General features: G+C 61.5%; 103 protein-coding genes, 1 tRNA gene and 2 pseudogenes (2 of these 106 running past the window's edge). 66 read left to right on the forward strand and 40 right to left on the reverse strand.

The genetic code is table 11. The features are described from left to right. The 10 genes from GO499_RS05175 to GO499_RS05220 all read left to right on the forward strand — a co-directional run. Positions 1-219 carry the end of an NADH-quinone oxidoreductase subunit J gene (locus GO499_RS05175; RefSeq protein ID WP_161861194.1) on the forward strand. It extends 396 nt beyond the left edge of the window, so the window shows 219 of its 615 coding nt (coding positions 397-615); the start codon falls outside the window, past its left edge; its stop codon occupies positions 217-219. Positions 220-227: 8 nt separating this feature from the next. Continuing rightward, the gene (locus GO499_RS05180) at positions 228-614 is read left to right on the forward strand and encodes a hypothetical protein (protein WP_161861195.1); all 387 of its coding nucleotides are present in this window, start codon (positions 228-230) and stop codon (positions 612-614) included. 10 nt (positions 615-624) lie between these two features. Continuing rightward, positions 625-933 carry an NADH-quinone oxidoreductase subunit NuoK gene (gene nuoK, locus GO499_RS05185; protein ID WP_161861196.1) on the forward strand — a complete coding sequence of 103 codons (309 nt, stop codon included), beginning with the start codon at positions 625-627 and terminating at the stop codon, positions 931-933. A gap of 2 nt (positions 934-935) precedes the next feature. Continuing rightward, positions 936-1,361: a hypothetical protein gene (locus tag GO499_RS05190; RefSeq protein WP_161861197.1), complete on the forward strand. Its 426-nt coding sequence runs from the start codon at positions 936-938 to the stop codon at positions 1,359-1,361. An 89-nt stretch (positions 1,362-1,450) separates the two neighbouring features. Next, positions 1,451-3,631, forward strand: a complete 2,181-nt coding sequence (nuoL, locus tag GO499_RS05195; RefSeq protein ID WP_161861198.1) for an NADH-quinone oxidoreductase subunit L — start codon at positions 1,451-1,453, stop codon at positions 3,629-3,631. Continuing rightward, entirely contained in the window at positions 3,631-5,175 is a 1,545-nt protein-coding gene (locus tag GO499_RS05200) for an NADH-quinone oxidoreductase subunit M (protein ID WP_161861199.1), read from the forward strand. Before nuoL ends, GO499_RS05200 begins: the two co-directional genes overlap by 1 nt. 1 nt (position 5,176) lies before the next feature. After that, positions 5,177-6,619, forward strand: coding sequence for an NADH-quinone oxidoreductase subunit NuoN (nuoN, locus tag GO499_RS05205; RefSeq protein WP_161861200.1), 1,443 nt, complete (start codon positions 5,177-5,179; stop codon positions 6,617-6,619). Then, positions 6,616-7,350 carry a biotin--[acetyl-CoA-carboxylase] ligase gene (locus GO499_RS05210; RefSeq protein ID WP_284154900.1) on the forward strand — a complete coding sequence of 245 codons (735 nt, stop codon included), beginning with the start codon at positions 6,616-6,618 and terminating at the stop codon, positions 7,348-7,350. The genes nuoN and GO499_RS05210 overlap by 4 nt, the downstream gene beginning before the upstream one ends. Positions 7,351-7,362: 12 nt before the next feature. Beyond that, complete coding sequence (locus GO499_RS05215; RefSeq protein WP_161861201.1) at positions 7,363-8,139, forward strand: type III pantothenate kinase; 777 nt, start codon at positions 7,363-7,365, stop codon at positions 8,137-8,139. Continuing rightward, the gene (locus tag GO499_RS05220; protein WP_161861202.1) at positions 8,136-9,806 is read left to right on the forward strand and encodes a ribonuclease J; all 1,671 of its coding nucleotides are present in this window, start codon (positions 8,136-8,138) and stop codon (positions 9,804-9,806) included. The genes GO499_RS05215 and GO499_RS05220 overlap by 4 nt, the downstream gene beginning before the upstream one ends. 687 nt (positions 9,807-10,493) lie before the next feature. Here the strand turns inward: GO499_RS05220 and GO499_RS05225 are convergent. Beyond that, positions 10,494-11,882 (reverse strand): annotated as a pseudogene (locus GO499_RS05225) (DEAD/DEAH box helicase); the annotation flags it as partial. A gap of 196 nt (positions 11,883-12,078) precedes the next feature. Here GO499_RS05225 and GO499_RS05230 point away from each other — a divergent pair. Beyond that, positions 12,079-12,867: a ferredoxin--NADP reductase gene (locus GO499_RS05230; protein ID WP_161861204.1), complete on the forward strand. Its 789-nt coding sequence runs from the start codon at positions 12,079-12,081 to the stop codon at positions 12,865-12,867. A 10-nt stretch (positions 12,868-12,877) separates the two neighbouring features. Here GO499_RS05230 and GO499_RS05235 read toward each other — a convergent pair whose 3' ends face one another. Together GO499_RS05235 and GO499_RS05240 are read right to left on the reverse strand one after the other, a co-directional pair. Beyond that, positions 12,878-13,831: a calcium-binding protein gene (locus GO499_RS05235; RefSeq protein ID WP_161861205.1), complete on the reverse strand. Its 954-nt coding sequence runs from the start codon at positions 13,829-13,831 to the stop codon at positions 12,878-12,880. A 142-nt stretch (positions 13,832-13,973) separates the two neighbouring features. Then, the gene (locus tag GO499_RS05240) at positions 13,974-15,581 is read right to left on the reverse strand and encodes a peptide chain release factor 3 (RefSeq protein ID WP_161861206.1); all 1,608 of its coding nucleotides are present in this window, start codon (positions 15,579-15,581) and stop codon (positions 13,974-13,976) included. A gap of 55 nt (positions 15,582-15,636) precedes the next feature. On the opposite strand from GO499_RS05240, the gene GO499_RS05245 reads away from it, so the two are divergent. Next, entirely contained in the window at positions 15,637-16,572 is a 936-nt protein-coding gene (locus tag GO499_RS05245; protein WP_161861207.1) for an alpha/beta fold hydrolase, read from the forward strand. A 6-nt stretch (positions 16,573-16,578) separates the two neighbouring features. On the opposite strand, the gene GO499_RS05250 is transcribed toward GO499_RS05245, so the two are convergent. Continuing rightward, positions 16,579-16,884 carry a hypothetical protein gene (locus GO499_RS05250; protein WP_284154901.1) on the reverse strand — a complete coding sequence of 102 codons (306 nt, stop codon included), beginning with the start codon at positions 16,882-16,884 and terminating at the stop codon, positions 16,579-16,581. A 122-nt stretch (positions 16,885-17,006) separates the two neighbouring features. On the opposite strand from GO499_RS05250, the gene GO499_RS05255 reads away from it, so the two are divergent. From GO499_RS05255 to GO499_RS05300, 10 genes are all read left to right on the forward strand, one after another. Next, the gene (locus tag GO499_RS05255) at positions 17,007-17,786 is read left to right on the forward strand and encodes an SDR family oxidoreductase (RefSeq protein ID WP_161861208.1); all 780 of its coding nucleotides are present in this window, start codon (positions 17,007-17,009) and stop codon (positions 17,784-17,786) included. A 162-nt stretch (positions 17,787-17,948) separates the two neighbouring features. Further along, positions 17,949-19,349, forward strand: coding sequence for an SLC5/6 family protein (locus GO499_RS05260; RefSeq protein WP_161861209.1), 1,401 nt, complete (start codon positions 17,949-17,951; stop codon positions 19,347-19,349). Continuing rightward, entirely contained in the window at positions 19,346-19,813 is a 468-nt protein-coding gene (locus GO499_RS05265) for a hypothetical protein (protein ID WP_161861210.1), read from the forward strand. The genes GO499_RS05260 and GO499_RS05265 overlap by 4 nt, the downstream gene beginning before the upstream one ends. 87 nt (positions 19,814-19,900) lie before the next feature. Next, on the forward strand, positions 19,901-21,019 hold the full coding sequence (locus tag GO499_RS05270) for an ABC transporter ATP-binding protein (RefSeq protein WP_161861211.1): 1,119 nt from the start codon (positions 19,901-19,903) through the stop codon (positions 21,017-21,019). Then, on the forward strand, positions 21,016-21,705 hold the full coding sequence (locus tag GO499_RS05275) for an NAD-dependent deacylase (RefSeq protein ID WP_161863844.1): 690 nt from the start codon (positions 21,016-21,018) through the stop codon (positions 21,703-21,705). The genes GO499_RS05270 and GO499_RS05275 overlap by 4 nt, the downstream gene beginning before the upstream one ends. A gap of 155 nt (positions 21,706-21,860) precedes the next feature. Further along, entirely contained in the window at positions 21,861-22,076 is a 216-nt protein-coding gene (locus tag GO499_RS05280) for a twin-arginine translocase TatA/TatE family subunit (protein ID WP_161861212.1), read from the forward strand. A gap of 22 nt (positions 22,077-22,098) precedes the next feature. Then, entirely contained in the window at positions 22,099-22,494 is a 396-nt protein-coding gene (tatB, locus tag GO499_RS05285) for a Sec-independent protein translocase protein TatB (protein WP_161861213.1), read from the forward strand. A gap of 4 nt (positions 22,495-22,498) precedes the next feature. Further along, positions 22,499-23,044 carry a twin-arginine translocase subunit TatC gene (locus tag GO499_RS05290; protein ID WP_161861214.1) on the forward strand — a complete coding sequence of 182 codons (546 nt, stop codon included), beginning with the start codon at positions 22,499-22,501 and terminating at the stop codon, positions 23,042-23,044. Positions 23,045-23,060: 16 nt separating this feature from the next. Then, positions 23,061-23,945: a twin-arginine translocase subunit TatC gene (gene tatC, locus GO499_RS05295; RefSeq protein ID WP_161861215.1), complete on the forward strand. Its 885-nt coding sequence runs from the start codon at positions 23,061-23,063 to the stop codon at positions 23,943-23,945. Next, positions 23,942-24,796 (forward strand): ATP-binding protein, encoded by an 855-nt coding sequence (locus GO499_RS05300; protein ID WP_161861216.1) that lies wholly within the window; start codon positions 23,942-23,944, stop codon positions 24,794-24,796. Before tatC ends, GO499_RS05300 begins: the two co-directional genes overlap by 4 nt. A gap of 13 nt (positions 24,797-24,809) precedes the next feature. On the opposite strand, the gene GO499_RS05305 is transcribed toward GO499_RS05300, so the two are convergent. Both GO499_RS05305 and GO499_RS05310 read right to left on the reverse strand, forming a co-directional pair. Further along, positions 24,810-25,178, reverse strand: a complete 369-nt coding sequence (locus GO499_RS05305; RefSeq protein ID WP_161861217.1) for an SH3 domain-containing protein — start codon at positions 25,176-25,178, stop codon at positions 24,810-24,812. Between the two features lie 137 nt (positions 25,179-25,315). Beyond that, positions 25,316-27,895 (reverse strand): Rne/Rng family ribonuclease, encoded by a 2,580-nt coding sequence (locus tag GO499_RS05310; protein ID WP_161861218.1) that lies wholly within the window; start codon positions 27,893-27,895, stop codon positions 25,316-25,318. 457 nt (positions 27,896-28,352) lie between these two features. Here GO499_RS05310 and GO499_RS05315 point away from each other — a divergent pair, with 457 nt between their 5' ends. The 3 genes from GO499_RS05315 (at position 28,353) to prfB (ending at position 33,365) form a co-directional block, all read left to right on the forward strand. Then, the gene (locus tag GO499_RS05315) at positions 28,353-29,525 is read left to right on the forward strand and encodes an N-acetylmuramoyl-L-alanine amidase family protein (protein WP_161861219.1); all 1,173 of its coding nucleotides are present in this window, start codon (positions 28,353-28,355) and stop codon (positions 29,523-29,525) included. Between the two features lie 27 nt (positions 29,526-29,552). Beyond that, a complete protein-coding gene (locus tag GO499_RS05320) occupies positions 29,553-32,108 on the forward strand; it encodes a penicillin-binding protein 1A (protein ID WP_161861220.1) in 2,556 nt (851 codons plus the stop codon). Positions 32,109-32,240: 132 nt separating this feature from the next. After that, on the forward strand, positions 32,241-33,365 hold the full coding sequence (gene prfB / locus GO499_RS05325) for a peptide chain release factor 2 (RefSeq protein WP_161861221.1): 1,125 nt from the start codon (positions 32,241-32,243) through the stop codon (positions 33,363-33,365). A 39-nt stretch (positions 33,366-33,404) separates the two neighbouring features. On the opposite strand, the pseudogene GO499_RS05330 reads toward prfB, so the two are convergent. The 5 genes and pseudogenes from GO499_RS05330 to GO499_RS05350 all read right to left on the reverse strand — a co-directional run bounded on the left by GO499_RS05330 (position 33,405) and on the right by GO499_RS05350 (position 37,212). Next, positions 33,405-33,851: pseudogene (locus GO499_RS05330) on the reverse strand (PaaI family thioesterase). Positions 33,852-33,936: 85 nt separating this feature from the next. After that, complete coding sequence (locus GO499_RS05335; protein ID WP_161861222.1) at positions 33,937-34,461, reverse strand: bactofilin family protein; 525 nt, start codon at positions 34,459-34,461, stop codon at positions 33,937-33,939. Beyond that, on the reverse strand, positions 34,451-35,776 hold the full coding sequence (locus tag GO499_RS05340) for a DUF5930 domain-containing protein (protein WP_161861223.1): 1,326 nt from the start codon (positions 35,774-35,776) through the stop codon (positions 34,451-34,453). Before GO499_RS05340 ends, GO499_RS05335 begins: the two co-directional genes overlap by 11 nt. Positions 35,777-35,929: 153 nt before the next feature. Continuing rightward, entirely contained in the window at positions 35,930-36,739 is an 810-nt protein-coding gene (locus GO499_RS05345; protein ID WP_161861224.1) for a ferritin-like domain-containing protein, read from the reverse strand. Beyond that, positions 36,739-37,212 (reverse strand): peroxiredoxin, encoded by a 474-nt coding sequence (locus GO499_RS05350; RefSeq protein ID WP_161861225.1) that lies wholly within the window; start codon positions 37,210-37,212, stop codon positions 36,739-36,741. Before GO499_RS05350 ends, GO499_RS05345 begins: the two co-directional genes overlap by 1 nt. Before the next feature lie 126 nt (positions 37,213-37,338). Here GO499_RS05350 and GO499_RS05355 point away from each other — a divergent pair, with 126 nt between their 5' ends. From GO499_RS05355 to lpdA, 5 genes are all read left to right on the forward strand, one after another. Beyond that, a complete protein-coding gene (locus GO499_RS05355) occupies positions 37,339-40,746 on the forward strand; it encodes a YhdP family protein (protein ID WP_161861226.1) in 3,408 nt (1,135 codons plus the stop codon). Further along, positions 40,743-41,807 (forward strand): tRNA preQ1(34) S-adenosylmethionine ribosyltransferase-isomerase QueA, encoded by a 1,065-nt coding sequence (gene queA / locus GO499_RS05360; protein ID WP_161861227.1) that lies wholly within the window; start codon positions 40,743-40,745, stop codon positions 41,805-41,807. Before GO499_RS05355 ends, queA begins: the two co-directional genes overlap by 4 nt. 76 nt (positions 41,808-41,883) lie before the next feature. Beyond that, positions 41,884-43,179: an MFS transporter gene (locus tag GO499_RS05365; RefSeq protein WP_161861228.1), complete on the forward strand. Its 1,296-nt coding sequence runs from the start codon at positions 41,884-41,886 to the stop codon at positions 43,177-43,179. A gap of 47 nt (positions 43,180-43,226) precedes the next feature. Next, on the forward strand, positions 43,227-43,796 hold the full coding sequence (locus tag GO499_RS05370) for a DUF924 family protein (protein WP_161861229.1): 570 nt from the start codon (positions 43,227-43,229) through the stop codon (positions 43,794-43,796). A 76-nt stretch (positions 43,797-43,872) separates the two neighbouring features. After that, positions 43,873-45,270 (forward strand): dihydrolipoyl dehydrogenase, encoded by a 1,398-nt coding sequence (gene lpdA, locus GO499_RS05375; RefSeq protein ID WP_161861230.1) that lies wholly within the window; start codon positions 43,873-43,875, stop codon positions 45,268-45,270. Positions 45,271-45,376: 106 nt separating this feature from the next. Here the strand turns inward: lpdA and GO499_RS05380 are convergent, their stop codons facing one another. Beyond that, the gene (locus tag GO499_RS05380; RefSeq protein ID WP_161861231.1) at positions 45,377-47,071 is read right to left on the reverse strand and encodes a methyl-accepting chemotaxis protein; all 1,695 of its coding nucleotides are present in this window, start codon (positions 47,069-47,071) and stop codon (positions 45,377-45,379) included. 197 nt (positions 47,072-47,268) lie between these two features. Here GO499_RS05380 and GO499_RS05385 point away from each other — a divergent pair, with 197 nt between their 5' ends. The 4 genes from GO499_RS05385 (at position 47,269) to GO499_RS05400 (ending at position 50,567) form a co-directional block, all read left to right on the forward strand. Then, positions 47,269-48,195 (forward strand): hydrogen peroxide-inducible genes activator, encoded by a 927-nt coding sequence (locus tag GO499_RS05385; protein WP_161861232.1) that lies wholly within the window; start codon positions 47,269-47,271, stop codon positions 48,193-48,195. A 113-nt stretch (positions 48,196-48,308) separates the two neighbouring features. Beyond that, positions 48,309-49,271: a lipoyl synthase gene (lipA, locus tag GO499_RS05390; protein ID WP_161861233.1), complete on the forward strand. Its 963-nt coding sequence runs from the start codon at positions 48,309-48,311 to the stop codon at positions 49,269-49,271. Then, positions 49,271-50,083: a hypothetical protein gene (locus GO499_RS05395; protein WP_161861234.1), complete on the forward strand. Its 813-nt coding sequence runs from the start codon at positions 49,271-49,273 to the stop codon at positions 50,081-50,083. The genes lipA and GO499_RS05395 overlap by 1 nt, the downstream gene beginning before the upstream one ends. A gap of 283 nt (positions 50,084-50,366) precedes the next feature. After that, positions 50,367-50,567 carry a hypothetical protein gene (locus GO499_RS05400; RefSeq protein ID WP_161861235.1) on the forward strand — a complete coding sequence of 67 codons (201 nt, stop codon included), beginning with the start codon at positions 50,367-50,369 and terminating at the stop codon, positions 50,565-50,567. A gap of 80 nt (positions 50,568-50,647) precedes the next feature. Here GO499_RS05400 and hpt read toward each other — a convergent pair whose 3' ends face one another. After that, the gene (gene hpt, locus GO499_RS05405) at positions 50,648-51,166 is read right to left on the reverse strand and encodes a hypoxanthine phosphoribosyltransferase (protein ID WP_431309894.1); all 519 of its coding nucleotides are present in this window, start codon (positions 51,164-51,166) and stop codon (positions 50,648-50,650) included. Between the two features lie 100 nt (positions 51,167-51,266). Here hpt and GO499_RS05410 point away from each other — a divergent pair, with 100 nt between their 5' ends. Beyond that, positions 51,267-51,728, forward strand: a complete 462-nt coding sequence (locus GO499_RS05410; protein WP_161861237.1) for a type II toxin-antitoxin system RatA family toxin — start codon at positions 51,267-51,269, stop codon at positions 51,726-51,728. A 6-nt stretch (positions 51,729-51,734) separates the two neighbouring features. Here GO499_RS05410 and GO499_RS05415 read toward each other — a convergent pair whose 3' ends face one another. Beyond that, complete coding sequence (locus GO499_RS05415; protein ID WP_161861238.1) at positions 51,735-54,200, reverse strand: penicillin acylase family protein; 2,466 nt, start codon at positions 54,198-54,200, stop codon at positions 51,735-51,737. 65 nt (positions 54,201-54,265) lie between these two features. On the opposite strand from GO499_RS05415, the gene GO499_RS05420 reads away from it, so the two are divergent. Beyond that, positions 54,266-55,165 carry an NAD(P)-dependent oxidoreductase gene (locus tag GO499_RS05420; protein WP_348520807.1) on the forward strand — a complete coding sequence of 300 codons (900 nt, stop codon included), beginning with the start codon at positions 54,266-54,268 and terminating at the stop codon, positions 55,163-55,165. A gap of 63 nt (positions 55,166-55,228) precedes the next feature. After that, complete coding sequence (gene rpe / locus GO499_RS05425; RefSeq protein ID WP_161861240.1) at positions 55,229-55,918, forward strand: ribulose-phosphate 3-epimerase; 690 nt, start codon at positions 55,229-55,231, stop codon at positions 55,916-55,918. Here the strand turns inward: rpe and GO499_RS05430 are convergent, their stop codons facing one another. Next, a complete protein-coding gene (locus GO499_RS05430) occupies positions 55,919-56,509 on the reverse strand; it encodes an FMN-dependent NADH-azoreductase (protein ID WP_431309885.1) in 591 nt (196 codons plus the stop codon). 110 nt (positions 56,510-56,619) lie between these two features. Next, positions 56,620-57,171, reverse strand: a complete 552-nt coding sequence (locus GO499_RS05435) for a lipid-binding SYLF domain-containing protein (protein WP_161861241.1) — start codon at positions 57,169-57,171, stop codon at positions 56,620-56,622. Positions 57,172-57,323: 152 nt separating this feature from the next. Between GO499_RS05435 and GO499_RS05440 the strand changes: the two genes are divergently transcribed. Beyond that, positions 57,324-58,793, forward strand: a complete 1,470-nt coding sequence (locus GO499_RS05440) for a capsular polysaccharide export protein, LipB/KpsS family (protein WP_161861242.1) — start codon at positions 57,324-57,326, stop codon at positions 58,791-58,793. On the opposite strand, the gene hemB is transcribed toward GO499_RS05440, so the two are convergent. Then, positions 58,782-59,780 (reverse strand): porphobilinogen synthase, encoded by a 999-nt coding sequence (hemB, locus tag GO499_RS05445; protein ID WP_161861243.1) that lies wholly within the window; start codon positions 59,778-59,780, stop codon positions 58,782-58,784. The two genes, GO499_RS05440 and hemB, sit on opposite strands and share 12 nt — an antisense overlap. Positions 59,781-59,908: 128 nt before the next feature. Between hemB and GO499_RS05450 the strand changes: the two genes are divergently transcribed. After that, on the forward strand, positions 59,909-60,436 hold the full coding sequence (locus GO499_RS05450; RefSeq protein ID WP_161861244.1) for a hypothetical protein: 528 nt from the start codon (positions 59,909-59,911) through the stop codon (positions 60,434-60,436). Positions 60,437-60,446: 10 nt separating this feature from the next. Further along, entirely contained in the window at positions 60,447-63,893 is a 3,447-nt protein-coding gene (gene mfd, locus GO499_RS05455) for a transcription-repair coupling factor (RefSeq protein WP_161861245.1), read from the forward strand. A 74-nt stretch (positions 63,894-63,967) separates the two neighbouring features. Here the strand turns inward: mfd and GO499_RS05460 are convergent, their stop codons facing one another. Then, a complete protein-coding gene (locus tag GO499_RS05460) occupies positions 63,968-65,011 on the reverse strand; it encodes a Hint domain-containing protein (protein ID WP_161861246.1) in 1,044 nt (347 codons plus the stop codon). Between the two features lie 205 nt (positions 65,012-65,216). Between GO499_RS05460 and GO499_RS05465 the strand changes: the two genes are divergently transcribed. Together GO499_RS05465 and tig are read left to right on the forward strand one after the other, a co-directional pair. Beyond that, positions 65,217-65,301: transfer RNA gene (locus tag GO499_RS05465), tRNA-Leu, on the forward strand. A 21-nt stretch (positions 65,302-65,322) separates the two neighbouring features. Next, positions 65,323-66,654: a trigger factor gene (tig, locus tag GO499_RS05470; protein WP_161861247.1), complete on the forward strand. Its 1,332-nt coding sequence runs from the start codon at positions 65,323-65,325 to the stop codon at positions 66,652-66,654. Between the two features lie 516 nt (positions 66,655-67,170). On the opposite strand, the gene GO499_RS05475 is transcribed toward tig, so the two are convergent. The 3 genes from GO499_RS05475 to GO499_RS05485 form a co-directional block, all read right to left on the reverse strand. Then, positions 67,171-67,638, reverse strand: coding sequence for a VOC family protein (locus tag GO499_RS05475; RefSeq protein WP_161861248.1), 468 nt, complete (start codon positions 67,636-67,638; stop codon positions 67,171-67,173). Beyond that, entirely contained in the window at positions 67,638-68,123 is a 486-nt protein-coding gene (locus GO499_RS05480; protein WP_284154902.1) for a VOC family protein, read from the reverse strand. The genes GO499_RS05475 and GO499_RS05480 overlap by 1 nt, the downstream gene beginning before the upstream one ends. Positions 68,124-68,204: 81 nt before the next feature. Then, positions 68,205-69,053 (reverse strand): CE1 family esterase, encoded by an 849-nt coding sequence (locus GO499_RS05485; protein ID WP_161861249.1) that lies wholly within the window; start codon positions 69,051-69,053, stop codon positions 68,205-68,207. A gap of 202 nt (positions 69,054-69,255) precedes the next feature. On the opposite strand from GO499_RS05485, the gene GO499_RS05490 reads away from it, so the two are divergent. The 6 genes from GO499_RS05490 to GO499_RS05515 all read left to right on the forward strand — a co-directional run bounded on the left by GO499_RS05490 (position 69,256) and on the right by GO499_RS05515 (position 74,419). Then, entirely contained in the window at positions 69,256-69,885 is a 630-nt protein-coding gene (locus tag GO499_RS05490; RefSeq protein ID WP_161861250.1) for an ATP-dependent Clp protease proteolytic subunit, read from the forward strand. A 95-nt stretch (positions 69,886-69,980) separates the two neighbouring features. Then, positions 69,981-71,516, forward strand: a complete 1,536-nt coding sequence (locus tag GO499_RS05495; RefSeq protein WP_161861251.1) for a methyl-accepting chemotaxis protein — start codon at positions 69,981-69,983, stop codon at positions 71,514-71,516. A 220-nt stretch (positions 71,517-71,736) separates the two neighbouring features. Then, positions 71,737-73,002 (forward strand): ATP-dependent Clp protease ATP-binding subunit ClpX, encoded by a 1,266-nt coding sequence (clpX, locus tag GO499_RS05500; protein WP_161861252.1) that lies wholly within the window; start codon positions 71,737-71,739, stop codon positions 73,000-73,002. A 116-nt stretch (positions 73,003-73,118) separates the two neighbouring features. Beyond that, complete coding sequence (locus GO499_RS05505; protein WP_161861253.1) at positions 73,119-73,493, forward strand: NADH:ubiquinone oxidoreductase subunit NDUFA12; 375 nt, start codon at positions 73,119-73,121, stop codon at positions 73,491-73,493. A 4-nt stretch (positions 73,494-73,497) separates the two neighbouring features. Then, complete coding sequence (gene mlaD / locus GO499_RS05510) at positions 73,498-73,950, forward strand: outer membrane lipid asymmetry maintenance protein MlaD (RefSeq protein ID WP_161861254.1); 453 nt, start codon at positions 73,498-73,500, stop codon at positions 73,948-73,950. A 4-nt stretch (positions 73,951-73,954) separates the two neighbouring features. Further along, positions 73,955-74,419: a DUF2155 domain-containing protein gene (locus GO499_RS05515; protein ID WP_161861255.1), complete on the forward strand. Its 465-nt coding sequence runs from the start codon at positions 73,955-73,957 to the stop codon at positions 74,417-74,419. On the opposite strand, the gene aat is transcribed toward GO499_RS05515, so the two are convergent. The 5 genes from aat to GO499_RS05540 all read right to left on the reverse strand — a co-directional run bounded on the left by aat (position 74,383) and on the right by GO499_RS05540 (position 79,090). Further along, positions 74,383-75,036, reverse strand: a complete 654-nt coding sequence (aat, locus tag GO499_RS05520; RefSeq protein WP_161861256.1) for a leucyl/phenylalanyl-tRNA--protein transferase — start codon at positions 75,034-75,036, stop codon at positions 74,383-74,385. The genes GO499_RS05515 and aat overlap by 37 nt on opposite strands. Before the next feature lie 24 nt (positions 75,037-75,060). Beyond that, positions 75,061-76,398 carry an acetyl-CoA carboxylase biotin carboxylase subunit gene (gene accC, locus GO499_RS05525; RefSeq protein WP_161861257.1) on the reverse strand — a complete coding sequence of 446 codons (1,338 nt, stop codon included), beginning with the start codon at positions 76,396-76,398 and terminating at the stop codon, positions 75,061-75,063. A 14-nt stretch (positions 76,399-76,412) separates the two neighbouring features. Continuing rightward, positions 76,413-76,910, reverse strand: coding sequence for an acetyl-CoA carboxylase biotin carboxyl carrier protein (gene accB, locus GO499_RS05530; protein WP_161861258.1), 498 nt, complete (start codon positions 76,908-76,910; stop codon positions 76,413-76,415). Positions 76,911-77,026: 116 nt separating this feature from the next. Further along, the gene (locus tag GO499_RS05535) at positions 77,027-77,770 is read right to left on the reverse strand and encodes a DsbA family protein (RefSeq protein ID WP_161861259.1); all 744 of its coding nucleotides are present in this window, start codon (positions 77,768-77,770) and stop codon (positions 77,027-77,029) included. A gap of 12 nt (positions 77,771-77,782) precedes the next feature. Continuing rightward, complete coding sequence (locus GO499_RS05540; protein ID WP_161861260.1) at positions 77,783-79,090, reverse strand: M48 family metalloprotease; 1,308 nt, start codon at positions 79,088-79,090, stop codon at positions 77,783-77,785. 86 nt (positions 79,091-79,176) lie between these two features. Between GO499_RS05540 and GO499_RS05545 the strand changes: the two genes are divergently transcribed. Further along, complete coding sequence (locus GO499_RS05545) at positions 79,177-80,322, forward strand: pyridoxal phosphate-dependent aminotransferase (RefSeq protein WP_161861261.1); 1,146 nt, start codon at positions 79,177-79,179, stop codon at positions 80,320-80,322. Here GO499_RS05545 and GO499_RS05550 read toward each other — a convergent pair. From GO499_RS05550 to GO499_RS05570, 5 genes are all read right to left on the reverse strand, one after another. After that, positions 80,313-81,545, reverse strand: coding sequence for a M23 family metallopeptidase (locus GO499_RS05550; protein WP_161861262.1), 1,233 nt, complete (start codon positions 81,543-81,545; stop codon positions 80,313-80,315). The two genes, GO499_RS05545 and GO499_RS05550, sit on opposite strands and share 10 nt — an antisense overlap. Before the next feature lie 45 nt (positions 81,546-81,590). Beyond that, positions 81,591-82,217, reverse strand: coding sequence for a protein-L-isoaspartate(D-aspartate) O-methyltransferase (locus tag GO499_RS05555; RefSeq protein ID WP_284154976.1), 627 nt, complete (start codon positions 82,215-82,217; stop codon positions 81,591-81,593). Between the two features lie 10 nt (positions 82,218-82,227). Next, the gene (surE, locus tag GO499_RS05560) at positions 82,228-83,019 is read right to left on the reverse strand and encodes a 5'/3'-nucleotidase SurE (protein WP_161861264.1); all 792 of its coding nucleotides are present in this window, start codon (positions 83,017-83,019) and stop codon (positions 82,228-82,230) included. Positions 83,020-83,127: 108 nt separating this feature from the next. Further along, a complete protein-coding gene (locus GO499_RS05565; protein WP_161861265.1) occupies positions 83,128-83,796 on the reverse strand; it encodes a DsbA family oxidoreductase in 669 nt (222 codons plus the stop codon). Further along, positions 83,793-85,328, reverse strand: coding sequence for a class I adenylate-forming enzyme family protein (locus GO499_RS05570; RefSeq protein WP_161861266.1), 1,536 nt, complete (start codon positions 85,326-85,328; stop codon positions 83,793-83,795). Before GO499_RS05570 ends, GO499_RS05565 begins: the two co-directional genes overlap by 4 nt. A 258-nt stretch (positions 85,329-85,586) precedes the next feature. On the opposite strand from GO499_RS05570, the gene GO499_RS05575 reads away from it, so the two are divergent. Beyond that, positions 85,587-86,609, forward strand: a complete 1,023-nt coding sequence (locus tag GO499_RS05575) for a Hint domain-containing protein (protein WP_161861267.1) — start codon at positions 85,587-85,589, stop codon at positions 86,607-86,609. A gap of 7 nt (positions 86,610-86,616) precedes the next feature. On the opposite strand, the gene GO499_RS05580 is transcribed toward GO499_RS05575, so the two are convergent. Beyond that, positions 86,617-87,654: a patatin-like phospholipase family protein gene (locus GO499_RS05580; RefSeq protein ID WP_161861268.1), complete on the reverse strand. Its 1,038-nt coding sequence runs from the start codon at positions 87,652-87,654 to the stop codon at positions 86,617-86,619. Further along, entirely contained in the window at positions 87,651-88,436 is a 786-nt protein-coding gene (locus tag GO499_RS05585; RefSeq protein WP_161861269.1) for a 3-hydroxybutyrate dehydrogenase, read from the reverse strand. Before GO499_RS05585 ends, GO499_RS05580 begins: the two co-directional genes overlap by 4 nt. A gap of 293 nt (positions 88,437-88,729) precedes the next feature. Between GO499_RS05585 and GO499_RS05590 the strand changes: the two genes are divergently transcribed. Next, positions 88,730-90,532, forward strand: coding sequence for an extracellular solute-binding protein (locus tag GO499_RS05590; RefSeq protein ID WP_284154903.1), 1,803 nt, complete (start codon positions 88,730-88,732; stop codon positions 90,530-90,532). On the opposite strand, the gene GO499_RS05595 is transcribed toward GO499_RS05590, so the two are convergent. Genes GO499_RS05595 through GO499_RS05610 form a run of 4 tightly spaced genes read right to left on the reverse strand, consistent with a single transcriptional unit; the run spans position 90,533 to position 93,710 of the window. Then, on the reverse strand, positions 90,533-91,135 hold the full coding sequence (locus GO499_RS05595; protein WP_161861270.1) for a LysE/ArgO family amino acid transporter: 603 nt from the start codon (positions 91,133-91,135) through the stop codon (positions 90,533-90,535). 4 nt (positions 91,136-91,139) lie between these two features. After that, positions 91,140-91,853, reverse strand: coding sequence for a DUF502 domain-containing protein (locus GO499_RS05600; RefSeq protein WP_161861271.1), 714 nt, complete (start codon positions 91,851-91,853; stop codon positions 91,140-91,142). A 29-nt stretch (positions 91,854-91,882) separates the two neighbouring features. After that, a complete protein-coding gene (locus GO499_RS05605; RefSeq protein ID WP_161861272.1) occupies positions 91,883-92,812 on the reverse strand; it encodes a pseudouridine-5'-phosphate glycosidase in 930 nt (309 codons plus the stop codon). Between the two features lie 4 nt (positions 92,813-92,816). Next, on the reverse strand, positions 92,817-93,710 hold the full coding sequence (locus GO499_RS05610; protein WP_161861273.1) for a PfkB family carbohydrate kinase: 894 nt from the start codon (positions 93,708-93,710) through the stop codon (positions 92,817-92,819). A gap of 312 nt (positions 93,711-94,022) precedes the next feature. Here GO499_RS05610 and GO499_RS05615 point away from each other — a divergent pair, with 312 nt between their 5' ends. Further along, positions 94,023-95,042, forward strand: coding sequence for a nucleotidyltransferase family protein (locus GO499_RS05615; RefSeq protein ID WP_161861274.1), 1,020 nt, complete (start codon positions 94,023-94,025; stop codon positions 95,040-95,042). Between the two features lie 12 nt (positions 95,043-95,054). On the opposite strand, the gene GO499_RS05620 is transcribed toward GO499_RS05615, so the two are convergent. After that, the gene (locus GO499_RS05620; RefSeq protein ID WP_161861275.1) at positions 95,055-95,504 is read right to left on the reverse strand and encodes a nucleoside deaminase; all 450 of its coding nucleotides are present in this window, start codon (positions 95,502-95,504) and stop codon (positions 95,055-95,057) included. Between the two features lie 191 nt (positions 95,505-95,695). Continuing rightward, positions 95,696-98,854 carry a G8 domain-containing protein gene (locus tag GO499_RS05625; protein WP_161861276.1) on the reverse strand — a complete coding sequence of 1,053 codons (3,159 nt, stop codon included), beginning with the start codon at positions 98,852-98,854 and terminating at the stop codon, positions 95,696-95,698. Between the two features lie 457 nt (positions 98,855-99,311). Between GO499_RS05625 and rpsB the strand changes: the two genes are divergently transcribed. Further along, a complete protein-coding gene (rpsB, locus tag GO499_RS05630; protein WP_161861277.1) occupies positions 99,312-100,082 on the forward strand; it encodes a 30S ribosomal protein S2 in 771 nt (256 codons plus the stop codon). A 99-nt stretch (positions 100,083-100,181) separates the two neighbouring features. Then, complete coding sequence (gene tsf, locus GO499_RS05635) at positions 100,182-101,057, forward strand: translation elongation factor Ts (RefSeq protein ID WP_161861278.1); 876 nt, start codon at positions 100,182-100,184, stop codon at positions 101,055-101,057. 97 nt (positions 101,058-101,154) lie between these two features. Here the strand turns inward: tsf and GO499_RS05640 are convergent, their stop codons facing one another. Beyond that, the gene (locus GO499_RS05640) at positions 101,155-101,619 is read right to left on the reverse strand and encodes a hypothetical protein (RefSeq protein ID WP_161861279.1); all 465 of its coding nucleotides are present in this window, start codon (positions 101,617-101,619) and stop codon (positions 101,155-101,157) included. 196 nt (positions 101,620-101,815) lie between these two features. On the opposite strand from GO499_RS05640, the gene pyrH reads away from it, so the two are divergent. The 12 genes in view from pyrH to lpxB are tightly spaced (at most 47 nt apart) and all read left to right on the forward strand, a layout consistent with a single transcriptional unit that may run on beyond the window. After that, positions 101,816-102,580 (forward strand): UMP kinase, encoded by a 765-nt coding sequence (pyrH, locus tag GO499_RS05645; RefSeq protein WP_161861280.1) that lies wholly within the window; start codon positions 101,816-101,818, stop codon positions 102,578-102,580. A gap of 27 nt (positions 102,581-102,607) precedes the next feature. After that, entirely contained in the window at positions 102,608-103,171 is a 564-nt protein-coding gene (frr, locus tag GO499_RS05650) for a ribosome recycling factor (RefSeq protein WP_161861281.1), read from the forward strand. A gap of 38 nt (positions 103,172-103,209) precedes the next feature. Then, positions 103,210-103,941 carry a polyprenyl diphosphate synthase gene (uppS, locus tag GO499_RS05655; RefSeq protein WP_161861282.1) on the forward strand — a complete coding sequence of 244 codons (732 nt, stop codon included), beginning with the start codon at positions 103,210-103,212 and terminating at the stop codon, positions 103,939-103,941. A gap of 2 nt (positions 103,942-103,943) precedes the next feature. Continuing rightward, a complete protein-coding gene (locus tag GO499_RS05660; protein WP_161861283.1) occupies positions 103,944-104,762 on the forward strand; it encodes a phosphatidate cytidylyltransferase in 819 nt (272 codons plus the stop codon). Between the two features lie 3 nt (positions 104,763-104,765). Then, positions 104,766-105,956, forward strand: coding sequence for a 1-deoxy-D-xylulose-5-phosphate reductoisomerase (gene dxr / locus GO499_RS05665; protein WP_161861284.1), 1,191 nt, complete (start codon positions 104,766-104,768; stop codon positions 105,954-105,956). A 41-nt stretch (positions 105,957-105,997) separates the two neighbouring features. Next, complete coding sequence (gene rseP / locus GO499_RS05670) at positions 105,998-107,347, forward strand: RIP metalloprotease RseP (RefSeq protein WP_161861285.1); 1,350 nt, start codon at positions 105,998-106,000, stop codon at positions 107,345-107,347. A 47-nt stretch (positions 107,348-107,394) separates the two neighbouring features. Next, positions 107,395-109,734: an outer membrane protein assembly factor BamA gene (gene bamA, locus GO499_RS05675; protein WP_161861286.1), complete on the forward strand. Its 2,340-nt coding sequence runs from the start codon at positions 107,395-107,397 to the stop codon at positions 109,732-109,734. Then, a complete protein-coding gene (locus GO499_RS05680; RefSeq protein WP_161861287.1) occupies positions 109,718-110,290 on the forward strand; it encodes an OmpH/Skp family outer membrane protein in 573 nt (190 codons plus the stop codon). The genes bamA and GO499_RS05680 overlap by 17 nt, the downstream gene beginning before the upstream one ends. Positions 110,291-110,312: 22 nt before the next feature. Then, a complete protein-coding gene (fabZ, locus tag GO499_RS05685) occupies positions 110,313-110,771 on the forward strand; it encodes a 3-hydroxyacyl-ACP dehydratase FabZ (protein ID WP_161863848.1) in 459 nt (152 codons plus the stop codon). Continuing rightward, a complete protein-coding gene (gene lpxA, locus GO499_RS05690; protein WP_161861288.1) occupies positions 110,768-111,571 on the forward strand; it encodes an acyl-ACP--UDP-N-acetylglucosamine O-acyltransferase in 804 nt (267 codons plus the stop codon). Before fabZ ends, lpxA begins: the two co-directional genes overlap by 4 nt. After that, on the forward strand, positions 111,571-112,419 hold the full coding sequence (locus tag GO499_RS05695) for an LpxI family protein (protein ID WP_161861289.1): 849 nt from the start codon (positions 111,571-111,573) through the stop codon (positions 112,417-112,419). The genes lpxA and GO499_RS05695 overlap by 1 nt, the downstream gene beginning before the upstream one ends. Position 112,420: 1 nt before the next feature. After that, positions 112,421-113,697, forward strand: the 5' portion of a protein-coding gene (gene lpxB, locus GO499_RS05700) for a lipid-A-disaccharide synthase (protein ID WP_161861290.1). 7 nt of this gene lie beyond the right edge of the window; the window shows 1,277 of its 1,284 coding nt (coding positions 1-1,277); its start codon is at positions 112,421-112,423; the stop codon falls past the right edge of the window.

Genomic DNA, 113,697 nt, shown 5'->3' on the forward strand with positions numbered 1-113,697 from the left:
TTGCAGAACACCGCGGCGTTGGGTCAGTTGATCTACACGAAGTACATCCTGCTGTTCCAGACGGCGGGGCTGGTGCTGTTTGTCGCCATGGTCGGTGCCATTGTCCTGACGCTGCGCCACAAGCCGAATGTGAAGCGGCAGGACATCCTTGCCCAGATCTACCGCGACCCGGCGAAGAGTGTCGATTTGGTGGACGTGAAGCCGGGGCAGGGGCTGTGAGACTGGTGTTGACCCTTTTCGCCATGGTGCTGATCGGCAGTGCCGCCGTGGCGCAGGCGTTGCCGGTGAAGACCTATCGCGAGATCAAGGCGTGGAAGGGCGACCGGGTGACAGTGGTGGCGAGCGCACCGGGCGAGGCCTTCACGCTGGTATCGGCCCACAAGGAGGCGCAGCGACCCTGGGCGGACGCGCTGTTCGAGCGGAACACGGCAGAGGGCAAGACGCTGGTGCGCCATGCCTACGATTGTGCCAACGCGACCTATCGCTGGATGGGCGAGGCGCGGCGGTTCCGCGACCTCTCGCTCTCCATCACCTCGATGGACCAGATGCGCGACCGGCGGCTCGAGCCGGGGACGGTGGAATATCAACTTGCGCGCTACGTGTGCGCGCTGTGAGGACAGACCCATGGACATAGGACTCTCTCAATATCTGACCGTGGCGGCGATCCTTTTCGTGACGGGGATCTTCGGAATTTTCCTGAACCGCAAGAACGTGATCGTGATCCTGATGTCGATCGAGCTGATGCTGCTGGCCGTGAACATCAACTTCGTGGCCTTCTCGGCCTATCTCGGCGATCTGGTGGGGCAGGTGTTCACGCTGTTCGTGTTGACCGTCGCGGCGGCGGAGGCGGCCATCGGGCTGGCCATCCTCGTCTGCTTCTTCCGCAACCGTGGCACTATTGCCGTTGAAGATGTCAACGTGATGAAAGGCTGAGGATGCGGGGTTTGCGTCTCTTGCGGGTCTGCGCCGTTGCGGTGGGACTGGTGCCGTCGGCGGCACTGGCGCTCTCGCCTTTGCCGCCCTGCGCGTGGGACGCCGAGGCGCAGGCTTTTGCCGACGAAGGCGCCGGCGTGTTTGTGCTGGCGGAAGCCAACGGGTTCGCATCGGGCGCATTCACGGCGCCGGACGGTCGGCAATGGGGCCTTTTGCATCACTGCCCGACGGACAAGTATCTGCTGTTCGTGACCGAAGAGGCCGACCATGACGCGGTGTGGGAGCGGTTCCGTGCGCTGTTGGAGACGAGCGTGCCGGTGACGATGCCGGAGATCGGTGTCGATCTGGCGCTGCTGGGCGCCGGGGTGCGACGCGGGCAGGGGGATATCGGCAATTGCGATTGCGAACATCTGGGGTTGGTGAAATGAGTGCCACCGACCGGACCGCGGGCCAATCCGGGCCCAAGAAGACGATTTGTGGCCTGCGCCGCACGAAGACAGACAAGGAAGGCTGACCCATGCCCACCATTATTCTGTTCGCCCCGCTAATCGGCGCATTGATCTGCGGCTTCGGCCACAGGTTCATCGGCGAGAAGGCGGGCATGGTGGTGGCGACGTCACTGATGTTTCTTTCCTGCCTGCTGTCCTGGGTGATTTTCCTCGGACCGCACGGCGACAGCGACACGAACAGCCTGTTCACGTGGATCCGCTCCGGCTCGCTTGACGTCGACTGGGCGATCCGGCTGGACACGATGACATCGGTGATGCTGGTGGTGGTGACCAGCGTCTCGGCGCTTGTGCATCTTTATTCCTTTGGCTACATGGATCACGACCCGCAGTGGAAGGAAGGGGAGAGCTACAAGCCGCGGTTCTTTGCTTACCTGTCGTTCTTCACCTTCGCGATGCTGATGCTGGTGACGGCGGACAACCTGTTGCAGCTTTTCTTCGGCTGGGAGGGCGTGGGTGTCGCCTCCTACCTGTTGATCGGCTTCTATTACCGCAAACCCTCTGCCGGGGCTGCAGCGATGAAGGCGTTCATCGTCAACCGTGTCGGGGATTTCGGCTTCGTGCTGGGTATTTTCGCGGTGTATTACCTCGTGGACAGCATCCAGTTTGACGTGATCTTTGCGGCGGCACCGGATCTGGCCGCGACGACGTTCAACTTCCTCGGCTACGAGGTGAACGCGGTCGAGACGATCTGCGTGCTGCTGTTCATCGGCGCGATGGGGAAATCGGCGCAGCTTTTCCTGCACACCTGGCTGCCGGACGCGATGGAAGGGCCGACGCCCGTTTCCGCGCTGATCCATGCGGCGACGATGGTGACGGCGGGCGTCTTCCTCGTTTGCCGGATGAGCCCATTGTTTGACTATGCGCCGGGTGCGCTGACGCTGGTGACGGTGGTGGGGGCCTCGACTGCCTTCTTCGCGGCGACGGTCGGGCTGGTACAGAACGACATCAAGCGCGTGATCGCGTATTCGACCTGTTCGCAGCTCGGCTACATGTTCGCCGCCGCCGGTGTGGGTTTCTATCAGGCCGCGATGTTTCACCTGTTCACCCACGCGGCGTTCAAGGCGATGCTGTTCCTCGGCGCGGGTTCGGTGATCCACGCGATGCATCACGAGCAGGACATGCGGAACTACGGCGGCCTGCGCAAGAAGATCCCCGTGACGTTCTGGGCGATGATGATCGGGACGCTGGCGATCACCGGTGTGGGCATTCCGTTCAGCTATGACCTGTTTCACCTGCCGATCGGCTTTGCCGGGTTCGTTTCCAAGGATGCGATCATCGAGGGCGTGTTTGCCGGACATTCGACCTATGCATTCCTGATGCTGGTGACGGCGGCGCTGTTCACCAGCTTCTATTCATGGCGACTGATCTTCATGACCTTCTTCGGGGAGCCGCGCGGCAATGCTGAGACGCATGATCACGCCCACGAGAGCCCGAGGGTGATGACGATCCCGCTGGTGGTGCTCGCGGTCGGGTCTGTCCTGTTGGGGATGGTCTATTACAAGTCGTTCGTCGGCGACAAATCGGAAGCGTTCTTCGGACCGTCGATCCACGTGGCGGGCGCCGGTGAGCATGCTGCCGAAGCCGGTGGCGACGCAGGGTCGGCGGATGACCATGCAGAAGCTACGTCTGAGACGACCGAGGCGCCGCTACTGGACGAGCAGGTGATCGAAAGCGTAGAGCCGGCCGGCGAGGCCGTTGCAGCGGAAGCGCATGGTGACGAGGCGGCGGCGGATGACCATGGCGGCGAGGCCGCACATCACGGCGACAGCGGCGTGGTGCTGCATGACTATCACTACGTGCCGAACTGGGTGAAGCTGGCGCCGTTCCTAGCGATGCTGATCGGGCTGGCAGGTGCCTATTATGCCTACATCCTGAAGCCGGAAGTGCCGGGCCGCTTCGTGGCCGGCAACCGCGGCCTCTACAACTTTCTGCTGAACAAGTGGTATTTCGACGAGGTCTACAACGCGGTGTTCGTACGCCCGGCGATGTGGCTGGGCCGGTTCCTCTGGAAGAAGGGTGACGGCGCGACGATCGACGGCGGCATCAACGGGCTGGCAATGGGGATCATTCCGTTCTTCACCCGGCTCGCGGGCAAGGCGCAATCGGGCTACCTGTTCCACTACGCGTTCGCGATGTTCATCGGGCTCGCCGCAATTCTGACCTGGATGATCGTGGGGAGGGCCGGCTGATGGACCTGCTTCTTTCGCTTGTAACCTTCCTGCCGCTGATCGGTGCCGGTGTTCTTGCCTTCTTTCTGAAGGGCGAGGATGCGGCGGCGCAGATGAATGCCAAGCGGCTGGCGCTGTTCACCACCGCCGCGACTTTCCTGATCTCGCTGGGCATTCTGGCTGAGTTCGACGTTTCCGACCCCGGTTTCCAGCTGGTGGAGGAGGCCGAGTGGTTGGGCGGCTTGACCTACAAGATGGGTGTGGACGGCATATCCGTGCTGTTCGTGATGCTGACGACCTTCCTGATGCCGATCGTCATCGGCGCATCGTGGAATGTCACGCATCGCGTCAAGGAATACATGATCGCATTCCTGGTGCTTGAGACGCTGATGATCGGCGTGTTCTGCGCGCTGGACCTCATCCTGTTCTACTTCTTCTTCGAGGCCGGGCTGATCCCGATGTTCCTGATCGTGGGCATATGGGGCGGCAAGGACCGCATCTATGCCTCGTTCAAGTTCTTCCTCTACACGCTGCTTGGGTCGCTATTGATGCTGGTGGCGATGCTGGCGATGTATTTCGAGGCTGGCACGTCCGACATTCCGCGGCTGCTGGCGCATGATTTCGACAGTTCGCCGATAACGGTGTTCGGCTTCCACATCATGGGCGGTATGCAGATGCTGCTGTGGATCGCGTTCTTCGCCAGCTTCGCGGTGAAGATGCCGATGTGGCCGGTGCATACGTGGCTGCCGGATGCGCATGTGCAGGCGCCGACGGCCGGATCCGTCGTGCTGGCGGCGATCCTGCTGAAGATGGGCGGCTACGGGTTTTTGCGGTTCAGCCTGCCGATGTTCCCGGTGGCATCCGACATGATGGCGAATTTTGTGTTCACGCTGTCGGTGGTGGCGATCATCTACACGAGCCTCGTGGCGATGATGCAGGAGGACATGAAAAAGCTGATCGCCTATTCCTCCGTCGCGCATATGGGCTTCGTGACGATGGGGATCTTTGCGGCCAACCAGCAGGGGGTGGACGGGGCGATCTTCCAGATGCTCTCTCACGGTTTCATTTCCGGTGCGCTGTTTCTGACGGTCGGCGTGATCTACGACCGGATGCACACGCGCGAGATCGACGCCTATGGCGGGCTTGTGATCCGGATGCCGGCATTCGCGCTGATCTTCATGCTGTTTACCATGGGCAATGTGGGCCTGCCGGGCACCAGCGGGTTCGTGGGCGAGTTCTTGACGCTGGCGGGCGTGTTCCAGGTGAACACGATGGTGGCACTGTTCGCCGCGACTGGCGTGATCCTGAGCGCGGGCTATGCTCTTTGGCTTTATCGCCGGGTGGTGTTCGGCGACCTGATCAAGGAAAGCCTGAAGCAGATCACCGACATGAACGGACGCGAGAAACTGCTGTTCGCGCCGCTGGTGGTGATGACGATTTTGCTGGGCGTATATCCCTCGCTGGTGCTGGACGTGATCGGGCCGAGTGTATCTGAACTTGTAGAGAACTATTCCGCTGCAGTGGCCGAGGCCGCGACGCAGGTGGCCGAAACCGAGGGGCACTGAGATGCTGGGCGATGATCTGAACGTTATCCTGCCGGAGCTGGTGCTGGCGGTCTATGCGATGGCGGCGCTGATGTTCGGCGTATTCTCGAAGAACGAATTGCAGGCCTCGCGCACGGTGATGTGGGTGACTGTCGGCGTGCTGACGATCCTCGGAGCCTGGGTCGCGGTATCACCCTCGGATGCGCGCACGGCGTTTGGCGGTACCTTCGTAAGCGACAACTTCGCGCATTTCGCCAAGGTGCTGATGCTGTGGGGTGCGGCTTCGATGCTGGCGCTTTCCATGGTCTACCTTGAAAAGCACAAGCTGATGAAGTTCGAGTTCCCGGTGCTGATCTGCCTGTCGGTGACCGGCATGATGCTGATGGTTTCAGCGGAAGACCTGATGGTCATGTACCTGGGGTTGGAGTTGCAATCGCTGGCGCTGTACGTCATCGCGGCGTTCCGGCGGGACAGTCTGCGCAGTACCGAGGCGGGACTGAAGTATTTCGTGCTCGGCGCGTTGTCGTCGGGGCTGCTGCTGTACGGGGCAAGCCTTGTCTACGGCACGGCCGGAACGACCGAGTTCGCAGGGATCGCGCAGCGGGTCGGCGAGGGCGAACTTTCGCTGGGGATGCTGATCGGGCTGGTGTTCCTGTGCACGGGTCTGGCGTTCAAGGTCTCGGCCGCGCCGTTTCACATGTGGACGCCGGATGTCTATGAGGGAGCGCCGACGCCGGTAACGGGGTTCTTTGCCACGGCGCCGAAAGTTGCGGCGGCGGGCATGTTCGCCCGCGTGGCGCACGATGCCTTCGGTAGCGCGGTGTCGGACTGGAGCCAGATCCTCGCGTTCCTGTCGGTGGCGTCGATGTTCCTCGGGGCGATCGCTGCCATCGGGCAGCGCAACATAAAGCGGCTGATGGCCTATTCGTCGATCAGCCACATGGGCTTTGTGTTGATGGGGCTGGCGGCCGGAACGGCGGCGGGCGTGGAAGCGATGCTGATCTACCTTGCGATCTATGTGGCGATGAACATCGGGGTCTTTGCCTTCATCCTGAACATGGAACGGGACGGAACGGCGGTGATGGATATCTATGCGCTCGGCGATTACAGTCAGGTGTCACCACGGCGGGCCGCCTGCCTGGCGGTACTGATGTTCAGCCTTGCCGGGCTGCCGCCGTTGCTGGGCTTCTGGGGCAAGTTCTTCGTGCTGTCGGCGGCGGTGGATGCCGGGCTGGCGTGGCTGGCTGTGGCTGGGGTCATCGCATCGGTGATCGCGGCGTTTTACTATCTGCGTATCATCTACCTGATGTATTTCGGCGAGGAAACGCAGCGTCTGACCGGCAGTATGCCGACGATGCACTGGGGCTTTCTGGCCGTTTCGGCGGCGGCGATGCTGCTGGGAATGATCAACCTGTTCGGAATCGAGGGCGCCGCCGAGGCCGCTGCTGCGGCGCTCGTCAATTGACCTGGCCAAACAGCGTCGGACGGATCATCCTCGAACAGGTCGACAGCACCAACGCGGAGGCCGTGCGGGCACTGACGCTGGGCACGCGGGCACCGTTCTGGCTGATGGCGCACCACCAGACGGCGGGGCGTGGCCGCGGCGGGCGACCGTGGTCGGCAAGGGCCGGAAATTTCTTTGGTACGCTGATGATGGAAGTGCCGCAGGGGCCGCAGGCGGCTGGGCAACGCTCCTTCGTGGCGGCGCTGGCGCTGCGCGACGTCGTGGCGGGGCTGGTACCGGATACGATGGCGTTGTCGCTCAAATGGCCGAATGACGTACTGCTGATGAACCGCAAGCTGGCCGGCATCCTGCTGGAGAGCGAAACGGTGAAGGGGCGGCTGATGCTTCGGGTTGGCATCGGCGTCAACCTGGCGGCAGTGCCGGAGCAGGCGGAATTGGAGAGCGGAGCGCTGACACCGGTTCATCTGGGCGGGGTGATCGGGCCCGAAGCGTTTCTCGACCTGCTGGCCGCAGCCTTTGCGAAATGGGACGACACGCTGCTGCGTGAAGGTTTCGCGCCGATCAGGGCCGCATGGCTGAACCACGCGGCGCGTCTGGGAGAGCCTATTCGCGCCCGACTGCCGGGGCAGGAACTGCACGGCACGTTCGAGACGGTGGACGAGGGCGGCGCGCTTGTTCTAAACACGGCCAAGGGGCGGATGAGCCTGCCCGCCGCGGACGTTTTTTTCTGAGGGGGCAAGCGGATGCTTCTGGCAATTGATGTCGGCAACACCAATACGGTGTTTGCCCTGCATGACGGTGAGAAGACCGTGGGTTCATGGCGCTGCCTGACGACCCATGGCCGCACGGCGGATGAGTATTACGTATGGCTGAAGAGCCTGATGCAACCGCACGGGCTGATCCGCGATGTTTCCGACGTGATCATCTCCAGCGTCGTGCCGCAGGTTGTCTTCAACCTCCGTGTCTTGTCGGACACCTATTTCCACACCCGGCCGATGGTTGTCGGCAAGCCCGAGGTGGAGTTGGGCGTGCCGGTGCGGGTGGACAAGGATACCGTGGTCGGCGCGGACCGTTTGGTAAACACGGTGGGTGCGTTCGACCGGTATGGCGGCAACCTGATCGTGGTGGATTTCGGCACGGCGACGACATTCGACATCGTTGGCGCGGACGGCGCTTACGAGGGTGGCATCATCAGTCCGGGGGTGAACACCTCACTTCGTGGACTTTCGGAGGCGGCGGCGGCACTGCCCTATATCGACGTGACGAAACCGGAACGGGTTGTCGGCACCAATACACGGATGTGCATGCAATCGGGCATCTACTGGGGATATGTCGGCCTGATCGAGGGCCTGTGTACCAGAGTGGCGCAGGAACGGGGTGAAGCCATGAAAGTTATTGGCACCGGCGGACTTTCCACCCTATTTGACCAGGGAACCAACGTTTTTGATCACCTTGACAGTGATTTGACAATTCACGGGCTGGTATTGATCCATGCCCGCAACAAGAAAGAAAATTCATGAGCAGTAAAGACAAGCTGACCTACCTGGCGCTCGGCGGCGCAGGCGAGATCGGCATGAACATGTATGTGTATGGCTACGGTCCGGTGGGCAAGCAGCGGTTCATCCTCGTCGATGCGGGTGTGACCTTTCCCGACATGGAGAGCACGCCGGGTGTTGATCTGATCATGGCCGATCCGGCGTTTATCGCCGAGCGTGCCGACCGTCTGGAGGCGATCTTCATCACCCATGCCCACGAGGACCACGTGGGTGCCATCGGCCATCTGTTGCCACAATTGCAGGCGCCGGTGTATTGCCGGGCCTTTACCGGGCTTATCGCCGGCAACAAGCTGGATCGCGCGGGGCAAGACCTCAACCAGATCCACGTGGTCGGCGCGTGGCCGGAAACGGTGACGGTGGGGCCGTTCGAGGTGGGTTTCCTGCCCGTCTCCCACTCCATCCCCGAGGCTTCCGGGCTGGTGATCGACACGCCTGCGGGCCGGATCGTGCATACCGGTGATTTCAAGCTGGATCCGTCGCCGCTGGTCGGCGACCCTTATGAGCCGGCAGTGCTGGAGAAGATCGGCGCGGCCGGAGTGAAGGCTCTGGTGTGCGACAGCACCAACGTCTTCTCGCCGCATCCGGGTCGGTCGGAAGCCGAGATCAGGCCGGCCATCGAGGCGCTGATGAAGGAAGCGAAGGGCATGGTGGTGGCGACCACTTTCGCCTCCAACATCGCGCGGCTGAAGACATTGGCGCAGGCTGCGCATGCTTCCGGGCGCACCGTAGCCGTGCTGGGACGGGCGATGAACACGATGATCCAGGCCGGGTTCTCTTCCGGTGTGCTGAAGGATTTTCCGCCGATCGTCGATGCGCGGGATGCCGATGAGGTTCCGCGGGCGCAGCTTTTCGTCCTCGCGACGGGCTCGCAGGGCGAACGGCGGGCGGCTTCGGCACAGCTTGCCGGTGGCAGCTACATGGGGCTGAGCCTGAAGGAGGGCGACACGTTCCTGTTTTCCTCCAAGACGATTCCCGGCAACGAAGTGGGCGTGGCGCGCATTCTCAACCAGTTGTCGGAGGCCGGGGTGGATGTGATCGACGATTCCTCGGGCCTCTATCACGTGTCTGGCCACGCCAACCGGCCGGACCTCGCCAAGGTGCACGAGTTGCTGAAGCCCGCCAATGTCATCCCGATGCACGGCGAGCACCGCCATCTGCGGGCGCATGTGGCACTGGCGGCGGAGCGGCAGATACACGGGGTAATCGCGCCGAACGGCACCGTTGTCGATCTGACGGGCGACACCGCTGCGATCATCGACCATGTGGAAACCGGCCGCGTCTACCTGGACGGGGCGCAACTGATCGGTGCGATGGACGGCATTGTCCGCGACCGAATTCGCATGGCGACGCGGGGGCACGCCATTGTCTCGGTGATGCTGGAGGCGGACGGCTCTCCCATCGGGGGGGCCTGGGTGGAGACGCTGGGCCTGCCGGACGGCGACCGCGAGGAGATCGGGGCGTTGCTGGAGCGGGCGCTGGAGGACGCGCTCGGCAAAGCGGCATCACGTGTGCTGGACAGTGACGAGGCGCTGGAAAAGCTGATCGTCAAGACCGTGCAGAGCGAGGGGCAGAACCGGATCGGGAAAAAGCCGCTGGTAACGGTGATGATCAACCGGTTCGACGAGGAATAGGCATTCCGGGGGGCATTCTTTGCCCTCCGCGTGATGCGTGTGCAGGCCGGTGGCCCAAGGTTCGAGTGCTGCAACAAATGCAAAAGGGCGGGATTGACCCGCCCTTTTTAGTTTGTCCGTAGCTAACGGTTACTCCGGCGCAGCGTCCGGCGTGATGTTTTCGATCACAGCGGCGGCTGAAGCGCGCTTGCGCGGCTTGCGGGCCGGTTTGGCGGGAGCTGCCGCTTCCGCCGTGGTGGCTTCGGGCGCCGGCTGCTGAGGTTCGGCATCTGTCGCGGCGTCGGTGCCCGGGCTCTCCGGTGCGGTTTCCGCTGCCAGCACTTCCGGTGCGGGTTCGGACGGTTTCTCTGCCGCCTTCGAGCTGGCGCGCTTGCGCGGTTTGCGAGCAGGTTTCTTCGGCTGCTCCGCCTCGGCTTCCGGGACAGCGTCGGCTTTTTCGGCGGGCGCGGCATCTGCCGCCACATCAGGTTCGGGCGATGCGGGTTCATCCGCCACGTCAGCCTGCGCGGTTTCGGCGGGCTCTTCCTGCTTGGCCTTGGGTTTGCGCGGACTGCGCTTGCGTTTGGGCTTCTCGGCCGGGGCGTCGACTGGTGCCGCCTCTGCCTGCGGTTCGGTTTCGGACGGCGGGCTTTCCTCCGGCTCCACCTCTCGTTCGCGGTTGGTTGCGGCCATCAGTTCGCTGACACTGAAACTCTGCATCAGGAAGGCTGGCATGTGATCGCCCATGCCGACGACACCGCTGCCCTGACCGCCGGGCCGGCTGCCGCTGCGACGGCCTTCGGAGCGGCGACGTTCCTGCTTCTCCGGCTGTGCCGGGGGAGCTTCTTCCTGTACCTCCGGCTTGCTGCGGCTGCGGGACCGTGACCGGGATTTGGCCGGTTTCGGTGTTTCCTCGCCCTCAGCCGGGTCGGCCTCCACCGTGGTGGCGGCAAGGGGGCTGGGTTTCACGTCGATCTTCTTGCTGACGAGCTCCTCGATCTGTTCGAGATATTTTTCGTCATGGGGAAGGCAAAGCGTGATTGCCTTGCCGGCACGGCCGGCGCGACCGGTGCGGCCGATACGGTGGACGTAATCCTCCGAATGGGTCGGCACGTCGTAATTGAAGACGTGGGAAACGGCGGGGATGTCGAGCCCGCGGGCGGCGACATCCGATGCTATGAGCAGGCGCAGGCTGCCATCGCGGAAACTGTCCAGCGTGCGGGTGCGGACCGACTGATCCAGATCGCCATGGATCGGTGCAGCATCCAACCCGTGCTTTTTCAGTGACTTGGCGACGATGTCGACATCGCGCTTGCGGTTGCAGAAGATGATGCCGTTGGTCAGCTTGTCGCCTTCTTCGGCAATCAGGCGGCGCAACACCTCGCGCTTCTCGCTGTCGGAACGGTCGCGGCGGGAGGGTTTGTGCTTGCAGATCCACTGTTCGATCGTCTCGGAGGTCGTGGCCTGGCGCGCGACTTCCACCCGCTCCGGATTCGACAGGAATTCCTGCGTGATCCGCGTGATCTCCGGCGCCATGGTGGCAGAGAAGAACAGCGTCTGACGGGTGAAGGGGGTAAGCTTGAAGATGCGTTCGATATCGGGAATGAAGCCCATGTCGAGCATCCGGTCGGCTTCATCGACGACCATGATCTGAACGCCGGTGAGCATGAGCTTGCCGCGCTCGAAATGATCGAGCAGGCGGCCGGGCGTTGCGATGAGGACATCGACGCCGCGGTCGATCAGACGATCCTGATCCTTGAACGAGGTGCCGCCGATGAGCAGGGCCATCGTCAGCTTGGTATGCTTGGAGTAAATCTCGAAGTTCTCGGCGACCTGTGCGGCCAGTTCGCGTGTTGGTGCGAGGACAAGGCTGCGAGGCATGCGTGCCCTGGCGCGGCCCTTGGACAACATGGTGATCATCGGCAGCGTGAAGCTGGCGGTTTTGCCGGTGCCTGTCTGGGCTATGCCGAGGACATCGCGGCCGACGAGGGCGTGGGGGATGGCCTGTGCCTGGATGGGCGTCGGCGTTTCGTAGCCTGCTTCGGCAACGGCTTGAAGGACCTTCGGGTCCAGGTCCAGATCGGAAAATTTCGTCATGTAAGTCCGTAATAGTTGCGGCAATTCAGGTGGCCGCAAGAGGGCTGCGCGGCCCGGGCCCCCGGATTGGGGCCAGTCGTGCGGTTCTATTATCGTTCTTTTACGGCTGCGTCAATTGGAGCGGCACTTGCGGTGCTTTTGGCTTTGCGTGAAGGCCCCCGGCTTGCTAGCAGGCAGAAGACGGGAGTATTGGCCGATGACTGACGAAACACCGAAAGCGCTGCGGGGCATGGCGGAACTTGCCGTCAGCGGAATTCACCACTGGACGGAGCGGACATTCAGCTTTCGCTGTGCCCGGCCCGCGAGTTTCCGGTTCCGGTCCGGCGAATTCGTGATGATCGGGCTGCTGGTTGATGGCAAGCCGTTGCTGCGGGCCTATTCGATCGCTTCGCCTGCGTGGGAGGACCATCTTGAGTTCTACTCGATCAAGGTGGAGGACGGGCCGCTGACATCGCGGCTGCAGCATCTGACCGACGGCGACACGATCCTGATGCGGCCGAAGCCGGTAGGCACGCTGGTGCTTGATGCGCTGCTGCCGGGCAAGCGGCTGTTCCTGTTTTCCACCGGCACCGGCATCGCACCCTTTGTCAGCCTGATCCGCGACCCGGAAACCTATGAGAAATTCGATGAAGTGGTGATTACGCAGACTTGCCGAGACGTGGCGGAACTGGACTACGGCAAGGCTATCGTGGCGGAGATACGCGGCGACGAGATGCTGAGCGAGATCGTCGGCGACAAGCTGACCCATATCGCGACGACGACGCGGGAGGAAAGCCCGGAGATGGGGCGGATGACTGACTGGATCCGAAACGGGCGACTGGCGGCGGCTGTCGGGCCGCTGGATGCGGCGACCGACCGGGTGATGATCTGCGGCTCGATGGCGATGCTTCAGGAGCACAAGGCGCTTTGCGAGGCCGCAGGCATGGTGGAGGGCGCGAATTCCGAGCCTGGCGGTTTCGTGATCGAGAAGGCGTTTGTGGACTGACCGTCAGGCTTCAGAGGATGTCGAAACTCCGGCCTTCGAAAATGTAGATGTCGTGCGGGTCGAGGTCGTCGAGGCCCAGTCCGTCGAAGCGGGCGACATCGCGGATGAAGTTGCCGGCGGCGTCGACACCGCGTCGGGAAATGATGGCATCGCCGTCGGCGGCCTCGCGAAAGTCGATGCGCACGCCATCAAATGCGGTGGGATTGTTTTCCTCGAAAAATACGTTTTCTCCGAAACGGTCAGCGATGCTCTCGGCGGAATTTCCGCCGCCGGTGAACTGGGTGAAGTAGAGCCCGTCGGTTCCGACTTCGAAGTCGGTGATGAAGGCATATGCGAGGTCACGGCCGTCGGTGCCGTTGATCTGCCAGCTTGAGAAGAAGAAATCATCCGCGCCCGCGCCGCCGATCATGCGGGCGGAACCCATGCCGACTTCCAGCCTGTCGTTGCCGTTGCCGCCATTGAGGGTGGCGCGATCAACTGCGGAAAAAAGCGTGTCGTGGCCGTTGTTGCCGAAGGCGATGCTGCGGGAGCCGTCGTTATTGTCGAGGGGATCGACGAGGCCAATCATGTCGTTGCCGGCACCGCCGCGGAAGCGGCCAAGCCCGGCCATGATGTCTGCGCCCGGGGTGACGGAGAAGACTGCCGCCCCCGGCATTTCGCTGCCATAGGTGGCGGGCAGGGGGGTGGTGGCGAGATAGTCGGAGATGCCGAAATTGCCGGTGGGGGAAAAGAAGTCCCCTTCCAGCGTGAAACTGGTGAGGGTGGCACCTGCATTCTCCACACTGAGCGTGGTGGTGGATTCGCCGTCGATGGTCAGAACTGAAAGGGTGCCGGTGCGGCCATCATCCATCGTGAACGCGACAAAATCGGTGAACGCGAAGAGGATGTCATCGGGTGTGGTATTCTCGATGTCCGCAAGGATGTCGCCGAGATTGTATGGGCCGGAGATCTGGATGGCTGGCATGTTCTTCCCCTCATTACTGTTACATTTTTGGGGATATTAGAGCAGTTTGGCCAGTTTCGGGCAGAAAATTGCGGCAGCGGCCACCCGCCGGGAAGGATGATTTCATCGATCCCGACGCCTCGTCAGTTGGGTATGCCGGTCGTCAGACCATCATCTCTTTCGTGGCCGTCAGCTTGATCTCCGGATAGTCGCGCTCCACGCGGTCGATATCCCATTGCAGGCGGGTCATGTAGACCGGGTCGCCGTCGTGATCCTCGGCGATGTGGCCCTTGTTGGCCTTGACGAAGGCATCGACTTTGGCCTGCGGGCCAGAGAGCCAGCGGGCGGAGGTGAACTGGGTGGGCTCGAAGCGGACGGGGATGCCGTATTCGAGCTCGATGCGGGAGGCGAGCACTTCAAATTGCAACTGGCCGACGACGCCGACGATCCAGCCAGAGCCGATGGTGGGTTTGAAGAGCTTGGAAGCGCCTTCCTCGGCAAATTGGGTAAGCGCTTTTTCGAGGTGCTTGGCCTTCATCGGATCCGTTGCGCGGACGGATTGCAGAAGCTCGGGCGCGAAGGAAGGGATGCCGGAGAAGTGCAGTTCCTCGCCCTCGGTCAGCCCGTCGCCGATGCGCAACTGGCCGTGGTTGGGGATGCCGATGATATCGCCGGCCCATGCGTCCTCGGCCAGTTCGCGATCGTTGGCGAGGAAGAGGACGGGGTTGGAGATGGCCATCGGTTTCTTCGAGCGGACATGGGTGAGTTTCATGCCGCGCTTGAAGTGGCCGGCGCAGAGGCGGACGAAGGCCACGCGGTCACGGTGTTTCGGGTCCATGTTCGCCTGAACCTTGAAGACGAAGCCGGAAACCTTTGTTTCATCGGGAGAAATCTGGCGTTCCTGCGCGGGACGAACCTGCGGCTCGGGGCCATAGTCGCCGATGCCGGTCATGAGTTCCTGCACGCCGAAGGAGTTGATGGCGGAGCCGAACCAGATTGGCGTGAGGGTGCCGTCGAGGAAAGCTTGCCGGTTGAAGGCGGGCAGAAGCTCGCGGGCCATCTCGACCTCTTCGCGCAGCTTTTCCAGCAGATCGGCAGGAATGTGATCGGCGATTTTCGGATCGTCGAGCCCGTCGATCTTGATGCTTTCGGCCTTCTTGTTGCGGTCGGCCCTGTCCATCAGTTCCAGCCGGTTGTGGAGCATGTCGTAGGCACCGAGGAACTCACGGCCCATGCCGATGGGCCAACTCGCGGGCGTCACGTCGATGGCGAGGTTTTCCTGGATCTCGTCGATGATGTCGAAGGTATCGCGGCTTTCGCGGTCCATCTTGTTGCAGAAGGTGAGGATGGGCAGGTCGCGCAGGCGGCAGACCTCGAAGAGCTTCTGGGTCTGGCTCTCCACCCCCTTGGCGCCGTCGATCACCATGATGGCGGCATCGACCGCCGTGAGGGTGCGGTAGGTATCTTCCGAGAAGTCCGAGTGGCCCGGCGTGTCGACGAGGTTGAACCAGTAGTTGCCGAACTCGAAGGACATTGCGGAGGCCGAGACGGATATGCCGCGATCCTTCTCCATCTGCATGAAGTCCGAGCGGGAGCGACGCGCCTCGCCCTTGGCGCGGACCTGACCGGCCATCTGGATCGCGCCGCCGTAGAGGAGAAATTTCTCAGTCAGGGTGGTTTTCCCTGCATCGGGATGCGAAATGATGGCAAAGGTCCGGCGCCGGGCAATTTCCGGCGGCAGATCGGGAGAGTTATGGGCGCGGTCTAACATGGGCGTGCTATAGCCGGGCCGGTTGGCGGGAGCAAGAATGACTGGAGACTGGACGATGCGGAATTGGGCAAAGGGTCTGGCGGGTGCCATGGCGCTGGGGCTGATCGCACTGGCGGCCGGATGCGGCGGCAATGGGCCGATTGCCGGGACGATGCTGGCCATCGGGCGGGCGCAGGCGGGAATGGCGGCGAAAACCGTGGAGACCCCGAGTGGCACGGTACATTACCTGGAAGGTGGCAAGGGCGAACCGGTGTTGCTGCTGCATGGCATCTATGCGCGCAAGGAGCATTGGCTGGATTTCTCCGAGCAACTGACCGGCCACTACCGGGTTATTGCGCTCGACCTGCCCGGATTCGGGGACAATGCGCCGCTGGAGCCGGGCGGCTACCGGCTGAGCCGTCAGGTGTCGGCGCTGGCGGGTGTGATGGATGCGCTGGGGTTGCAGAGCGCCCACATCGCCGCGAATTCGATGGGTGGGCAGATCGCGGGCACATTGGCGGTGGAGCAGCCTACGCGGGTGCGCAGCCTCGCCTTCATCGGCAGTCCGCTGGGCGTGCGCGGACCAAAGACTACCGCGTTCGAGAAGGCGGTGGACAGGGGACGGGCACCGCTGGTGGTGCGTAGCCTGGAGGATTTCGAGGCGCGCAACGCGGTGTTGTTCCCGGGTGCGGTACCGGATGCACCCGGAGCGATCATCAGGTCGTGGGCGACGGCGGAGGTGGCGCGGGGGCCGCTGAACCAGCAAATCTGGGACGAGGTCGCCAGTTATGACGTGACGCCGTTGCAGTTGATCGCACCGAAAATCCGCCAGCCGGCACTGGTCGTGTGGTGCCAGCAGGACGAGGTGTTCCACCCGAGCGGGGGGCCGGTTCTGGCGGTGGCGCTGCCGAACGCGGAGCTGCAGCGTCCGGAAGATTGCGGCCATGTGCCGATGCTCGACAAGCCGACGCTGACGGGCAAGCTGTACCGGACATTCCTGAAGGGGTTGTGAGCGGCGCTAGGTGACGCCGCGGTTGCCTTCGAGATCGGCGACCTGCGCCGCCCATTCGTGGGCGGGGTCCTCGGAAACGCGTTCGGTGCCTGAACGGCGGTACCAGTAATCGGAGTTGAACCGGTCGCCTTCTATCCAGTGGGCGAGCGCGTGGACGCGATCATAGGCGGGTGTGCCTTCCGCCGTCTGGCAGATGGCATGGGCTTCTTCCCATTCCGGCCCCATGCGCAGACCACCCTTGCGCAGCCACCAGAGCGCCCGCAGGGGCGCTGGAAAATCATCGGGGGGCGTGGTTGCCGAGAAGTCTTCCATGGGGAACTCCGTTTCCATGCAGATTTGCCGATAGATTCGCATGTGGCAAGTGCGGAGTGGGGGGCGTTGACACCGGAGGCAAAGCAGGGATGTTAGCGGCAGACAGAGAGAGGGAGAGCAAAATGGATTTGGGAATTACCGGCAAGCGGGCGATTGTCTGCGCGGCCTCCAAGGGGCTGGGTCGTGGATGTGCCGAGGCTCTGGCCGCCGCGGGTGTCGATCTGGTGATCAATGCGCGGACGCAGGAGACGCTGGAGACGACGGCGGAGGAATTGCGCACCACCCATGGCGTGAGCGTGACGGTCGTGGCCGGCGATATCGCCACGGAGGCAGGGCAGGAGGCGCTGCTGAAGGCCGGGGAGGGCGCCGATATCCTCGTCAACAATGCCGGTGGGCCGCCGCCGGGGATGTGGAGCGAATGGACGCGGGACGATTTTATCAAGGCGCTCGATGCCAATATGCTGGCACCGATCGCGATGATGAAGGGCGTGCTGCCAGGGATGATCGACCGGGGCTGGGGCCGGGTCGTCAACATCACCTCGCAGTCGGTGAAGGCGCCGATTCCGGTGCTGGGTCTCTCGAACTCCGCCCGCGCAGGGCTGACGGGTTACGTGGCGGGCACCAGCCGGCAGGTGGCGCAGCATGGCGTCAACATCAACAACCTGCTGCCGGGCATCCATGCAACGGACCGGGCGATTGCGCTGGATGGCGGTGTGAGCAAGCAGCAGGGCATTTCCGTGGAGCAGGCCAAGGCTCAGCGTGAGGCGACGATCCCGGCACGGCGGTACGGCACGGCAGCGGAGTTCGGGGCGATGTGTGCGTTCCTCTGTTCCCAGCACGCCGGTTTCATCGTCGGCCAGAACATCCTGCTGGATGGCGGCGGTGTGAACTCGACACTCTGATCCACGCGGTGTGCCGGCACCCGGCCGGCACACCCACCCCGGATTACCAGCCGGGTGACGACAGCCTGCGCACGGGCGATCACGCTTGCGTATGGCCGATAGGCGGGGCAGGCGGCGGCAGCTAAGACTTGGCGCTAGACCGGTCTTTCAGGATGCTTCCCCATGACTTTCTTCGCTTCTCCCTACGCCCTTGTCCTGCTTGTGCTGGCGGTGACATTGATCTCCTTTCTGTGGGCACCGCGGCGCGTCGATGCCGATGGGTTCTTCGGCGGTGCCGACCGACTGGGCCGTGCGCCGGGGCTGTGGACACTGACTTTCAGCCAGGTGACGACGTGGATCTTTGCGCGGAGCCTGATGAATGCTGCCATCCTCGGCTTTTACTACGGCATGCCGGGGGCGCTGGCCTACACGGCTTACTACCTGAGTTTCATCACCGGCATGTGGATTGTCGGGCGGCTGCGGATGCGGGGCGCCGGTTCCGTTCAGGAGTGGCTGCGGGAGGAATTTGGGCCGGTCGGCACCGGATGCTACAACGTGGTGGTGGCCTTGCGGCTGATGTCCGAAGTGTTCGCGAACCTGCTGGTGGTGGGGGTGCTTTTCGGCGCGGCGTTCGAGGCCACCCATGCCGGTGAACTGGCGATGGTGGGGATGGCTCTGATCGGGCTGGGGTACTCGGCGATGGGCGGGCTGCGGGCCAGCCTGAGGACGGACGTGGTACAGATGGCGCTGTTTGCCGTGGTTTTTGCCGTGGCGTTCGTGGCGATGGTGACGGGACCGGGATTCTTCGCGTCCGCCGTCATCGTTTCCGGCGGCGTCGCCGGGCCAGGGCCTGGCTGGGCGCTGCTGGCGGTGGCGCTGTTGCAGGTGCTGTCCTACCCGGCGCATGACCCGGTGATGATGGACCGCGGGTTCCTGGCCGATGAGCGGACGACGCGCAATGCGTTCTTGTATGCGTTCTGGATTTCGGCAGCGTTCATCCTCGGCTTCGGCATCTTCGGGATACAGGCGGGGATACTGGCGGGCGAGGGCGAGGCGATGGAGGCGGTCTGGGCGCGGATGTTCGGGCCGTTCGTGCTGTTCTGCCTTAGTGCCAGCCTGATCGTGTCGGCCCTGTCGACGCTCGACAGCGCATTGGCTTCCGCCGCGCGGCTTGCGGTGGTGGAGTTGCGCCTCGGTGCGCGGACGGTGGCGAATGGGCGGATCGCGATGGCCGCGTTCATGCTCGGCGGCGTGCTGCTTTTGCTGGCCGAGACGGAGGACCTTTTCGCCGCCGTCGCGGTGAGCGGCACGGCCTCGATGTTCCTCGCCCCCGTGCTGCTGATCGGCCTCTTTCTGGGCCGGCCCATCCCGCTCTGGTCCTACCTCGTGAGCTTCGCGGCGGCGATGGCGGGGGCGGCGGTGTATTTCTTCGAGGGGAGTGCGGCGGTGGCCTGGCTGTTCGGCGACATGCACAAGTACCTGTTGCTGCTGGAGATTTGCATCATCGTTCTTGCGGTGGGGTTTGGGGCGTGTTTGACTGCCGTATTCGCCGATGGACGTAGATCCAGGAAAGGCTTTTCATGACTCATCGAGCGGCGGGTAAGCCGAATTTCTGGCTATTCGGCTTCTTGCTGGCATTGGCTTTCCTTCTTTTTGAAGGGGCTTTCGGTTTAATGATGTTATCCGGTTCCGGCAGTGTTTTCTCGGTCGCGTTGAACAGCTCTCTGGCCTTGTTGTTTTCCGTCTTCCTTATCGCCTTTCTCGTGGCGGGCCGTCTGCGCCGGCGGCTATCAGAGAGGGAGCTGTGGCGCGTTGCGGGCGCGAGTGCGGCGTTCTCAGTTCTGGGGAACGCAATCATGATTTATTCCATGGAATGGGCCAATTGGGAAATGATGTTCGAACCGGCCGCGATAGTGGCGCTGCTCATATCGTTTGCCGTTCTAGTGGTAGTGGTGCGGGCTACCTTCGGGTTGATCATGCGCATCCGACTGAAGAGCCTCGGCTGCGACTCCTTGGCCGGCGAGATGGGGCCTCCCGGGCGGTTCTGACGGGTGGCGCTGCATCCTGTCTTGCCTTGTTATCGCGTTGCATCATTGCTAGATGCCTGAACCTGACGGAAATGATCGGGAAGCGGCATGGTGCCACGGCTGGAGCTTGAGGATCTGACATGCGTCTTCGACGACGTGGCCGTGGTCGACGGCGTGTCGCTCGGCATTCATCCGGGGCAAGTGACCTGCCTGCTGGGGCCGTCGGGCTGCGGCAAGTCGACGACCCTGCGCATGGCTGCAGGTGTGGAGCGGACGCAGGCGGGCAGCGTGCGTATCGACGGCCGGGTGGTGGCTGACGCGACAACGCATCTGCCGCCGGAGGCGCGGGGCATCGGTATGATGTTTCAGGATTTTGCGCTGTTCCCGCATCTGACGGCGGCGGAGAACGTCGGTTTCGGTCTGGGCCGCAAAGATGCAGGCCGAACGGCGCGTGTACAGGACTTGCTGGAGCGTGTCGGACTGGCGGAAATGGCGGACAAGTATCCGCACCAGTTGTCCGGCGGAGAGCAACAGCGGGTGGCGCTGGCACGGGCGCTGGCGCCGCGGCCCAGTGTGATGCTCATGGACGAGCCGTTCAGCGGGCTGGACAACCGGTTGCGTGACGAAATCCGCGACCAGACGCTGGAGATCCTGAAAGAGGAAGGCGCGGCGGTGCTGCTGGTGACGCACGAGCCCGACGAGGCGATGCGGATGGCCGACCAGATCGCGCTGATGCGCAAGGGGCGGATCGTGCAGGTGGGAGCGCCCTATAATATCTACAACGCACCGGTGGATGCGGAGGCGGCCGGCTTTTTCAGCGACATCAACCTTTTGCACGGCGTCGTTCAGGACTTTTCCACCGACACACCGTTCGGCCAGTTCTTCTGCCCAAATATGCGCGACGAGGCGGATGTGGAAATCATCATCCGCCCCCAGCATTTGAAGCTTGATTTCGACCGGCAGGGTACCGGCCCGCTGCCGACGGCCTCCGACGGGGTGGCGGCGCGGGGGCAGGTGGCGCGGGCGCGGTTCATGGGGCATGAGAGCCTCGTCGAGCTGATGATGGATCACGACGGCTCGATCCTGAAGGCGACGGTGCCGGGGGTGTTTCTGCCGAAGACGGGAACGCCGCTGTGGCTGAGCCTGCGGCGGGACCGGTGTTTCGTGTTCCCCTGCAAGCGCCAGAGCCGGGTGACGAGCCCGTGGCTGAACAGTCCGGCGGCATGATCGTCATACTGACCGGGGCGGGGATTTCGGCGGAGAGCGGGCTGGCCACGTTCCGCGACCTCGGCGGGATATGGAGCCAGGTGCGACTTGAGGAAGTGGCGACGCCCGAAGCTTTCCGCGCCGATCCGGAGCGGGTGCAGGCTTTTTACAATGCGCGGCGGGCACAGGCAGCGCAGGCAACACCGAACGCGGCGCATGTGGCGCTGGGGCATCTGCAGGCGGCGCTGGACGATGACCTGCTGCTGGTGACGCAGAATGTCGATGACCTGCATGAGCGCGGCGGGGCGAAGGCGGTGCACATGCACGGCAGCCTGTTCTCCGCCCTGTGTGGGGAGTGCGGAGCGCGGGAACCGTGGCAGGGAGAACTGGGAAATGGGGAGCGTTGTGCAGCCTGCGGGTTGGAAACGCTGCGGCCGGATGTCGTGTGGTTCGGGGAAATGCCTTACCACATGGAGCGCATTGAAGCAGCGCTGCAAAAGGCTGAGCTGTTCGTATCCATCGGGACGAGCGGGCAGGTCTATCCCGCGGCCGGTTTCGCGGCGCTGGCGCGGGATTGCGGGGCGGATACGCTGGAGTTGAACCTCGAAGCGACGGGCGGCGCCTTTGACCGGGTCGAGACGGGCCGGGCAACCGAGATTGTACCGCTGTGGGTGCAGAAGACGCTGGGGCGACAGGTAAGCGATTGAATCCTGCCCGGAATGACCTTTTAGGGCAGTATTTTTAGGGTTGAGGCACGCTTTGGGGTTTTCCCCGGGCCTTGCAGGCAATACATAGACGAACGATGTGGACGGTTGCGGAGCGGGCCTGTTGTACCCGCGGTGGCCATCAAGGGAGAAACGAAATGCTGAACAATATCGGTTTGCCGGGTATCCTGCTGATCGCGGTTGTGGTGCTGGTGCTCTTCGGGCGCGGCAAGATTTCCTCGCTCATGGGGGAAGTCGGCAAGGGTATCACCAGCTTCAAGAAGGGCATCAACGAGGGCAAGGCGGAGCTTGAAAACGCTGCTGCCGAGGATGCCCACGACGTGACGCCGCACGCGGAAAAAGACAAGGCGTAAAGCCATTTGAAGGCGTAAACTCATGTTCGATATTGGCTGGCTCGAACTGATCGTGATCGGCATCGTCGCGCTGATCGTCGTCGGCCCGAAAGACTTGCCGGGCATGTTCCGCACGGCAGGGCGGTTCATGGGCAAGGCGCGGGCGATGGCGCGGGAATTCCAGCGCAGCATGGAGGAGGCCGCGGACGAATCCGGATTGAAGGATGCGACGAAGGGCCTGAATGATATCGGCGACTTCACGCGCTCTCCGACCAAATCCGCCAGCAAGTCCGCGCAGGATTACGCCAAGAAATTCATGAAGGACGACAAGGCGAAGGCTGGCGCAGACAAGGCAGCGGCCAAGCCGTCGGCGGACGCTTCGGCCCCTGAAACTACGCCGGCGCCGGATGACACGACGCCGACGCCAGACAAGGCCTGATACGATGTCCGCCGCGCACCGCGATGAAACCGGCCTGTTCTGGCAGATGTTTCATATCGTAGCTGCGTTCTCGTTCGCCGGGTTCGTCTGTTTTTTCGCAGCGCAGGATGTTGTGCCGCTTCTGTCCGCGCCATTGGCTGAGGCGATGCCGAACGGCCAGCCGCGGATGGTGTTCACCAGCGTTCAGGACATGTTTTTGCTTCACACGCAGGTTGCGCTGGCGGCCGGACTGCTGGCTGCGGTTCCGGTGATTGCTTTCCACAGCCTGAGCGGTGAAGGCGCGGCTGGGCGGTTCGCGGTGGCGCTGCTGTCTTTGGCATTGTTCGCGGCGGGGCTGGCATACGCACTGAGCATTCATGTGCCGGGTGAGTTTCGTGAGATGATCGAGTTCTGGCCTGGGCTGCCGGACGGACCGGACTTTTCGATGAGAGACTGGACCTCTTACGGGTTGAAGATCGGCATGATCATGGGGCTGGTGTTTCAGTTGCCGCTCGTGATCTATGCCTTTGTGCGGCGTGGTCTGCCTGCCGACCAATCGGCGCAGGGCTGACGGAGAGAATGTGAGTATGGCTGAGCTTTCCGACGACGATATAGATGATACCGCTGCGCCGCTGATCGAGCATCTGGCGGAGTTGCGCACGCGCCTGATCCGGGCGTTGCTGGCGTTTGTCGTGGCAATGCTGATCTGCTTCACCGTGTGGAACCCGGTGTTCAATTTTCTGGCCGCACCGATCTGCGGTGCTTTGGCCGAACGGGGGCAGGATTGTAGCCTGGTGATCATCAAGCTGCAGGAAGGCTTCATGACGGCGATCCAGATCTCGCTGTTCGGCGGGTTCGTGCTGGCGTTCCCCATGATCGGTTACCAGCTCTGGCGGTTTGTGGCGCCGGGTCTGTATCGAAACGAGAAGAATGCGTTCTTGCCGTTCCTCGTGGCGTCGCCGGTGCTGTTCACCATCGGAGCGGCATTCGCCTATTATGTGGTGCTGCCGCTGGCCTTCGATTTTTTCCTGGGCTTCCAACAAGGTGTGACCGCGGCGCAGGAAGCGCCTGTGGTCGGGGAAGAAGCACCCGAGGCCGCCACGGGTGCAAGCATCGCCTTCATGGGATCGATGCAGGAATACCTGGGTCTGACAATCAAGTTCCTGCTGGCTTTCGGGTTGTGTTTCCAGTTGCCGGTGCTGTTGACGCTGATGGGCAAGGCGGGGCTGGTTTCGGCCGACGGATTGCGGGCGACGCGTAAGTATGCGGTGGTCGGCATTCTCGTGCTGGCGGCGGTGGTGACGCCGCCGGACGTGATCACCCAGGTCATCCTCTTTACCGTTGTCTATTTCCTCTACGAGATCTCCATCCAGTTGGTTGTGATGGTGGAGCGCAAGCGAGAAGCGGAATTGCGGGCCTCGGGCTATTACGACGATGAGGAAGAAGAAGAGGCAGGCGAGACGACCCCATGAGCAAGAAGATGCTGCGCCGGATCGCGGAGGCGATGGAACGAGTGAGCCCGCCGCCAGTGGAAGCGCCGAACCTGCGGGGGGCTGATGCTTTCGTCTGGCACACCGATCCGGAACGGCTGGAACCTGTACGGCGTGTGAACCGCGTGCCGATCGAGCTGCTGATCGGCATCGACCGGTCGCGCGATACGCTGTTGGAGAACACGCGGCAGTTTGCCAGCGGTTTTTCCGCCAACAACGTGTTGTTGTGGGGCGCACGGGGGATGGGGAAATCCAGCCTCGTGAAAGCTGCGCATGCCACGGTTGCGGCGGCGGTGCCGGGACTGAAGCTGATCGAAATTCAGCGTGAGGACCTGCCGACCATCGGGCGGCTGATGGACATTCTGCGCAATGCCGAGCCCCGTTTCATCCTGTTCTGCGACGACCTGAGTTTCGACCATGACGACAGCCACTACAAATCGCTGAAGGCATTGCTGGACGGCGGCGTTTCCGGCCGGCCGGAGAACGTGCTGCTTTACGCGACCTCCAACCGCAGACACCTGATGCCGCGCGACATGATCGAGAATGAACGCTCTGCCGGGGTCAATCCGGCGGAGGCGGTCGAAGAAAAGGTCAGCCTTTCGGACAGGTTCGGCCTGTGGCTTGGCTTCCATGGTTGCGATCAGGACCAGTTCCTGGCGATGATCCGCGGCTATTGCACGGCGATCGGCATCGAGATTGACGATGATACGCTGCGAGCGGAGGCCATAGAGTGGAGCCAGACGCGTGGCAGTCGCTCGGGCAGGGTGGCATGGCAATACGTCACCGACCTGGCCGGGCGCCGGGGGATTTCACTGAAACCGGTGATCGGCTGACACTGACCGCTTCTCAAAAGACTTCGCGCACCAGTTCTTCCTGATACTTTGCAAGGCAGCTTCGCGGCACCCATCCGACCTGTCCGGTTTCGCGGCGGCAAAGTATCCAGCCATGGGTCTGTCGCAGGCCGGTGACCAGTTCGCCGGGGATGCAGGTGAGTTCCATGGCCGAATAGGTTTCGCGGGCGACGGTGGTGCCTTCGCTGCTCACGGGTAGGCTGTCCGGCACCCAACCCTCGCCCCCGGCTTCCGAGCGGGCCCAGAGCCAGCGGTGGCCGTCCCACTCGTCTTCCTTGCCGGAAAGTACCAGTTTCTCGCCAACGCGGACTTCTATCGGTGCAGAATAGGTGGCCGTCCAGCCACGGGTGACCGTGTAGTGCATTCTCTCCCCCCATTGGACCCGGCGTGGCGCCGGACTTTTTCAAATATTACCTCAGGTTGTATTTCGAGGGGAGAAATTTGTCCCGTGAACAAAAAAAGACGGCCCTGAGGCCGTCTTTGTGAGGAAATTTTCGGCGATTACTTGCCGAGGGCGCGGGACCACCAACCCTTGCGTCGGGGTTCGCCATCTTCATCGCTGCGGTCATCGGCCTCGGCCGAAGGTGATTCCGCCGGCGTTGCGCCGGCAACGGATGCGATGGTTTCGGCAGAGGATGCGCGTGTGCGTTGCTTGCGCGCCGGTTTGGCAGGAACAGCTTCCGCCATTGCGGGTTCCGGTTCTGCCGAGGGTTCGGGCTCTGTTGCCCGTTCGCTCTGCGGCGCGGGTTCTGCTGCGGGCGCCTCGGCCATGGCGGGCTCCACGGCTTCGGTTGCGGTGTTCTCCGCAGGCTGCGCTGTCTCCTCGCCTTGTTCCACCTGCGTGTCGGTCGTCTCGGACGACTTCTTGCGACTGCGGGAACGGGAGCGGCTGCGGGATTTCTTGGGCTTCTCTTCGTCACCGTCATCTGCGGGAGTTTCGGCAGATTGCTCCGCGTTCTCGGATGCATTTTCCTCGACGGAGGCGTCGTCGTTCTGTTTGCCGTTGTCATCACCGTTGCTGCCCTTGCCGCGACGACGGCGGCGGCGGCGGCGTTTTTTCGGCGAACCGTCCTCGGAGTTGCGATCTTCGGTTTCCCGCTCCTCACTCTGAGAAACCTCCTCGGCCGGGATCTCATCCTCGTCGGGCAGATCGGGCAGGGCGTCGATGACGCCTTCGAGAGTGGCGACTTCCGGAATGACGCGGGAGGCTGTCTTCAGCCGTTCGATACGGTAGTCGGGGCTGACGAGTGACGGATCGCCCTCGACGCGGATCGACAGGCCGAAGCGGGTTTCGATCATCGCCACGTGCTCGCGCTTGGCGTTCAACAGGTAGTTGGCGATACCGACAGGCACGGTGACGACCACTTCCTTGGCGCGGCGGCGGACGCCTTCCTCCTCCAGTTCGCGGAGGATCGACAGGGCGAAGCTGTCATCGGAGCGGACGCGGCCGGTGCCGTGGCAATGCTCGCACGGCTTGGTGGTGGCCTCCAGCATGCCGGGGCGCAGGCGCTGGCGCGACATTTCCAGAAGGCCGAAGCCGGAGATACGGCCGACCTGGATGCGGGCGCGGTCGTCCTTCAACTTGTCTTTCAGGCGCTTCTCGACGGCGGCGTTGTTGCGCCGGTCTTCCATGTCGATGAAGTCGATGACGATGAGGCCGGCGAGATCGCGCAACTTGGCCTGACGTGCGACTTCTTCCGCCGCTTCAAGGTTGGTTTTGAGCGCGGTTTCTTCGATCGAGCCTTCCTTGGTGGAACGTCCGGAGTTCACGTCTACCGCCACCAGCGCCTCGGTCACGTCGATGACGATGTAACCGCCGGAGCGAAGCTGAACCGTCGGGTTGAACATGGCGGAGAGGTAGTTTTCCACCTGGTAGCGCGCGAAAAGGGGCAGGGGCTCGGCGTACTGGCGCACGTTCTTGGCGTGGGACGGCATGAGCATCTTCATGTAGTCCTTGGCCTCACGGTAGCCGCGCTCTCCCTCAACGAAAATCTCGTCGATGTCGCGGGAATAGAGGTCGCGGATCGAGCGCTTGATGAGGCTGCCCTCTTCGTAGATCGGTGCTGGCGCCATCGAGCGGAGCGTGAGGTCGCGGATCTGCTCCCACTGGCGGAGCAGAAATTCGTAGTCGCGCTTGATCTCCGTCTTGGTACGCTTGGCACCGGCGGTGCGGATGATCAGGCCCGCGCCTTTCGGCACGGTGATTTCGTTCGCGATTTCCTTGAGTTTCTTGCGGTCGGTCGCGGACGTGATCTTGCGGGAAATGCCGCCACCACGTGCGGTGTTGGGCATCAGCACGCAATAGCGGCCGGCGAGGGACAGGTAGGTGGTGAGCGCTGCACCCTTGTTGCCGCGCTCTTCTTTGACGACCTGGATCAGCAGGATCTGGCGGACCTTGATGACTTCCTGGATCTTGTAGCGGCGGGCGCGGGGTTTGCGCGGGCGGATCTCTTCCTTGATGTCCTCGGCGCCGGAGGTTTCATATTCCTCGGTCGCGGGAGGGGTCTGGGAGTCGGCCTGATCGTCGCTGGCTTCCGGTGTGTCGGCTTCCGGCTGTGCCTGCTCCTGTGTGTCGGCAGCTTCGGCTTCCGGTCTGGCATTGTTGCCGCCTTCGGGAAGGTCCTCGACCAGTGTGGAGGCTTCTTCGCCCTCCGCATCCTCGTCTACGTTGCCGGTGATGACGTCGTCGGCCGGTTTGGCCTCTGCCGCCTTGCTGCGGGAGCGTGAGCGCGAGCGGGACCGCGACCGGGGTTTCGGCTTCTCTTCCTCGTCCTCGCGGGCTTCCTCGGCGTTGAGAGCGGCCTCCTCGGCCAGCAACGCCTCGCGGTCTGCGACCGGGATCTGGTAATAGTCCGGATGAATTTCGGAGAAGGCAAGAAAACCGTGGCGGTTGCCGCCATAATCGACGAAGGCAGCCTGAAGAGAGGGTTCGACCCTCGTTACCTTGGCGAGATAGATGTTTCCGGCGAGTTGCCGCTTGTTCAGCGACTCGAAGTCGAAATCTTCAACCTTGTTTCCATCCACCACGACGACACGGGTCTCTTCCGTGTGCGTGGCGTCTATCAGCATTTTCATTGGCATTGAACTTGATGCACTTTCTCATCCCGCAACGCCTTCGCGCCCGGTGACCGGGTGGCGACAAGTGATAAGGGATATGACTGGGGAGGAACTCTGCAAGAGCCAAGCCCGTTGCACGGCTGTTCGCCGGGTGCGGGGGGGCTGGCATCTTTTCTGCGCGTTCCATCGCGGTTTATGTCTCCAACGCCTTTTGATGGCGTCATACGGGCCCCGAAAAACACCGGGGAAAATTCGGCGCGAGCGCCGCTTCACACTCTTGCGGGCAATGGGCAGATTTTGATTTCTGCGGACTGCATCGCGAGTGCGACGAATCTGTACAGCCGGCTGGAGAGCACGGCCCACACGGACGTTCTACGCCTGTTCGCGCCGGGAACACAATCGCTTTTTCGCGAGTGTCTGGTGTGCTAAGCTTTGCAAAAGAACGACAAGCGGGCGATGACCCGCAGAGATCGAGCAGAAAATGGGTAAATCTTTCAGATGCTTCGCCGTGACGGCGATGCTGTGCCTCTGGCCGCTGGTGCTGGCGGCCGGACCGCAAGTGCGCCCCGGCTCGGTGACGCTGACGGAAAGTTTCTTCGGTCTCATCCGGCTGGAAATCGGGCTGACGGATCGGGCGGGTTATCGGGTGACTGGTGGTAGATTTGCGCGAGTGGATCTGTCGGTGGACGGCGGGGTGCCGAAGGTGAGCGCACCTGCCGGAATGAGCGTGGTGGCGCGACGCGGGCCGGAGGGTAAGCTGCGGATGGTGCTGCGGACGGGAACTTCGCTCGCCCTGCTGCGTTCAAGCTATCAGGCGACGGCGAACGGGCCGGTTTTACTACTTGAATTCACGCGTCAGGATGACAGCAAACCACAGCACTATTCTGACGAAGGCGATTTCCTGGTGATGCTCGACCCGGGGCACGGGGGGATCGACCCTGGTGCGGTGCGGGCGGGCGTCTCGGAAAAGGACATTGCCCTGAAGTTTGCCGGCGTGCTGGCCGAAACGTTGAGAGATGCCGGGTATTCGGTGGCGATGACCCGCAAAACGGATGTTTTCCTGCGACTGGACGCGCGCGTCTCGGCTGCGCGGGAGGCGGAGGCCGATCTGTTTCTTTCCCTGCATGCAAACACGGTAACGAAGGGCGTAGCCTCCGGCCCGACGCTCTACGTTCTGTCGGGCGAGCCCTCGGACGCGGATGCCGCGGCGGTGGCGGAGTTCGAGAACAGTGCTGATCGCCTGGCGGGGTACGACCCGGCGTCAGGAGAGGATGATGTGACCGATGTGCTGCGGGATCTGGCGTTTCGGGCCGCTGGGGAGGCTTCGCGGGACGTTGCGCGGGAAATCATCGGCAGTCTGTCGCAAAGTGTCGGCGTGATCCGTAGCAGACCCTTGCGATCGGCCAATTTTCGCGTATTGAAAGCGCCGGATATTCCCTCCGTTCTGATTGAACTCGGGTTTCTGGGCCATGCCGGTGACAGGGCGAGGATGCAGGACCCGGACTGGCAGGCACTGGCTGCTACGGCAGTGCGTGATGGTGTCGAAGAATGGCGGGCGGCCGTGACCGGCCGCAACATTGCCAGCGCGGGCCGAGAGGCGCGGAAAGGTGATCGCCGCGGCTTTGACCCGAGTGGCCGGACTGCGGTAGACTGACGTGATAATGACTGATTGGGGCGTGACATGCGCGGACTGCTGAATTTTTTCGGTTTCATCTTCACCTGGCTGTCGCTGGGTGCGATTGCGGTTGCCGTGGGTATCGCCAGCGTTTTCATCTACTACGGCAAGGATTTGCCGGACCATGAACAGCTGGCGGAATACTCGCCCGCGACGATCAGCCGGGTGTATTCCGCCCGTGGGCTGGTCATGGATGAATTCGCGCAGGAGCGGCGCATCTACACACCCGTCGACGAGATTCCCGATCTGGTGAAGCACGCCTTCATCTCGGCGGAAGACAAGAACTTCTACAACCATCCAGGCTATGACCTGCGCGGTATCGTGGCGGCGGTCATGGATGCGGCCAAAGGCGGGCAACTGCGCGGTGCCTCGACGATTACCCAGCAGTTGATGAAGAACTTTCTGCTCGACGGCAGCCGCAACGCCGAGAGAAAGATCAAGGAGATCATTCTGGCGGTTCGGCTGGAATCCACGCTGACCAAGGAAGAGATCCTGGGCCTGTATCTCAACGAGATCTTCCTCGGCCAGAACTCCTACGGCGTGACGGCAGCGGCGCAGACCTATTTTGCCAAGACGCTGGAGGAACTGACACCGGCGGAAGCGGCCTATCTGGCGGCGATGCCGAAGGCGCCCTCGAACTACCATCCGGTACGCCAGAAGAACCGGGCGCTGGCGCGGCGGGATTTCGTTCTGCGGGAGATGTTCGAAAACGGCTATCTCGACAAGGCAAGCTATGAGAGCGAGAAGGCAAAGGACCTTATCACTGTTCAGTCCGGCGATATTGTCTCTGCCCGCAATGCCCTGCCACCGCGCGACTATTTCACCGACGAAATCCGCCGCCAGCTTTCAACGAAGCTGGAGGGGGGCGAGGAGCAGTTGTTTAGTGGCGGTCTGACGATCCGGGCGACGGTGGAGCCGGAATTGCAGGCGGCTGCCGCCGAGGCATTGCGCAACGGGTTGGAGAAATACGATCGCTCTCGCGGAGTGTACCTTGGCCCGCTGGCGACGATTGACCCGGGCCTGCTGACCGACGAGGCAAGCTGGCGCGATGCACTGGCTGACACCCAGGTGCCGCGCGATGTGATCGGCTGGATTCCGTCGGTGGTGCTGGAAGTGGGCGAAAGCGCCGTCCGGGTGGGCATCGAAGGAGTCGACGAGGATGAGGACGGCCATTACCTGACGATGGACGATGCCCGCTGGATCGGCCGCATCCGTGCCAAGGACCGGCCTAGCGCGAAGCCCCAGGCGCCGGGAGACCTGTACCAGGTTGGCGACGTCGTGCTGGTCAAGGCGATCATCGAGGGCGGTGAGTTTCAGCGGTGGTCGCTGCGCCAGATCCCCGAGATCGAAGGCGGCTTCATGGCTATGGATGTCAAGACGGGCCGTGTGCTGGCGATGCAGGGTGGCTTTTCCTACCAGCATTCGGTGTTCAACCGGGCCACGCAGGCGACCCGCCAGCCGGGTTCCAGTTTCAAGCCGTTTGTATATGCCGCCGCGCTGGACAATGGCTATAACCCCAACACGATTGTCGTGGATGCGCCCATCGAGGTGAACACGCCGCAGGGGCTGTGGCGGCCAACCAACTCCTCCAACCGGTTCTACGGACCTGCGCCGCTGCGCACCGGGATCGAGCAGTCGCGGAACCTGATGACGGTGCGGATCGCACAGGATATCGGGATGGAGACCGTCAGTGCCTATGCCGAGCGGTTCGACGTCTACAAGGACATGCCGGCGCTGCTTTCCTACTCGTTGGGTGCGGGCGAGACGACGCTGTTCAAGATGGTGGCGGCCTACTCGATGTTCGCCAATGGCGGCGTGCGGGTGGAGCCGACACTGGTGGACCGGGTGCAGGACCGCAACGGCAACACGATCTACCGGCAGGATCAGCGGGCCTGTCGCCATTGCAACAACGAGCAGGAGGCGCATGACGCCAACCCCTCGACGTTGCCATGGATCTGGAATGATGCCGAACAGGTGATGGACCCGGTTACGGCGTACCAGCTTTCGTCGATGATGCAGGGCGTGGTTGCACGCGGGACCGCCGCCTCCACCGTAGGCAAGCTGGGCGTGCCGATCTCCGGCAAGACGGGGACAACGAACGAGAGCAAGGACGTCTGGTTCGTGGGCTTCACGCCCAAGATTGCCGCGGGTTGCTATATGGGCTTCGACACGCCGCGGCCGATGGGCCAGGGCGCCTATGGCGGCACGATGTGCGGCCCGGTATTTGCCGAGTTCATGGAGACCGCTTTGAAGAACCACGGGTCGTTCAAGCGGCCGCAGCCGCCGGGCACGGTACTGGTTAAGATCGACCGGAGCACGGGTGTGCGGGTTCCGAACTCCGCCAGCGGCGGCAACATCGTCGCCGAGTTGTTCCGTGCGGGTGAAGAGCCGGCTGTCGGTGCCAGCGGGCGCTACATCGATGGTGGCTTTGCCATGAGTTCCAACCTGCCGCTCTACAACGGAGCGAACACGACGCTCCAGCAGGTGACGGTGCAGGGCAAGAAGAAGGTGATCCCTTCCAAGCCGGGTTTCGGGGCGCTGTCTTCCGGCGGGCTTTACTGAAGCCGGCCGCCGTGCCCCTACGCGGCGCGGCGGCATATTCGTGGAAAGCGGTTTCCACTTCCTCCCCATGCCATTACAACACCTGCCACGGACGGGATGACCGCCGGAGCCTGAATTGACTGGACAAGAGTTATGCGCGCCGAGATTGAGAACCATGTTGCCGAAATCGAGAAGTCGCTGAACCTGCTGCGCCAGCGGCTGGACTGGGACACGGCGGAGCATCGGCTGGAAGAATTCAACGCGATGTCGGAAGACCCGGACCTGTGGAATGACCCGGAGCGCGCGCAAAAGCTGATGCGGGATCGGCAGCAGCTTGTCGATGCGATCGAGCGTTATAAGACGCTTGAGAGCGGGTTGAACGACAATGTCGAGCTTATCGAGATGGGCGAAGCGGAGGACGACGAGGAAGTCGTCACGGAGGCCGAGGCGGCGATCACGGCCCTTAGAGAGGTGGCCGCGGCGGCGGAGATCGAGGCATTGCTGGATGGCGAGGCCGATGGCAATGACACTTTCCTGGAGATCAACGCCGGGGCCGGAGGCACCGAGGCTTGCGACTGGGCGCAGATGTTGCAGCGAATGTATGTACGCTGGGCGGAGAAGCGCGGCTACAAGGTAGAGTTGCAGTCGGAGGAGGCCGGCTCCGAAGCCGGGGTCAAATCCGTCGCTTACAAGATTTCCGGGCCGAATGCCTATGGCTGGATGAAGACAGAGAGCGGCGTGCATCGGCTGGTCCGGATATCGCCCTTTGGCAAGGGGACTCGCGAGACGTCCTTTGCTTCCGTGTGGGTTTATCCGGTGGTCGACGATAACATCGAGATCGACGTTAATCCTTCGGACATCCGCATCGACACCTACCGATCTTCAGGGGCCGGTGGCCAGCACGTGAACACGACAGACTCGGCTGTGCGGATTACACACGCGCCGACCGGGATTGTGGTGACGAGTTCCGAGAAGTCGCAGCATCAGAACCGGGACATTGCCATGAAGGCGCTGAAATCACGGTTGTACCAACTTGAGCTGGACCGGCGGAATGCCGAGATCAACGCGCAGCATGAGGCAAAGGGCAGTGCGGGGTGGGGCAACCAGATCCGCTCCTACGTTCTGCAACCTTACCAGATGGTGAAGGATCTGCGCACCAACCACGAAACGTCCGATACCTCCGGTGTGCTAGACGGCGATCTCGACGGTTTCATGGCGGCGACACTGGCGCAGGATGTGGCGGGCAAGAGCCGGAGCGAGGCGAACGCGGAGGAATAGGTCGGCGACCGGCGCGAATAATGAGGTTTTGGCTTTAAGTCAGCGGCTTGTCTGATTGTCCTCGACCGGAATCATGGTGCCCTGAAACGCCGCGACGTGTTTCCGGCCACCACCTGTGCCATCTGCCCAGACATCTGCCGCGACCACGATGAGACGTTTGCCCGCCTTGAGTACGCGGCCTTCTGCGACGGGCCGGACGTTGCCGGGTGCCAAAAGGTTGATCTTCAATTCGGCCGTCTAGACCTCGGCTGAGGGTGGCAGAACACTCAGCGCGGCGTAGCCGGCGGCGCTGTCGCCCAAGGTGAAGATCAGGCCACCGTGGGCGAAACCATGTTGCTGGCGGAATCCGTCAAGCACTGGGGCCGAGATCGTGGCGTGGCCGGTTGACACGAGTTCGAGTTGCGCGCCGATGGAGTTCATCATCGACTGGCGGGCGAAACTGGCCCTGATCTTTCTTTCGATGGCCTTGTCCAGGGGCGGTGGCATTCGATGACGGTCCGGTAAATGTGTGTGTCGGGAACAAAAAAACCGGCCACGAGGGCCGGTTCCGATTGTCGTCTTTAGGCTGCGCCTAGCTTGCGGCCTTGGCCGTCGTGCTGGAAGAAGAAGACGCATTGGACGCGGCTTTCAGCGGATCGTCGTTACGCTGGACGGAGCCTTCAAAATGTGCGCCGCTCTCGATCGCGATGGTCTTGTGCACGATATCGCCTTCCACACGGGCGGTGGAGGTGAGGCGGACCTTGAGACCGCGAACCCGACCGATGACGCGCCCGGTGACGACCACATCATCGGCGACGACTTCGCCCTTGATGGTGGCGCTCTCGCCGATGGTCAGCAGGTGGGCTTCGATGTCGCCTTCGACGTTACCTTCGACCTGAATATCGCCGCTGGTCTTGATGTGACCCTTGATCGTGAGATCGGCAGAGAGCACGGATGGTGCCGGTTTTGCCTTGGGTGCGGACGGGGCCGAAGACGATGACGGCGAAGACGGTGCGGAGCCGGGTGCCGGCGGCGGGCTGCCGGGAGTGGCCGAAGGTTTCGGGGCCGAGGAGGACGTCGCTTCCGGGCCGTCGGAGGGTTTGTTCTTAGAAAACATCTTTCGCCGCCTTTATGTAGGTCATCGGGTTCACGGGCTTGCCGCCAACGCGAACCTCGTAGTGAAGGTGTACGCCGGTACTGCGGCCCGTTGTGCCCATATCGCCGATATGATCGCCGCGTGCAATCCGGTCGCCGACGTTAACATGTATCTTGTTGAGATGCGCGTAAAGGGTTTCGAAGCCGAACTCGTGGCGGATCTTGATCAAATTCCCGAAACCGCTCTGACGGCCGGCAAAAACGACGACGCCTTCGGCCGTGGCGTGTATATGGGTGCCCCGGGGTGCCGCGAGGTCGATGCCGTTATGGGCACGGCGACCGCCGGTTTTCGGGTCCCGCCGGGTGCCGAAACCACTGGTGTAGCGGTGGGAAGCTGAAACGGGCATTGCGTAAGGAACCTTGGTTGCGGCGATCCGCATCAGGTTCATCTTGTCCATCCCCTCCATCACCGCTGCAAAGCGGGCGCTGAGTTCCGGATCGTCGATGTTGCGTGTGCCCATCATGATGGGACCGGTATCCCCGCCAAAACCGCTGTACTGCGGACGCAGGGTGGAAACGAGACTTTCGAGATCAAGGCCGGAACGCTCGAAGACGGATTCCAGCGGCTTGAAGGTCATCTCCACCGCATCCTCCAGATTCGCGACCATCTGTTCCTGGCGTTCCGATGCGATTTGCATCGTCAGTTCCATGGAGGCGACTTCCGTTTCCAGTTTCTCAACGGAGGCGTGGGCGGTATCACGGTCGCGGGTGACGGCATCCAGTGTCGCGGTCATGGTGTCCAGAGTGCGGGCGAGTTCCTCGGCGATGATGTGGTCATCCTCGGAATTGCTCAGGGCGGCGATCTGCTGGCGCAGGCTATCCCGTCCCGCCTCGGCAGCGTTGCGGGCCGCGACGGCGTCGCCGAGCTGGGCACGAGCGGCCTCAAGCGCGGACTTCAGATCGCTGCGCGTCTGGGCCACTTCCAGCAGGCTGGATTTCTGGGTTGAGATCGTCTCCATCGCGGCGGCGTAACGGTCCTCGTAGGCCGACAGGGCCGCGAGGAGTTCGTTGCGTTCCTCCGTCAACGCGGCGATGCGCATCTCGTACGCTGTGCGCATGGAATTCTTGCCGTCGGTGGCGCTGGTGCCTTCGAGGGAGTTGAAAGTCAGCAGCGCCGTCGCCGCTACGCTCCACACAAGCACGCCGCAGACAGCGGCACCGGCCAAAAGCTGCGCACTTCGGGAAAATTTCCTTGCGGGAGTGGTCGATGCCTCTCCGCCGGACACAAAACTTTCCTGAAGCGCGGAACCCTGCGCCTGCCCTGAGTGTTCATTCATAAGTTGTATTCACCCTTATGCATCGGTGCGCCACGATTAGTTCGTGGTCACGGTTTACCTGCCTTGCCTGGGCAGCAGTCGTAAATGAGGCGATGCTTTCGTGCAACATCCCGGAACAAGCTTTCGTGAGGGGTAGGCGAAATCTTGCCTATTTTACTTTTCAGCGGCGAGCGGCCAGTAGAAATCCGGCGGCATTCCGGCCTCGGCGCGTTTCTCCACATTGAATGGCGGCTTCAGGGCGCCATGGAAATATCGGCGGACGAGTTCGTGAAACCGGTCCTTTGGATCATGGTCGTGGCGGCCGCACAGGAAGTGAAACCACTTGCTGCCATAGGCGACGTGGGCGACTTCCTCTGCGTAAATGATCTCCAGTGCAGCGACCGTCTCGGTGTCACCCGCTTTCGCAAAGAGGTCGATCATCCCAGGAGTGACGTCGAGCCCACGCGCCTCCAGCACCATCGGCACAACAGCGAGGCGACCCTCTATGTCATCGGCGGTATCGGCGGCGGCCCGCCACATGCCGGCATGGGCGGGCAGGGCGCCGTAGTGGCTGCCGAGCGCTTCGAGCCTGTCTGCCAGCAGGTTGAAGTGTTTTGATTCCTCGTCTGCCGCCTTCACCCAGTCATCAGCGAAGCCGGGAGGCACGGGCACATCCGGAAAACGGGCGACCATGTCCCAGTGCAGGTCAACGGCGTTGAGTTCGATATGGGCGATGGCGTGGAGGATGGCGATACGGCCGGCCAGTGTGCCAGGGCGGCGACGCGGTACATCGCGCGGATCGAGCAGTTTCGGACTGTCAGGGCGCGCCGGGAATTCCGGCGGTGTGGCACGGCCGAGAGGCGGTGCCGCCCCAGCCTCGCGCAATTCCGCCCACGCTGCAGCATGGCGCCGCGAGAGGGCCGTTTTGGCGCGGGCGTCAGCGGTGCCCAGAACCTCACAGGCGGCGGCACGCAGACTTTCCATTACAGCGACCTGACGGCTTCCAGCACTTCTTCGGCATGGCCTGGGACCTTCACCTTGCGCCAGATGCGGGCAATTTTGCCGTCGGCGCCGATGAGGAAGGTCGACCGCTCGATGCCCATATGTGTCTTGCCATACATGGATTTTTCCTTCCAGACGCCATAGCGTTCGCAAACGTCCCCATCCTCGTCCGAAAGGAGGGGAATACCGAGTTCGTGCTTGGCGACGAACCGGTCATGCTTTTTCACGCTATCTTTGGAGATGCCGAATATGACAGCGCCGAGGGACTTGAACTCCGCCGCGAGAGATGTGAAGGCAACTGCTTCCCTGGTGCAGCCTGACGTGTCGTCGCGTGGGTAGAAGAACAGGACGACAGGCTGACCGCTGTGATCCGACAGGGACACAGTTTCGCCACCGTCGCGGGGCAGGGTGATGGCCGGTGGTGTATTGCCTTCTGCGAGTTCGGTGTCAGACATCTGCTGGGGTCCCCGTGGCTTTGGTAGGTATGATGCGCCTTTGGGATATGATGGAACGGCCGTAGAGGACAAGGGACGAGACGCGGTGGTGGCGGAATTGCCTGCAAAGACGCGGAGCGATGCAACGTGAAACAGCTGTGGCGTTTCCCGGCGGATGAACCTGCGCCGCCTCCAAAGCGGCGACGGAGGCGCAAGCTGCCCCTTGGCCCGGCGCTGTGGCAGTTCTTTCTGCGCGAATCCTGTTCCGTTTTGGCAAAGGGGCTGAGCCTTGTTCTGTACCTTGCGCTGTTGTTCGTTCTGGCTGCGGATGGTGAGGAAATCTGGCTGCCGGAATTGCAGGCGCGGCTGGGCAACCGGACGGCAGAGGCGCGCGAAGGTGGCGGCGAGGCACCGGAAATTTCCATCGGCGGAATCGGGTTGAGCTATGGCGCCGAACAGGGCGCGGCCGGGGTGACGCTGAACGATGTCGAGGTCTCGCAGGGCGAGATGGTGGTGCATTTTCCGAAAGTGAAAACCTCCCTCGGGGTGGCGGCGGGACTACAGGGGCAGTTGCGGCCGAAGGATGTGCGGGTCGAGGGGGGAGCGCTGCGGTTCCGGCGGAGCACCGAGGGGTTTGCGGTGGCGGCGGGCAGCGATGCCGAGAGTTTCACCCCCCTGGTGACCGGTGGCGGCGTCGGGTCCGGGCTGGACGTTGCGGGCCTGCTGAAGGTTTTGGGCATGGTCAGCGGCAGGCCGATGCTGTCGGAACTGGACACTGTGGCCTTGCAGGACATCACCATCGCACTCACCGATCAGCGCAATGGTGCGTCATGGGCGACCGAGGATGCGCGGGCGGATATCTCGCGCGACGGAAACCTGCTGCGGGCCAGCCTGCGGGCGCGCTTCGGCGCGGATACGGAAGAGCCTATGGACGTGGCGGTGCAGATGAGCGCGCCCGCAGATGGCGAAGGCGTTTCCGGCGTGCGGGTGGAACTGGAGAATGCGCGACCGGCAGACCTGGCCACCCAGTTCCGGGCGCTGGACTGGATGACGTTGCTCGACGCGCGGGCGACGGGGCATCTGGCGTTGGAATTCAACGCCGATGGCACTGTCGCGGCGCTGACCGGAACCCTATCGCTCGGCGCGGGGCAGGTGGTGCCGCCGGGCGGAGGTGCGATCGGGTTCGACGGTGCAAAGGGGTACTTCAGCTACGATCCCGCGGGTGACAGGATCACGGTCGACAGCCTCGAGGTTGCGACCGCCTTCGGGACGCTGACGGCCAATGGCTCCGTTTACCTTGATCGAGGTGCTGACGGCGCGGTCACGGTGCTGACGGCGCAGATGCAAGTGGGGGATCTGCGGTTGCAGGCACCGGACTTGCCGGTGCCGCTGGATCTCGGCAACGGCACGGTCATGGCGCGGGTGTTCGTTGACCCGTTCCGCATCGAGGTCGGTCGGGCCCAGTTTTCGGAAGGCCTTGCGGCATTGACGGCCTCCGGCCGGGTACGGCGCCGGGACGGGGCATGGGATATTGCCTTGGATGCCGATGTGGCTGAAGTGGCAAAGGCCCGGGTGCTGGAGATGTGGCCGGCAGAATTGCGGCCCGGCGTGCGCCGCTGGCTGTCCAACCATGTTCGTGCCGGGCTGCTGCAGAATGTATCTGCCCATGTGCGTGGTAGCGGCGACGCGCCGGACATCGCGGTTGGTTTCGATTTCGCCGATGCAGAAGTTTCGATCCTGCACACGATGCCGCCGGTGACAGGGGGAGCAGGGCATATCCAGATTGCCGGCGACCGGCTGGACCTGACGCTGACGGCCGGGCGTACCAGCGGCGGAGCGGCGAGCCCGGGTGCGAAACAGATCGACCTTGCCGGCTCGCGCTTTGTAATTCCGGACTTCCGGGAGGAACCGGTACGTGGTCAGGCGGAGTTGACGGGCCGGGGTGAGATCGGTGCGCTGCTGGCGCTGATCGATCATCGGCCGCTGGGCATCCTTGAGCGGCTTGGATGGGATGCCGACATGGCCGATGGGACGGCGGAGGTGACGGCGCGGCTGGAACTGCCGCTTATCCAGGACCTGCTGATCGAGGATGTCCTATACAATGCGGACGCGATGATGACAGGTGTCCGCTCCGACGCGCTGGTACCGGGACGGGAGGTGGCCTCGGAGGCGCTGGCGCTTTCGGTGACACCGGAACGGGCGGAGGTTTCCGGACCAATCCGGTTGAGCGGCGTGCCGATGAACATAGCCTATCGTCGCGACCTGAACGGCAATCCGGGGGGGCAGGCGCGTGTGACGGGCGACATTGCTGTGACAAGGCCGAACCTTGCCGGTCTGGGGATCAATCTGCCGCAGGGTAGCCTTGGCGGCGAGGGCCGAGCGACGTTCACACTTGATCTGGCCGCGAACGCGGCACCTGCATATAGCGTCGCTGCCGACCTGAACGGCGCGACGCTGGCGGTGCCGGCGCTGGGATGGCGGAAGGGTGCGGGCCGATCCGCGCATGTGAACCTCTCGGGCCGGTTGGGTGACAGCCCGACGGTCGAGAGCCTTGAGTTCAGCGGCCCCGATCTTGCGGCATCAGGCGTTCTGACTCTGACGGACGACGGGGTGGCGGAGGCGCGGTTCTCGCGCCTTGCCGTCGGAGGCTGGCTGGATGCGCCGACAGTCTGGCGGCCGGGCGCGGGTGGCGATGTCGTCGATGTCGCCGGTGGCACGCTGGACTTGCGGCACCTGCCGGAGTTTGGCCGCGGCGGCGGAAGTGGTGGCCAGGGGGATGACGTCGGGCTGAAGCTGACGCTCTCTCCGGACACGGTGCGCGTGACCGACAGCATCGCGCTGCGCGGATTTCGCGGCAAGCTGACCGGTGAGGATGGGGGCCGCGGCCGTTTCTCGGCACGAATTAACGGCGGTACTGAAGTGACGGGCGTGGTGCGCGACGGGGGTACGATCTATCTGCAGGCGCGCGATGGCGGGCAGGCGCTGGCTGACGCCGGTTTTATTGACAATGTGCGCGGCGGCACGCTGCGGGTCTCGTTGGAGCCGTTGGCGGGTGGGGTTTACGACGGCCGCTTCTCCCTGCAGGAGGCGCGGGCGGTGGATGCGCCGGTACTGGCAAACCTGTTGGCAGTTTCGAACCTTTTCGGGATGGTGGACCGGCTGGCGGGCGAGGGGATCGGCTTCAACGATGCCCAGGGATGGTTCACGCTTTCCAAGGATTACTTGACCGTGACCCGGGCGCGGGCCGTCGGGGCATCGCTAGGCGTGACGCTGTCCGGCAGCTATGAGATGGGCCGCGATGCGCTGAACATGGAGGGCGTGGTGACGCCAATGTATGCGTTGAACAGCCTGCCGGCCCGCATTCCGCTGCTGGGAAAATTGCTGGGTGGTGGGCGTGACGGCGAGGGATTGCTGGGGGCGAGTTTCCGTCTAACCGGCACGGCGGCGGAACCGGATGTGGCCGTCAATCCACTGTCTTTGCTGACGCCGGGTGCGGCGCGGGAACTGTTCATGACTCGACCGGCGTTGCGACCGGCGGAGTCGCCGTTGCGATGACGGAGCGTCTTTCCGACTACGATTTCGCTCTGCCGGAGGAGTTGATCGCGTTGCGTCCGGCGCGGCCACGGCCATCCTCGCGGTTGCTGGTGGCCGGACCCGAGGGAATTTCGGACCGCGTTTTCAGCGCGTTGCCCGAACTGCTGCGGGCTGGCGATATGCTTGTCTTCAATGACACGCGCGTGATTCCCGGACGGCTGCGCGGATTGCGCACGAGAGAGACCAGGCACGGCAGTGGCGAGGCAGCCATCGAGGTGACGCTGCTGGCGCCGGGGCAGCCGGGCGAATGGCAGGTGCTGGCCAAGCCGGCGAAACGGCTGGCGCCCGGAGATGTGATCCGGTTCGGGGAGGGGTTGTCAGCGGAGGTGTTGGCCAAGGGTGAAGCTGGAGAGGTGAGCCTGCGGTTCAACGTGGACGGCGATGCGCTGGATGCGGCGCTGGACCGGGTGGGCGAAATGCCGCTGCCGCCGTATATCGCCGCGCGGCGGGCGGCGGACGTGGAAGACCGGGAAGACTACCAGACAGTGTTCGCACGTGTTCGCGGCGCGGTCGCGGCGCCCACGGCATCGCTGCATTTCGATGAGGCCCTGCTGGATGAGCTGGAAGCCGGGGGAGTACTGAATGCGCGGGTCACGCTGCATGTCGGCGCGGGAACGTTCCTGCCGGTGAAGAGCGACGACATCTCGCAGCACAGAATGCACAGCGAGTGGGGCGCGGTGAGCGCGGAGGCCGCGGCGGCAATTCTGGCGGCAAAGACGGCTGGCGGGCGGATCATTCCGGTGGGGACGACGGCCTTGCGTCTGATCGAGACGGCTGCGGCCGCGCCGGGCGGGTTCGGAGCCTGGAGCGGGGACACGGACATCTTCATCCGGCCCGGATTTCATTTCGCAATCACCGATGGGTTGATCACGAACTTCCACCTGCCGAAATCCACCCTGATGATGCTGGTGTCGGCCCTGATGGGCAGGGAGCGCATCCGCGACATCTACGCGCACGCTATCGCCGAAAATTATCGTTTCTTTTCATACGGCGACAGTTCGCTGCTTTTGCCGAGAGGCTGAAAACGACTGGCACCTGTCGCTATGCGCAGATAGCCAATGGCCGAATCCACCTAAAGCGGCCCGGAAGGGAAGTTCGATGCTGTTTGTACTTAAGAATTCGTGGGCACTGCTGCTGGGACTGATGCTGCTGATGATCGGCAACGGGTTGCAGGGTACGGTGCTGGGTTTGCGTGGTTCAATTGAGGGCTATAGCGCGGCCACGATGTCCTATGTGATGTCGGGCTATTTCGTCGGCTTCCTGCTGGGTTCCCGTCTGGCGCCGCTGATGATCCGCCGTGTCGGACATGTGCGGGTGTTCGCTGCGCTGGCTTCCCTGATCTCCGCTGCGTTCCTGATCTACGCGGCAGCGCCGCATCCCGTGGTCTGGGCGGCGATGCGCCTGCTGGTGGGGCTGTGCTTTTCCGGTGTGTACGTGGTGACGGAAAGCTGGCTGAACGACAAGGCGACGAACGAGACCCGGGGGCAGGCACTTTCGCTTTACCTTATCGTGCAGATGGTCGGAATTATCAGTGCGCAGGCGATTGCCAACTTTGCCGACGCGGGCGGCTATATGCTGTTCGTCATTATGTCAGTGCTCGTGAGCATCGCCTTTGCGCCTATTCTCCTCTCGGCCAGCCCCGCGCCAGTGTTTCAGACGACCAAGCCGATGAGCCTGATCGAGCTGTACCATGCCTCGCCGCTTGGGGTGGTGAGTACGTTCCTGCTCGGCGGCGTTTTCGCGGGAATGTTCGGCATGGCCTCCGTTTTCGGTACGGAGGCCGGGCTAAGCGTGCCGGAAGTGACGCTGTTCATCTCCATGTTCTACGTCGGCGGTATGGCGTTGCAGTTTCCGCTGGGCTGGGTTTCGGACAGGATGGACCGGCGCTGGCTGATCTTCGGCACGACAGTCTTTGCCGTGATCTCGATGCTGATGGCGCTGCCGTTTATCGGATATTCAAGCACGTTGCTGGTGTTGGCCTTCATCATTGGCGGTTGCGCCAACCCGCTGTATTCGCTGGTGATCGCCTATACCAACGATTTTCTCGAGAGCGACGACATGGCGGCGGCTTCCGGGGGGCTGCTGTTTGTAAACGGGCTTGGGGCGATAAGCGGGCCGCTGGTGATCGGCTGGGCGATGAATTATTTCGGGCCCTACGCGTATTTCGGCTATATTGCCTTGCTTTTTGCGCTGATTGCGGCCTATGCGGCCTATCGGATGACGCAGCGGCCGGCGCCGAACGTGGAGGATACGGCAACCTACACTGCCATCCTGCCGCAGGCATCGCCCGTGGCCATGGAGGTGGCCCAGAACTACGCCGCTGATCAGGCCAGAAGTGACGATGATGTGACACATGACATTCCGGAAAGAAAAAGTGACTTTCCGGCACGGTAGGATTGCTGCACGGTTTTTAGGCAGGCATCTGACTGGAGGTAACTAAGATGCGTATTGAGGCACGAGAGATTATCGATTTCTGGATGAACGAAGTGGGGCCGGAGCGGTGGTACAAATCGTCGGATGCCCTGGACGCGGAAATCCGCACCCGGTTCGAGAGCCACTGGCAGGATGCGATGGCAGGAAAGGCGCAGGGCTGGCAATGTGCGCCGGAGTGCACGCTGGCGCTGCTGATCCTGTTGGACCAGATGCCACGCAACATGTTCCGGGGAACGGACAGAGCCTTTGCCAGCGACAGGACGGCGCTGAAACTGGCGAAGAAGGCTATCAAGGCCGGGCACGACCTCAAGACCGGCCTGCCGGAGCGGCAGTTCTACTACCTGCCGCTGGAGCACTCCGAGAACCTTATGGACCAGGAACAGGGGGTGCGGCTGATCGCGCGTAACCTCGAGAGTGACGAAAACCTGCTTCATGCGCGCGTGCACCGTGAGGTGATCCGCGAATTCGGGCGTTTTCCGTATCGCAACGACGCGCTGGGCCGGAAGACGACGGAGGCGGAGGCTGCGTATCTCGCCGATGGTGGTTACCAGATGACGATGCGCAAGATTGCCGCCTAGCCAATTAAGGATCGGCGATGCTATAATGTTGAGAATGGTTTAACGCTAAACCAAATTCATCTGAGGAGCATTGCCGATGTCTGCCAAATCCTTCGACCTGATCGTGATCGGTGCCGGCCCCGGTGGCTACGTTGCCGCCATTCGTGGCGCACAGCTTGGCCTGAACGTTGCCGTGGTTGAACGTGAGCATGTCGGCGGCATCTGCTTGAATTGGGGATGTATTCCGACGAAGGCTCTGCTTCGGTCGTCGGAAGTGTTCCATCTGATGCACCGTGCGAAGGAATTCGGGCTGAAGGCCGAGGGTGTGGATTTCGACTTCGAAGCAGTCGTCACCCGGTCTCGTGACGTGGCGAAACAGCTCGCCGGCGGCGTGGGCCATCTGCTCAAGAAAAACAAGGTGACGGTGATCATGGGCGAGGCGACGCTGCCGGCCAAGGGCAAGGTTGCGGTCAAGACCGAGAAAGGCAGCGAGGAGCTTACAGCCAAGAGCATCGTCGTGGCCACTGGCGCGCGGGCGCGGGAACTGCCCGGGCTCGAGGCGGATGGTGATCTCGTCTGGACATACAAGCATGCTCTGCAACCGCCACGGATGCCGAAGAAGCTGCTGGTCATCGGTTCCGGTGCCATCGGTATCGAATTTGCCAGTTTCTACAATACGTTGGGCGCTGACACCACTGTGGTGGAAGTCATGGACCGCGTTCTGCCGGTGGAAGACGCCGAGATTTCCGCTTTCGCCAAGAAGCAATTCACCAAGCAGGGCATGAAGATCATGGAAAAAGCCATGGTCAAGCAACTGGATCGGGGCAAGGGCAAGGTGACGGCCCATGTCGAGACCGGCGGCAAGGTTGAAAAGCTGGAGTTCGATTCCGTGATTTCCGCAGTCGGCATTGTCGGCAATGTCGAAGGCCTGGGCCTGGAAGAACTGGGCGTGAAAATCGACCGGAGCCATGTGATCACGGACGAGTTTTGCCGCACCGGCGTCGATGGCCTGTTTGCTATCGGCGATATTGCCGGCGCCCCGTGGCTGGCGCACAAGGCGAGCCATGAAGGGGTGATGGTTGCGGAGCTGATCGCCGGCAAGAACAAGGTGCATCCGATCAAACCCGAAAGCATCGCAGGCTGCACCTACTGTCATCCGCAGGTAGCCTCCGTGGGCTTCACCGAGGCGAAGGCGAAAGAAAAGGGTTACGAGATCAAGGTTGGCCGGTTCCCGTTCATCGGTAACGGCAAGGCGATTGCGCTTGGCGAGCCAGAGGGCATGATCAAGACGGTCTTCGACGCCAAGACCGGAGAGTTGCTGGGTGCGCATATGGTTGGCGCCGAGGTGACGGAACTTATTCAGGGCTATGTCGTCGGGCGGCAGCTTGAGACAACGGAAGAGGACCTGATGGAGACGGTTTTCCCGCACCCGACGCTTTCTGAAATGATGCACGAGAGCGTGCTCGATGCCTACGGCAAAGCCTTGCATTTCTGAGCTGGTTGGGTGATCGGTGCGCCACAGGCAAACTGATCGAAGCAAAGGCCGGAGCGCGAAATGAGCTCCGGCCTTTGCTGTTGACGGGATCAGTCGGGGGGCTGACTCAAGCCACCATCGGCGGTCTGATGCTGCTGTCGCTGATCGAGAAGAAGTCGACCAGTTCGGCCAGCCTGTCGGACTTCTGCTGAAGGCCGGAAGAGGCGGAAGCGTTGCGTTCGGCAAGCGTGGTGTTGTTCTGAGTGATGCTGTCGAGTTCGGCGATCGAGGTGCTGATTTCCTGCACGCCCTTGGCCTGTTCGGTACAGGCGGTTGAAATTTCGTTGATACGATCCGTCAGATCCTTCACCGAGCCCATGATGTCGGCTATGGCGTCGCCGCTGTCACGTACCAGACCGGCACCGTTTTGCACCTTTTCCGTGCTTTCCTGGATGAGTTTGCCGATGTCGGAAGCCGCGTCGGATGATCGCTGGGCGAGATTGCGCACCTCGGCGGCGACGACGGCGAAGCCTTTGCCGCTCTCGCCTGCGCGGGCCGCCTCCACGGCGGCGTTGAGGGCGAGCAGGTTGGTCTGGAACGAGATGCCATCAATCACCGCGGTGATGTCGGCGATGCGGGTGGAAACGTCTTCGATACCGGTCATGGCTCCGATTACTTCCTCGATGATCTTGCGGCCGTTTTCTGCTTTCGAACTGGCATCCATTGCGAGTTCGGTTCCCTGGCTGGCGTTGGTGGCGGTCTGTGTGATCGTGGAGGTTATTTCCTCCATCGTTGCTGCCGTTTCCTCGAGCGTAGCGGCCTGGCGGGCGGCCCGTTCTGAAAGATCTCTCGCGCCGGTGGAGATGCCCGAACTGACGGAGTTGATCTCGCCGGCAGTACCGTTGATATCGAACACCAGTTGCGAAAGCCGTTCCACCATGTTGTTGAGGCTTTGGCGCAGCCCCTCGAACTCATCGGGGAAAGCTTCCGTCAGGCGTACGGAAAGGTCACCGTCGCTGATCTGCTGAAGCGCTGCCTGAACCGATTCGAGCGTGGTTCGCTGGCTGGTGATCTCGATGGCGTATTTCAGCACCTTGACGACCTTGCCTTCCCGGTTGGTGATGGGATTGTAGGTCGCGCTGAGGTCGATTATTTTTCCCGCCTTGTTGATCCGCGAATATGCGCCCACTTGCGGCAGACCCTTGTTCAGGTTGGCCCAGAAGTCAGCGTATTCCGCAGTCTTCGCCTCTTCGGGGAGGACAAACATCCGGTGGTGTTTGCCTACGATCTCTTCGAGGCTGTAGCCCATTGCTGCCAGAAAGCCCTTGTTGGCGTGGCGGATGGTGCCGTCGGCGGAAAACTCGATAACAGCCATGCTGTCATCCAGCGCCTGTAGACGGACAGCATCGTCCACCGAGTGCTTCATCTGGGCTGAGACATCATTGCAGAGAAAATGAATGCTCTCCACCCTGCCGGAAGCGCCCTTGACTGGAAGCGCGTTCATTTCCACCCATATCCGGTTGCCATTCTTGTCGAAGCGGCTGGCGCGTTCCGTGATTGGCTGGCCATCGCAGAGTTTCTGCCAGAACTCGCTATACGCTTGCGAAGAGCCGTAATCCGGCCAGACAAGTTTGGTATGGTTCTTTCCGACGATCTCTTCACGCCCATAGCCGAAACAGTCGAGGAAGTTGTCGTTCACATGTCGAATCTGACCGTCCGGGCTACATTCGTAGGTGATGAACAACGCGTTCATCGCACGCTGGAAATGCTCATCCAACGCACCTTTTGGTGATGTTTCCGTTGTCTTCAGCCTGCCAAACATCGCGCTCTCCAGATTATGAGTTGGCAGCCTTCTAGTTGGCATGGGTAAACGTTTTGTTTCGCGGTGGGTGGGTCTTCAAAACTCTGCTTAAAACTGAAGGTAAATTTTGTCTTGTAGAGCCGTGCGAGGCTTGGATCTGTATAAAGCCAGCAGTTACCGGGATTTACCTCTCTTTCACAGATTGATAGGCTGTGGCTATGAAGATAACCCTGAGACAGCTCGAATACTTTATCATGCTGGCCGAAACTCGACATTTTGGCAGGGCTGCCGAGTTATCCGGTGTCAGCCAACCGGCCCTGTCGGTGCAGATTCAAGAACTCGAAGGACGACTCGGGGCGAAACTGATCGAGCGCAAGGCGCGGCAGGTTGTGTTGACACAGACAGGGCGCGAGGTGTTGCGGAAGGCGCAATCGGTCTGTGCGGAAGTAACTTCCATCGAGCAGGTTGCGCGTCTGGAACAGGGACTGATGGGGCAGATCAACATCGGGGTGATACCAACCGTCGCGCCCTATCTGTTGCCGCCCGCGCTTGGTGCTCTGCGCAAGCGCTATCCGGAGATGCGATTGGGCGTGCGTGAAGCGCAGACGCAAATTCTACTTTCGGAACTGGAGGCGGGGCGGCTGGATGCTGTTGTCGCCGCATTGCCAAGCGGATTTGACGGTGGCGAGGAGGTTCTGCTGTTCGAGGACCCGTTTCTGCTGGCGGGCAACGCCAAGGCAATGGCGGACCTGCCAGAGACGCTGAACCCGTCGGAGCTTGACCCGGAAAGATTATTGTTGCTGGACGAGGGGCATTGCCTGAGTGATCAGGCATTGGAAGCCTGTGCACTGGAGCGGATGCGGCATCGCATCGACCTGCGGGCCTCCAGCCTGTCCACCCTGTGCGGGTTGGTCGCGTTGGGGCAGGGGCTGACGCTGGTGCCGCGGTTGGCGGCAGAGACGGAGATGAAATCAACCCCCGACCTGGTGCTGAGACCGTTTCCGGGCGAGGCGCCGTTGCGCAGGGTCGGTCTGATCCGCCGGAAGACGGAGGTGGATGACACGTGGTTCGATGCGTTGGCAGCCGTATTTCGTGCGGCGGGCAATGCCGATGTCACGACTGAGGCGGTTCCGGCGCCGGGTTGATCGTTACGCAGGGCTGCTATGCTGATCGCGGATGGCAATTGTGGCGGGAAGGGCTAGGAGCGGCGGCTGCAATCGCCTAAGTTACAGATGAATGGACGAACAAAGGACAGGCCATGGCACCGAGAGATCTTTCGGACCGCACGCAACGCCACCCCGAAAAGGCACACAAGGCAGATGCGCCGATCCTGAAGAAGCCGGACTGGATCCGAGTGAAGGCGCCGACGTCCGAGGGTTACCGCGAAACGGCGAGGATCATGCGCGAAAACCGCCTGGTGACGGTGTGCGAGGAAGCTGGCTGCCCAAACGTAGGCGAGTGCTGGAGCCAGGGCCACGCCACGATGATGATCATGGGCGAGATCTGTACCCGTGGTTGTACCTTCTGCAACGTGGCGACCGGCCGACCGGAGACGCCGGGCGCACTGGACGTGTTTGAGCCGGGGCGTGTAGCCCACGCGGTGGAAAAACTGGGGTTGGCGCATGTGGTTGTCACATCGGTGGACCGGGATGACGTGAAGGACGGCGGTGCTGACCATTTTGCGCATACGATCCGCGCGATACGGCACCGCGCACCCGAGACTACGATCGAAATCCTGACGCCGGATTTCCTGCATGCGGAGCCGGGTTCGCTCGAGAAGGTTGTTGAAGCGCGACCGGACGTCTTCAACCACAATCTGGAGACGGTGCCGGGATTGTATCCAGAGGTGCGGCCGGGCGCGCGGTATTTCCATTCGCTCCGTCTTCTGCAACGCGTGAAGGAACTTGACCCGGCGATGTTCACCAAATCCGGCATCATGGTCGGCCTTGGCGAGGACCGGCAGGCAGTCCATCAGGTGATGGATGACATGCGGGCTGCGGATATCGATTTCCTGACCATCGGCCAATATCTGCAACCGACACCAAAGCACCATGCGGTGGCGCGTTACGTGACGCCGGAAGAATTCGCCAGTTACGAGAAGGCGGCCTACGGCAAGGGGTTCGGGATGGTTTCGGCCACACCGCTGACTCGATCCAGCTATCATGCCGGCGATGATTTCGCGCGTTTGCGGTCTGCGCGGCTGGCGAAGTTGGCAGACTGATGCGCGCTCTGCTCGTCACCTTTTGTCTGCTGGCATCGGCCCTGCCCGCAGTGGCGTCCGAGCGGGCGATGGCGTTGCTGGAACTGGTGGGATACGACGTATCCGCTGCGGCGGAGGAACAGATGTTCCGCGAATTGCCGAACAAGGTCGGGCCCGACCTTTCTCCCGATGTTTCGCGGGACTGGCAGGAAGCGGGTGAAGGTCTGTTTCAGGCCGAGGATTTGATGGAAACGGCTGCGCGGGCTGTCGATACTGCTCTGACGCCGGACCAGATCGAGGCACTGGCCATCCATTACTCTTCTGAAACCGCATTGGCGATTACGGATCTGGAAAAGGCTTCGCAGGATCCTTCGACTGCGAAAGAGGTGGAGGCGGAACAGGCGGCATGGGTGGCCGGTCTGGACGACAGTTTCCGCGAGCGGTTCGAAATCATCTTCGCGATGATGGACGGCATGGGCGTTGTCGAAACCGGCACTGACCTTGCGCTGAGCATCAATTTTGCACTGATGTCCGGCATGGCGGCTTCCGACGCACTGCCGCGCAGTTTCTCGGAGGCGGAGTTGCTGGCGCTGGTCGAGATGCAGCGCGAGACGGTTTCCGTATCCGTGCGTAACTCGGTGCTTGAGAGCATGGCTTATGCCTACCGGGACCTTTCGGATGCTGAGTTGCGGGCCTACAGCGAGTTCTTGCAGACGCCGGATGCCCGGGCGTTCTATGCCGCTATCGGGCAAGCTACGGCCGAAGTGGCGACGCGGGATGCACGAATCCTCGGACGTCGGTTGCAGGAAATGGCGGCAGAACGCGAACTTTGACGTGTAATCACGCTGCGTATGACTTTCGCTGAGTGATGCGAAACTGCGCAAAGCGGTGCCAATCTGGCCTGATTTTCGGCAAAATGCACTGAATAGTGGCAGGTGTCACCGGCAGAACTGCGGATTAACGGGATATTCGCAGGATGGCATGGAAGATTGCCCACATGAGTTCGGGCAATCCGGCAGGCCACGCCAGCCGCAAGAGCAAGAGGCCATGCAAACATGGCGCGTATTCGGGAGGGCCACCGCAGCACGTTGCTGCCCCTGAACGAAGGAACGGCCCATGATCGAATTGATTTTTATGGCATGTCTCGCCACCAACCCGGTGGAGTGTGAAGAGAGACGGATGCACTATGTGGATGTGTCGCTGATGCAATGCGTTATGGCGGCCCAGCCACAGCTTGCCAAATGGACAGAGACGCACCCCGGCTGGCAGGTCGGCCGATGGAAATGCAGCTATCCGCGCACGGCCGAGAAAGCCTGAAGCGAAGCAGTTGGGAGGTGCGTAGGAGCAGTTTCCGCAACATTCGGCGTTGACGGCCGAAGGGTGCGTGTCTGTTGAGCCTATGCTTTCTTCTTCGGAAAGCGGACCTTGCCGATGTAGGGCAGGTTGCGGTTCCTCTGAGCGTAGTCGATGCCGTAGCCGACGACGAACTCGTCGGGAATTTCGAAACCGGTCCATGTTGCCTTCACGTCGACCTCGCGCCTGCTGGGTTTGTCGAGCAGTGCGCAGACCTCGAGACGGGCGGGACTCCGGGTGCGAAGGATATTCAGGACGTGGTGCAGGGTGTATCCGGTATCGACGATATCCTCGACAACCAGGACGTCCCGCCCCTCGATCTCGCCTCTGAGATCCTTGAGAATGCGGACCTCGCGGCTGGACTGCATGGCATTGCCGTATGAGGACGCCTCCAGAAAGTCGACTTCCACGGGCAAGTCCAGTTCCCGGACCAGATCGGCTATAAAGACAAAGGACCCGCGCAACAGTCCGACGACGACGAGTTTGTCGGTGGCGGAGAACGTGCCGCGAATCTCTCGCGCCAGTTCCTCCACCCGGGCAGCGATGGATTTCGCCGAGATCATCGTGTCGATGACATAGTCCTTGTGATCCACGCGCTACACCTTCCTTACTGCGACCAAGCGCACCTTTGCACAATCCTTCGCGAGCCTCCATATCAGAGCCATGCCGACGCATTCCGAAAAACGCACGCTGCCGTATTCCGCCGATCAGATGTACGCCCTGATCGCCGACATCGAAAAGTACCCGGAGTTTCTGCCGTGGTGCGCCGGAGCGCGCATTCGCTCCCGCCGCGAAGAAGGCCAGGTCGAGATCATCGACGCCGATCTCGTAATCAGCTTCAAAGTGTTCCGAGAGCGGTTCGGCAGCCGGGTGACGCTGAACCCCGGCGCTCGCAAGATCGACGTGGCTTACCTCGACGGACCGTTCAAATACTTGAACAACCACTGGGAATTCACTGACATCGAAGGCGGGTGCGAGGTCGACTTCTTCGTGGATTTCGAGTTCAAGTCCCGGACCCTGCAGGCAATCATCGGGGTCGTGTTCTTCGAGGCGATGCGGCGAATCGTGGCGGCGTTCGAAACTCGTGCGAAGGCGCTATACGGCGAAGACCCGCAGGCCGGCTGAGACCTGTTACTGCGCCGCCGGTTCCAGATGGGTGATGCCTACCGCACCACCGCGCACCAGCTCCGGTTCCACGGACATCGGAATGTATTCGGCCCGTCGCCACAGGAGTGACAGGTCGTCATAGTGGCGCGAGAGGATGTGACCACTCTGGCCTGTGGAGATGATGATCTGCGAGGCCTCTGGATCCGCGAAGTCGACGACCATGCGCAGACCGGCGGCATGGGTGTTGAGATAGGGTTCTTCGCCCTTGCCAGTGGATTTGCCGCGCAGGAGCGTGAAATCGCCGCCCGGCGTTTCCTGACGGATGTTGACGAGCCAAGCGAGGCCGGGCACGCGACCGAGAGCCTGGTGGCGATGCAGGGCCGCATGGGCAGCACCCCAACGCCAGCTGTCCAGCCTGTCGCCGTATTTTTCCGACAACTCGATAAGGGCCGCATCCAGCGCCAATCGGGCAATGGTGACGCAGTCTTCTTTCTCCACTGATTGACGGATGTCACACCATTCGGAGGCGCCGTTCTCATCGCGGAAAACCCGTTCCAGGAAAATCGGGATAGGCGTGCGCATCTCTGCTGTCAGCGGGCCGATATCGTCAATGAGAAGGCGACGCTGAAGTTCACGGACCCAGGCGGCATAGACCAGCGGTTCGAACCCGTGCTGGTTCATCTCACCGTTCCAGGCGGCGAGGGCCTCGAGTGCCTGCTGGCGCATGCGTTCACGGGTTTCGGAGGCGGCGGGTTCGCCCTGATACCACAAATCGCGGGCGATCAGCGGCAGGAGCGACCGGGCGGCGGGCGAAATTGTATCCGTCTGGATTTCGGTGAAGCTGTCGAGCGTATGGAATTCGCGACCATTGAGCAGCCATTCGGCGCGGCGGACCCGCTCCGTATCGCCCCAGGTATGGCTCCAATGCCGTGGGAAGGGCTGGTCGGTCAGGCGGTTGTTGGTGTTGAGGACGATGCCACCCTCCGGTGCGGTAATGCCCGGGTTCTCCGCGAATGGGTAGAACCCCTGCCAGTCGTTGACAGCCAGCCAGCCCGCCGAGGGCAGGAGACCCTGGCTTATGCTGTTGGGATGGCGGATCGGGGCAATACCGGTGGCGACGGAAGCGACCTTGCGCCTGTCGGCCAGCATCAGGTTCTGCGATGGCGATGTGATCAATGATGCCGCATCCAGCGCGGATTCGACCGAGTGGGAACGCATGAGGGTCAGAGCGCCTTCGATGGTTCGATCCCCGGGTTGCAGGGCTGTCCAGGCGAGGGCGGTGACATGGCCCTCCGGTGTGATGGCCTCGGCGTTGAAGTGCGGGGCCGGGATGACCGGGCCGTGTTGCGTCCAACGGAGTTTGTGGGTGATCGGTTCGGCATCCTTCACGTCGATGACGGTATCATCTGTACGAAAGCGACGAGGACCTTCCTGCGTGATGTATTCAGCGGGGTTATCGGGATTGATCCGTTCAATAAACAGATCCTGATCGTCGAGATAGGACGTCGTCAGTCCCCATGCGAGATCCTCGTTCCGGCCGATCAGGATGCTGGGCAGGCCGGGAATCGTGCCGCCGATTGCCGGGCCTGAGGAGAACTCCAGCCGAGCGATCATCCAGAAGCTGGGCGCATAGAGTGCGAGGTGAGGATCATTGGCAAGAAGCGGTGCGTTGGCGGCGGCGCGGCTGGCATCGGCGGCAAACGCGTTGGAAGCACCGGTTTCACCAATGCGCATTTGCGGGTTGAGCGGGTGGCGGGGCGGGCGCGTTGCGACCGCTGCGAACTCTGTGCCTGCCGGGAACAGTGCGGCAAATTCGGGCAGATCAATGACAGCAGGCACGGTGCTGTTGCCGAGATCGGCGAGGCGCTCGGGTGAGAGCCGGAGGGAGAGTTCGGCCTGAAGCACCTCACGCTCCGCCATGTCGGAGAGCTGGAATGCCATCAATTTCTGGATGGCGATGCTGTCGGCGGGCGTCCACGGCGCGATAGCAGGCTCAAAGAGAAAGAATTCCGGGGCGCCGCGGCCAAGTGCTTCAGTCTGGATCAGATCGAGATAGGCATTCACACCGTCTGCGTAAGACTGAAGTTCGTCCTGCGTTTGCTGTGACTGGTCCCGGACGGCTGTGACGGACAAACCATAGAGATCAAGGGCGCGCATCAGATGATCTATTTCCAGAGTGTCCGCGCCGAAGATCTCTGACAACCGCCCCTGGACGGTGCGGCGCATCAGAGTCATCTGCCAAAGCCTGTCCTGCGCATGAACAAAGCCAAGACCAAAGAGGGCGTCGGTGTCGGTTTCGGCGAAGATATGGGGAACGGCGTGGTTATCGCGGACGATCTCGATCGGCCGGTCGAGGCGTTGCAGGGTGTAGCTCGCGTCGTAGTCGGGCAGGGAGTGGGAGGCGAGATAGTAGACGAGACCGAGGGCGCAAGCGGCAAGCAGGAAGATGGCAACAAGCCCCCGCGCCAGCCATTTGAAGAGAGTGATCATTCGTTAAGTCGGCCTCCAACCTTGACGTCGAAAGCGATAGCAGGCCATGTCGCACATAACAATTGATTGACAGGGAATATGGGAGGTCAGGCATGGCACGGACAGCATTTCTGGGGCTTGGGGTGATGGGTTACCCGATGGCGGGGCACTTGCAGGCGAAGGGTCACGAGGTGACGGTCTACAACCGCACGACAGCGAAGGCTGAAAAATGGGCGGTGGAGCATGGCGGCACCTTTGCGCCTACCCCAGCGGAAGCCGTGGCCGGTGCTGAAATCGTGTTTGCCTGTGTCGGCAACGATGACGATCTGCGTTCCATCACCAGCGCGGACGGCGGGTGTTTCACCGCAATTGAAAAAGGTGCGGTATTCGTGGATCACACGACCGCCTCGGCTGAGGTGGCGCGTGAACTTCACGCTGCGGCAGCCGAGCGCGGCTTCGCTTTTGTTGACGCGCCGGTTTCAGGCGGGCAGGCCGGGGCAGAGAATGGCGTGCTGACGGTGATGTGCGGCGGAGACGAGGCCCCCTATTCCAAGGTAGAACCTGTGATCGCCTCATTTGCCAAATCCTGCCGGCTAATGGGGCCCTCGGGCGCCGGGCAACTGACAAAGATGGTCAACCAGATATGTATTGCCGGCTTGTTGCAGGGCCTGTCGGAAGGCATGAACTTTGCGGCGAAGGCCGGTCTCGACGGAGAGGCGGTGCTGGACGTGATTTCTAAGGGTGCCGCGGGATCGTGGCAGATGGAAAACCGTGGCTCGACCATGTTGAAGGGCGAGTTCGAGTTTGGTTTCGCCGTGGACTGGATGCGCAAGGACCTGGGCATTTGTCTTTCCGAGGCAAACAACAATGGTGCGCAATTGCCGGTTACAGCCTTGGTGGATCAGTTCTACAAGGAAGTTCAGGCTATGGGTGGCGGACGCTGGGATACCTCCAGCCTGATGAAAAGGCTGACACAGAACGGCTGAGCGCGGCTTGAGGCCCGCTGTATCTGCGGGTAAGGGAAGCGCGAGCGTTCAGGAGGAGTGACCATGCCCGCACCCGTATTCGACCCCGCCCGCAAGCCCAAGATTGCGCCTTCAATCCTTTCAGCGGATTTCGCAGCATTGGGTGAGGAGATCGCGCGGGTCGAGCGGCAGGGCGCGGACTGGATTCACGTGGACCCGATGGATGGGCATTTCGTGCCGAACCTGACGATCGGGCCGAACGTGGTGGCGGCGATCCGGCCGCATGTGAGGACAGTGGTGGATGTGCACCTGATGATCGCCCCCGCCGATCCGTATCTGGAGGCGTTCGCCAAGGCGGGATCGGATATTCTGACGGTTCACGCCGAGGCCGGGCCGCATCTGGACCGGTCGCTTCAGGCGGTGCGCGATCTGGGCTGCAAGGCGGGCGTGGCGCTGAACATCACGACGCCCCTGAGCGTGATCGAATACTGCCTCGACAAGATCGACCTGATCCTTGTGATGACGATCAACCCCGGTTTCGGTGGCCAGAAGTTCACGCATTCGGTGGTGGAGAAGGTGGCCGAGGCCCGGAGGCTGATCGGCGAGCGTCCAATCTGGCTGGAAGTGGATGGCGGAGTGACGCCTGAGACGGCGCCGCTGTGCACAAATGCCGGTGCCGATGTGCTGGTGGCCGGGTCTGCCGTGTTCAACGGCGGTAACGAGGAGGCCTATGGCGCCAATATTGCGGCGCTCAAGGCCTCCGTCGGTTTGTGATCAGGCGGCTGCGAGGCCGGCAATAGCGGCTTCGGCCGATGCTTGTGCCTTTGCGGGATCAACCATCAGCAGGTCGGCTGCGACGATCGAAACATCGGTGATGCCCAGAAAGGCGAGGACGTGGCGAAGGTAGGGCGTCGTGAAATCCACGTCACTGTCCACTGCGGTGCCGCCGGAGGCGATGGCCAGAATGGCGCGCTTGCCTTTGAGCAGGCCTTCGGGACCGGCTTCGGTATACTGGAAGGTCCGGCGGGCACGGGCGACGAGATCAACCCAGGCCTTGAGAGCAGCGGGAACACCGAAATTGTAGACCGGAACGCCGATGACGATGATGTCGGCGGCCTCGAGTTCCGACACGAGTTCCTCGGACGCGGCCAGCTTGCCGAGATGATCGTCGGACCGGTCTTCGGCGGGGGTAAAGTTGGCGCCGATCCAGCTCTCGTCGATGATCTCGATGCCGTCTGCAAGGTCCCGGTGGATGACGGTGGCGTCTCCGCCTTCGCGGAGCTTGGAAACGATGTCGGATGTCAGCTTGCGGCTGGTGGAACCTTCGCGGCGCATGCTGCTGTCGATCTGGAGAATTGTGGTCATGATATTGCCTCTGTCTGAATGTTTCGGGTCAGACATATTCATCGAGGCAGAAAGAACAATAATTGGAAAGGAAAGTCACCGTCGCCAAATTGGCAACGGTGAGATCAGGTTCAGGAGCGAATGAGCCGGGAGTACTTCGCGCCTTCGAGACTGGCGCCGACGATCAGGCCGCGCTGCCCGAACACGATCGACACCACCGGACGGCTCACCGTATTCGTCGAAGCCCCGACGGAAGCACCGTCTTCCAGGATCGCCACCTCAGCATCTACACCAAGTTCCCAGCCGTCGGTTATGCGGAACTGGCGCAACGATTCCTGAGTGAGGAAGAACAATGCCTGATTGAAGCTCTGTGCCCCGATCTGGAAACCGATGGCCGCAGCGGACATGGAGATGTAATCGACGGTGGCTTCGCCGACTTGCAGCGCTCCCTCGCCATATGCACCGCTGATGACGAAGCCGCCCTCGATGATGTTGGGGATAATCAATGACCCGGCAGCCTGATCAGCAAGTTGCTGGGACCAGGGAACGGACCGGTAGAGCAGGGCACGGGCCGCGGCCACATCCCGCTCGATCTGGCCAGCACTCTGGACATTGCCGACAGTACAGGCGGACAGGCTTGCCGCACCAGCGGCGAGCACGCCGCGTCTTGTCCAATTGTTCATGGACTGCTCCTCGTTGTTGTCCGGCTGGCGGACCGCCTCTTGCCTTCGGTCTAGCGCCAAAGGTCCGAGTATTTTCTACCACACCGGCGGCGGCATTGCCAGCGCGGGGCAGGGCAGGCTATCAGGCGTGAAATACTTGCAGGGAGCGTTTGATGGCAGCCGCCAGAAAAATCTGCGTCGTGTCAACGGCAGCGAACACGGATAAGGTTCTGGACGAGTTGCGAGCGACGGCTCCGGAACTTGATTTCGTGCTGCATTTCGGTCGGAAGAAGGCCGACTACATGACCGCCAGCATTTCACGGATGAGCCCAATCGCTGCAGAACGGGGGCATCTGACCGTTGAGGCTGGTGCCTATTCCGGAGCCCATGGCGATGCGATGCTGGCGGCGGATTACTGGCGGGATGCCGCGCTGTTCGAAGACCATTTCATGCGCCGCGATCCCCTGTTCGCAAACAATTCCCACAAGCTCCGCAACCACCATGATTACATGGATTTTTTCCACATTCTCAGCGACATGATAGCTGGGGAACTGGCGCGGAGTGGAGCGGATACAGTCCTGTTTTTCAATGTGCCCCACCTGGCCTATGACACGGTCCTCTACCAGGTGGCGCAGGCCCGCGGCCTTCAGTGCCTGATCGTGACCCAGATGCTGATACCGGGCTATTTCGCGTCCATGCACAAAATCGGGGATCTGGGTTTCGGGCCGCGACGCGATGGCGGAGAGCCGTTTGCGATTGCACGAGACGAGAACCTGCAACATTTCTATATGCCCGATATGACGCCGGAGACGGGAAGCGGGCGGCTGAATGCGCGGAATATCGCCAGTCTGGCGGTCTATCTGCTGAAAAAGGAACCTTCGGCATTGGTTCGACCGGGGAGGATTGCAGAACTCGTGACGCGGATGCGTGCGGTCAAATCCGTATTTCCGGACTGGCGCGACCCGTTTGCGAAGTATTTCCACGTCGATCAGTTCGCCTATCTCGAGACATTGGCAAGCTTCGAGAAGAACACACCCGACCTGTCGCAGCGCTACGTCTATTTTCCGTTGCAACTTCAACCGGAGATGACCACTTCGGCTTTGGGTGGCAGGTTTGCAGATCAGATACTGGCGATCGAACAACTGGCGCGGATATTGCCTGAAGGGGTGAAGATCTTCGTGAAAGAAAACCCCAAGCAGGGTTCATTCTTGCGTGGACCTCTGCATTTTCACCGGTTGCGGCGTATTCCGGCAGTTGAGATCATGCCTTCCCACCTCGACACCCATGCGCTGAATGACAATGCGGAGTTCGTGGCGGCGGTTACCGGCACCGCCGGATGGGAGGCCATCCGCAAGGGCAAGCCCGCGCTGGTGTTCGGCAATGCCTGGTACGGTGATTTGCCGGGCGTGGTGAGATTTCGCGGCGGGCTGAATTACTCGGAGATAGTGAGCACCATGATCGACCATGACGAACTGGAGATGCGGGTCGGTGCCATGCTTGCGGGATTCCATCAAGGAATTGTGGAGCGGCATTACGTGCGGCAACTCGATGATTTTGATCCGGCGGACAATGTGCGCCGGGTGGCGGCAACGGTCCGAGGATTGCTGGCCGGCGAGGTTCCGGTGAGTTTCTCAGGACCGTAATGCGCGAGCCATCGCCGGGGCGAAATAGGTGAGAATGCCATCGCAGCCCGCGCGCTTGAATGCCATGAGGCTCTCGGCCATGACCTTGTCGCCATCCATCCAACCGCGATCCACCGCACCGGCGATCATCGCGTATTCGCCGGAAACCTGATAGGCGTAGGTTGGCACGCCAAAAGTGTCTTTGACCCGGCGGCAAATATCGAGATAGGGCATTCCGGGCTTGACCATGACCATGTCAGCGCCTTCCTCCAGATCAATAGCCACCTCGCGGAGGGCCTCGTCGGAGTTGGCGGGGTTCATCTGGTAGGTTTTCTTGTCGCCTCTGAGAGCGCCGGATGCACCGACGGCATCGCGAAACGGGCCATAGAAGGCGGAGGCGTACTTGGCTGCGTAGGAAAGGATCAGTGTGTCCTTGTGGCCCTTCGCTTCCAACATCGTGCGGATCGAGCCTATGCGGCCGTCCATCATGTCGGATGGGCCGAGAACATCTGCTCCCGCCTCTACTTGTGCCAGCGACTGCATGTTGAGGGCATCCAGAGTTTCATCGTTGAGGACGACGCCGTCGCGCACAATCCCATCATGGCCTTCGGAATTGTAGGGATCTAGGGCGACGTCGAGCATTACGCCCAGATCGGGCAAAGCCTGTTTAATGGCGCGGGTGGCGCGGTTGACGAGGTTGTCCGGGTTCCATGCTTCTTCTGCACCGGGCGTCTTTACCGATGGGTCGGTATAGGGGAAGAGGGCAACACAGGGGATACCCAGATCTGCGCCCTCGCGCGCAGCCTCGACGACAAGGTCTATGCTCAGGCGCTCCACTCCGGGCATTGAGGGTATCGGTTGACGCATGTTCTGGCCGTCGCGCACGAAGATCGGCCAAATCAGATCGGCGACCGTCAATGTATTTTCCTGCGCCAGATCACGGATCCAGGCACTTCGGCGCAGGCGGCGCATCCGCGTGGCGGGGAAAGGAGCGGAGATCGGTTGCATGATTTGGCCTCGCAAGAATTCGATCACATTTGGCACGCAGCGGCGCCCAGTCTCAAGCTAATATCCTGTTTGGCATTGAATTCAGGGAGGAATCGGGTAACTGACACTGGTACTCTCGGAGACCGCTTTTGAACGGATTTTATGAAATCATGAATCTGGAGAGCCTCTGGACTCTCTGGTTTTGGATCGTTCATGTGGTTGCGTGGTCGATGACCAGTCATTTTGTGCTGGGCGTGCCGTTTGATGCGGTGTTGCAGGCCAATCGCGAGAAGGAAGAGTTCGGTCCTTGGGCTCGGCATACCGATGCGATGCTGCGGGCGAGCATCTTTCGTATCGTTACCTATTTCCGACGATCGGGTGCGTGGATTGTGGGCGTATGGTCGTTCGTGCTGGCATCGTTGTTCACCTTCGCCCTTTTGTGGGACAACGAATTCTCGATTGCGTTGCTGACGGTGTTCCTGCCGCTGACAGCGATCTATACGATCACCATTCGCTGGGCGCTGTGGATTGACGCCAATGAATTCGATCCTGCCGAGTTGCGATTGATCGTACGAAAGCTGCGGTTCTGGATTCAGCTTTTCGGTGTACTGGCGATCATAGTGGCTGCAGCCTGTGCGATCCTCTACTGGCTGCACATTCACGTTCCGGTTGGTTAAGGCACAGGTCATGGCGGGTAACGGAAAGAAACTGCTGGTTGGCGGTGCACCAGAGGGTTTCGATGCGAAGCTGTTGGTGGACCTTGCAGACAAAATCGGCGGTCCGGTTGTGCATGTCGCCCGGAACGATGCGCGGATGGCCGCTGTGCGGGGCGCATTACAGTTTTTCGGGCCGAGCCTTCCGGTGCTGGAATTCCCGGCATGGGATTGTCTGCCTTATGACAGGATCTCGCCGGCCGCCGAGATTGCATCCCGGCGCATGGCCACGCTGGCGGCGCTCGCGGACGGTTTCGATCAGCCGAGCGTCATCCTGACCACTGTCAATGCCGTGACGCAACGGGTTCCGGCGAGGAGCATTGTGGCCGAAGCCAGTTTTACGGGAACCGTCGGCAAGCAACTGGATGAGGGCGCGTTGCGCGCTTTCCTAGTTCGCATGGGATTTTCACAGGCGCCGACAGTGACGGAGCCGGGCGACTTCGCTGTCCGAGGCGGTCTGATTGACATCTATCCGCCAGGTGAGATGGGGCCGGTGCGCCTAGACATGTTCGGCGATGTCCTCGATGGCGCACGCCGTTTCGACCCCGCGACGCAGCGGACCGTTGAAAAGATCGGCCGGGTGGAGCTTGCGCCGGTGTCCGAAGTCATTCTCGACGATGCCGCGATCCAGCGTTTCCGGCAGAATTATCGTACCACCTTTGGTGCCGTCGGCACCGACGATGCCCTGTATGAGGCTGTAAGTGCCGGACGGAAGCATCAGGGAATGGAACACTGGCTGCCTTTCTTCCACGATAAGTTAAGTGATTTCTTTTCCTATCTGCCGGGGTCGCCGGTGGTGCTGGATGACCAGCTGGACGCCATTCGCGATGCAAGGTGGGTGTCGATACGGGACCAGTATGAAGCGCGGACGGAAGCGCTGAAGGCCAAGAGCAACGTGGAAAGCGTCTACAAGCCAGTACCGCCCACGGAGCTGTATCTCGACGACCCTGCGTGGAAGGCTGCGCTGGCTGGCCATGAAGTGCGGCAGATGTCTCCTCTGCCGCAACCTTCTGGGCCTGGGGTTATCGATGCCGGGGCACGTATCGGCCGCAACTTTGCGCCGGAGCGGCAACAGGAGAATGTCAGCCTGTTCGGCGCGGTTGCCGACCACATCAGGGACCGGCGGAGCAGTGGCGACGTGCTGCTGGCGAGCTATTCCGACGGGGCGCGCGAGCGGCTGGGAGGAATGCTGGAGGAAAACGACGTTTCCGGTGCCACGATCGTCGAGCGGGCCCAGGACATTTCTGCTGGCAAGGGCGGACTATACCTGGCCACTTGGGCTTTGGAGGCAGGTTTCGAGGCACCGGGCCTTACCGTGATCTCGGAGCAGGATATTCTGGGCGACCGCCTGATCCGCGCACCGAAACGGCGACGGCGCGCGGAGAACTTCCTGCAAGAGGCGACCAGCCTGTCGCCGGGTGACCTGATCGTTCATGTCGAGCATGGGGTCGGGCGGTACACCGGGCTCGAAACGATCACTGCCATGGGTGCGCCTCACGAGTGCATTGCACTGGAGTATGCTGGCGGTGACCGGCTGTACCTACCGGTTGAGAACATCGAACTTCTGAGCCGGTACGGCCACGAGGAGGGACTGCTCGACCGGCTGGGTGGAGGGGCATGGCAGGCCAAGAAGGCCAAGCTGAAAGAGCGGATACGCGAGATCGCGGACAAGCTGATCCGTATTGCGGCGGAGCGAGCGTTGCGGACGGCCCCGAAATACGACCCGCCGGAACACATGTGGGATACCTTCAGCGCCCGGTTCCCTTACCAGGAAACCGACGACCAACTGGCAGCTATCGAGGATGTGCTGGGTGATCTTGCGTCAGGAAAGCCAATGGATCGCCTGATTTGCGGTGATGTCGGTTTCGGCAAGACCGAGGTTGCCTTGCGCGCGGCATTCATCGTGGCCATGGGCGGCGCACAGGTCGCGGTGATCGCACCCACGACGCTGCTGGCACGACAGCATTTCAAGGCTTTCGAAGAGCGTTTCCGCGGCCTGCCGGTAAAGGTGCGGCAGCTTTCGCGGTTCGTGAGCGCGAAAGAAGCGACCGAGACGCGGGCTGGGCTGGCCGATGGTTCGGTTGACATCGTCGTCGGGACACATGCTTTGCTGGCCAAGGGCATCAAGTTCCGTGATCTTGGCTTGCTTGTGATCGACGAGGAGCAAAAATTCGGGGTCACCCACAAGGAGCGGCTGAAGCAGCTCCGCTCTGAGGTTCACGTGATCACGCTGACTGCGACGCCGATCCCGCGGACTCTGCAACTTGCCCTTTCGGGCGTCCGCGACCTCAGTCTCATCGCCACTCCACCGGTGGACCGTTTGGCAATCCGAACTTATGTAACGCCGTTCGATACTGTGACGATCCGCGAGGCTTTGCTGCGGGAGCATTATCGCGGCGGCCAATCCTTCTTCGTGGTTCCGCGCATTACCGATATGGCGGAAATCGAGGAATTCCTTCGCGAACAGGTGCCGGAAGTAAGCGTTATCACCGCCCATGGCCAGATGGCTGCGGGCGAGCTCGATGACCGGATGAACGCCTTTTATGATGGTCAGTGCGATGTGCTGTTGGCGACCACCATCGTTGAATCCGGTCTCGACATACCAGCAGCCAACACGCTGATCGTTCACCGGGCAGACATGTTCGGTCTGGCGCAACTCTACCAGATCAGGGGCAGGGTCGGGCGCTCCAAGCTGCGGGCCTATGCCTATTTCACTACCAAGCCACGACTGAAACTGACCGCGACGGCAGAACGGCGGCTGAGGGTTTTGGGATCGCTGGACGCGCTGGGGGCCGGATTCACGCTGGCGAGCCAGGATCTGGACATTCGAGGCGCCGGCAACCTTCTGGGGGACGAGCAATCCGGCCATGTTCGCGAAGTTGGCTATGAACTCTACCAAGAGATGCTGGAAGAGGCGATTGCCAAGATGAAAGCCGGTGAGATGGAGGGGCTTTCCGAGGCGGATGATGCCTGGTCTCCGACGATCAATCTGGGCGTGCCGGTGCTGATCCCCGAGCCTTACGTGCCCGATCTGGATGTGCGGCTGGGTCTTTATCGCCGGCTTTCTGGCCTGGCCACCAAGGTGGAACTCGAAGGTTTCGCTGCGGAGTTGATCGACCGCTTCGGCAAGTTGCCGAAGGAAGTGACGATGTTGATGAATATCGTGCGGATAAAGGCAAAGTGTCGAGAAGCCGGCATCGCCAAGCTAGACGGTGGGCCGAAAGGCGCGACGATCCAGTTCCACAATGACAAGTTTGCCAATCCGGGCGGGCTGGTCACCTTTCTTCAGGGCGAGGGAGCGAAGGCGAAGGTTCGCGACAACAAGGTGATCGTGAGGCGCGACTGGAAACAGGACAGCGACAAGGTGCGCGGTGCGTTCAGTCTCGCGCAGGATCTGGCGAAGCTCGCTCGTGAAGGCTGATCAGGGTCATCTTGTGAGATGAACCTGCCGAATGTCGGCGAGTACAATGCAGCAACGGCTCTTGAGCGTGATTGTCAGGTAAGGCTGCGCGCTTCCGCTGCTGTCAATGTCCGGCGTGCGGGCTGGGCGAAGCGACCGAGCTCGCCCGTTGCCAGATGCGGGAAGATTTCCAGAAGTTCACTGCGGGTCTGTTCCTGCAGGTGATCCACCATCGGGGAAAGTGGTTGCAGGCTTTCGGAGTGCAGGCCGTTGCCCAAAACGATTTCGTGGGTCTCGAACGCGAGGTGCACGTATTCGACAGGCTGGCCCTCCGGCTCCCGAAGGAAGTTGCGGTCGTCGATCAGTGAAGCCGCCGTCGCGAGAACTTCGGAGGTGCCAAAAAGCATTTGCGGGCGCGGACCCTGCAGAAGTATGCGGTGGTCCGGAGAAACGACGAGGTCACGCTCCGGCAGGTTGGGCCCGAGGCTGCCGGCGCGGATGCGGACGGGGCGCAAATGAGGAGCCTGTGCAAGCTGGCCTGCAGACATGCGCGTTGCGCCTTTCCAGCGCAGCGCTTGTGCACCGTTGTCGCGCGTGAGGACGAGATCGCCTGCCAAAAGAGACTGAATCGGGCGGACGCCTGACGGCGTGGCGATGAGGGTATCCGGTGTGAAGCAGAACGCGGTGAGCAAATCCTCATAAGCCGGGCCGGTGCCGTCTGCCGGACCTTCGGATGCGCTGATGACCGTCAGGTTCGTGTCGCGCGGTGGAAACGTGCCCACGAAGCTTAGACCGGAGAGATACTGGGGATCGCCATCGATGGAGATTCCATAGGCCGTGTAGTCGATGCCGGTGTTCGGATCGCGCAGGACGATCATGTATTCGGCCTCGAATTCCTCGCCCGTCGGGTAGGGTGTTCCCGCCGTATCAGTCATGGTCTGGCCGGCGTCATCGTCGTCGAACGTGCCGTCGGGATCGTCCGTCTCGAAAGAGATGAAAATCGGGGCATCGGCGATGCTGATGGTCTGACCAACGAGATGGGCGCCGTCGCCTGCGGGAGAACCGAGCAGGTAGCCTTCTGAAGCTGGAGTGCCATTCACGAAAATGAAGTCGTCAGAGAAGTATGTTACTGTGGGCACTGGCTACGCTCCGGGTCTGAATTTCTGCTACACGTGAACACCGCGTCTATGGCTGATTTGCGGCAGGGACAACCTTAATAGTATATAGAAAGCTGATTGTTTGCTCGGTGCCTGTACCTTGTGCAGTTTTTTTGCTCGCACCTCCAATTGGCATCTGATAGAGCGTCCGCGAATGATCGCCGCCCTCGGCCGGGGGCGGCCCATTGCGGGTGTGGTGGAATTGGTAGACACGCCAGATTTAGGTTCTGGTGCCGCAAGGCGTGGGGGTTCAAGTCCCTTCACCCGTACCAGAGAGACAGAGGAAACGACATATGCAGGTCACTGAGACCCTGAACGACGGATTGAAGCGGGCTTATCAGATCACGGTCCCGGCGGCAGAATTGGATGCTAAGGTGAATGCCAAGCTGGAAGAGGCCCGCAAGGACTTCCAGATGAAGGGCTTTCGCAAGGGCAAGGCTCCGGCGGCGCTGATGAAGAAAATGTTCGGCAAGTCCGTGCTGGGCGAAGCGATGCAGGAAACGATCGACGACGCGATGCGTGGGCATTTCGACGAATCCGGCGATCGTCCGGCCATGCAGCCCGATGTGAAGATGACCAATGAAAACTGGGAAGAAGGCGACGATGTCGAGGTCGAGATGACCTACGAGAAATTGCCGGACGTTCCCGAGACCGATTTTGCCAAGCTTAAGCTGGAAAAGCTGGTGACAAAGATCGAGGACGAGGCCGTCGACGAGGCGTTGACCAATCTTGCCGAATCCACAAGCAATTTCGAATCCCGTCGCAAAGGCTCCAAGGCCAAGGACGGCGATCAGATTGTGATCGACTTCGTTGGCTCCGTCGATGGTGAGGAGTTCGAGGGCGGCGCCGCGGAAGATTATCCGCTGGTTCTCGGCTCCAACAGTTTCATTCCCGGTTTCGAGGAACAGCTGGTTGGCGCCAAGGCCGGTGAGGAAGTGACAGTCAACGTCTCGTTTCCGGCCGAATACCAGGCACCGAATCTCGCGGGCAAGGATGCTGTCTTCGCCTGTACGGTCAAGGATGTGAAAGAGCCGAAGCCGGCAGAGATCGACGACGAACTGGCTAAAAAATACGGGATGGAAGATCTCGAAGCGCTCAAGACTCAGATCAAGGAGCGGCTGGCGGACGAATATGCCGGTGCGGCCCGCATGGTCACCAAGCGCCAGCTTATGGACGGGCTGGACGAGTTGGTATCGTTCGACCTGCCGCCGAGCCTGGTAGAAACCGAGGCCAACCAGATCGCGCATCAACTTTGGCATGAGGAAAACCCCGATGTTCAGGGGCATGACCATGACAACATCGAGCCGACCGAGGAGAACAAGAAGCTGGCTGAGCGCCGGGTGCGCCTTGGATTGTTGCTGGCAGATGTCGGGACCAAGAACGAGATCACCGTGTCCGACGCAGAAATGCAGCAGGCGATGATGCAGCAGGCGCGGCAGTATCCGGGTCAAGAGCGGCAGTTCTTCGAATTCATCCAGAAGAACGCAGGCGCCCAACAGCAACTGCGTGCTCCGATCTTCGAGGACAAGGTCGTCGATTACATCCTCGAACTCGCCGACGTGACGGAAAAGGAAGTCACAAAGGACGAGCTTCAAAAGGCCGTCGAGGCACTCGAAGAAGAGTAAGAAACTGCACGGGCGTGTCAATTGGCACGCCCGTCATCCCATGACTGGTCCAGCCCGGGCCAGGGCCTTGATGTCGTTGATCGTCAACGGTCACAGCGCGTCGGCACATCCTCCGAACAGTTTTGCTTTACCCGAGAATAATGACGATGGATTCGCCGCAAATACATCGGTTTGCGATGCACTTCTTCATCGTAAAACCTCGGCATCAGCAAGGTCGCTGTTATGGGCCGCTCCCGGCTAAAGGCGGCTGACTGGGTTCGGATCAAGGAATATTGACCGTCTCCACCAAGCCGACCTAGAAGCTGGCGAGTGGATCAGCACGGACACGTGCGTTCTTTCTCCGTGAAGGCAACTGTACCGCCGGTGGTTTTCGCGTACGCTGGGCATGGGCGGTGTGGTTCGGGCAGACCATAGTACGCGCCAAACAAGATACGAACACACGTTTGGCCTGATCATCAAGAGACCCGATGCCGCTACAGTATCGTTCCTGAACGATCGACATGCGCACTACGATTTTCAGTCGCCCCGATAGGCCGCCTCAAGTTCGGCGATCTCGATCTTTTGCATCTGGAGCATGGCTTCGGAGACGTGTTGCGCGGCGGTACGGTTCGGATCGGCCAGCAGCCGGGGCATGATTTCGGGAATGATCTGCCAGGAGAGGCCGAAGCGATCAATCAACCAGCCGCACATGGACGGTTTGCCGCCGCTCGATGTCAGTGATGCCCAAAGGCGGTCTGTTTCCGCCTGATCCTGGGTGATCACTGATATCGAGAGGGCGGGGGAGAGTTCGAATTGCGGGCCGCCCTGCAGAATGAGATATGGGGTGCCGCCGAGCGTGAACTCGACGACGACGAAGCCGTCGTCCGGACCGTGGCGATTGACACGCTCCACCCGGCTGTCCGGCATGAGCGTTACGTAGAATTCCGCGGCTTCCTCTGCGTGGCTGCCGAACCAGAAACAGGCGCGGGTCTTTGCGACATTCATCAGACAGTTCCTTTGCTCATCTCGGCCAGAGCGGCCTGCATTTCTTCCGGCGTCTTGGTGTTGCCCGGTGTCGAGATTGACCAGAGATGACCGAAAGGATCTGTCAACTGGCCATACCTGTCGCCCCAGAAGGCATCATGTGCGGCGAGCCTGATGGTGGCTCCGTGGTTCTCGGCCTGTGCCATGGAGGCATCGGCGTCGTCGACGATCAGATGGATCAGCACAGGGGTGGCGCCGAGTGTCGCGGGCGAGAGGACGCCATGGTCGGGGAACTCGTCGCTCAACATGACAGATGCGCCGTTTAGTTTCAGGCATGCATGCATGATCCTGCCATCCGGAGCGGGCAGCCGCATCATTTCCGTTGCCCCAAAGGCATCGCTGTAGAACTTGATTGCAGCTACGGCGTTCTTGCAGATTAAATAGGGCGAAACGCTGTGTACCCCCATGGCCATTGCGTTGTCGCTGGCGGATTGAGTGCCTCTCATGTTTTCCTCCCTTCAGGATGGAAGAAGCATACCAACCAAACGGTATGTAGGCAAGGCGAGCGTTGGAGAGGGAGGCGGAGGTTATTCCGCAATCATCTCAATGTCCCGGAACCATTTGATTGCCATTTCGGACCATCCGGAAGGAACTGAGTGTCCGCCAGTGTGAAGTGCAAGCTCAAGGGCGGTTCCCGGCGTGCAGTTTGTCCATTTCCTGCGCCAGAATGGACCATCCGTTACAAAGTCGTCTGCTCGCATCTCGTTGCAGCCGTTCTGTTGCCGCAGCAACATCAGGGAATGAAATACGTCTCCCTGATATATGCGCCCGTCACCGAGCGGGCGGCCCTCGAGCGGAACGACCCGATCCCGCCAGCCGTGAGTGTGCAACATTCGAACCGGGCCGGCGCAGCTGCCTTCGACCGGATGGGGACGCCAGAACGCCCCGGCTACCGGCGCGTAAGCGGCTGCGAGGTCTGGTTTGGCACAGGCCAGATACCACGTCAGCGAACCACCGATGGAGAATCCGGACATCAGGATTCGCTCCGGGTCTACACCGTGGTGTTCTGCAGCGTTGCGGATGACCTCATCGGTAAAGGCGGCCTCGTCCCGCTGTGCCGGTCTTTCGGGATGGAAGGACCATCCCGGTCCAAATCGGCTGCCTTCACGCCTCAAGCCATCAGGTGCGATGACAGCAAACCCGGCACTAGTGAACGCCGAGACCATGGCGGAATTGGATAACGTCCTGGCGCCGCTGCCGCCTGCACCGTGAAAGAACAGAAGGGCAGGGTATCCGTCGTCGGTCGGCGGTGTCTCCGGCAGGGAGATACGGTACGAGCCCAGTGGCGTCTCGCAGGCGGGTCCTGTGACACCACACGCGAGCAGCGGGCCGCCGGCACCGATCAGGAAAAGAACGAGTGTCAGCAGTTTGGTCATCGGTCTCTCCGGAATTTTATTCATGGCTAGGTCATGAGCAGGCCGCGCGACAGGCCGGAGGCCGGGAAACACGGAATTTTGAAGAGAGACTCAAACGGGGCGAATTCTCTCCGACCCTTGCGGACCGCTGGACGGAGAACTATTCCTTAAGCGAGCGCGGCGCATATTCCGGCGACCGACACGGCACAGAAGGTACGGCCATATGTTTGATCCCATGACCCCCCCGAGCAGTTTCATCATTCCGACGGTAGAGGAAGTGAGTGCCCGAGGATCCATCCGTTACGACATTTTCTCCCGCCTCCTGAAGGAGCGCATCATTTTCGTTTCCGGTCCGGTGCATGACGAGATGGCCACGGTGATCGTCGCCCAGTTGCTGTTTCTGGAAGCGGAGAACCCGAAAAAAGAAATCGCGATGTACATCAACTCTCCCGGTGGCGTGGTGACGAGCGGACTGTCGATCTACGACACGATGCAGTACATTCGCCCCAAGATTTCGACTGTCTGTATCGGACAGGCTGCTTCCATGGGGTCGCTGCTGCTGGCCGCAGGGGAACCCGGAATGCGCTACACGCTGCCCAACAGCCGGATCATGGTTCACCAGCCGTCCGGCGGCTATCAGGGTCAGGCCTCCGACATCATGATCCACGCCCGCGAAACTCAGGCGCTGAAGGATAGGTTGAACGAAATTTATGTGCGGCACACAGGTCAGGACATGGAAACTGTTGTGGCAGCACTGGAGCGCGACAACTTCATGACGGCGGAAGCCGCAAAGGAATGGGGCCTCGTCGATCAGATCGTCGATAGCCGTTCCGATGTGAGCGGTGAGGAGTGAACTATCGGCTGAGTGATCCGGTCCGGTTGCCATAACGATTGGGTAGGATATAGCGACTACGGTTGTCCCGACCATACACTGTACGGGAACGGGAAATGTCGCACCCATCGGCCAATGAAGCAGACCTTATCGCAGCAATGAATCTCATCGGCGTCGATGCGCCGATGAGAAAGCAAATCGCCGCGATGAAGCCACAGCTTGCGACGTTTCTGCCGGATGCGTTGGCTGCATTCTACGAAAGACTATCCGAGCAACCTGAGCTGTCAGGAAAATTCGAAGGCAGAATGCCGATGGCGCAGGCGCGCCAGCGTCAGTTGGAACATTGGCTGACCATTGCGGACGGGGAGTTTGGTGCGGACTATGCTGCGGCTGTTGCACGTATCGGCAGAGCCCATGTGCGCATAGACCTGAAGCCTGTCACCTATATTGCCGGCTATGGTATCGTTGCCGACCACATGATCAGACGGTTCATCGAGGAACGGTTCCATGTCGCCTCTGGCAGGAAAGGCAAGAGCCGGTCGCGAAAGGACACCGGAGACGATGCAGTTGCAGAGCTGACGGATTTGATCAGCGTGTTCATTCGAGCGGTGTTCCTGGATGCGGGTATGAGCGTGGAGGCTTACCTGTCGGTCCTAAACGAGGAGAGGGCGCGGCTCGAGGAGGAAAGCCGTAGGGATCAGCAGGATCTCGAGCAGGGTGTCTCCGCAATTGAGACTGTGCTTGCCAGATTGGCAGACAACAACCTGCGGGAGGGAATGCCGGCATGCTTGCCTGACCGTTTTGCGACAATGGCTCGCCACATGGACAAGGCTCTGGTTGGCCTTTCCTCGGCCTTGGTTTCGGTGCGCAATTTGACCAATGGCCTCGACATGCGTGTGGACGAGATGACGCGGGCCACCAATGACCTCTCCAATCGCACGGCCCAGCAAGCTGCTAGCCTGGAGGAAAGCTCGGCCGCGTTGCAAGAGATAACGGAGAGTGTTTCTGCAACGGCGAGAAACACGGCGACGGCCGCCGAAAAGGCAGAAGTTGCCTTAAAGGAAAGCAAGCATTCCGCGGAAGTCGTGGGAGAAACGGAAGCCGCCATGAAAAACATGGAGGAAGCATCCACCGAGATAGTCTCCATCGTGGCGTTGATTGATGACGTTGCCTTTCAAACCAACCTTCTGGCCTTGAATGCCAGTGTCGAGGCTGCGAGGGCCGGGGAGGCCGGGCGCGGCTTTGCTGTGGTGGCACAGGAGGTCAGGGCACTGGCTCAGCGCTGCTCGGAGGCAGCGCAGACCATCAAGGCAACAGTGAGCCGATCCGATCAACAGGTTCGGGAAAGTGTTCGGTTGGTCGAGAGCACGAAGAGTGCCTTGGGAGGGATCGCCAACAGGATCGGGGAAATGAACGAAATTGTCGGCAACATAGCTCATGCGGCGGCGGAGCAATCCTCGGGCCTTGGAGAGTTGCGGGATGCCGTGACTGACATGGATAACTTGACCCAGAAAAACGCCAGCATGGTTGATCAGACCAATGCGGCCATGCAGGCGCTGCGCGGACAAATGCAGGAACTTGGCGGTGCGATGTCGGTCTTTCGTCTTCCGGTCGAGGCTGATAGGGTGCAGGACTTGCGGGATGTCATCTGATGACTATTTCGTAGATGTGTGTCGGTGAGCGTTTGCGCAGATGCCGGAAAAATCCCTAACGTCAGTTGACCAAGGTTTTTCATTTGCGCAATTTCACGCCGTTGCTCTTGTCATTGCCTGCCGGGCGGTGCCTAATACGTGCAACTGGCCGCGGGAACGTGAATAGCCACGCGACGGAACGACGAGCAGACGGGCAAGCGCAACGGCCCTGGAGGATCGAATGAGTAAGACAGGCGGCAGCGAATCGAAAAACACGCTCTATTGCTCTTTCTGCGGCAAGAGCCAGCATGAAGTGCGCAAGTTGATTGCCGGTCCGACGGTCTTCATTTGCGATGAGTGTGTCGAGCTCTGCATGGACATTATCCGTGAAGAGACAAAATCCAGTCTCGTGAAGTCGTCGGAAGGTGTACCCAGCCCGCAGGAAATCTGTGCGGTTCTTGATGATTTCGTTATCGGCCAGCAGGTCGCGAAACGCGTCCTGTCGGTTGCCGTTCACAACCACTATAAACGCCTGAACCATTCGTCCAAGAACCCGGATGTCGAACTGGCGAAATCGAACATCATGCTGATCGGTCCCACGGGTTGCGGCAAGACCTTGTTGGCCCAGACGCTGGCCCGCATTCTGGACGTGCCGTTCACGATGGCCGATGCCACCACCCTGACCGAGGCGGGCTATGTTGGAGAAGATGTAGAGAACATCATACTGAAGTTGCTTCAGTCTGCAGAGTATAATGTGGAGAGGGCGCAGCGCGGTATCGTTTATATCGACGAAGTGGACAAGATCAGCCGCAAGTCCGACAATCCCTCGATCACGCGGGATGTGTCTGGTGAAGGTGTGCAGCAGGCGCTGCTGAAGATCATGGAAGGCACCGTAGCCTCCGTGCCTCCTCAAGGCGGCCGCAAGCATCCGCAGCAGGAGTTTCTGCAGGTTGACACCACGAACATCCTTTTCATCTGCGGTGGCGCCTTTGCCGGTCTCGACAAGATCATCAGCCAGCGCGGCAAGGGGTCTGCCATGGGCTTCGGTGCAGACGTGAAGGATCAGGACGAGCGACGGATCGGTGAGGTTTTCCAGGAACTGGAGCCGGAAGACTTGCTGAAATTCGGGTTGATCCCGGAATTTGTAGGTCGTTTGCCCGTGATCGCAACTCTCACGGATCTTGACGAGGAAGCGCTCGTCACCATCCTTACCAAGCCGAAGAACGCCCTCATCAAGCAGTACCAGCGCCTGTTCGAGATGGAGAACGTGCAGTTGACGTTTACGGACGAAGCTCTGAAAGCCGTGGCGTCACGGGCGATCGAGCGGAAAACCGGCGCACGTGGTCTGCGATCGATCCTTGAAGAGGTGTTGCTGGATACGATGTTCGAAGTCCCGGCGCTGGAAGGCGTGGAAGAGGTCGTCGTCAACGAAGACGCCATCGTCCGCAAGGGCGAGCCACTGCTGATCTATGCCGACAAGAACAAGGAGCCTGCGAGCGCAGGCTGAACGCACCGGGACTTGTGTCGCCGGACCTCACGGCCCGGCGTCTCGCATGTCGGGAGTTTCCGCTGGACCTTGCCAGACAGTTACGCGACAAGTAGGCAAGCTTGATGGAGGGCATAATGAGCCTGTTTTCGCAGATATTTACCTGGTGGAGCGGGCAGACGCTCGGCACTCGTATCTGGACAGCACGCAACGGTGAAAAGGTCGGCGAGGACGAGCAGGGCAACATTTTCTATCGCTCCACCGACGGGGCGCGACGCTGGGTGATCTACAATGGTGAAATCGAGGCAAGCCGGGTTTCACCGGAGTGGCATGGTTGGCTGCACCACACGTATCAATCTCCACCCACTGAAGTGCCTCTCGCGCGCAAGAAGTGGGAAAAGCCGCATAAGGAAAATTTGACAGGTACGGTTGCGGCCTATCATCCGCCAGGCAGTATTCTTTCACCGGCGACCAATGTGCGCGCGGATTATGAGGCATGGAGCCCGGAGTAACGACATGGCGAATAGTGCAACAGAAACCCTGATCGGAGCGGTCGTGCTGGTGACGGCCGTCGGATTCGTGGCCTATGCCAGCCAGACGGCAGGTATTGGCAGAGGAACGTCGGGCAATTATGAGTTGCTGGCGAATTTCAATTCGGCGGAGGGCATTTCCGTCGGCACGGATGTCCGTATGGCCGGAGTGAAAGTCGGAACCGTCAAATCGCTGGGGCTCAACACGGAAACCTATCAGGCCGAGACGGTTTTCAACATAGATGAAACCTACAAGATCCCCGACGACAGCGATGTAAAAATTGCGTCAGAAGGTTTGCTGGGCGGCAGTTTCGTGGAAATCGCTCCCGGCGCCTCGGAGTTCATGTTCGCGGACGGAGACGAGATTCTCTACACGCAAAGTTCGGTGAGCCTGTTGGCGCTGATGATGAAATTCGTCGGCGAAAGCGCGTCGGAGTAGAACCATGCGCGGCATATTTGCCCTGATCCTCTGTGCGCTGGCCGTGGCCGCGTCGGCACAGGAAGACGGCCTTTCCACCGGGTTCAACACGGATGGTACGCCGAACGGTGACGACGGTGTGATCGCGGAGGAGGGCATCATCAGTCCACCCGACGATTTTCAGGAGCTGCGGCTGGTCGATGCTCCACGTGCGCGGTTGCGTGGGCTCGATACACTCAACAATACTGTCGATGATTTCATGATTTCCGTCGGAGAAACGCTAATTTTCAAACGGCTGGAAGTCACGCTGGAGGCGTGCCGCTATCCCGAGGGGAACATCGGCGACCTGGCCTACGCCTACCTGCGGATTCGAGACCGGCGAGAAGAGGATGCTCGCTTTGACGGCTGGATGCTGTCCGAAAGCCCGGCCCTCTCGGCCCTCGACCATCCGCGTTATGACATCTGGGTGCTGAGCTGCAGCACGGCCTGAGGGTCATCCGTCTGTTCCAGTGCCCAGTAGCGCGCGGGGAGTTGCAGCGCGCTCCTCAGCTGGCGATGGTAGTCTGCGCGGGAGATCTCCAGTGCGCCGAGCGAGATCAGGTGGTCCGTGGTGAACTGTGTGTCCAGCAGTGAATAACCGCCGAAGCGGAGCCGAGCGACCAGGTAGACAAGAGCGATCTTGGAAGCATCAGTAGCGAGAGAGAACATGCTCTCGCCAAAGAAGGCCCCGCCCATGGAAACGCCGTACAGTCCTCCCACCAGTAACTCTCCGACGAAGAGTTCGACTGAGTGGGCGTGACCACGACGGTAAAGTTCCTGATAGAGTGCGGCAATTTCTGGGTTTATCCAGGTCTCGTTACGTTCCGAACAGTGGCGGACGACCTCGGCGAATGCGCTATCCCAGCGAACAGAATAACCGCCTTTGCGGATCCTCTTTCGTAATGAGCGTGAGACATGAAGAGAATCGAGCGGAAGCAAGCCGCGCGTTTTCGGATCAATCCAGAAGATTTCGTCACTGTCGGCGCTTTCGGCCATCGGGAAAACACCGGAAGCATAGGCATGCAGGAGCAGGTCGGCAGTTATTTCCTGCGGAGCCTCGTCACGCATATGCCAACCCGGTGATCAGTAGCCTTACCCTTCCAGCCAGCGTTCCAGCCAATGAATGGTATAATTTCCGTTGCGGATATCCGGTTCTTGAAGAAGTGCCCCGAACAGCGGTGATGTCGTATCCACGCCATCTACGATGAGCTCGGACAGTGCCCGATCCAGGCGCGCCAAGGCGACGTCGCGATCGACGCCATGGACGATCAATTTGGCGATCAGACTGTCGTAATAGGGAGGTATCCGGTAGCCCTGATAAATGGCGCTGTCCATGCGTACGCCGAGGCCGCCCGGTGCGTGGAAGGCCGTGATCTTGCCCGGGCTGGGCCGGAATTCCGGAAGCTTCTCGGCGTTGATGCGTACCTCGATGGCGTGGCCGCGTGGAACCAGATCTTCCTGCCGAAATGTCATCTCTTCGCCCGAAGCTACGCGAATCTGCTCCTGCACCAGATCGACATTGAAGACAGCTTCGGTCACCGGATGTTCAACTTGCAGTCGGGTATTCATCTCGATGAAATAGAACTCACCGTCTTCATACAGGAACTCTATGGTGCCGGCGCCTATATAGTTGATAGCCGCAACGGCATCTGCGCAGGTCTTGCCGATGCGCGCGCGTGTTTCTGCGTCGATCACGGGGGAGGGGGCCTCTTCCAGAACCTTCTGGTGGCGACGCTGGAGTGAGCAGTCACGTTCACCAAGATGCACGGCACGGCCCTTGCCGTCGCCGAACACCTGCACTTCAATGTGGCGCGGCTTTTCAAGGTATTTCTCGATATAGACCTCGTCATTGCCGAACGCGGCCTTCGCCTCGGTGCGGGCTCCGGAGAAAGCCGAATCGAGGTCGGCGGCAGTGCGCGCCAGTTTCATTCCGCGTCCGCCCCCGCCGGCGGTTGCCTTGACGATGACGGGAAAGCCCATTTCCTGTGCGATTTCGCGCGCTTTCTCGATATTGGGAACACCGCCATCCGAACCGGGAACACAGGGCACCCCCAATTTTCTCATCGTATCCTTGGCGGTGATTTTGTCGCCCATGATCGAGATATGCTCGGATGTCGGTCCGATGAAGCCAATCCCGTGATCTTCGAGGGCCTGAACGAACACCGGGTTCTCGGAGAGAAAGCCGTAACCGGGGTGAATAGCCTCGGCCCCCGTCACCTCGCAGGCGGATATGATGTTGGGAATGTTCAGGTAGCTCTGCCCGCTGGCCGGCGGACCTATGCAAACGCTTTCATCTGCAAGGCGCACGTGCATCGCATCGACATCGGCGGTGGAGTGCACCGCAACCGTCTGAATGCCCATTTCACGACAGGCGCGGATTACGCGGAGCGCAATTTCACCCCTGTTGGCAATCAGGATCTTCGAAAACATGCCGCTTTCCTGTCTTAGCCGAGGATGAAGAGGGGGGCGCCGAATTCGACCGGTGCGCCGTCTTCCACCAGTATGCGCTTGACCGTGCCATCGCGTGGTGCGGGGATCTGATTCATCGTTTTCATGGCTTCGATGATCATCAATGTCTGGCCTTCCTTGACTGCATCACCGACGGCGACGAAGGAGGGCTTGCCCGGCTCTGGCTGAAGGTAGGCCGTGCCCACCATGGGTGACGTGACTGCACCGGGATCCTGCGCCGGATCGCCTCCGGTATCCTGCGGAGCGGAGGCACCTTCTGCGGGCCTGGGAGCAGGTGAAGCTGCAACCGGGATCGTCGTTGTCGGGGCGGCAGGTGCCGGGGCTGCCTGAACTGTACGGGCGACCCGCACATCCAGAACCTTGTCTTCGGCATACTCGCGCCGGACTTCGATCTCCGTCAGATCGTTCTTGCGCAGCATCTCTGCGAGCGCTTCGATGAACGCCACGTCAGATGAAAATTCCTTATTGCTCATCAGAACCCCGATGTTGTTGTTTTTGGGTCCGCGCTATCCTCAGGGAACAGCGGCAGATATCCTGTTTGGGTTATACGCAATCGTTTGCCGCGTGAAAAGCGAAGAAGATCACCGTTTCAAGTGCCTTCGCGCACGTCTTCGATCAGTTCGGCCATGTCCTCTTTCGGCAGGTAACCGCGCAATATGACATCCCCGATGACAAATGTCGGTGTCCCGCTCAGCTTGACGGCCTTGGCGAGGACGCGTGTTGCATTGAGCCGTTCGGTGATGAGGTCACTGTCTGCCAGAGCTATCATTTCGTCGATGTTCACGCCACTTTCTTCGGCGATCGAGGCGATCACGGCCGTGGTCAGCTTGCCTTGGTGGCGCATCAGTGCGTCGGAAAAGGTCGCATAGGTTTCAGGCCCCTGATTTTCGAGAACGGCCATGGTGGATCGCGCGGCGACGAGAGATTCCGGGCCGAGTATCGGAAGTTCCTTGATGATGTAGCGGATATCGGGATTGCTCTCCAGCAATGCCTGAACATCCGGATGGGCGCGCTTGCAATAGCCGCACTGATAGTCGATGAATTCGACGATCGTCAGGGGGCTGTCGGCATCGCCCAGCGTATAGGAAAAGCCATCGGCATAAAGGGCATCAATGTTTTCCTCGACGATCCGCTGGTCTTCGGCGACCTGCTCATCGGCCTCTCTTTCCTCTAGCACGGCCATCGCTTCGCGCAAAACCTCCGGATTTTCGAGGAGATAGGCTCGGATTTCCGAATGCAGCGAATCCCGCTCCGCCTCTGTCATATCCGTCTGGGCCAACGCTCCCGTGACGGCCAGCGCCGAGAACGCGAGAGCGAACATCACGGTTTTCATGGGCATTGTCTCCTATCTGTCGCGACCGGCAACATGAAGTATGTCCTGAGCCTGGCGCCAGCCCGCTGAACCTTCGGGGAGTTGGGCCGCCGCCCGTCTGGCATGTACACTCGCATCCTGCAGCTTGCCCTGCAATGCAAACCTTTCGGCGGTGGCGAGCGATGCCTTGCCGTTCTGGCCGGTGCGGGCATACACGATGGCGAGATCTCGGAAAGTCTGAGGATTGCGATCGTCCATGCTTCGGGCCCTTTCGAGGACCGGCAGCGCCTCCCGCGTTGCGCCGTCCTGATCGACAGCGACGAGGGCGCGTCCCAGGCCGGACAGGATCTGTGCTTCATTCGGAGCCAGCGCCGCTGACTGCCTGTAAGCACGGACAGCCTCGCCGGCCTTGCCGTTCTCCAGCAGAAATTGGCCTTTCAGTTCCCAGTAATATGGATCTTTCGGGCGGGCCTTGATCAGCGAATCGACTGTTGCCATTGCCCTCCGTATATCCGGGCGCTGATGATAGGCGACTGCGCGGGCGAGGGCGCCGATCTCTGTCTTGTCATCCTTGTACTGGCTCAGAGTTCTATCCGGCGTTCCGATAAAGCCGTTGAACTTGGCCACCATGCGGGCATGCCAGTAAGAAATTGCAGGATCTTCCGTGCGCGGGGCAGGGGCATTGGCCACCCGGTCTTCGAGATAGCGCATACGATCACGCCAGAGTGGGTGTGTTCGGACATAGGGGTCTGCACGCGACTGCGACAGGATCTCCTGGCCGCTGAACATCTTCATCACTTCGATAATGGCATCGGCATCTGCCCCGGCGGCGATCATGTAGCGCAAGCTCGCCTGATCAGCACTTGATTCCTCGGCCCGGTTGTGGCTCAGGAAATCGCGCAGAGCCGCCTCCTGCGTCAGGCCACCGACGGCCAGTGCGCCGCGCCCGCCGCCAGCTGCGGCGGCCGCCACTGCCAGCAGTGCGCCAATGCCCGCGACCCCTCGTGTCTGACGCAGTTTCTCGTTGCGGCGAGCGATATGACCACCGGTGATATGGCCGGTTTCATGCGCGATAACGGCGCGCAACTGGTCCACCGTCTTGAGCCTCCGCAGCATGCCGGTGTGAATAAAGATATTGTTGCCCCCGGCGACAAACGCGTTCATTCGCGGGTTGTCGATGATGTATATGTCCACCTGCGAGGGGGACAGACCGGCAGCACGGAAAATCGGATCGGCAATCATTCCGAGTGTGCGCTCGATCTCCGCATCCCGGATAAGACCCTGCGCGAAGGCAGCGCCTGGCATGAGAAGACCGATACAGGCGATCCACGCAACAGCCATTCGCAGTCCGTGTCGAACCCCTTGCATGACAGCCGCCAAAATGAGACCCCTCCCCATCGGATTTGGCGAAGAATAGGGCGAAGAAGATGCGGGTTTCAAGGCGCGGTGACGTGGCTCCGTTCATCGTGATGGACGTGATGGAGGCGGCGCGGCAGGCCGAAGTGGCGGGCGCCGACATTGTTCATATGGAGGTAGGACAGCCTTCGACACCTGCGCCTGCACCTGCGTTGGCCGCCTTGGCGAGAGCTATGGAATCCGGCCCACTGGGCTACACCGTCTCACTCGGAATGCCGGAGTTGAGGCGTGGGATTGCCGGGCTCTACCAGCGCTGGTACGGGCTGGATATAGACCCCGAGCGGGTGGTGGTGACTGCCGGATCTTCGGCCGCCTTCCAGTTGGCCTTCCTGTCTCTGTTCGATGCTGGTGAGAAGGTTGCCATCGGCGATCCCGGCTATCCCAGTTACCGTAACATTCTCAAGGCCCTGAGCCTTGTTCCGCAGGCAATTGAAACCACGGCGGAGCATCGCTTCCAACCCGTGCCGGAAACCTTGCCGGAGGATGCGGCGGGCCTGTTGGTGGCCAGTCCGGCCAATCCGACCGGCACAATGCTCGATAAATCTGCGCTGACAGCGTTGATCCGGGCGGCAGAGGCAAAGGGAATCGCCTTCATTTCCGACGAAATCTATCATGGTATCCAGTACGGCCCGCGTGCTGTCAGCGCGTTGGAGGTGAGTGATGAAGTGTATGTCATCAACTCGTTTTCCAAGTACTTCTCGATGACGGGATGGCGAATCGGCTGGATGGTTGTCCCGGAAGCTCATATTCGCAGGGTGGAACGGCTGGCGGCGAACCTCTTCATCTGTGCGCCCCATGCCAGCCAGGTCGCGGCACTGGCGGCACTTGGGGCGCATGAGGAACTGGCCCGGAACGTCGAGACTTATGCAGCTAATAGAGCCCTGCTTCTGGAGGGACTTGGCAAGGCGGGGTTCACGGATTTAGCACCGCCGGACGGAGCGTTTTATCTCTATGCCGATACCGCGCATCTGGCATCGAACAGCCATGACCTTAGTGCGGAAATCCTGCGGGAGGCGCATGTCGCGGTGACACCGGGCCTCGACTTCGACCCCGCGCGCGGAGCACGAACGCTGAGGTTTTCTTATGCTGGCTCGACGGAGCGAATGCAGGAAGGTCTGCTGCGCCTCCAACGCTGGTATCAGGCGCGTCAGAGGTAAGGCGTGGGGTCGACGCTTTCGGTGCCGCGGCGAATTTCAAAGTGAAGGTTCGGCGGCGAGCCGTCTGCAACAACGCCGATTTTCTGCCCACGAGAAACCTTGTCGCCCTTGGACAGCGACACATCTGTCACGCGGCCATAGACCGTCAACAGGTCATTGGCGTGCCGGACCAGCAGAATTGTGCCGAGACCGCCGAGCGATTTGGAAACCAGCGCGACTTCGCCGTCTTCCGCAGCAACGACGTTGGTACCGGCAGCCGCCGCGAAATCGATGCCTTCGTTCTTGTCCGCGCCTTGCGGCGAATAGCCCCGAAGTATGCCAGCGCCGGCAATGGGAGCCAGAAACTTGCGGTCTGCACCGGGAGGGGTGCGCGTTGAGCCGAGGTTGGGCGACTCGGGAGCAGCAACTGCATCAATGTCCTGATCCGCGGGCAACGGTGTTTGCGCGGAGGGTGGTGCTGGAACGACGGACGGAGTTCCCGGGTCATTGACGACAGGCTCCGGCTCCGGCGTGATCGCGGCTTGTTGCTGGGAAGCCGGCTGTTGGGCCGGCACGCGGCGCGTATCCGTTACCGGTATCAGCAATTCCTGGTTTTCGCGGAGTGCCATTTCCGGCCCCAGACCGTTCCAGGAGGCAAGCGAGGTTACGGAGACATTGTAGAGACGAGCGATAGAGAACGCCGTTTCGCCTGCGCGGACGCGGTGACGGATCGGGTCGATCACCGTTCCGGTCTGTCCATTGCTGAACGGGTTATTCGTTGCAGTCCCGCCGCTGGCAGACCCACCGGCAGGCGGCAGGGTCGTTGTTGAAAGATCCGAGGTGTCGATAGCCGAATTGACGAGATCCGGGCTCCACGGCTGCACCGTCGCCGGCGTTCCGCCGACATCGCGCGGCAATGCAAGCACCTCTCCGCTTCGGGGGGAGTAGGTGACCGGCAGTCCATTGTGGGTGGCGATTTCTTCGGGGCTAAGACCGACGCGGGCCGCCATGGCCGGAATGGTGTCGCCCTCGCGTGCAACGATGACCTGGTAGTTGGCATAGGTGATTACGCCGCGGCTGTCCGGTGCGGGTCTCGGCAGGGCATTGTCCGCACCGCCGCTGTTGTCCTGGCCGAAGAAGTTTCCGACTGCGCCAAGGTTTGGCATGCTGTCACAACCGGCCAGAGCCAAAGATGCCACCAGCAGCGATGTGGTGGCCAAACGTGAATTTCTGATACCTGTCATCTCTACCGCCCGTATCGTCCTTGCCAGGCCCCTTTGCGGGTGCCGTTATTCCGGCGTATCCTCTGCCATTCCTTCCAGTAGAGGTACAAAGCGCACGTCCCCCAAGGTCTGGTAGTCATACCCGTCTTCAAGTTTTACCACCTTGAGAAGGGTTTGCACAGTGTCCGATTGCCCGACGGGCAGGACCATAATGCCACCGGGGCGAAGCTGCGCCAAAAGGCCCGCCGGTGGATCTTCGGCGGCGGCGGTGACGAGGATGCGGTCGAAGGGGGCCTGATCGGGCAGGCCCAGAGTTCCGTCGGCGGCGATCACGGTCACATTGGTCAAATCCAGTTCCTGCATCACGGCGCGGGCGGTTCTGGCCAGCGGTCGGTGCCGTTCAGTTGTGTAGACCCGCCGGGACAGTCGCGACAGGATGGCGGCCTGGTAGCCGGAGCCGGTGCCGATTTCCAGCACCTTGCAACGTTTATCCAGTTCCAGTGCCTGTGTCATCAGGCCAACCACGGTCGGTTGACTGATCGTTTGACCGCAGGAAATCGGAAGAGGCACGTTTTCGTAGGCACGATCCTTGAAAATGCCGGAGAGGAAGGCACCACGTGGCGTTTTCTCGATCGCTTGCAGAACGTCCTTGTCGCGCACGCCAGCCATGCGCAGGGTCATGACCAGTTCCATGACCTGTGCTTCAGTCACCGAGCGCCGCCTCCAGCGCTGGCAGGGCATCGCGGGCCGTCAAATCGGCGCGAAGCGGTGTAACGGTAGCATAGCCGTTCAGGCATTCGCGGCTGTCGCTGCCGGGCTCCGTCTGGGCGTTGCCCTTGCCGTGGCCAAGCCAGAGATAGCGACGCATGTTCGGGGCTTCCTGCGGTATGACGCCGAAACTCGGTTCCGGCCTGTGGCCCTGAAACGTAGCCTTGCAGCCCTTCACATCGGCCATGTCGCCGACAGGAGGAAAGTTTATGTTGTAGAAGACGCCGTAGCGGTTGTCTGCCCAGGCTGCCTTGGCAAGCAGGTTGCCGATGATGCCCGTCGCAAGATTGCGTGCGGCTAGAAATTCGTCGGGCGCACCGCGATTGTCCGGGCCGAAATACTGAGACATGGCGATAGCCTTGTGACCATGCATGGCGGCTTCCATGGCCGCGCCGACCGTCCCCGAGTAGAGGGTATCTTCGGCAACATTGTGACCCTTGTTGACACCGGAGAGGACAAGGTCCGGCGGGCAATCGGCCATGACATCTCCCAGTCCGGCCAGAACGCAATCCGCCGGACTGCCCTCAACCGCGAAACGGTGGGTGCCGAACCGTTCAATCCGCATCGGGCGGACGAAAGAAATGGCATGACTGACGCCGGATTGTTCGAATGCGGGAGCGACAACCCAGACTTCGCCATCCGGCCCGGCAATTGCCGCGGCGATTGCCTCGGCCACGGCAAGGCCCGGGGCGTTAATGCCGTCGTCGTTGGTCACAAGGATACGCATGCCAGCCCCCGGTCTGTCGTTCTCCCTGTGTTCTAAGCGGGTGGTTGTCGAGGGTCCAGAGGCGAAAACCCTGCCGCCACGTGTGTGGCAGCGATGCCGCGCCGTCTTTCAGTGCAGCTTGTCGGTGGATGCAGTGGCCAACTGTTCTGAGGCTGCCATCAATTCATCGATTACCCTCAGCCAGACATCCTTGTCCTGCGCGCCGGGTACGGCATAGCGCCCACCGACAATGAATGTAGGCACACCCGTCACCCCCATCCTGCGGGCCTGTTCGTCTTCGGCACGGGTTTCCGCAACATCGGCGTCACCAGTCAGGAGGCGGGCAACCACTTCGCTTTCCATTCCGGCCGTCTTGGCCACGGCGACAAGCACCTCGTGATCGGATATATCCTGACCTTGCCGGAAATAGCGGTCGAACAACTGACTTACGACAGCGCCTTGCCTGTCCTCAACCTTCGCCCATTTGATTAACCGATGGGCGTCGATGGTGTTGGGGGTGCGTTTCATTTTCTCGAAGTCGATTTCCAGGCCCGCGGCCTCAGCTGCCTGTGCGATCTGCGAATAGACCTTCACCGCGCCTTCCTTGCCGCCGAACTTGGCCTCCAGATAGGCGCGCCTGTCCATGCCTTCGGCTGGCATATCGGGGTTCAACTGAAACGGCCGCCAGTGGATGTCGAAAGCGAAGTCGGGCCGCTCCGCCAGTGCCTTTTCCAGCTTGGATTTGCCGATGTAGCACCAAGGGCAAATCGGATCGAAAATGATGTCGAGTACGGTCATGCGGGCTCCTTCCATCCATGCGCCTCCATCAGGGCATGCCGGTCGACCTTTCCCCGCGCGGTTCGCGGCAGGGCATCAAGGAAGACGAATTTTCTCGGTTGTTTGTACCGTGCGAGCATCTGGGCGCAATGGCGAGACAGGTCTTCATCCGCTATTGTGAAGTGGGGCACAAGGAAGGCGGCGAGCACGGAAACATCCGCGCGCACGGGCAGGGACAGAACGCAGGCTTCCGCCACGGCCGGATGGGAGGTGAGCACGGCTTCCACCTCAGCGGGCGCAATACGGTAGCCTCCGGTTGTGAGCAGCGCGTCACCGCGGCCCAGATAGGTGATGTGCCCGTCCTCCCGCATCGCGGCCCTGTCACCGGTTATGAACCAACCATTTTGCGAGGGCAGAGAAGGTTTGCCATCCTGCCAGTAGCCGAGCATCAAGCCCGGGTCTTCCTTGGAGACGGCGAGCCGGCCGGGCATGTCCCATGCTGTTGGTCGCGCTGTGTCATCCTCCAGAATCGCAACAGACCGGCCAGTTTGAGGTCGGTAGAGTTCTGGTTGCTCCGGGCTTTGGGAGATATAGGTCGACACCTCGGACATGCCGAGCGCTTCCAGCAGCGGCAGTCCTGTCTCGGTCTCCCAGATCACCCGTATGGAGTTGGGCATCGCCTCGCCGGCTGCAAGGCCATGCCGCAGGGTGCGGAATGCTTCCGGCCTGAAAACATCCGGCTTCAGGATCTGGCGATAGACACCCGGTGCGGCGGCGAACAGTGTTGGCGAGAACCGCTCGGCAAGGTCAGCCCAGACGCCGGGGTATTGTCTGCCGGTATAGATCAGAGCTGTAGCGCCGATCGCCCAAGGGTCCATGAGTCCCGCACCGAGTGTATAGGTCCAGTTAAACGCGCCGGCATGCAACATCCGGTCACCTGCCCGAAGCCCATACCAGTCCTGCCACATCATCCGCCGGGCAAAGGCCGCACGGTGTGCGTGGACGACGGCTTTGGGCCTGCCGCCTGTTCCGGACGTAAAGACAATGTAGGCGGGATCGTTGGCGCAAGTCTCCGCGAACTCGGAGGGCCGTTCGCCGCGCATTTGCCGAAACTCGGCAAGCGGCAGACGTGTGGCCGATGATGGCAGTTCCCTGTCATTTTCGGCAATTGTCAGTCTCGGCGACAGCGTTTCATGCATCACCTGCAGTTCCCTGAGCGTTGCCATCGGTGAGACCGGGACGGGCAAAGCACCCATGCCGCTGGCGGCGAAGAAGGCAATCGGAAAGTCGAGACTGTTGCCGAGACAGACGAAGCATCGGTCGCCCGGGCGCAATCCACGCGCCGCCAGACCCGTCATTGTGGCCATTACGGCGTTCTGAAGATCGGCCCGCGTGAAAGCCTCCGGCGCTTCGGCTGCGCTTGTGACAATCTCAAGCAGGATGTCGCTGTCACTGCCTGCCGTGGATGGGCAGAGGGCATGCCGCGCGAGGTTGAAACTGGCGGGTGGAATAGGGGCAGGGGATTGCTGCCAGATTGCATGTCTGCCGGCCATGGCTGGGCTCCCTTCACAGTTTCGACTGCCGTTGTGAACGTCGAACCGAGACCAATTGCAAGGATGTGAACCAAGGTTTCTGAAACTTTTTGAGGTGAGCATGCGTATCTTTGAGGAATCCGCAGATGAGCGAGAAACCGCTTTCTTTCTCATGAAATTAACCAGTCAAGGATCACGTGCTTGACCCGTTCGTCAGCAAAAGTTAACGCCTGTTAACGATATGGGTAGTGATCCTTATATATACGGAGATGTAGTTCGATGCCGACATTCACGTTCTTTGAAAGGCACCCTGTCTTTGATATGGGCCTTGGGGCCACCACCGGTGGAACGGTTACCATTCCAGAGGATATTTACGACGACGTCGGTACAGTCGTTACCGCAGGCAACGATGATGCCTACCTGGAAGACTTCGATCATGTGAGTGGCAACAACGGGCGTGACGAGGATGCGGACATCACCCTCTCCGACGGCACCTTTATCGACAACACCGGGATTAACCTGGAAGCGACATGGACGCTGGAATGGACCGATCAGTTCGGGGCTACCCAGTCAGTCTTGATCGGCCATTTCGAGTACGGGCCTTCCGATGGTAACCAAACATCTGGAATCATTGCCAACGGCCCGCTGCCACCTGCGGGAACGGAGGTGACTATAGCGGCCTATGACAGCCTGCCGAACAACGACGATGTCGATGCGATCGCCTATACCGATATCACAACGGAAATCGCCTGCTTCGCAGCAGGTACCAGAATACAAACCCGGCGTGGAGAGATCGCCGTGGAGGATCTTCGTGCCGGTGATCTGGTGCGAACGATGGACGATGGCTGGCAGCCGATCCGCTGGATTGGGTCTGCAAAAGTGGCCGCCCAGGGTGCATTTGCCCCAGTGGTTATCACCGCCGGTGCTCTCGGCAATTCGCGTGATCTAATCGTATCACCCTGTCACCGGGTCTTGCTGACTGGCTGGCGTGCACAGGCGATCTTCGACCAGAAGGAGGTGCTGGTTACGGCTCGTCAGCTTGCAGGCCGGGACGATATCTACGTGCGCGAAGGTGGCGAGGTTGAATATTACCACATCCTTTTCGACCGCCATCAGATCATCTTCGCGGAGGGCGCGGCAACAGAAAGCTTTCTGCCTTCGGCCAAGACGCTGGATCCAATGTCCGAACAGGTGCGTGACGAGATCTTCGCGCTATTCCCGGAACTGGCGGTGGATGGTGCGGGCTTTGCCCCTGCACGCAGGGCACTGGCCGATTTCGAAGCCGGTCTGCTCGCCGGCTGAGGCGGCATCAGGAAAACATCGCCCTGAGATCAACGGAGCTTCGTTTGCCTGCATTGGCGCGAAGCTCCGCCATGAACTCGTCCATGCGGGACCTTCCGGCCACTTTCAGAATGTCCAGCAGTTGCCGGTTTGGCGTCAGCTTGGTCGTGGCGCTGAGCTGGTTCATAAGGTCGTCGTCCATTACGGAATGGATGAACACGTCCTTCATGGTGTTACGACTGACGGCGCCATCCTCGATCAGGCGCTTGACGAAGTCGATCGCCCGCAACTCCCTCAGCAGTGAGGAGTTGAAACTGATCTCGTTTATCCGGTTCATGATTTCGATAGCCGTATGCGGAACGACATCCCGGTGGATGGGGTTGATGTGTACGATCAGGATGTCCGACGTCTCGGTTTCGTAGAACAGGGGAAACAAGGCGGGATTACCAAGGTAGCCGCCATCCCAGTAGGCTTCGATCTCACCGGTTTTCTCGTCGGGAATTTCCACAGCCTGATAGAGCGTCGGCAGGCATGCGGAGGCGAGAAGTGGGTCGACGCCGATATCCTTGCCGGAGAAGACCTTGATCTTTCCGCTGCGCACGTTGGTGGCGGAAATGAACAGTTTCGGCCCGTGTTCGGAGCAGACGTCATCGAAATCGAAGAACTCCTCCACCAGCGGCCGCAGCGGGTGGATGTTGAGCGGGTTCAATTCGTAGGGTGAGAACATCCGCGTCATGGCATCCGCGGCGAGAAATGCCGGGCTGCGCTCCACAGTGCGGGCAAAAAATGCTGGTGACGGGGTGAAGGCCTCGAACCAGTGGAGCACATCCAGAGAGCCGAGAGAAGACAGTGACTGCCAGAATGCGTCAAGCGCGGCTCTTGCGCCTTCGTTGCCCCCCTGAACCCAACCGGATTTTATCGCGGCGGCATTCATCGCACCGGCGGACGTGGCAGTAATTCCCTCGATCTCGATGTCGTCTTCCTCAAGCAAACGGTCGAGTACGCCCCAGGTGAAGGCGCCGTGTGCGCCTCCGCCCTGAAGTGCGAGGTTCAGCTTGATGGTCACAATGCTGTCCATCCGCCATCGACGGAGATCGTGGTGCCGGTTATCTGGGCAGCGGCGTCGGAGCAGAGGAAAGCCACGGTGCCGCCCAACTGCTCGGTGGTGGCGAACTCCTTGGACGGCTGCCGCGCCAGCAACACCTCGCGGATCACCGTCTCTCGATCCATTCCGTACTCCTTCATCGTATCGGGAATCTGCGCTTCGACCAGCGGCGTCAGTACGTAGCCGGGGCAAATGGCGTTGCACGTGATGGGATCCTCGGCCGTCTCCAGCGCTATCACCTTCGAAAGGCCGACGACGCCGTGCTTGGCTGCTACATACGCGGATTTGAAGGGAGATGCCGTCAGGCCGTGGGCGGAGGCGATGTTGACGACCCGGCCCCAGCCGTTCTCTCGCATCAGCGGCACGGCTGCCGCAGCGGTGTGAAACGAGCTGGAGAGGTTGATGGCGATAATTGCATCCCACTTTTCGGGCGGAAAGGTGCCGATTGCTTCCACGTGTTGAATGCCAGCGTTGTTGACCAGGATATCGACCTTGCCGAACGCTTCGACTGCCTTTTCTACCAGGGCGCGGCACTCATCGCCCTTCGACATGTCGGCCTTGATATACTTGGCTTGGGCACCGGTTTCGTCAGAGATCTTCTTGGCAAGCTCGTGATCTTCGTCGGTGTCTGTGAACGAGTTGATCACCACATTGATCTTCAATTTTGCCAACTCCTCGGCAATTCCGAGGCCGATACCAGAGTTGGAGCCGGTGATGACGGCAGTTTTGCCTGCAAGATCCATGAGAACGCCCCTATGATTGCGTGATGTTGCGCTGCTGCAAACATATGTTGCGGTTGCGAATAAGCAAAGGGGGGAGTGGTTGGGGGCGTGAGAGGCATCACCCACCGTCAAAAAAAACGCCCTCACGAGGAGGGCGTTAAGTTATTGAGGCAGGTTTCATACAGGCAAGAAACCTATCGAGCAGTGCCTTAGTTATACGAAATCTAACGCCGCACTCCAAGATAAAAATTTATCTCATTGAAACAGCACCGTATGCTTGGCCTCAACTGTGCAAAACAGACAGGGGAAAAACAATGTTCAGAGCAGCAGGACAGGCAGGATTGTCGGCCGTGATAATCGGTGTGTGCAGCGTCGGAATCGCGGCGGCGCAGCCAAAACATGGCATTTCCATGTACGGAACGCCCGAATTGCCGCCCGGATTCGTCTCCCTTCCGTATGCGAACCCGAAGGCACCGAAAGGCGGCAGGATGGTTGTGGGAGAGGTTGGCGGTTTCGATTCCATGAACCCCTACATCCTGAAAGGCGAGGCTCCGTACAACATCCGCAGCCATGTCGTGGAAACACTTCTGGGACGCAGCTGGGACGAATCATTCACGCTTTACGGGCTGTTGGCCGAATCGGTGGAGACAGGTCCGAACCGCGAATGGGTTGAATTCCACCTCCGGCCGGAGGCCAAATTTTCTGACGGTTCGCCCGTGACGATCGAAGATGTGATCTGGTCGTTCGAGACCTTGGCCGAGAAGGGGCATCCACGCTACCGGTCGAGTTGGGAGAAGATCGATCGGTACGAGCGGGTAGGTGAGCGGGGGATCCGTTTCGACTTCAACACCGTGGACAACGAGTTGCCGCTAATACTCGGCCTGCGACCGATCCTGCGCAAGGCGGACTGGGACGGACGCGACTTTGCAGAAAGCTCCCTCGACCGGATTACCGGTTCCGGACCCTACATCGTTGGCGAATTCGAGCCGAACCGGTATGTCGAGTTCGTTCGCAATCCAGATTATTGGGGCAGTTCAGTGCCTTATAATCAAGGCCTAAACAACATTGACACCATCCGATACGAATACTTCACAGATGCAAACGTCGTTTTCGAAGCCTTCAAGGCCGGCGAGCTCTCTTACTTCCGAGAGGGCAACCCGGCAAAGTGGAAGACCGATTACAGTTTTCCGGCGGCGCTGAATGGTGACGTGGTGAAGGAGGAGATCCCGCACCGGCGGCCAGCTGGCATGGAAGGTTTTGTCTTCAATACCCGGCGCGAGATCTTTTCTGATTGGCGGGTGCGTGAGGCGCTGATCCAGGCCTTCAACTTCGAATTCATCAATCAGACGATGAACGACAGTGTTTATCCGAGGCGGACGAGTTATTACGCCAACTCCGATCTGGCGATGAGCCATGACGCGGCTGAAGGAGCGGTGAAGTCACTTCTCGAGCCGTTTGCCGATACCCTGGTTCCCGGAACCATGGAGGGCTACAGCCTGCCTGTCGCTGATATTGCCGGACGCAACCGGAGCGGCTTGCGGGAAGCGCGTCGGCTGTTGCAAGAGGCCGGCTGGAGGGTCGACGACGCTGGCGTCCTGCGGAACGGGTCCGGTCAGGCTTTCGAATTCACGGTGCTTTTGAGATCGGATCGCAATGAGGCGATTGCCAATATGTATGCGGAAATGCTGGCTAGGCTGGGCATCACCATGCGTCAGGAACTTGTCGACAGTGCGCAACACAACACCCGCAAGTCCGACTATGACTACGATATGATGGTCAATGTCTGGGGACTTTCGCTCTCACCCGGCAATGAGCAGTACCTGTATTGGGGCCGTGACGGAGTGAACACGCCCGGTACACGCAATTACATGGGCATGGACAGTGTCGCGGCCGAAGCGATGATAGATACAATGCTCACGGCCGAAAGCCAGAAGGAGTTCGTCGCGGCGGTCAAGGCGCTGGATCGCATCCTGATGGCCGGGCGGTATGTGGTGCCGTTCTGGTTTTCCGATGTGTCGCTGGTGGCGCACACGGCGGAAATGAAGCATCCCGAGGCATTGCCAATCTATGGAGACTGGATCGGGTTCCTGCCCGAAGTCTGGTGGATTGAGGAGTGATCAGTGGAGCGCGAGGCTGAGCGCCAGAACAAGCATCAGCAGGCCGATGCCTGCGTCTAGTATCTGCCACGCACGCGGGCTTTGCAGGAGTGGTGCGAGGAGACGCGCACCGTAACCCAAGCCGAAGAAGAACACGAAGGAGGCGCTGATTGCGCCTCCGCCGAATGCAAGCTTCGCGGAACCTTCAAAGGGAACGGAGACGGCGCCAATCAGGGCCAGTGTATCCAAATATACGTGAGGGTTGAGCCATGTGAAGGCAAGGCAGGTGAGCAAGGCCTTCCTCAGCGGTTCGGCTTCGCCTGAGAGCGCCAGCGCCGCCTGTGGCGCGCGGGCGGCGTTGAGCCGGCTGACGCCGTAGCCGGTGAGAAAGGCGACGCCCAGCCAGCGCATCAAGTCCGGCAGCCATGGCGTGGAATCTGCGATCGCCCCGAAGCCGGAGACGCCTGCGGCGATCAGAATTGCATCGGATGTAGCGCAGGTGAGACACACCCAGAACACGTGCGCCCGGCGCAGGCCTTGCCGCAGTACGAACGCGTTCTGGGCGCCGATCGCGAGGATGAGGACGAAACCGGTCGCGAAGCCCGTGGACGCGGCGTTGAGCATCAGTTCAAGAGGCGTTCTTGATCGGTTTTACAGTCTTCGCCGATTGAATTGCCTGCCCGCCTTCGGGCGGTAGAACGAGACCGGCGGAAATGACCAGCTTGGCCGCATCCTCAACAGACATGTCCAGCGGGAGGACATCGCGCTTCGGAACGAAAAGCAGGAAACCGGAAGTCGGATTTGGCGTGGTCGGCAGAAAGACGCTGACCATTTCCGTTTCTCCAGCCTTTACAGGTACTTCGCCGAAAGTGTCGGTGGAGACGAAGGCCACGGCCCAGATGCCCTTGCGCGGATATTCGACGAGGCAGGCTTTCTGGAAAGACTGGTTGGACTGGTTGAGAATGGTTTCGACGATCTGTTTGACGCCGTTGTAGATCGAGCGGATGATCGGAGTGCGATCAAACAGGCTCTCGCCCCAGCGGATGATCTGGCGGCCGAACAGGCCTTTGGTCAGGGCACCGACGAAGGCGGTGAATAGTACAAAGACGACGACGCCGAAGCCGAACAGGTTGCGCCCGAAGTATGTGGCGGGATTGTAGAAATCCGGCACGAGCGGCAGGACGCGGGCGTCCACGAAGTTGACGACTGTCATCACGACCCAGATCGTCAGCATTACCGGAGCAACGATGACGAGACCGGTCAGAAAATCAGTACGAAACCGCTGAAGAAACGTGGGTTTCCTGCGGATCTTCTTCGCTCTCGGTTTCGGCTTGGTGGCCATGGACGCGCCTTTCTGATGCCCGGTTGTATTTAGGTAAAGCTTTGCCCGGGCGCAATGTTTCGGAACGCGGGAGCGCCGGCTATCCGGGCGGCGAGGCGGGCGTTGTTCTTTACGAGGGCAATATTGGTGGCGAGTGACGCGCCGTTGGTCAGATCGAAGATGCGGGACAGAAGGAATGGTGTGACATCCTTGGCGGTGATGCCTTGGGCTGTGGCTTCATCCAGAGCCTGAGTGATAACTGGCTCCATGATTTCGCGTGTGATTTCATGCTGTTGCGGCACAGGGTTGGCGATGAGCTGGCCGCCGGGCAGGCCGAGAGTGCGGCGCATTTGATGGGCGGCGGCGATGTCTGCCGGGGTGTCGAGGCGCAGTGGGCTGGGATGGCCGCTTTCGCGGGACCAGAAGGCGGGAAAGTCGTTCTGACCGTAGGTAATGACGGGAACGCCTTTCGTTTCAAGAACTTCCAGTGTCTTGGGGATGTCGAGAATGGCCTTGGCTCCGGCGGCGACAACGGTAACCGGGGTTTCAGCAAGCTCGGTTAAATCTGCAGAGATATCAAAGGTTTGCTCGGCCCCTCTGTGAACGCCGCCAATGCCGCCGGTGGCGAAGACGGGGATGCGGGCGAGATTGGCGGCGATCATCGTGGCGGCGACGGTGGTGGCGCCGGTAATTCCAGAGACGAGTGCAGGTGCGAGATCGGCGCGCGACAGTTTGGCGGCACCGTCGGTTTTGGCAAGGAATTCAAGCTCTTCCGAAGAAAGACCGATATGGATTTTACCGGCGATGATGGCGATGGTGGCCGGGGTTGCGCCTTCGGCTCGGATGACGTCTTCGACTTCGCGGGCCATTTCCAGGTTCTGCGGATATGGCATGCCGTGGGTGATTATCGTGCTTTCCAGGGCGACGATCGGGCGGCCTTCGGCGCGAGCCGTGGCGACTTCGGCGGAAAATTCTAACATAAAATCAATCTTTCAAACTACTGATATGATTGCAGGAAGCGACGATAGCGGCGGCGAGAGCAGCATTAGGGCTGGCGCCGTTCAGTTCAGCCGAGAGGTGGGCGGCGAGGAAGATGTCGCCGGCGCCGGTGGTGGTGTGCGCTTCGGTTGGCGGCGGTGTCTGGCTGATCGTGGGTTGGCCATTGGTCGAGACGGCCGCGGTGCGGGGGCCGTCGGTTACGATGGCGGTGTCGGCTCCGGCCTCGGTGAGCGCTTCTGCAGCGTCGATCGCCGAGCTAAACCCTTGAGCGAGAATGATTTCCGCCTCGGTTCGATTGACATAGAGACGTCCGCCGTGAGCCTCGATTACAGGGGCGAGGCGGCTGGCCTTGCCGGGGCTGGCGGGGACGAAGACCATGGTGGCGGAGGCGGTTTCGGGGGTGCTGAGCAGGGCCCGTAGGGTGGCTTCCGGAAGGTTGCCGTCGGCGATAATGTGGCCGCTGTAAGTGTCGGGTATAGAAGAAAAAAGTCCGTTTCGAAGCGGGGCAAAAACTCCCTCGCCGGTTCGTTCCAGGGCGGCACAGTCGGCGATGGCGGCGAAGACCTCTCCGTCGGGATCCTCTACGGCGAGATAGGTGTCGGTCGGGGCGTCGCCACGGGTGAGGAACGCGGTGCCGACTCCGGCATTTGCGATCTCTGCCACCAAGGCGTCGCCGGTGGGATCATTGCCGATATAGCTCATGATTTCAACAGCTTGACCCTGTCGTGCGAACTCCAGTGCGATGTTGAGGGCGACGCCGCCCATGCGCCGTTCGATCCGTCCGGGTACGTCGAAACCGGGGCGGAGGTCGCGGCTGGAATGGGCGATGATGTCCCACATGGCGGAACCGATGCAGAGAAGGGGGGCGCGTGTTTTCATGGTATGGGTTTTGTATGGTTTTGGTATGGTTTTGGTAGTGCAAAACGTCCGGCGACGGCTGAATTTTTGCCGAAAGGTAGGCAGAATGCTTACCTGTAAGGTAATGTCGCGCTTACCTGAGTACCGGGTTCGGAATTTGCGAGAGAAGGTAATGAAAAATCTTACCTTCTAGGTAATGACATGCTTACCCGAGGCTGCGTGAGCGGGCTTCAGCGACGCTTTGTGGAAGTGATTGTGCCCTACAAAAAATAGTTTGTAGGGTATCATTGTAATCTGTTATACCCTACGTGAAATTTTTTGTAGGGTAGAGCCATGGTCGCACATCACAGTCACATTGGCACGGCTGCCTGGTCCGATCTTCTGCGGCTGCTGAAGGATGCGCAGGTTTCCGATCTGCGCGGCTCGCCGAAGCTGAAGACGGTTGGGAAGAAAAAATACTGGTACGACCAGTACCGGATCGGGACGGAAGTTGTTGATCGTTATATCGGCGAGGACAACGCGGCGCTACGGGAGCGGTTGCAGCGGCATCGGGAACTGGCGGAAACGCTGAAGGCCAATGAACGTGAACGCGCGCGACTGATGCGGGTGCTGCGGGCAGAAGGTTACCTGATGGCGGATGCGCAGACGGGGCAGGTGGTCTCGGCGATGGAGCGGGCCGGTGTTTTCCGACTGGGCGGTACATTGGTAGGCACCCAGGCGTTCCGTCTGTACGAGGGAGAGCTTGGCATCCGGATCGGTTTCGGAGAGTCGGCGGTGACGGATGATATCGACATCGCCAGTTTCGAGCGGCTTTCACTGGCGCTTGGCGACACCGTCGCCGAGGCTCTGCCAGAGGTGTTTTCACAACTGAAATTCGACCCGGTGCCACCACTGGTGAAAAACAAGGTCTGGCGCTGGCGGCAGACCAACCGGGCGACGCTGGTGGAGTTCCTGACGCCGTCCTTCGAGGAGGACGAGGGCATTCGCGATCTTCCGGCCCTTGGTGTCAGTGCGCAGAGCCTGCATCATCTGAACTACCTGATCGCCGAGCCGGTGCGGACGCCGCTGCTCTATCGCGCCGGTACGCTGGTGCAGATTCCGAGGCCTGAGCGGTTCGCGATTCACAAGTTGATCGTTGCCGACCGGCGCAAGGATGGGCTGGAGCGGCTGAAGGCGCGCAAGGATCGGGCGCAGGCGGCAATGCTGATCGAAGTGCTGGGCGAGGAGCGTCCGGCGGATCTGGCGGAAGCCTATGAAAGCGCGCTTGCGCAGGGGCCTGCGTGGCGGGAGCGGCTGGCCAATTCGTTGCGCCAGATGCCCAAGACGCGCGAGCGGCTGGACGCCATCGTCTGACGGGGGCGAAGATCAGTCCTCGGCGATATCCTCGGCCCAGAGTTCGGGCTTTTCCTCGATGAAACGGGTCATCAGGGCGATGCAATCGGGATCGTCGGCAATGATGACCTTCACGCCCCGGCCTTCGAGAAAACGTTCGTTGCCGCCGAAAGTCTGGTTTTCGGCGATGACGACGCGGGGAATGCCAAACTGGATGATGGTGCCGGAACACATCATGCAGGGGGACAACGAGGTGTAGAGCGTGGTGTCGCGATAGGTTTTCTGTCGGCCTGCCTTGCGCAGGGCATCCATTTCTCCGTGGGCGATGGGGTCGCCGCCTTGAACGCGCTGGTTACGACCCTGGGAGACAAGGGTGTCGCCGCGGGCGAGGACGGAGCCGATGGGGCAGCCGCCTTCATTGAAACCGGCCAACGCCTCCTCATATGCGATGCGCAGGAAGCGTTTGTCGGTCTCGGTCAGCATGTCAGGTCTCTCCGGCAGTGGTGGGTGGCGCGGAAACATTCGCGCCCGCCAAGCTGAAGCCTTCGGGGCCGGGGGTGTCAAGGCACCGCGGTGCCGTTACGCCCGAAGAGATGGGCAAACCGCGGGATTGCCGGTTTTTGATGCGTGGTCCCCGGCCACGAAGGACGGCCGTGGCGCGATGGTGGCAACTGTCAGGCGAGCAGGAAATCCTCGCGGTCGATCAGCCCGGCGGCGCCTTCGATGACGATGCTGTCGCTGCCGTATGTGACGACGGCATCGCCGCCGCTGGCGGTGACGGTAATCTCGGAATAGGCGAGACCCGTGGGACGGAGGTTGATCAGGTCGATGCCATCTGCAAAGTCCAGGATGGCATCGTGGCCGTCGCCGAGGGCAAACTGGAAGATGTCGCGGCCGTTGCCGCCGGTGAGGGCGTCGTTGCCGGTATTGCCAACGATCCTGTCGGCACCGCCGCCGCCGTTGATGGCATCGTCGCCGCTGCCGCCGCGAAGGAAATCGTCGCCGCCGCCGCCAAAGACACGATCCGAGCCCGCGCCGCCGAAGACCTTGTCGTCGCCATCGCCGCCGAAGAGGCTGTCGTCTCCGTCCATGCCGGCGATCCTGTCGGCGCCGTCGCCGCCGCTGGCCCGGTCATTGCCGGTGCCGCCGCGCAGGAGATCTTCTCCGGCGCCACCGCTGAGCCTGTCATTGCCGATGCCGCCGGACAGCGTATCGTCGCCATCGCCCCCGTCCAGCCAGTCGGCGGAGCGGTAACCGTAGAGCATGTTGTCGCCGGCGTCGCCGGTGATGTGATCGCGTGCGCCGCTGCCGGTGAGAGCCACGCCGGGTTCGGTGACGGTGATCGTCAGCCAGGCTTCGGTGTAGCCGCCGAGACCGTCGGTGACCCAGTATTTGACTGTCTCTGTTCCCGACCAGCCTATGTGCGGGCGGAAGGTGACTGTGCCGTCGCCGTTGTCGAAAATCTGGCCGTTGAGCGGCTGGACGATGCCGTCAACCCAGACGGCGCCGCCCTCCGGATCGCTGTCGTTGCCGGCGAGGTCGATGACGAGATCGGCACCACCGGTCGTCACGACGCTTTCATTCCGGGTTTCGGGCGGGGCGCCGTCAAGATCCACCTCGCCGCGATAGACGGCATCGGCATAGCCGAAGTGAGGACTGCCGAGGGGCACGTTGTCATCGAGGTAGACCGGGACGACGATCTTGTAGATCTCGCCGGTCAGCCTGTCGGAGAAATACTGTTCGAGGATGAAGACCCGTTCGCCGCTGGTCGTGGTGAACCAGCCGTCGGTTTCGAGTATATGGACGACCTGATCGCGGTTGACCGAATAACTGTCGGAGCCGGCGGGCACCGGGACGGTGCCGAGGCTGTCGGTCTTGGTGCCGGAAATCTCAACCCGGCGGGCACCGGGATCGGGATAGCCTTCGCGGTAGGTGAGCGGGCCGTCGAATTCCACGGAGAACTCGGTGGCGGGCAGGGTGGAGCTGTCGATGATCCTGTCCCACATCGGATCATAGCCCGCGACCTCCACCGGTGTGTCGGAGAAGGTGCCGTCGACGACCATGAACTGCTTGAGGTCCTGGCCGAGGCTGTCATCCGTCCAGACATGGGAGAGGAAAATGCCGCCATCGTTGAAGCCGGAGGCGGAGATGTCGATGAGAATGATGTCGGAGGCGTTGTTGCCGACGAAGACGCCGTAACGGGAGCCGATGAAGGGTGCGTCGGCGCGGGCCACCAGATCGAAGTTCTGGAGGATGTAGTGGGAGGTGTACTGGATCTCGACGCCCTGCATGACGTTCCAGGCGGTGAAATCGGTGAGCAGGGAATGGATGTCGTGGCCCTGGTTCGGGTTGGCCTTGACGACGTGGAGGCCTTCGCGGGAGGCGAAGGTTTCGTTGTCGTGGAAATTGAGGATGGGGGCGTCATCGACGGTGATGGAGCGACGGCCCTCCAGCGGCTCGGGCAGCTCGAAGGAGCCGGGATCGAGAGAGAGGTTGCCGGGTTCACCCGGATGGTCGGCGGTGGCGCCGCGGTGGAAGTAGACAAAACCGGTGTTCACAGAGGCCGCGACGTTGCCGGTGGCCTGCACCATGCGACCCTGGAACCAGAAACCGTCGCCCGTCTGGCCGAGGTCGAAGTTGTCGAGGTCGTTGCCGTTCTTGGGCTGGGCCCAGCTGTTGCCCTGGGCATAGATGGCGATGTTGTCCGTCCAGATGCCGATCTCGTTGCCCGTCTCGGCCACGTAGCCGGCGCCGAAGGTGTTGTAGGTGGCGTTGTTGTGGACGGTGGCGTTGGAGTTGTGGTGGACGATACCCCAGCCGGGCGAGCCGAAGACGGCGTTGCCGAGGGCTATGGAGGGATTGTCGGCATCATCGACACCGTTGGAGTGGAAGTGCAGCGGGTAGCGGGACTTGACGTTGGTGTCGAAGGAGGTGGTCTCGTACTCGCTGTCCATCAGTGCGGTTTCGGATTTGTCGGTACGGCCGAGCTCGTCGAAGGCGGCGTAGCGGACATCGCTCTCGCGGTTGTGGAGCATGACGTGGCCGCGTTCATGGGTGGCGCTGTCGGCACCGTCCTCGGACGAGAAGGTGACGGAGCGGGAGTAGTTGGCCACCGATATCTTGAGGTCTTCGCGCGGCGTGTCGTGATCGTGGACGAGAGGCGGATCGAAGGTGATGGTATCGCCGTCGATGGCGGTGATGGTAACGACCTCGTCCTCCGGCTCGTAGTGGCGGGTCGCGCGGATGGAATTGTCCCACGCATATCCCTTGTACTCCGAGCCCGCGATGACGAGAGTGTCGCCCACTTCCCAGCCGATGGGGGCCTCCGCCAGTGTCATGGTGGTGTCGCCGGTCATCGGATCTTCGGCAACCTTGTGATGGGCGGACGTTTCCTCGCCGTGCACCTCCACCTCGCCGAGGGCAACAAGGCCGCGGGACACGAGGGAGGGATCCCATGTGGTATCGATGGGACCATTGTTGGCAAATACGATATCGGCGGTCACGCCGCCGTCGATCGGGTTTTCCTCGGTACCGATCGTCAGCTTGCCCTCGGGCGCGACGACGATGGTATCGACAACCATCGTGGTGTCGGTTTCGGTCGAAAAAGTGAGATCGCCATCGACGCGGACGGTGAAGAGCGAGGCGTCGCTGTCCATATCGTAGGTGACTTCGATGCCGTTGGAAATGACCACCCGTGCATCCGCGCCCGGAACCTCGCCGCCTTCCCACGTGCCGGGATCGGACCATGCGCCATCGTTGACCGCGACATGCGTCGCTTCCGCCGGATCCACGAGATCGAGGATCTGGCTATGGTGGCCCATTTCTTCTTCCATCGACGGTATCCCCAAAGATAATGATTTTCAGATACTTGGCGAAATGGTTAACGTACGTCAACAAAATTGGCGTGAGTTTGTGGCCGGAAGTGTTAACGACTAGTGACAGATTGGCAGGCGAAGATTTCATGAGCGGAAAATCGCCTGTGCGTGGAGTTCTCGGGGCTTGAACGTATTGCCGCGCGACCGCGGCGGGCTCCGGGTTGCCGGCATCGGCCAGGTTGATGCGCCTGCATTTTCGCCCCACGTTTCGCCCAGCCCCCGGCAGCGGGCGCAGGAAAAACAGAGCTTTGGCCCTTGCGCCCGTGTGACTGCCGGTATATGGACCGCGCACGAAATCCACAGGCGGGGCCGGGTTCGAGGGGGAGACATCCTTGAGAATCCACCGGTTGGGGGCAGGGCCGAAGGGCGCTTCTTCTGATCCCCGCTGAGGCGAAACCGGAAAAGGAAAAACGCAATGGCTCTTCCCGAGTTCTCTCTGCGTCAGCTGCTGGAAGCTGGCGTTCACTTCGGCCACCAGACCCACCGCTGGAACCCCCGCATGGGCCAGTACATCTACGGTGACCGCAACGGTATCCACATCATCGACCTGACGCAGACCGTGCCGATGCTCGACGCGGCGCTGAACGTGGTGCAGCAGACCGTTGGCAAAGGCGGGCGCATCCTGTTCGTCGGCACGAAGCGCCAGGCGCAGAAAGCCGTCTCCGATGCGGCCGAACTGTCCGCACAGTATTACATGAACCACCGCTGGCTTGGCGGTACGCTGACCAACTGGAAGACGGTTTCCGCCTCGATCGCGCGGTTGAAATCCATCGACGAGCAGATGGAAGGCGGGGCCGAGGGCCTGACCAAGAAGGAACGCCTGCAGATGGAGCGGGAGCAGACCAAGCTTCAGGCGTCCCTGGGCGGTATCCGTGACATGGGCGGCGTGCCGGACCTGATCTTCGTGATCGACACCAACAAGGAAGCGCTGGCGGTGCAGGAAGCCCGCAAGCTGGGCATCCCGGTGATCGCGGTTCTGGATTCGAACTCCAACCCCGAGGGTATCGACTACCCGATCCCCGGCAACGACGATGCGGCCCGCGCAATCTCGCTCTACTGCGACCTGATCGCGCGTGCGGCGCTGGACGGCATGGCGGCACAGCTCGGCGCCTCCGGTGTCGATGTCGGCGAGATGGAAGAAGCCCCGGTCGAACAGGCCGTGGCCGAGGAAGCGGCAGCCGAATAAGGCTGCGCTGCCACTGTCTTTGAACTGTCGCAGTGCCAAGCTATGGCCTGCGACAGCCCCCGCCGATGGCGGAAACCCGATGTATGAAGGAGAAGCGTGATGGCAATCACGGCGGCAATGGTGAAAGAACTGCGCGATCAGTCCGGCGCGGGCATGATGGACGCAAAGAAGGCCCTGACGGAAACCGACGGTGACATGGAAGCGGCGATCGACTGGCTGCGCACCAAGGGTCTGGCGAAGGCGGCGAAGAAATCCGGGCGCACGGCAGCAGAGGGCCTGGTGGCCGTGGCTGTCGAGGGCGGCAAGGGTGTGGCTGTCGAAGTCAACTCCGAGACCGATTTCGTGGCCAAGAATGCCGAGTTCCAGACCATGGTTGCCGGCATTGCCAAGGTGGCGCTGGGGGCGGCGGATCATGCGGCGCTGCTGGCTGCTGACATGGGTGGCAAGAGCGTCGAGCAGGTCGTGGCCGAGAAGGTCGGCACCATCGGCGAGAACATGACCGTGCGCCGCATGGCATCCGTCGAGGGTGAAGTCGTCGCGTCCTATGTTCATAACGCCGCGGCGACTGACATGGGCAAGATCGGAGTGCTGGTGGCGGCCAAGGGCAGCAATGCAGATGTCGCCAAGCAGGTCGCGATGCACATTGCAGCGACGAACCCGGCATCGCTTTCCGAGGCTGACCTAGACCCGGCGCTGGTGGAGCGTGAGAAGTCCGTCCTGACCGAGCAGGCGCGCGAGAGCGGCAAGCCGGATGCGGTGATCGAGAAGATGATCGTCGGCCGGATGAACAAGTATTTCGAGGAAGTCACGCTGCTGAAGCAGAAATTCGTGATGAACCCCGACATCACCGTTGGCCAGGCGGCCGCGGATGCGGGCCTTGAGATCACCGGTTTCGTACGGCTGGAAGTCGGCGAGGGCATCGAGAAGGTGGAAGAGGATTTCGCCGCCGAGGTGGCCAAGACCATGGGCGGCTGACGCCACCCGTCAACAGCTATTGGAAAGGCCGTACCTTCGGGTGCGGCCTTTTTCGTTCCGATGACAGGTGCCGTGGATGTTCTGGCGAAGCGGGGGCTTAGCTGCCGGCTGACCGGCGGAGAGCCGGAGGAAGATGGGAGAGCGGCACCGTGGCGGCCTGAGGACAGGCGGCGCCGGTGCAGGTGATGCCGGGGGCCGGGATTCGTAGCGGGCCGATCTTGGTTTCGACCGTGTAGGTCTGGTCGCTGAACGACAGGAGCCTGCCCGAGACTTCGAGGTTCGCACCTGTGAGATCGACGATGCCGCCGGGACGGGCGTTGACCATGACAGGGATCTCCGGCTCTGACGGGCAGGCGCTGCCTTTGCAGATAGTGCCGTCCATGGGCAGGGTGAGGGTGCCGATGACGGTCTCGATCGTGTAGCTGTCCTCGTCAGTTGCGGTCAGGCGGCCGGTGATGGAGAGGGCCTTGTCGGGGGAGACGAGGTGCACCTCGTCCCCGGCCAGAACTGCCGGGGCGGACATCAGGCCGCAAAGGCCGACAACGCAGAATACACGCAACACCAAAATACTTCACCCTCTGGAGACCGACACGCGGCCAGCCTCCTGCACACTCCGTGCCGCGAGTATAGGCGGCTGCGCCCGCCGTGCAATCACCGCAGCGCCGCAGGCGCAGAAAGTGTGCATGTGTGTGTGTTTCAACATTGATGTTGCGGCGCATATGAGACATTTTAGCGCGAATTATGAAGGAGCACCGTCAATGCCCGAGCCGAGCACAGCGCAAACCCTTGAAACTGCTCCGAAATACAAGCGTGTGCTGCTGAAGATCTCCGGCGAGGCGCTGATGGGCGACCAGGGGTTCGGGCTGCATCCGCCAACGGTGGAGCGGATTGCGCGGGAAGTGCAGAAGGTGACCGACATGGGGGTCGAGGTCTGCATGGTGATCGGCGGCGGCAACATCTTCCGCGGATTGCAGGGCAGCGCGCAGGGAATGGAGCGCACTACCGCCGATTACATGGGCATGCTGGCGACTGTGATGAACGCGCTGGCGATGCAGGGGGCGCTGGAGGCGCTGAAGATCCACACCCGTGTCATCTCCGCCATTCCGATGGATCAGGTCTGCGAGCCCTACATTCGGCGACGGGCCGTCCGCCACCTGGAGAAGGGGCGGGTTTGCATTTTCGCCGCGGGCACGGGCAACCCGTATTTCACGACCGACACGGCGGCGACGCTGCGGGCCAACGAGATGCAGTGCCAGGCGATTTTCAAAGGCACGCAGGTGCAGGGTGTTTACGACAGCGATCCGAAGAAGAACCCGGATGCTGTTTTCTTTCCGAAAATCAGCTATGACGAGGTGTTGCAGAAGAACCTGAAGGTCATGGACGCCTCTGCGATCGCGCTGGCACGCGAGAATCGTTTGCCGATCATCGTGTTCTCGCTTGACGAACCGAATGGAATGGCCGGCGTGGTGCAGGGGGCAGGGACCTTCACGGTGGTGAGCAACGAAGCCTCCGGCAAGCAATGAAACGCCCGGAGAGGTGGGGAGAGTGACATGAGTGAAGACATCGACATCGACACAGGCGCGCTGGAAAAGCGCATGGACGGGGCGCTGAATGCGCTGAAGACAGAATTTGCATCTCTGCGGACGGGGCGGGCCTCGGCCTCGATGCTCGACCCGGTGATGGTCGATGCTTACGGCTCTTCCATGCCGATCAATCAGTGCGCGACGATCAACGTGCCGGAGCCGCGGATGGTGCTGGTGAACGTCTGGGACAAAAGCCTTGTGAACGCGGTTGACAAGGCGATCCGCAATTCGGGGCTGGGCATCAACCCGCAGATGGATGGTACGATCCTGCGGCTGCCTATCCCGGAGCTGAACGAGGAACGCCGCCGTGAATTGGCCAAAGTTGCCGGTCAATATGCGGAAAATGCGCGGATTGCCGTGCGTAACGTTCGCCGGGACGGAATGGACCAGTTGAAGAAGGCCAAGGCTGACGGCATGGGCGAGGACGACCAGAAGATCTGGGAAGACGAGATCCAGTCGCTGACCGACGACCACATCAAGCGTGTGGACGATGCGCTGGAGGCGAAGCAACAGGAGATCATGCAGGTCTGAGCCCCCGGTGGGGCCGCCTGCAAGGGGGTAACAGCAATATGCCGAATACTCGTGCCCTGCACAGACGCGCCGTGCCCGAACACGTGGCGATCATCATGGATGGCAACGGCCGCTGGGCAACGCGGCGGGGCATGCCACGGCTGGCCGGCCACAAGCGCGGCGTGGAGCGGGTGCGCGAGATCGTCGAGGCGTGCCCGGGCATGGGCGTGAAGCACCTGACGCTCTTTGCCTTCTCCACCGAGAACTGGAAACGCTCCAGCGGCGAAGTCAACGGGTTGATGCGCCTGTTCCGCTGGTACATCCGCAAGGAAAGCGCGCGACTGCTGGAAGCGGGCGTGCGGATGCGGTTCATCGGCATGCGCCACCGGCTGAGCGCCGACCTGCAGGCGATGATGACGCAGATCGAGGAACTGACCGCGGAAAACACCGACCTGACGCTGACCGTGGCGATCGACTATGGCGGACGCTGCGAAATCCTGCGGGCAGCGCGGAAGATGGCCGAAGCTGCCAAGACCGGTGCGTTCGATCTCGACGACCTTTCCGAAGACAGTTTCGGGCAATTCCTCGATACCGACGGCCTGCCGGACCCGGATCTGGTGCTGCGAACCTCGGGCGAGGTGCGGATCTCGAACTATCTGCTTTGGCAGGCAGCCTATGCCGAATACGATTTTCTCGACATCTGCTGGCCCGACTTCACGGCCGAAACGCTGGCACAATGCATCGCCAGCTATGGCGAGCGGGACCGGCGTTTCGGGGCCGTTGCCGGATAAGCATGGCCGATCAGCCGAAAACACCTGAAGTCAAGTTTGCGGATCTGGGCGTGCGGTTTGCCTCCGCCGTATTCCTGATCGCTGTTGCGGTTCTGGCCTTCTGGAACGACATCGCCTTTGCCACCCTGTTCGTGAGCCTTGGCGCCGGCCTGATGCTGTGGGAGTACCGCCGCATCGTCCGGCGGGGTGTGTCGCTGACGGAGCCGGTGCTATGGATCACCATCATCTTCAGCGTGCTGGCAGTGATGATGACGGGCTATATCTCCCTGTGGGGTGCGGCGATACCGATGGCCGTGGGTGTGGCGCTGCTAGCGTGGCGCGACAGGGACAACCTGCGCTGGATGGGGCCGGGGTTCGTATACATCACGCTGGCGCTGTGCGTGCTGGTGGATATGCGGCGGACGGAGGAGACGGGGCTGCTGACGGTACTGTGGATGATCCTCGTGGTCGTGGCGGCCGATGTCGGTGGCTATTTTGCCGGGCGCACCTTCGGCGGGCCGAAGCTGTGGCCGAAGGTCAGCCCGAAGAAGACATGGTCCGGTGCGATTGGCGGGCTGGTGCTGGCGCTGTGTGTCGGACTGGTGTTCTGGGTCGGCGGCTGGGGGGCAAATCTGGCGATTATCCTGCCGCTTTCCGTGGCGGTGGCGGTGGCCAGCCAAGCGGGTGATCTGCTGGAGAGCTCGATAAAGCGGCACTTCGGAGTGAAGGATTCGAGCGCGCTGATCCCCGGCCATGGTGGACTGCTGGACCGGTTCGACGGGCTGCTGGGCGGGCTGCTGATGTTCGGGCTGGTGGAGCGGCTCGGCCTGTTGACAGGGTAGGCGATGCGCAGGGTTTCGATCTTCGGTTCGACCGGCTCCATCGGTCAGAACACGGTGGACCTGTTGCAGCGGCAGGGTGGCGCCGACGTCTATGACGTGGTGGCCCTGACCGGCGCAGGCAATATCAAACTGCTGGCGGAGCAGGCACGGGCGTTGCGGGCCGAGGTGGCGGTAACCGCTTTGCCCGAACGGCTGGACGATCTGCGGGCGGCGCTGTCCGGCAGTGGCATCGCAGCGGCGGCAGGACCGGAGGCGCTGTGCGAGGCGGCGGCACGGCCCTGTGACTGGGCCATGAGCGCCATCGTCGGTGCGGCGGGGCTGGAGCCGGGGCTGATCGCGGCACGGCATGGCGGGGTGCTGGCGCTGGCCAACAAGGAGAGCCTCGTCTGCGCCGGGGCGCTGGTGGAAGAGACGTGCGCTGCGCATGGCACCCGGCTGCTGCCGGTGGACAGCGAGCACAGCGCGATTTTCCAGGCATTGCAGGGCGAAAACCGGGCTGCCGTGGAGCGGATATTGCTGACGGCCTCCGGCGGACCGTTCCGGAACCTGACGCGCGAGGAAATGCGGTACGTGACGCCGAAACAGGCAATGGCGCACCCGAACTGGGAGATGGGTGCGCGGATTTCCATCGACAGTGCAAGCATGTTCAACAAGGCGCTGGAACTGATTGAAACGCATGTTCTTTTCGACGTTGATCCGGAGCAGATTGAGGTGGTGGTGCATCCGCAATCCATTATCCATTCGATGGTCGGCTTCCGCGACGGCTCCATCATGGCGCAGCTTGGGCCTTCGGACATGCGGGGCGCCATCGGCTATGCGCTGAATTTTCCGGAACGGGCGCCGTTGCCCGTGGAGCGGCTTGATTTCGCCACAATATCGAGATTGGAATTTGTGGCCGAGGATCGGGCACGGTTCCCGGCCCTGCGGTTGGCGCGCGAGGTGATGGCTGCCGGAGGATTGACCGGCGCGGTATTCAACGCGGCCAAGGAGACAGCGCTGGATGCCTTTCTGGAGCACAGAATAGGATTTCTTGATATGAGCGATCTGGTAACCGATGTACTGGATGCTCTGGGGGCCGAAGCGGCGGCGACGGCGGCTGGTTACGGCCTCGCCGAGGTGATGGAATTCGACGCCGCGGCGCGGCGGATCGCCATGCGGCGGGTGAACGGGATGGCGGCGACGGCCGAGATGTGATTTGCAGGCAGGGCCGGTAAAGGCGAGCGAGGACAGAACCTATGGAATTGATTTCTCAGATACCGGTGATCGGCGGTTTTCTCGGCACGCTGATTTCTTTCGTCGCGGCGCTATCGATCGTGGTGTTCGTCCACGAGTACGGACATTACATCGTCGGTCGGTGGTGCGGTATCCACGCGGTGCGGTTCAGTGTCGGTTTCGGACCGGTGATCGCCAAGCGGACGGACAAGCGGGGGACGATCTGGCAGGTGGCGGCACTTCCGCTGGGCGGGATGGTGCAATTCCTCGGCGATGCCGACGGTGCCAGCACGCCGGACCACGCGGCGGTGCGAGAGATGAGCGCGGCAGAGAAGCGGCGGGCGTTTCCGACGGCCGCTGTCTGGCGGCGGGCGCTGGCGGTGGCGGCGGGACCGTTTGCCAACTTCATCTTTTCAGCCTTTGTCTTCATGTGCCTTGCCATGTGGATCGGTCAGGCTTCGGATCGGCCGGTGTTCGGTGAGATACAGGACGTGCCGGGGCTGGACATTCCGGTGCAACCTGGCGACGAGTTGCTGACCGTCAACGGCGAGGCAGTGACGGAATTGCAGGATTTCTGGACACTTACCGAGAATGTCGCCGGGCCGGTGGCGCTGACGGTGCGCCGGGATGGCGAGGTGGTGGAGTTGCAGGCGCCGCATCCGAGCGTGACGCTGGTGGGACGGGTGCTGCCCTACAGTGCGGCGCGCCGGGCCGGGCTGGAGGAAGGCGATTACATCGACACGGTGGATGGACGGAAAATGCACAGTTTCCGCGACCTGCTGGAAGTGGTCGATGGCTCCGATGGCCGCAGCCTGGCGCTGGAGGTGCTGCGCGACGGTACGCGGATGGACGTGACGCTGCAGCCGCAGGAATCGCCGGTGGAACTGGAAGACGGCGGCTACGAGATGCGCTACCGCATCGGCGTTGCCAGTGCCGGACTCTACCAGCATGAACGGGTGGACGTGGGGTTGTTTCAGGCGGCGCGGCTGGGCGTGGCCGAAGTCTGGAACGTGATCTACATGTCGTTCAGCGGCATCTACCACATGGTGTCGGGCGCGCTGTCGCCGACGCTGATCCAGGGACCGATCGGGATTGCGCAGATGTCCGGCGAGACGGCGAGCCACGGATTGCTGGATTTCATCAAGTTCGTCGCCGTGATCTCCACCGCAATCGGCATGATCAACCTGTTCCCTGTACCGGTGCTGGATGGCGGCCATCTGGTGATGTTTGCCTACGAAGCGGTGCGCGGCAAGGCACCATCCGAGAAGTTCATGGGGTGGATCATGCCCACGGGGCTTGCTTTGGTCTTGTTGCTTATGCTTTTTGCAACGTATAACGACATCGTGAGACTGGCGGCCGATTTCACATCCTGATCCGATACCGGCCGAGCCAGCAGAAAAAGAACGTTGGGGACGGCGGTATGAGTGAGAGCAGGGGTGAGGTATTGCGGCTGGTGATTCCCCGGATACTAGGTCTAGTTTGTCTTGGCCTGATTGCGATGGTCACGCTGGCGGGCGATGCAGTGGCGCAAAGCGCCCGGTTCAGCCGGATCGACGTGGTCGGCAACCAGCGGATCGAGGCTGACACGATCCGGGTGTTTGCGGGGGTCGAACCGGGCGAGACCGTCTCTCCTGCCGATATCAACGAGGGTGTGCAGCGGCTGTTCGACACCGGGCTGTTCGAGGACGTGGTGATCGCACCGCGTTCCGGCGTTCTGGTTATCACCGTTGTCGAGAACCCGACGATCAACATCATCAATTTCGAGGGCAACCGGCAGCTCGATGACGACACGCTGCGGGCGATCATTTCCCTGCAACCGCGGCGGGCCTACAGCCGTGCGGGCGCGGAGGCGGACGCGCAGGCGATTATCGATGCCTACGCGCAGTCCGGCCGGTTTGCGGCTTCCGTCACGCCGAAACTGATCCGGCTCGACGAGAACCGCGTCAACCTCGTCTACGAGATTTTCGAGGGCCGGGTGACGGAGGTCCAGCGCATCTCGTTCGTCGGCAACAACGTCTATTCGGACAGGCGGCTGCGCCGTGTGGTGGAGACGGGGCAGGCGGGTATCCTGAGCTTCATCTTCTCCAACGACACCTACGATCAGGACCGGCTGGAGCTGGACAAGCAGTTGCTGCGCGAATTCTACCTGAACCGGGGCTACATTGATTTCGAAGTGCGCTCGGCGACGGCGGAGCTTTCGCGGGAGCGCAACGGATTTTTCATCAACTTCACGGTTTCCGAGGGCGAGCAGTACAGCTACGGCGACACCTTCGTGACAACGCAAGCGCCGGGGCTGGACCCGGCCGAGTTCGAGCAACTGGTGAAGCTGCGGTCCGGAAGCACCTATTCCGCCAAGGAAGTCGAGACCACGATCGAGCGGCTTGCGTTCCTTGCGGGCCAAAAGGGCTTTGCCTTTGTGGAAGTGGCGCCGCGGATCACGCGGAACGAAGCCACACGGACGGTCGATATCGAATTCGAGCTGCTGGAAGGCCCGAGGGTGTTCATCGAGCGGATCGACGTGCGCGGAAATACGCAGACGGTGGACCGGGTGGTGCGCCGCCAGTTTCGCGTGGTCGAGGGCGATGCCTTCAACCGCCGGGAAGTACAGCGGGCCGAGAACCGCATTCGGGCGCTGCGGTTCTTCGACAAGGTTGAAACGACAGTGCGCGAGGGCTCCGGCCCGGATCGGGCAGTGGTGGTCGTGGATGTGGAAGAGGCGCCGACCGGCAGCCTGAGCTTCGGTGCGACCTTTGCGCAGGAAGAGGGCGTCGCCGGGACGATCTCCCTTACGGAGCGCAACTTCCTCGGCCGCGGGCAGGCGATTTCCATCGACCTGGCGCGGGGGGAGGACATCAACACCATATCCTTCAGCTTCAACGAGCCGGCGCTGTTCGATCAGGACCTTTCCGTCGGTTTCCGCACCTACTACCGCGAGAACACGTTCGACGAGAGTTCGGTAAATACGCGCAATGTTGGCTTCGTGCCGCAGATCAGCTTCCCGCTGACCGAGGATAGCCGGCTGGCGTTGCGGGCCCGGATTTCGCTGGACGAGATCACGGGTGGCGATACCGACGATACCTCGCCGATCCTGCTGCGGGAGGAGGGCGATGAACTGACGACCTCCATCGGCTTCGTCTACACGCTCGACAAGCGTAACAGCCCGATTGACCCGACCGCCGGATTCATCTTCCGGCTGGAACAGGACATCGCCGGGCTGGCGGATACCAGTTATTCCAAGACAGTGGCGAGTGCGCAGGTCTATACCAGCCTGTTCGACGAGGAAGTTGTGCTGTCGGCGGAAGCCGAGGGCGGGGTGCTGGTGGGCTTTGACGATGAATCCCGCCTCTCCGACAGGTTCGTGCTGGGTGGTGATGATTTCCGCGGCTTCGCCCGTGGCGGTCTTGGCCCGCGGGACCGGTGCACCGGCTGCGGCTCTGCCGGCGGTGACATCGACGACGCACTTGGCGGCAACATGTTCGCGGTGGCGCGGCTGGAAGCCAGTTTCCCGATCGGTTTCCCGGAAGAGTACGGCATCTATGGCGGGTTGTTCGCCGATGTCGGGACTGTCTGGGGCCTGTACGACCGTGACGGCGTTTCCGGCACCATCGACGATGGCGCCAAGCTGCGTAGCTCCATCGGTGCGAGCATCTTCTGGGATAGCGCTTTGGGGCCGCTTCGCTTCAACTACGCTGTGCCCATCAACTCCGAGGACGGAGACGAATTCGAGCGCTTCCGCCTGACGATTGATACGCGCTTCTGATCTCCGGGCAGGGCTGACGGCCCTGCTGGTTGCCCTTGCCGGCCCGGCAGCGGCGCAGGACGAGCCGCCGCCCGCGTTTCTGGTGATCGAGCAGGAACGTCTGCTGACTGACAGTGCCGCCGGTCAGGCGGTGCTGGCCGAGGAGGAAGCAGACCGCAACGCGCTGCTGGAAGAGGGCCGGGCGCTGGATGCGCAGTTTGAAGCCGAGGAACAGGCGCTGACGGAACAGCGCGCGACGATGGATGCCGCCGCATTCCGCGAGCTGGCCGATGCTTTTGACGAAAAGGTGGTGGCGACGCGGCGCGATCAGGAGCAGAAGGCGGCCAACCTGAACCGACGGGCCGAGGAGCGGCGGCGGGAGTTCCTGCAACAGGTGCAGCCGATCCTGCTGGAGGTGCTGGAAGCCTCCGGCGCGACAGCAGTGGTGGACCGCCGGCTGGTGCTGATTTTCAAACAGGAATTGAATATCACCTCCGAGGTGATTAGACGACTGGACGAGACACTGGATGCGGTGCCGGATGGAGAGATCCCAGTTCCGGACGAGACTGAGAATTGAGGCTGGCATGAGTTTTACGGCACTGGACGACACGCTTGATCACGTGGACATTCTGGAGATCAAACGGCTGATACCGCACCGGTATCCGTTCCTGATGATCGAGCGGGTGATCAACATCAGGCACAGCGACAGTGCCGTGGGCATCAAGAATGTGAGCGTCAACGAGCCGCATTTCGAGGGCCATTTCCCGGCGCGTCCGGTAATGCCCGGGGTTCTGATCGTGGAGGCGATGGCTCAGACGGCGAGCGTGGTGGTGGTCAAATCGCTGGATATGGCCGACCATGACCTGCTGGTCTATTTCATGAGCCTTGAGAAGACCAAGTTCCGTCGGGTGGTGGAACCTGGCGACCAGTTGGAGCTGCATGTGCAGGTGGTGAAGAACCGCGGCAAGGTGTGGAAGTTCTGGGGCGAGGCCAAGGTCGAGGGGCAGGTTGCCGCCGAGGCCGAGTTTACAGCGATGATTCAGGACCCCCCGAAATGAGTGTGAACGCCACCGCCACGGTACATGCCACGGCAGTGGTGGAACCGGGATGCACGATCGGGCCCGGATGTATCGTCGGGCCCTATTGCGTGCTGGGGCCGGACGTGGTGCTGGCCGACAATGTTGAACTCAAGAGCCATGTTGCCGTCGCCGGGATCACACGGATCGGGGCGGGCACCGTGGTTTATCCCTTTGCCTCGCTCGGGCATGCGCCGCAGGATCTGAAATACCGTGGTGAGCGGACCGAACTGGTGATCGGGGCCAATAACCGAATTCGCGAATACGTGACGATGAACCCCGGCACCGAGGGCGGTGGCGGCATCACCAAGGTCGGCGACGACTGCCTGTTCATGGGCTCCGTCCATGTCGGCCATGACTGCCATGTTGGCAACAACGTTATCATCGCCAATTCCGTGGCATTGGCCGGGCATGTGATCGTGGAGGACAATGTCGTCATTGGCGGGCTTTCGGGGGTTCAGCAATTCTGCCGGATCGGCCGGGGGGCGATGATCGGCGGCATGTCGGGGATCGTTGGCGACGTCATTCCATATGGCACGACGACGGGCGAGCGGGCGCATCTTGCCGGATTGAACTTCATTGGCCTGAAGCGACGCAACACCGACCGTGGCGAGATGAACGAACTGCGCACGGCGTTCGGCAGCGAGGTGTTCGAGGGCGAGGGGCCCTTCGCGGAACGGGTGGAGCGGGCGCTGGCCGCGCATCCAGAGAACCCGTTCCTTCAGGAAATTTCGGCGTTCGTGACCGCCGAGGGGGCGAAACGGTTTACCGTACCTGAGTGATGGCGGACAAAGTGGACGGATTGGCGATTGTGGCCGGCAGCGGTGTGCTGCCGCGCATGCTGGCAGAGGACTGCAAACGCTCCGGTCGGGCGTATGCGGTGATCAAGTTCGAGGGGATTGCCCTCGACTGGGTGACGGGACACCCGGTTATCCCGGCGGTGTTCGAGAAGCCGGGGCGGCTGTTCAAGGATATTGCGCGGGCGGGCCTGAAGCAGGTTACATTTGCCGGCGGCATGTCGCGACCGAAGATCAGCCCGTTGCGCTTCGACCTGACAGGCATCCGGCTGGCGCCGAAACTGTTCAAGGCGCTGAAGGGCGGCGATGATGCGGCCCTGCGGATCGTGACGGAGATTTTCGAGGCCGAGGGGCTGAGCATCGTTGCGGCACATGAGTTGCTGGAGAGCCTGCTGGTGCCCGAAGGTGTGCTGACCAAAGGCCAACCCAGCGATGCCGACAAGGCGGATGCTGCACGGGCGGCGGCCATCGTCGAGGCAATCGGCGCCGTCGATGTCGGGCAGGGCGCAGTGGTGGCACAGGGTATCTGCCTGGGACTGGAAAGTATTCAGGGCACCGACGCGATGCTGGCGCATGTGGCGGCGACGGGCGGGCCATTTCGGCCTGACGCGCAGGGCGCGAAGGGCGTGCTGCTGAAGGCGCCCAAGCCTGGGCAGGACTGGCGCACTGACCTGCCTGCCATCGGCCCGGACACGTTGCGCAATGCTCATTCGGCCGGGCTGGCAGGCGTGGTGATCGAGGCCGGTGGCGTTCTGGTGCTGGGGCGGGAGGAAGTCGTGGCGCAGGCGAACGCTCTGGAGATGTTCCTCTGGTCCCGACCGCGCGGAACCTGAGATGCGTGTCTTCGTCATCGCGGGTGAGCCTTCCGGAGATGCGCTGGGGGCGGCCCTGCTGGCGGGATTAAAGACGGAGGAGTCGGGGACGCTGGAACTGGCGGGTGTCGGCGGGCCGCTGATGCGGGCCGAAGGCCTGGCGAGCCTGTTCCCGATGGACCAGTTGAGCGTTATGGGCGTGGCGGAGGTCTTGCCACGCCTGCCGGGCCTGCTGCGCCGGATCCGCGAGACGGCGGACGCGGTAGTGGCGTGGAAGCCGGATGTGCTGATCACCATCGACAGCCCGGATTTCTGTCTGCGGGTGGCGCGCAAGGCGCGGGCGCTGGATCGTGACCTGAAGGTGGTGCATTACGTGGCGCCGTCCGTCTGGGCCTGGCGGCCCGGTCGGGCAAAGAAGATGGCCGCTGTCGTCGATCACGTGCTGGCTTTGCTGCCGTTCGAGCCTCCCTACATGGAGGCTGCGGGGATGAGCTGCGACTTCGTCGGCCATCCGGTGACGCAACTGGAAGTGCCGAGCGCCGCCGATGTAGCGGCATTCCGCGAGGTGAACGCCATTGGTGCCGCCCGCTGCCTGACGGTGCTTCCCGGTTCCCGCGCGGGGGAAGTCGGCCGGGTAGGGCCGGTATTGCGCGACGTGGCGGCGGCGCTGGTGGCGGAGAACGAAGGGTTGCGGGTGATCGTGCCAACGGTCGGTCCGCGGCTGGACGCGGTGCGGGAGCTGTTCGCAGAGGTGCCGGGCGCGTTGGTGCTGGGACCGGATATCGGCGAGGCGGGGAAACTCGCGGCTTTCGCGGCCTCCGGACTGGCGCTGGCTGCTTCCGGGACGGTGACGCTGGAGGTCGCGGCGGCGGGCGCGCCGATGATCGTCGCCTATGATCTGAACGGGCTTAGCCGGATGATTGCGCGGCGTTTCGTGAAGCTGCCGAGTGCGACGCTGGTCAACCTGCTGGATCGCTACGAGGCGCTGGAACTGGCTGGAGGCTTTCGCGGATTCATGCCGGGCAATCCGCCGGCCTGGGATGAAATGCAGGACGCACGGCTGCGGGATCAGCCTATCCCTGAATTCGTGCTGGAGCGCTGTACGGTGGAGCGGATCCTGCCGGAGGCGCGGCGCTATCTATCGGAGCCAGGGGTCGGCTTTGCCCAGATCGAGGCGAGTGGGCGGGCGATGGAGCTTCTCGGGCGCGGCGGAGATGCGCCGGGGACGAGGGCGGCACGGTCTGTTATCACGTTCATGGGGCGGCGTGAGGCGGCTGGGCAAACGCGGCTTGGGCCCGC

This window comes from Algicella marina (genome assembly GCF_009931615.1).
In the GTDB taxonomy this organism is placed as follows: domain Bacteria; phylum Pseudomonadota; class Alphaproteobacteria; order Rhodobacterales; family Rhodobacteraceae; genus Algicella; species Algicella marina.

What these genes read in the sequence shown, in the direction of transcription:
- GO499_RS05280 (WP_161861212.1), top strand. Translation starts at nt 21,861, where the DNA reads ATGCTGAACAATATCGGTTTGCCGGGTATCCTGCTGATCGCGGTTGTG.
- GO499_RS05435 (WP_161861241.1), bottom strand. Translation starts at nt 57,171, where the DNA reads ATGAACAATTGGACAAGACGCGGCGTGCTCGCCGCTGGTGCGGCAAGC.
- nuoK (WP_161861196.1), top strand. Translation starts at nt 625, where the DNA reads ATGGACATAGGACTCTCTCAATATCTGACCGTGGCGGCGATCCTTTTC.
- GO499_RS05545 (WP_161861261.1), top strand. Translation starts at nt 79,177, where the DNA reads ATGCGGGTTTCAAGGCGCGGTGACGTGGCTCCGTTCATCGTGATGGAC.
- bamA (WP_161861286.1), top strand. Translation starts at nt 107,395, where the DNA reads ATGAGTGAGAGCAGGGGTGAGGTATTGCGGCTGGTGATTCCCCGGATA.
- GO499_RS05415 (WP_161861238.1), bottom strand. Translation starts at nt 54,200, where the DNA reads ATGATCACTCTCTTCAAATGGCTGGCGCGGGGGCTTGTTGCCATCTTC.
- tig (WP_161861247.1), top strand. Translation starts at nt 65,323, where the DNA reads ATGCAGGTCACTGAGACCCTGAACGACGGATTGAAGCGGGCTTATCAG.
- GO499_RS05260 (WP_161861209.1), top strand. Translation starts at nt 17,949, where the DNA reads ATGACTTTCTTCGCTTCTCCCTACGCCCTTGTCCTGCTTGTGCTGGCG.
- GO499_RS05605 (WP_161861272.1), bottom strand. Translation starts at nt 92,812, where the DNA reads ATGTTAGAATTTTCCGCCGAAGTCGCCACGGCTCGCGCCGAAGGCCGC.
- GO499_RS05255 (WP_161861208.1), top strand. Translation starts at nt 17,007, where the DNA reads ATGGATTTGGGAATTACCGGCAAGCGGGCGATTGTCTGCGCGGCCTCC.
- GO499_RS05315 (WP_161861219.1), top strand. Translation starts at nt 28,353, where the DNA reads ATGGGTAAATCTTTCAGATGCTTCGCCGTGACGGCGATGCTGTGCCTC.
- GO499_RS05540 (WP_161861260.1), bottom strand. Translation starts at nt 79,090, where the DNA reads ATGGCTGTTGCGTGGATCGCCTGTATCGGTCTTCTCATGCCAGGCGCT.
- mlaD (WP_161861254.1), top strand. Translation starts at nt 73,498, where the DNA reads ATGGCGAATAGTGCAACAGAAACCCTGATCGGAGCGGTCGTGCTGGTG.
- GO499_RS05200 (WP_161861199.1), top strand. Translation starts at nt 3,631, where the DNA reads ATGGACCTGCTTCTTTCGCTTGTAACCTTCCTGCCGCTGATCGGTGCC.
- GO499_RS05410 (WP_161861237.1), top strand. Translation starts at nt 51,267, where the DNA reads ATGCCGACGCATTCCGAAAAACGCACGCTGCCGTATTCCGCCGATCAG.
- tatB (WP_161861213.1), top strand. Translation starts at nt 22,099, where the DNA reads ATGTTCGATATTGGCTGGCTCGAACTGATCGTGATCGGCATCGTCGCG.
- GO499_RS05575 (WP_161861267.1), top strand. Translation starts at nt 85,587, where the DNA reads ATGCCGACATTCACGTTCTTTGAAAGGCACCCTGTCTTTGATATGGGC.
- GO499_RS05380 (WP_161861231.1), bottom strand. Translation starts at nt 47,071, where the DNA reads ATGTTTGGCAGGCTGAAGACAACGGAAACATCACCAAAAGGTGCGTTG.
- dxr (WP_161861284.1), top strand. Translation starts at nt 104,766, where the DNA reads ATGCGCAGGGTTTCGATCTTCGGTTCGACCGGCTCCATCGGTCAGAAC.
- GO499_RS05245 (WP_161861207.1), top strand. Translation starts at nt 15,637, where the DNA reads ATGCGGAATTGGGCAAAGGGTCTGGCGGGTGCCATGGCGCTGGGGCTG.
- GO499_RS05300 (WP_161861216.1), top strand. Translation starts at nt 23,942, where the DNA reads ATGAGCAAGAAGATGCTGCGCCGGATCGCGGAGGCGATGGAACGAGTG.
- GO499_RS05600 (WP_161861271.1), bottom strand. Translation starts at nt 91,853, where the DNA reads ATGGCCACCAAGCCGAAACCGAGAGCGAAGAAGATCCGCAGGAAACCC.
- GO499_RS05430 (WP_431309885.1), bottom strand. Translation starts at nt 56,509, where the DNA reads ATGACCACAATTCTCCAGATCGACAGCAGCATGCGCCGCGAAGGTTCC.
- lpxA (WP_161861288.1), top strand. Translation starts at nt 110,768, where the DNA reads ATGAGTGTGAACGCCACCGCCACGGTACATGCCACGGCAGTGGTGGAA.
- GO499_RS05660 (WP_161861283.1), top strand. Translation starts at nt 103,944, where the DNA reads ATGGCCGATCAGCCGAAAACACCTGAAGTCAAGTTTGCGGATCTGGGC.
- GO499_RS05240 (WP_161861206.1), bottom strand. Translation starts at nt 15,581, where the DNA reads ATGTTAGACCGCGCCCATAACTCTCCCGATCTGCCGCCGGAAATTGCC.
- GO499_RS05250 (WP_284154901.1), bottom strand. Translation starts at nt 16,884, where the DNA reads ATGGAAGACTTCTCGGCAACCACGCCCCCCGATGATTTTCCAGCGCCC.
- prfB (WP_161861221.1), top strand. Translation starts at nt 32,241, where the DNA reads ATGCGCGCCGAGATTGAGAACCATGTTGCCGAAATCGAGAAGTCGCTG.
- uppS (WP_161861282.1), top strand. Translation starts at nt 103,210, where the DNA reads ATGCCGAATACTCGTGCCCTGCACAGACGCGCCGTGCCCGAACACGTG.
- GO499_RS05495 (WP_161861251.1), top strand. Translation starts at nt 69,981, where the DNA reads ATGTCGCACCCATCGGCCAATGAAGCAGACCTTATCGCAGCAATGAAT.
- GO499_RS05550 (WP_161861262.1), bottom strand. Translation starts at nt 81,545, where the DNA reads ATGACAGGTATCAGAAATTCACGTTTGGCCACCACATCGCTGCTGGTG.
- GO499_RS05535 (WP_161861259.1), bottom strand. Translation starts at nt 77,770, where the DNA reads ATGAAAACCGTGATGTTCGCTCTCGCGTTCTCGGCGCTGGCCGTCACG.
- aat (WP_161861256.1), bottom strand. Translation starts at nt 75,036, where the DNA reads ATGCGTGACGAGGCTCCGCAGGAAATAACTGCCGACCTGCTCCTGCAT.
- surE (WP_161861264.1), bottom strand. Translation starts at nt 83,019, where the DNA reads ATGCGTATCCTTGTGACCAACGACGACGGCATTAACGCCCCGGGCCTT.
- queA (WP_161861227.1), top strand. Translation starts at nt 40,743, where the DNA reads ATGACGGAGCGTCTTTCCGACTACGATTTCGCTCTGCCGGAGGAGTTG.
- GO499_RS05220 (WP_161861202.1), top strand. Translation starts at nt 8,136, where the DNA reads ATGAGCAGTAAAGACAAGCTGACCTACCTGGCGCTCGGCGGCGCAGGC.
- GO499_RS05615 (WP_161861274.1), top strand. Translation starts at nt 94,023, where the DNA reads ATGGTCGCACATCACAGTCACATTGGCACGGCTGCCTGGTCCGATCTT.
- GO499_RS05190 (WP_161861197.1), top strand. Translation starts at nt 936, where the DNA reads ATGCGGGGTTTGCGTCTCTTGCGGGTCTGCGCCGTTGCGGTGGGACTG.
- rseP (WP_161861285.1), top strand. Translation starts at nt 105,998, where the DNA reads ATGGAATTGATTTCTCAGATACCGGTGATCGGCGGTTTTCTCGGCACG.
- GO499_RS05565 (WP_161861265.1), bottom strand. Translation starts at nt 83,796, where the DNA reads ATGACCGTACTCGACATCATTTTCGATCCGATTTGCCCTTGGTGCTAC.
- GO499_RS05230 (WP_161861204.1), top strand. Translation starts at nt 12,079, where the DNA reads ATGACTGACGAAACACCGAAAGCGCTGCGGGGCATGGCGGAACTTGCC.
- mfd (WP_161861245.1), top strand. Translation starts at nt 60,447, where the DNA reads ATGGCGGGTAACGGAAAGAAACTGCTGGTTGGCGGTGCACCAGAGGGT.
- GO499_RS05590 (WP_284154903.1), top strand. Translation starts at nt 88,730, where the DNA reads ATGTTCAGAGCAGCAGGACAGGCAGGATTGTCGGCCGTGATAATCGGT.
- GO499_RS05585 (WP_161861269.1), bottom strand. Translation starts at nt 88,436, where the DNA reads ATGGATCTTGCAGGCAAAACTGCCGTCATCACCGGCTCCAACTCTGGT.
- tatC (WP_161861215.1), top strand. Translation starts at nt 23,061, where the DNA reads ATGGCTGAGCTTTCCGACGACGATATAGATGATACCGCTGCGCCGCTG.
- GO499_RS05475 (WP_161861248.1), bottom strand. Translation starts at nt 67,638, where the DNA reads ATGAATGTCGCAAAGACCCGCGCCTGTTTCTGGTTCGGCAGCCACGCA.
- rpe (WP_161861240.1), top strand. Translation starts at nt 55,229, where the DNA reads ATGCCCGCACCCGTATTCGACCCCGCCCGCAAGCCCAAGATTGCGCCT.
- hpt (WP_431309894.1), bottom strand. Translation starts at nt 51,166, where the DNA reads ATGATCTCGGCGAAATCCATCGCTGCCCGGGTGGAGGAACTGGCGCGA.
- tsf (WP_161861278.1), top strand. Translation starts at nt 100,182, where the DNA reads ATGGCAATCACGGCGGCAATGGTGAAAGAACTGCGCGATCAGTCCGGC.
- GO499_RS05305 (WP_161861217.1), bottom strand. Translation starts at nt 25,178, where the DNA reads ATGCACTACACGGTCACCCGTGGCTGGACGGCCACCTATTCTGCACCG.
- GO499_RS05335 (WP_161861222.1), bottom strand. Translation starts at nt 34,461, where the DNA reads ATGTTTTCTAAGAACAAACCCTCCGACGGCCCGGAAGCGACGTCCTCC.
- pyrH (WP_161861280.1), top strand. Translation starts at nt 101,816, where the DNA reads ATGCCCGAGCCGAGCACAGCGCAAACCCTTGAAACTGCTCCGAAATAC.
- GO499_RS05505 (WP_161861253.1), top strand. Translation starts at nt 73,119, where the DNA reads ATGAGCCTGTTTTCGCAGATATTTACCTGGTGGAGCGGGCAGACGCTC.
- GO499_RS05515 (WP_161861255.1), top strand. Translation starts at nt 73,955, where the DNA reads ATGCGCGGCATATTTGCCCTGATCCTCTGTGCGCTGGCCGTGGCCGCG.
- GO499_RS05275 (WP_161863844.1), top strand. Translation starts at nt 21,016, where the DNA reads ATGATCGTCATACTGACCGGGGCGGGGATTTCGGCGGAGAGCGGGCTG.
- GO499_RS05555 (WP_284154976.1), bottom strand. Translation starts at nt 82,217, where the DNA reads ATGGAACTGGTCATGACCCTGCGCATGGCTGGCGTGCGCGACAAGGAC.
- accB (WP_161861258.1), bottom strand. Translation starts at nt 76,910, where the DNA reads ATGAGCAATAAGGAATTTTCATCTGACGTGGCGTTCATCGAAGCGCTC.
- GO499_RS05395 (WP_161861234.1), top strand. Translation starts at nt 49,271, where the DNA reads ATGCGCGCTCTGCTCGTCACCTTTTGTCTGCTGGCATCGGCCCTGCCC.
- nuoN (WP_161861200.1), top strand. Translation starts at nt 5,177, where the DNA reads ATGCTGGGCGATGATCTGAACGTTATCCTGCCGGAGCTGGTGCTGGCG.
- lpdA (WP_161861230.1), top strand. Translation starts at nt 43,873, where the DNA reads ATGTCTGCCAAATCCTTCGACCTGATCGTGATCGGTGCCGGCCCCGGT.
- GO499_RS05265 (WP_161861210.1), top strand. Translation starts at nt 19,346, where the DNA reads ATGACTCATCGAGCGGCGGGTAAGCCGAATTTCTGGCTATTCGGCTTC.
- clpX (WP_161861252.1), top strand. Translation starts at nt 71,737, where the DNA reads ATGAGTAAGACAGGCGGCAGCGAATCGAAAAACACGCTCTATTGCTCT.
- lipA (WP_161861233.1), top strand. Translation starts at nt 48,309, where the DNA reads ATGGCACCGAGAGATCTTTCGGACCGCACGCAACGCCACCCCGAAAAG.
- accC (WP_161861257.1), bottom strand. Translation starts at nt 76,398, where the DNA reads ATGTTTTCGAAGATCCTGATTGCCAACAGGGGTGAAATTGCGCTCCGC.
- GO499_RS05290 (WP_161861214.1), top strand. Translation starts at nt 22,499, where the DNA reads ATGTCCGCCGCGCACCGCGATGAAACCGGCCTGTTCTGGCAGATGTTT.
- GO499_RS05490 (WP_161861250.1), top strand. Translation starts at nt 69,256, where the DNA reads ATGTTTGATCCCATGACCCCCCCGAGCAGTTTCATCATTCCGACGGTA.
- hemB (WP_161861243.1), bottom strand. Translation starts at nt 59,780, where the DNA reads ATGCAACCGATCTCCGCTCCTTTCCCCGCCACGCGGATGCGCCGCCTG.
- GO499_RS05695 (WP_161861289.1), top strand. Translation starts at nt 111,571, where the DNA reads ATGGCGGACAAAGTGGACGGATTGGCGATTGTGGCCGGCAGCGGTGTG.
- GO499_RS05235 (WP_161861205.1), bottom strand. Translation starts at nt 13,831, where the DNA reads ATGCCAGCCATCCAGATCTCCGGCCCATACAATCTCGGCGACATCCTT.
- GO499_RS05340 (WP_161861223.1), bottom strand. Translation starts at nt 35,776, where the DNA reads ATGAATGAACACTCAGGGCAGGCGCAGGGTTCCGCGCTTCAGGAAAGT.
- GO499_RS05625 (WP_161861276.1), bottom strand. Translation starts at nt 98,854, where the DNA reads ATGGAAGAAGAAATGGGCCACCATAGCCAGATCCTCGATCTCGTGGAT.
- GO499_RS05620 (WP_161861275.1), bottom strand. Translation starts at nt 95,504, where the DNA reads ATGCTGACCGAGACCGACAAACGCTTCCTGCGCATCGCATATGAGGAG.
- GO499_RS05365 (WP_161861228.1), top strand. Translation starts at nt 41,884, where the DNA reads ATGCTGTTTGTACTTAAGAATTCGTGGGCACTGCTGCTGGGACTGATG.
- GO499_RS05320 (WP_161861220.1), top strand. Translation starts at nt 29,553, where the DNA reads ATGCGCGGACTGCTGAATTTTTTCGGTTTCATCTTCACCTGGCTGTCG.
- GO499_RS05270 (WP_161861211.1), top strand. Translation starts at nt 19,901, where the DNA reads ATGGTGCCACGGCTGGAGCTTGAGGATCTGACATGCGTCTTCGACGAC.
- GO499_RS05385 (WP_161861232.1), top strand. Translation starts at nt 47,269, where the DNA reads ATGAAGATAACCCTGAGACAGCTCGAATACTTTATCATGCTGGCCGAA.
- GO499_RS05370 (WP_161861229.1), top strand. Translation starts at nt 43,227, where the DNA reads ATGCGTATTGAGGCACGAGAGATTATCGATTTCTGGATGAACGAAGTG.
- GO499_RS05350 (WP_161861225.1), bottom strand. Translation starts at nt 37,212, where the DNA reads ATGTCTGACACCGAACTCGCAGAAGGCAATACACCACCGGCCATCACC.
- GO499_RS05570 (WP_161861266.1), bottom strand. Translation starts at nt 85,328, where the DNA reads ATGGCCGGCAGACATGCAATCTGGCAGCAATCCCCTGCCCCTATTCCA.
- GO499_RS05345 (WP_161861224.1), bottom strand. Translation starts at nt 36,739, where the DNA reads ATGGAAAGTCTGCGTGCCGCCGCCTGTGAGGTTCTGGGCACCGCTGAC.
- GO499_RS05480 (WP_284154902.1), bottom strand. Translation starts at nt 68,123, where the DNA reads ATGAGAGGCACTCAATCCGCCAGCGACAACGCAATGGCCATGGGGGTA.
- GO499_RS05215 (WP_161861201.1), top strand. Translation starts at nt 7,363, where the DNA reads ATGCTTCTGGCAATTGATGTCGGCAACACCAATACGGTGTTTGCCCTG.
- GO499_RS05440 (WP_161861242.1), top strand. Translation starts at nt 57,324, where the DNA reads ATGGCAGCCGCCAGAAAAATCTGCGTCGTGTCAACGGCAGCGAACACG.
- nuoL (WP_161861198.1), top strand. Translation starts at nt 1,451, where the DNA reads ATGCCCACCATTATTCTGTTCGCCCCGCTAATCGGCGCATTGATCTGC.
- GO499_RS05485 (WP_161861249.1), bottom strand. Translation starts at nt 69,053, where the DNA reads ATGACCAAACTGCTGACACTCGTTCTTTTCCTGATCGGTGCCGGCGGC.
- rpsB (WP_161861277.1), top strand. Translation starts at nt 99,312, where the DNA reads ATGGCTCTTCCCGAGTTCTCTCTGCGTCAGCTGCTGGAAGCTGGCGTT.
- GO499_RS05400 (WP_161861235.1), top strand. Translation starts at nt 50,367, where the DNA reads ATGATCGAATTGATTTTTATGGCATGTCTCGCCACCAACCCGGTGGAG.
- frr (WP_161861281.1), top strand. Translation starts at nt 102,608, where the DNA reads ATGAGTGAAGACATCGACATCGACACAGGCGCGCTGGAAAAGCGCATG.
- GO499_RS05610 (WP_161861273.1), bottom strand. Translation starts at nt 93,710, where the DNA reads ATGAAAACACGCGCCCCCCTTCTCTGCATCGGTTCCGCCATGTGGGAC.
- GO499_RS05595 (WP_161861270.1), bottom strand. Translation starts at nt 91,135, where the DNA reads ATGCTCAACGCCGCGTCCACGGGCTTCGCGACCGGTTTCGTCCTCATC.
- GO499_RS05310 (WP_161861218.1), bottom strand. Translation starts at nt 27,895, where the DNA reads ATGCCAATGAAAATGCTGATAGACGCCACGCACACGGAAGAGACCCGT.